The 111262-nt window shown below is 64.1% G+C and carries 116 protein-coding genes (1 of these 116 cut by a window edge); 69 read left to right on the forward strand and 47 right to left on the reverse strand.

Annotation, left to right across the window (positions count from 1 at the left end):
* Positions 1–279: 279 nt before the first annotated feature.
* Complete coding sequence (locus tag NKJ81_RS14410; protein ID WP_352540807.1) at positions 280–1503, reverse strand: argininosuccinate synthase; 1224 nt, start codon at positions 1501–1503, stop codon at positions 280–282.
* A 168-nt stretch (positions 1504–1671) separates the two neighbouring features.
* On the opposite strand from NKJ81_RS14410, the gene NKJ81_RS14415 reads away from it, so the two are divergent.
* Positions 1672–2313: a LysE family translocator gene (locus NKJ81_RS14415; protein WP_023679833.1), complete on the forward strand. Its 642-nt coding sequence runs from the start codon at positions 1672–1674 to the stop codon at positions 2311–2313.
* Here the strand turns inward: NKJ81_RS14415 and NKJ81_RS14420 are convergent.
* The 4 genes from NKJ81_RS14420 to NKJ81_RS14435 form a co-directional block, all read right to left on the reverse strand.
* Positions 2285–2764: a hypothetical protein gene (locus tag NKJ81_RS14420; protein WP_352540808.1), complete on the reverse strand. Its 480-nt coding sequence runs from the start codon at positions 2762–2764 to the stop codon at positions 2285–2287. The genes NKJ81_RS14415 and NKJ81_RS14420 overlap by 29 nt on opposite strands.
* On the reverse strand, positions 2761–3186 hold the full coding sequence (locus tag NKJ81_RS14425) for a hypothetical protein (RefSeq protein ID WP_352470834.1): 426 nt from the start codon (positions 3184–3186) through the stop codon (positions 2761–2763). The genes NKJ81_RS14420 and NKJ81_RS14425 overlap by 4 nt, the downstream gene beginning before the upstream one ends.
* Positions 3183–4415 (reverse strand): dual-specificity RNA methyltransferase RlmN, encoded by a 1233-nt coding sequence (gene rlmN, locus NKJ81_RS14430; protein WP_352540809.1) that lies wholly within the window; start codon positions 4413–4415, stop codon positions 3183–3185. The genes NKJ81_RS14425 and rlmN overlap by 4 nt, the downstream gene beginning before the upstream one ends.
* A 267-nt stretch (positions 4416–4682) precedes the next feature.
* Complete coding sequence (locus tag NKJ81_RS14435) at positions 4683–5189, reverse strand: invasion associated locus B family protein (protein ID WP_023721899.1); 507 nt, start codon at positions 5187–5189, stop codon at positions 4683–4685.
* A gap of 360 nt (positions 5190–5549) precedes the next feature.
* Here NKJ81_RS14435 and NKJ81_RS14440 point away from each other — a divergent pair, with 360 nt between their 5' ends.
* Complete coding sequence (locus NKJ81_RS14440) at positions 5550–6158, forward strand: methyltransferase family protein (RefSeq protein ID WP_352540810.1); 609 nt, start codon at positions 5550–5552, stop codon at positions 6156–6158.
* 44 nt (positions 6159–6202) lie between these two features.
* Here NKJ81_RS14440 and NKJ81_RS14445 read toward each other — a convergent pair whose 3' ends face one another.
* From NKJ81_RS14445 to NKJ81_RS14460, 4 genes are all read right to left on the reverse strand, one after another.
* Positions 6203–6565, reverse strand: coding sequence for a YkvA family protein (locus NKJ81_RS14445; protein WP_352540811.1), 363 nt, complete (start codon positions 6563–6565; stop codon positions 6203–6205).
* Positions 6566–6657: 92 nt separating this feature from the next.
* On the reverse strand, positions 6658–6954 hold the full coding sequence (locus tag NKJ81_RS14450) for a 4a-hydroxytetrahydrobiopterin dehydratase (RefSeq protein ID WP_352470832.1): 297 nt from the start codon (positions 6952–6954) through the stop codon (positions 6658–6660).
* Positions 6955–6960: 6 nt separating this feature from the next.
* The gene (thpR, locus tag NKJ81_RS14455) at positions 6961–7557 is read right to left on the reverse strand and encodes an RNA 2',3'-cyclic phosphodiesterase (protein ID WP_352470831.1); all 597 of its coding nucleotides are present in this window, start codon (positions 7555–7557) and stop codon (positions 6961–6963) included.
* Positions 7558–7694: 137 nt separating this feature from the next.
* Positions 7695–8339, reverse strand: coding sequence for an arylesterase (locus NKJ81_RS14460; RefSeq protein WP_352450197.1), 645 nt, complete (start codon positions 8337–8339; stop codon positions 7695–7697).
* Between the two features lie 107 nt (positions 8340–8446).
* Between NKJ81_RS14460 and NKJ81_RS14465 the strand changes: the two genes are divergently transcribed.
* The 4 genes from NKJ81_RS14465 (at position 8447) to NKJ81_RS14480 (ending at position 13384) form a co-directional block, all read left to right on the forward strand.
* The gene (locus tag NKJ81_RS14465) at positions 8447–9148 is read left to right on the forward strand and encodes an ABC transporter ATP-binding protein (RefSeq protein ID WP_352540812.1); all 702 of its coding nucleotides are present in this window, start codon (positions 8447–8449) and stop codon (positions 9146–9148) included.
* Positions 9149–9155: 7 nt separating this feature from the next.
* A complete protein-coding gene (locus NKJ81_RS14470) occupies positions 9156–11705 on the forward strand; it encodes an ABC transporter permease (protein ID WP_352540945.1) in 2550 nt (849 codons plus the stop codon).
* A 219-nt stretch (positions 11706–11924) separates the two neighbouring features.
* Entirely contained in the window at positions 11925–12704 is a 780-nt protein-coding gene (locus NKJ81_RS14475) for a Bax inhibitor-1/YccA family protein (protein ID WP_352450195.1), read from the forward strand.
* Positions 12705–12814: 110 nt separating this feature from the next.
* The gene (locus NKJ81_RS14480; protein WP_352540813.1) at positions 12815–13384 is read left to right on the forward strand and encodes a GNAT family N-acetyltransferase; all 570 of its coding nucleotides are present in this window, start codon (positions 12815–12817) and stop codon (positions 13382–13384) included.
* A gap of 4 nt (positions 13385–13388) precedes the next feature.
* Here NKJ81_RS14480 and NKJ81_RS14485 read toward each other — a convergent pair whose 3' ends face one another.
* Both NKJ81_RS14485 and NKJ81_RS14490 read right to left on the reverse strand, forming a co-directional pair.
* Positions 13389–13775: a DUF2794 domain-containing protein gene (locus NKJ81_RS14485; RefSeq protein WP_031212724.1), complete on the reverse strand. Its 387-nt coding sequence runs from the start codon at positions 13773–13775 to the stop codon at positions 13389–13391.
* A gap of 475 nt (positions 13776–14250) precedes the next feature.
* Positions 14251–15000: a DUF1223 domain-containing protein gene (locus tag NKJ81_RS14490; protein ID WP_352470828.1), complete on the reverse strand. Its 750-nt coding sequence runs from the start codon at positions 14998–15000 to the stop codon at positions 14251–14253.
* Between the two features lie 175 nt (positions 15001–15175).
* On the opposite strand from NKJ81_RS14490, the gene NKJ81_RS14495 reads away from it, so the two are divergent.
* Positions 15176–15856 carry a ceramidase domain-containing protein gene (locus tag NKJ81_RS14495; RefSeq protein ID WP_352470827.1) on the forward strand — a complete coding sequence of 227 codons (681 nt, stop codon included), beginning with the start codon at positions 15176–15178 and terminating at the stop codon, positions 15854–15856.
* Positions 15857–15925: 69 nt separating this feature from the next.
* Here NKJ81_RS14495 and acnA read toward each other — a convergent pair whose 3' ends face one another.
* On the reverse strand, positions 15926–18616 hold the full coding sequence (acnA, locus tag NKJ81_RS14500; protein WP_352540814.1) for an aconitate hydratase AcnA: 2691 nt from the start codon (positions 18614–18616) through the stop codon (positions 15926–15928).
* 282 nt (positions 18617–18898) lie between these two features.
* On the opposite strand from acnA, the gene ccmA reads away from it, so the two are divergent.
* The 5 genes from ccmA to NKJ81_RS14525 all read left to right on the forward strand — a co-directional run bounded on the left by ccmA (position 18899) and on the right by NKJ81_RS14525 (position 22126).
* The gene (ccmA, locus tag NKJ81_RS14505; RefSeq protein WP_352540815.1) at positions 18899–19498 is read left to right on the forward strand and encodes a heme ABC exporter ATP-binding protein CcmA; all 600 of its coding nucleotides are present in this window, start codon (positions 18899–18901) and stop codon (positions 19496–19498) included.
* A gap of 37 nt (positions 19499–19535) precedes the next feature.
* Complete coding sequence (gene ccmB / locus NKJ81_RS14510; protein WP_352470824.1) at positions 19536–20201, forward strand: heme exporter protein CcmB; 666 nt, start codon at positions 19536–19538, stop codon at positions 20199–20201.
* A gap of 126 nt (positions 20202–20327) precedes the next feature.
* The gene (gene ccmD, locus NKJ81_RS14515) at positions 20328–20495 is read left to right on the forward strand and encodes a heme exporter protein CcmD (protein ID WP_352456348.1); all 168 of its coding nucleotides are present in this window, start codon (positions 20328–20330) and stop codon (positions 20493–20495) included.
* Positions 20492–21067: a DsbE family thiol:disulfide interchange protein gene (locus NKJ81_RS14520; protein ID WP_352540816.1), complete on the forward strand. Its 576-nt coding sequence runs from the start codon at positions 20492–20494 to the stop codon at positions 21065–21067. The genes ccmD and NKJ81_RS14520 overlap by 4 nt, the downstream gene beginning before the upstream one ends.
* 15 nt (positions 21068–21082) lie before the next feature.
* On the forward strand, positions 21083–22126 hold the full coding sequence (locus tag NKJ81_RS14525; protein WP_352491646.1) for a DUF2332 domain-containing protein: 1044 nt from the start codon (positions 21083–21085) through the stop codon (positions 22124–22126).
* Between the two features lie 16 nt (positions 22127–22142).
* On the opposite strand, the gene NKJ81_RS14530 is transcribed toward NKJ81_RS14525, so the two are convergent.
* Entirely contained in the window at positions 22143–22310 is a 168-nt protein-coding gene (locus NKJ81_RS14530) for a hypothetical protein (protein WP_023721879.1), read from the reverse strand.
* Between the two features lie 264 nt (positions 22311–22574).
* Here NKJ81_RS14530 and NKJ81_RS14535 point away from each other — a divergent pair, with 264 nt between their 5' ends.
* Together NKJ81_RS14535 and NKJ81_RS14540 are read left to right on the forward strand one after the other, a co-directional pair.
* Positions 22575–23492 carry an SMP-30/gluconolactonase/LRE family protein gene (locus tag NKJ81_RS14535; RefSeq protein WP_352491644.1) on the forward strand — a complete coding sequence of 306 codons (918 nt, stop codon included), beginning with the start codon at positions 22575–22577 and terminating at the stop codon, positions 23490–23492.
* A 32-nt stretch (positions 23493–23524) separates the two neighbouring features.
* Positions 23525–23734, forward strand: a complete 210-nt coding sequence (locus tag NKJ81_RS14540) for a tautomerase family protein (protein WP_352540817.1) — start codon at positions 23525–23527, stop codon at positions 23732–23734.
* A gap of 107 nt (positions 23735–23841) precedes the next feature.
* On the opposite strand, the gene NKJ81_RS14545 is transcribed toward NKJ81_RS14540, so the two are convergent.
* The 8 genes from NKJ81_RS14545 to NKJ81_RS14580 form a co-directional block, all read right to left on the reverse strand.
* Positions 23842–24375, reverse strand: coding sequence for an NADPH-dependent FMN reductase (locus NKJ81_RS14545; protein ID WP_352540946.1), 534 nt, complete (start codon positions 24373–24375; stop codon positions 23842–23844).
* A 40-nt stretch (positions 24376–24415) separates the two neighbouring features.
* Positions 24416–25036, reverse strand: a complete 621-nt coding sequence (locus tag NKJ81_RS14550) for a pyridoxamine 5'-phosphate oxidase family protein (RefSeq protein ID WP_352491642.1) — start codon at positions 25034–25036, stop codon at positions 24416–24418.
* A gap of 90 nt (positions 25037–25126) precedes the next feature.
* Positions 25127–25792, reverse strand: coding sequence for a septation protein A (locus NKJ81_RS14555; protein ID WP_352540947.1), 666 nt, complete (start codon positions 25790–25792; stop codon positions 25127–25129).
* A gap of 60 nt (positions 25793–25852) precedes the next feature.
* Complete coding sequence (ftsY, locus tag NKJ81_RS14560; RefSeq protein ID WP_352540818.1) at positions 25853–27442, reverse strand: signal recognition particle-docking protein FtsY; 1590 nt, start codon at positions 27440–27442, stop codon at positions 25853–25855.
* Positions 27443–27453: 11 nt separating this feature from the next.
* The gene (gene mtaB / locus NKJ81_RS14565; RefSeq protein WP_031212717.1) at positions 27454–28755 is read right to left on the reverse strand and encodes a tRNA (N(6)-L-threonylcarbamoyladenosine(37)-C(2))-methylthiotransferase MtaB; all 1302 of its coding nucleotides are present in this window, start codon (positions 28753–28755) and stop codon (positions 27454–27456) included.
* A complete protein-coding gene (dapF, locus tag NKJ81_RS14570; protein ID WP_352470815.1) occupies positions 28755–29639 on the reverse strand; it encodes a diaminopimelate epimerase in 885 nt (294 codons plus the stop codon). Before dapF ends, mtaB begins: the two co-directional genes overlap by 1 nt.
* 74 nt (positions 29640–29713) lie before the next feature.
* Positions 29714–29875 carry a DUF1328 family protein gene (locus NKJ81_RS14575; RefSeq protein ID WP_031195454.1) on the reverse strand — a complete coding sequence of 54 codons (162 nt, stop codon included), beginning with the start codon at positions 29873–29875 and terminating at the stop codon, positions 29714–29716.
* 70 nt (positions 29876–29945) lie between these two features.
* Complete coding sequence (locus tag NKJ81_RS14580) at positions 29946–30956, reverse strand: MBL fold metallo-hydrolase (protein WP_352540819.1); 1011 nt, start codon at positions 30954–30956, stop codon at positions 29946–29948.
* Between the two features lie 306 nt (positions 30957–31262).
* Here NKJ81_RS14580 and NKJ81_RS14585 point away from each other — a divergent pair, with 306 nt between their 5' ends.
* Positions 31263–31802 carry a protease inhibitor Inh/omp19 family protein gene (locus NKJ81_RS14585; protein ID WP_352540820.1) on the forward strand — a complete coding sequence of 180 codons (540 nt, stop codon included), beginning with the start codon at positions 31263–31265 and terminating at the stop codon, positions 31800–31802.
* 144 nt (positions 31803–31946) lie between these two features.
* Positions 31947–33149, forward strand: a complete 1203-nt coding sequence (gene zapE / locus NKJ81_RS14590) for a cell division protein ZapE (protein ID WP_352540821.1) — start codon at positions 31947–31949, stop codon at positions 33147–33149.
* A 31-nt stretch (positions 33150–33180) separates the two neighbouring features.
* On the opposite strand, the gene NKJ81_RS14595 is transcribed toward zapE, so the two are convergent.
* Positions 33181–33609, reverse strand: coding sequence for a GNAT family N-acetyltransferase (locus NKJ81_RS14595; protein WP_352540822.1), 429 nt, complete (start codon positions 33607–33609; stop codon positions 33181–33183).
* A 232-nt stretch (positions 33610–33841) separates the two neighbouring features.
* On the opposite strand from NKJ81_RS14595, the gene mdh reads away from it, so the two are divergent.
* The 11 genes from mdh to lpdA all read left to right on the forward strand — a co-directional run bounded on the left by mdh (position 33842) and on the right by lpdA (position 45531).
* The gene (gene mdh / locus NKJ81_RS14600; RefSeq protein ID WP_352540823.1) at positions 33842–34810 is read left to right on the forward strand and encodes a malate dehydrogenase; all 969 of its coding nucleotides are present in this window, start codon (positions 33842–33844) and stop codon (positions 34808–34810) included.
* Between the two features lie 41 nt (positions 34811–34851).
* A complete protein-coding gene (gene sucC, locus NKJ81_RS14605; protein ID WP_352540824.1) occupies positions 34852–36048 on the forward strand; it encodes an ADP-forming succinate--CoA ligase subunit beta in 1197 nt (398 codons plus the stop codon).
* The gene (locus NKJ81_RS14610) at positions 36048–36539 is read left to right on the forward strand and encodes a hypothetical protein (protein ID WP_352540825.1); all 492 of its coding nucleotides are present in this window, start codon (positions 36048–36050) and stop codon (positions 36537–36539) included. The genes sucC and NKJ81_RS14610 overlap by 1 nt, the downstream gene beginning before the upstream one ends.
* Before the next feature lie 32 nt (positions 36540–36571).
* The gene (locus NKJ81_RS14615; RefSeq protein ID WP_352540826.1) at positions 36572–36943 is read left to right on the forward strand and encodes a cupin domain-containing protein; all 372 of its coding nucleotides are present in this window, start codon (positions 36572–36574) and stop codon (positions 36941–36943) included.
* A 2-nt stretch (positions 36944–36945) separates the two neighbouring features.
* Positions 36946–37443 carry a DUF1579 family protein gene (locus tag NKJ81_RS14620; protein WP_352540827.1) on the forward strand — a complete coding sequence of 166 codons (498 nt, stop codon included), beginning with the start codon at positions 36946–36948 and terminating at the stop codon, positions 37441–37443.
* Between the two features lie 12 nt (positions 37444–37455).
* A complete protein-coding gene (sucD, locus tag NKJ81_RS14625) occupies positions 37456–38358 on the forward strand; it encodes a succinate--CoA ligase subunit alpha (RefSeq protein ID WP_352450172.1) in 903 nt (300 codons plus the stop codon).
* 126 nt (positions 38359–38484) lie between these two features.
* Complete coding sequence (locus NKJ81_RS14630; RefSeq protein ID WP_352540828.1) at positions 38485–41472, forward strand: 2-oxoglutarate dehydrogenase E1 component; 2988 nt, start codon at positions 38485–38487, stop codon at positions 41470–41472.
* 29 nt (positions 41473–41501) lie between these two features.
* Positions 41502–42803 carry a 2-oxoglutarate dehydrogenase complex dihydrolipoyllysine-residue succinyltransferase gene (gene odhB, locus NKJ81_RS14635; RefSeq protein WP_352540829.1) on the forward strand — a complete coding sequence of 434 codons (1302 nt, stop codon included), beginning with the start codon at positions 41502–41504 and terminating at the stop codon, positions 42801–42803.
* 23 nt (positions 42804–42826) lie between these two features.
* Entirely contained in the window at positions 42827–43354 is a 528-nt protein-coding gene (locus NKJ81_RS14640; RefSeq protein ID WP_352540830.1) for a hypothetical protein, read from the forward strand.
* On the forward strand, positions 43351–44106 hold the full coding sequence (locus tag NKJ81_RS14645; RefSeq protein ID WP_352470803.1) for an SDR family oxidoreductase: 756 nt from the start codon (positions 43351–43353) through the stop codon (positions 44104–44106). The genes NKJ81_RS14640 and NKJ81_RS14645 overlap by 4 nt, the downstream gene beginning before the upstream one ends.
* Positions 44107–44124: 18 nt before the next feature.
* Positions 44125–45531: a dihydrolipoyl dehydrogenase gene (lpdA, locus tag NKJ81_RS14650; RefSeq protein ID WP_352540831.1), complete on the forward strand. Its 1407-nt coding sequence runs from the start codon at positions 44125–44127 to the stop codon at positions 45529–45531.
* A gap of 930 nt (positions 45532–46461) precedes the next feature.
* On the opposite strand, the gene NKJ81_RS14655 is transcribed toward lpdA, so the two are convergent.
* Together NKJ81_RS14655 and NKJ81_RS14660 are read right to left on the reverse strand one after the other, a co-directional pair.
* Positions 46462–47529, reverse strand: coding sequence for a TraB/GumN family protein (locus NKJ81_RS14655; protein ID WP_352540832.1), 1068 nt, complete (start codon positions 47527–47529; stop codon positions 46462–46464).
* An 85-nt stretch (positions 47530–47614) separates the two neighbouring features.
* A complete protein-coding gene (locus NKJ81_RS14660) occupies positions 47615–48553 on the reverse strand; it encodes a tyrosine recombinase XerC (protein ID WP_352540833.1) in 939 nt (312 codons plus the stop codon).
* 115 nt (positions 48554–48668) lie between these two features.
* Here NKJ81_RS14660 and rimM point away from each other — a divergent pair, with 115 nt between their 5' ends.
* Both rimM and trmD read left to right on the forward strand, forming a co-directional pair.
* Entirely contained in the window at positions 48669–49268 is a 600-nt protein-coding gene (gene rimM / locus NKJ81_RS14665; protein WP_352540834.1) for a ribosome maturation factor RimM, read from the forward strand.
* Positions 49265–49963 (forward strand): tRNA (guanosine(37)-N1)-methyltransferase TrmD, encoded by a 699-nt coding sequence (trmD, locus tag NKJ81_RS14670; RefSeq protein ID WP_352540835.1) that lies wholly within the window; start codon positions 49265–49267, stop codon positions 49961–49963. Before rimM ends, trmD begins: the two co-directional genes overlap by 4 nt.
* Here the strand turns inward: trmD and NKJ81_RS14675 are convergent.
* Positions 49945–50697: a sulfite exporter TauE/SafE family protein gene (locus tag NKJ81_RS14675; RefSeq protein WP_023679781.1), complete on the reverse strand. Its 753-nt coding sequence runs from the start codon at positions 50695–50697 to the stop codon at positions 49945–49947. The genes trmD and NKJ81_RS14675 overlap by 19 nt on opposite strands.
* A gap of 366 nt (positions 50698–51063) precedes the next feature.
* Between NKJ81_RS14675 and rplS the strand changes: the two genes are divergently transcribed.
* The 5 genes from rplS to leuC all read left to right on the forward strand — a co-directional run bounded on the left by rplS (position 51064) and on the right by leuC (position 56092).
* Positions 51064–51603, forward strand: a complete 540-nt coding sequence (gene rplS / locus NKJ81_RS14680) for a 50S ribosomal protein L19 (RefSeq protein WP_254817835.1) — start codon at positions 51064–51066, stop codon at positions 51601–51603.
* Positions 51604–51865: 262 nt separating this feature from the next.
* Positions 51866–52663 (forward strand): transporter substrate-binding domain-containing protein, encoded by a 798-nt coding sequence (locus NKJ81_RS14685; protein WP_031212709.1) that lies wholly within the window; start codon positions 51866–51868, stop codon positions 52661–52663.
* Between the two features lie 266 nt (positions 52664–52929).
* Complete coding sequence (locus NKJ81_RS14690) at positions 52930–53745, forward strand: amino acid ABC transporter permease (RefSeq protein WP_352540836.1); 816 nt, start codon at positions 52930–52932, stop codon at positions 53743–53745.
* A 52-nt stretch (positions 53746–53797) separates the two neighbouring features.
* Positions 53798–54433: a class I SAM-dependent DNA methyltransferase gene (locus NKJ81_RS14695; protein ID WP_352540837.1), complete on the forward strand. Its 636-nt coding sequence runs from the start codon at positions 53798–53800 to the stop codon at positions 54431–54433.
* Between the two features lie 249 nt (positions 54434–54682).
* Complete coding sequence (leuC, locus tag NKJ81_RS14700; RefSeq protein ID WP_352470795.1) at positions 54683–56092, forward strand: 3-isopropylmalate dehydratase large subunit; 1410 nt, start codon at positions 54683–54685, stop codon at positions 56090–56092.
* A 58-nt stretch (positions 56093–56150) separates the two neighbouring features.
* Here the strand turns inward: leuC and NKJ81_RS14705 are convergent, their stop codons facing one another.
* The gene (locus NKJ81_RS14705) at positions 56151–56462 is read right to left on the reverse strand and encodes a hypothetical protein (RefSeq protein WP_023679773.1); all 312 of its coding nucleotides are present in this window, start codon (positions 56460–56462) and stop codon (positions 56151–56153) included.
* A gap of 160 nt (positions 56463–56622) precedes the next feature.
* On the opposite strand from NKJ81_RS14705, the gene NKJ81_RS14710 reads away from it, so the two are divergent.
* Positions 56623–57819 (forward strand): GGDEF domain-containing protein, encoded by a 1197-nt coding sequence (locus NKJ81_RS14710; protein ID WP_352540838.1) that lies wholly within the window; start codon positions 56623–56625, stop codon positions 57817–57819.
* Between the two features lie 75 nt (positions 57820–57894).
* Positions 57895–59115 (forward strand): GGDEF domain-containing protein, encoded by a 1221-nt coding sequence (locus NKJ81_RS14715; RefSeq protein ID WP_352540839.1) that lies wholly within the window; start codon positions 57895–57897, stop codon positions 59113–59115.
* Here the strand turns inward: NKJ81_RS14715 and NKJ81_RS14720 are convergent.
* Positions 59099–59458 (reverse strand): hypothetical protein, encoded by a 360-nt coding sequence (locus NKJ81_RS14720; RefSeq protein WP_352450158.1) that lies wholly within the window; start codon positions 59456–59458, stop codon positions 59099–59101. The genes NKJ81_RS14715 and NKJ81_RS14720 overlap by 17 nt on opposite strands.
* Before the next feature lie 251 nt (positions 59459–59709).
* On the opposite strand from NKJ81_RS14720, the gene NKJ81_RS14725 reads away from it, so the two are divergent.
* The 7 genes from NKJ81_RS14725 to NKJ81_RS14755 all read left to right on the forward strand — a co-directional run bounded on the left by NKJ81_RS14725 (position 59710) and on the right by NKJ81_RS14755 (position 65316).
* Entirely contained in the window at positions 59710–60090 is a 381-nt protein-coding gene (locus NKJ81_RS14725) for a hypothetical protein (protein WP_352470792.1), read from the forward strand.
* 242 nt (positions 60091–60332) lie between these two features.
* Positions 60333–60752 carry a succinate dehydrogenase, cytochrome b556 subunit gene (gene sdhC / locus NKJ81_RS14730; RefSeq protein ID WP_292663224.1) on the forward strand — a complete coding sequence of 140 codons (420 nt, stop codon included), beginning with the start codon at positions 60333–60335 and terminating at the stop codon, positions 60750–60752.
* 1 nt (position 60753) lies between these two features.
* Positions 60754–61149, forward strand: coding sequence for a succinate dehydrogenase, hydrophobic membrane anchor protein (sdhD, locus tag NKJ81_RS14735; RefSeq protein WP_292663226.1), 396 nt, complete (start codon positions 60754–60756; stop codon positions 61147–61149).
* A gap of 4 nt (positions 61150–61153) precedes the next feature.
* Positions 61154–62992 carry a succinate dehydrogenase flavoprotein subunit gene (gene sdhA, locus NKJ81_RS14740; protein WP_352540840.1) on the forward strand — a complete coding sequence of 613 codons (1839 nt, stop codon included), beginning with the start codon at positions 61154–61156 and terminating at the stop codon, positions 62990–62992.
* Between the two features lies 1 nt (position 62993).
* Entirely contained in the window at positions 62994–63434 is a 441-nt protein-coding gene (locus NKJ81_RS14745; RefSeq protein WP_352540841.1) for a DUF3052 family protein, read from the forward strand.
* The gene (locus tag NKJ81_RS14750) at positions 63434–64213 is read left to right on the forward strand and encodes a succinate dehydrogenase iron-sulfur subunit (RefSeq protein WP_352540842.1); all 780 of its coding nucleotides are present in this window, start codon (positions 63434–63436) and stop codon (positions 64211–64213) included. Before NKJ81_RS14745 ends, NKJ81_RS14750 begins: the two co-directional genes overlap by 1 nt.
* A 461-nt stretch (positions 64214–64674) precedes the next feature.
* A complete protein-coding gene (locus tag NKJ81_RS14755; protein ID WP_352470789.1) occupies positions 64675–65316 on the forward strand; it encodes a YceH family protein in 642 nt (213 codons plus the stop codon).
* 47 nt (positions 65317–65363) lie between these two features.
* Here NKJ81_RS14755 and NKJ81_RS14760 read toward each other — a convergent pair whose 3' ends face one another.
* Positions 65364–65789, reverse strand: coding sequence for an OsmC family protein (locus NKJ81_RS14760; RefSeq protein WP_352470788.1), 426 nt, complete (start codon positions 65787–65789; stop codon positions 65364–65366).
* A 222-nt stretch (positions 65790–66011) separates the two neighbouring features.
* On the opposite strand from NKJ81_RS14760, the gene NKJ81_RS14765 reads away from it, so the two are divergent.
* The 3 genes from NKJ81_RS14765 (at position 66012) to NKJ81_RS14775 (ending at position 67281) form a co-directional block, all read left to right on the forward strand.
* Complete coding sequence (locus NKJ81_RS14765; protein WP_352450153.1) at positions 66012–66251, forward strand: hypothetical protein; 240 nt, start codon at positions 66012–66014, stop codon at positions 66249–66251.
* A 2-nt stretch (positions 66252–66253) separates the two neighbouring features.
* The gene (locus NKJ81_RS14770; RefSeq protein WP_352470787.1) at positions 66254–66610 is read left to right on the forward strand and encodes a YciI family protein; all 357 of its coding nucleotides are present in this window, start codon (positions 66254–66256) and stop codon (positions 66608–66610) included.
* A 143-nt stretch (positions 66611–66753) separates the two neighbouring features.
* Positions 66754–67281, forward strand: a complete 528-nt coding sequence (locus NKJ81_RS14775) for a hypothetical protein (protein ID WP_352540843.1) — start codon at positions 66754–66756, stop codon at positions 67279–67281.
* 137 nt (positions 67282–67418) lie between these two features.
* Here NKJ81_RS14775 and NKJ81_RS14780 read toward each other — a convergent pair whose 3' ends face one another.
* Complete coding sequence (locus tag NKJ81_RS14780) at positions 67419–68663, reverse strand: ubiquinone biosynthesis hydroxylase (RefSeq protein WP_352540948.1); 1245 nt, start codon at positions 68661–68663, stop codon at positions 67419–67421.
* Between the two features lie 100 nt (positions 68664–68763).
* On the opposite strand from NKJ81_RS14780, the gene tesB reads away from it, so the two are divergent.
* From tesB to NKJ81_RS14810, 6 genes are all read left to right on the forward strand, one after another.
* Positions 68764–69639 (forward strand): acyl-CoA thioesterase II, encoded by an 876-nt coding sequence (gene tesB / locus NKJ81_RS14785; protein ID WP_031212697.1) that lies wholly within the window; start codon positions 68764–68766, stop codon positions 69637–69639.
* Between the two features lie 219 nt (positions 69640–69858).
* On the forward strand, positions 69859–70197 hold the full coding sequence (locus tag NKJ81_RS14790; protein ID WP_023679755.1) for a P-II family nitrogen regulator: 339 nt from the start codon (positions 69859–69861) through the stop codon (positions 70195–70197).
* A gap of 49 nt (positions 70198–70246) precedes the next feature.
* A complete protein-coding gene (locus NKJ81_RS14795) occupies positions 70247–71569 on the forward strand; it encodes an ammonium transporter (RefSeq protein WP_352540949.1) in 1323 nt (440 codons plus the stop codon).
* Between the two features lie 343 nt (positions 71570–71912).
* Complete coding sequence (locus NKJ81_RS14800) at positions 71913–74570, forward strand: FtsK/SpoIIIE family DNA translocase (protein ID WP_352540844.1); 2658 nt, start codon at positions 71913–71915, stop codon at positions 74568–74570.
* Between the two features lie 132 nt (positions 74571–74702).
* A complete protein-coding gene (locus tag NKJ81_RS14805; RefSeq protein WP_352470783.1) occupies positions 74703–75386 on the forward strand; it encodes an outer membrane lipoprotein carrier protein LolA in 684 nt (227 codons plus the stop codon).
* A 134-nt stretch (positions 75387–75520) separates the two neighbouring features.
* On the forward strand, positions 75521–76327 hold the full coding sequence (locus tag NKJ81_RS14810; protein ID WP_352450145.1) for an exodeoxyribonuclease III: 807 nt from the start codon (positions 75521–75523) through the stop codon (positions 76325–76327).
* Positions 76328–76339: 12 nt separating this feature from the next.
* Here NKJ81_RS14810 and NKJ81_RS14815 read toward each other — a convergent pair whose 3' ends face one another.
* The 3 genes from NKJ81_RS14815 to NKJ81_RS14825 are packed head-to-tail and all read right to left on the reverse strand — an operon-like array spanning position 76340 to position 79519.
* The gene (locus NKJ81_RS14815; RefSeq protein WP_352540845.1) at positions 76340–77191 is read right to left on the reverse strand and encodes a TIGR01459 family HAD-type hydrolase; all 852 of its coding nucleotides are present in this window, start codon (positions 77189–77191) and stop codon (positions 76340–76342) included.
* Positions 77188–78474 (reverse strand): FGGY-family carbohydrate kinase, encoded by a 1287-nt coding sequence (locus tag NKJ81_RS14820; RefSeq protein ID WP_352540846.1) that lies wholly within the window; start codon positions 78472–78474, stop codon positions 77188–77190. The genes NKJ81_RS14815 and NKJ81_RS14820 overlap by 4 nt, the downstream gene beginning before the upstream one ends.
* 1 nt (position 78475) lies before the next feature.
* Entirely contained in the window at positions 78476–79519 is a 1044-nt protein-coding gene (locus NKJ81_RS14825) for a class II aldolase/adducin family protein (protein ID WP_352540847.1), read from the reverse strand.
* Positions 79520–79747: 228 nt separating this feature from the next.
* Here NKJ81_RS14825 and NKJ81_RS14830 point away from each other — a divergent pair, with 228 nt between their 5' ends.
* The 6 genes from NKJ81_RS14830 (at position 79748) to NKJ81_RS14855 (ending at position 86474) form a co-directional block, all read left to right on the forward strand.
* A complete protein-coding gene (locus NKJ81_RS14830; RefSeq protein WP_023680486.1) occupies positions 79748–80530 on the forward strand; it encodes a DeoR/GlpR family DNA-binding transcription regulator in 783 nt (260 codons plus the stop codon).
* A complete protein-coding gene (locus NKJ81_RS14835; protein WP_352540848.1) occupies positions 80527–81906 on the forward strand; it encodes an FGGY-family carbohydrate kinase in 1380 nt (459 codons plus the stop codon). The genes NKJ81_RS14830 and NKJ81_RS14835 overlap by 4 nt, the downstream gene beginning before the upstream one ends.
* On the forward strand, positions 81903–83447 hold the full coding sequence (locus NKJ81_RS14840; RefSeq protein ID WP_352540849.1) for a sugar ABC transporter ATP-binding protein: 1545 nt from the start codon (positions 81903–81905) through the stop codon (positions 83445–83447). The genes NKJ81_RS14835 and NKJ81_RS14840 overlap by 4 nt, the downstream gene beginning before the upstream one ends.
* Before the next feature lie 20 nt (positions 83448–83467).
* Positions 83468–84445, forward strand: a complete 978-nt coding sequence (locus NKJ81_RS14845; protein ID WP_502904289.1) for an ABC transporter permease subunit — start codon at positions 83468–83470, stop codon at positions 84443–84445.
* 86 nt (positions 84446–84531) lie between these two features.
* Entirely contained in the window at positions 84532–85470 is a 939-nt protein-coding gene (locus NKJ81_RS14850; protein WP_352540851.1) for an ABC transporter substrate-binding protein, read from the forward strand.
* 110 nt (positions 85471–85580) lie between these two features.
* Positions 85581–86474 carry a sugar phosphate isomerase/epimerase family protein gene (locus tag NKJ81_RS14855; RefSeq protein ID WP_352540852.1) on the forward strand — a complete coding sequence of 298 codons (894 nt, stop codon included), beginning with the start codon at positions 85581–85583 and terminating at the stop codon, positions 86472–86474.
* A gap of 46 nt (positions 86475–86520) precedes the next feature.
* Here NKJ81_RS14855 and NKJ81_RS14860 read toward each other — a convergent pair whose 3' ends face one another.
* Both NKJ81_RS14860 and NKJ81_RS14865 read right to left on the reverse strand, forming a co-directional pair.
* A complete protein-coding gene (locus tag NKJ81_RS14860; protein ID WP_352470773.1) occupies positions 86521–86976 on the reverse strand; it encodes a Crp/Fnr family transcriptional regulator in 456 nt (151 codons plus the stop codon).
* 125 nt (positions 86977–87101) lie between these two features.
* Entirely contained in the window at positions 87102–87785 is a 684-nt protein-coding gene (locus tag NKJ81_RS14865; RefSeq protein ID WP_023680479.1) for a response regulator transcription factor, read from the reverse strand.
* 144 nt (positions 87786–87929) lie between these two features.
* On the opposite strand from NKJ81_RS14865, the gene NKJ81_RS14870 reads away from it, so the two are divergent.
* Positions 87930–88466 carry a L,D-transpeptidase family protein gene (locus tag NKJ81_RS14870; RefSeq protein WP_245274862.1) on the forward strand — a complete coding sequence of 179 codons (537 nt, stop codon included), beginning with the start codon at positions 87930–87932 and terminating at the stop codon, positions 88464–88466.
* A gap of 83 nt (positions 88467–88549) precedes the next feature.
* Here NKJ81_RS14870 and NKJ81_RS14875 read toward each other — a convergent pair whose 3' ends face one another.
* Complete coding sequence (locus tag NKJ81_RS14875; RefSeq protein WP_352540853.1) at positions 88550–88795, reverse strand: hypothetical protein; 246 nt, start codon at positions 88793–88795, stop codon at positions 88550–88552.
* Between the two features lie 174 nt (positions 88796–88969).
* On the opposite strand from NKJ81_RS14875, the gene gcvA reads away from it, so the two are divergent.
* Positions 88970–89890, forward strand: coding sequence for a transcriptional regulator GcvA (gene gcvA, locus NKJ81_RS14880; protein WP_352451320.1), 921 nt, complete (start codon positions 88970–88972; stop codon positions 89888–89890).
* Between the two features lie 3 nt (positions 89891–89893).
* On the opposite strand, the gene NKJ81_RS14885 is transcribed toward gcvA, so the two are convergent.
* The 6 genes from NKJ81_RS14885 to tsaD form a co-directional block, all read right to left on the reverse strand.
* Positions 89894–90310, reverse strand: coding sequence for a DUF1761 domain-containing protein (locus NKJ81_RS14885; RefSeq protein WP_023680475.1), 417 nt, complete (start codon positions 90308–90310; stop codon positions 89894–89896).
* Positions 90311–90358: 48 nt separating this feature from the next.
* Complete coding sequence (locus NKJ81_RS14890) at positions 90359–91015, reverse strand: class I SAM-dependent methyltransferase (RefSeq protein ID WP_352540950.1); 657 nt, start codon at positions 91013–91015, stop codon at positions 90359–90361.
* Positions 91012–91437, reverse strand: a complete 426-nt coding sequence (locus NKJ81_RS14895; RefSeq protein WP_023680473.1) for an EVE domain-containing protein — start codon at positions 91435–91437, stop codon at positions 91012–91014. The genes NKJ81_RS14890 and NKJ81_RS14895 overlap by 4 nt, the downstream gene beginning before the upstream one ends.
* A 181-nt stretch (positions 91438–91618) precedes the next feature.
* On the reverse strand, positions 91619–91915 hold the full coding sequence (locus NKJ81_RS14900) for a YciI-like protein (protein ID WP_352451318.1): 297 nt from the start codon (positions 91913–91915) through the stop codon (positions 91619–91621).
* 26 nt (positions 91916–91941) lie between these two features.
* Positions 91942–92952, reverse strand: a complete 1011-nt coding sequence (locus NKJ81_RS14905) for an NAD(P)H-dependent glycerol-3-phosphate dehydrogenase (protein WP_352540854.1) — start codon at positions 92950–92952, stop codon at positions 91942–91944.
* A complete protein-coding gene (tsaD, locus tag NKJ81_RS14910) occupies positions 92949–94034 on the reverse strand; it encodes a tRNA (adenosine(37)-N6)-threonylcarbamoyltransferase complex transferase subunit TsaD (RefSeq protein ID WP_352540951.1) in 1086 nt (361 codons plus the stop codon). The genes NKJ81_RS14905 and tsaD overlap by 4 nt, the downstream gene beginning before the upstream one ends.
* A gap of 94 nt (positions 94035–94128) precedes the next feature.
* Here tsaD and hemC point away from each other — a divergent pair, with 94 nt between their 5' ends.
* From hemC to NKJ81_RS14940, 6 genes are all read left to right on the forward strand, one after another.
* Positions 94129–95055 (forward strand): hydroxymethylbilane synthase, encoded by a 927-nt coding sequence (gene hemC / locus NKJ81_RS14915; RefSeq protein ID WP_352540855.1) that lies wholly within the window; start codon positions 94129–94131, stop codon positions 95053–95055.
* Between the two features lies 1 nt (position 95056).
* Positions 95057–95770, forward strand: coding sequence for a uroporphyrinogen-III synthase (locus NKJ81_RS14920; RefSeq protein ID WP_352540856.1), 714 nt, complete (start codon positions 95057–95059; stop codon positions 95768–95770).
* 324 nt (positions 95771–96094) lie between these two features.
* Entirely contained in the window at positions 96095–97585 is a 1491-nt protein-coding gene (locus NKJ81_RS14925) for a COG4223 family protein (protein ID WP_352540857.1), read from the forward strand.
* A gap of 8 nt (positions 97586–97593) precedes the next feature.
* Entirely contained in the window at positions 97594–99204 is a 1611-nt protein-coding gene (locus NKJ81_RS14930; protein ID WP_352540858.1) for a heme biosynthesis protein HemY, read from the forward strand.
* A 39-nt stretch (positions 99205–99243) separates the two neighbouring features.
* On the forward strand, positions 99244–99723 hold the full coding sequence (locus NKJ81_RS14935) for a tellurite resistance TerB family protein (protein WP_352540859.1): 480 nt from the start codon (positions 99244–99246) through the stop codon (positions 99721–99723).
* Positions 99724–99741: 18 nt separating this feature from the next.
* Positions 99742–100458 (forward strand): glutamine amidotransferase, encoded by a 717-nt coding sequence (locus NKJ81_RS14940; RefSeq protein ID WP_352470761.1) that lies wholly within the window; start codon positions 99742–99744, stop codon positions 100456–100458.
* On the opposite strand, the gene NKJ81_RS14945 is transcribed toward NKJ81_RS14940, so the two are convergent.
* From NKJ81_RS14945 to NKJ81_RS14970, 6 genes are all read right to left on the reverse strand, one after another.
* A complete protein-coding gene (locus NKJ81_RS14945; protein ID WP_023678198.1) occupies positions 100459–101700 on the reverse strand; it encodes an MFS transporter in 1242 nt (413 codons plus the stop codon). It abuts the gene before it with no gap.
* 457 nt (positions 101701–102157) lie between these two features.
* Positions 102158–102625 (reverse strand): Ros/MucR family transcriptional regulator, encoded by a 468-nt coding sequence (locus NKJ81_RS14950; protein ID WP_352470759.1) that lies wholly within the window; start codon positions 102623–102625, stop codon positions 102158–102160.
* 164 nt (positions 102626–102789) lie between these two features.
* Positions 102790–103494, reverse strand: a complete 705-nt coding sequence (locus NKJ81_RS14955; RefSeq protein WP_352540860.1) for an ROK family protein — start codon at positions 103492–103494, stop codon at positions 102790–102792.
* A 19-nt stretch (positions 103495–103513) separates the two neighbouring features.
* The gene (gene zwf / locus NKJ81_RS14960; protein ID WP_352492260.1) at positions 103514–104890 is read right to left on the reverse strand and encodes a glucose-6-phosphate dehydrogenase; all 1377 of its coding nucleotides are present in this window, start codon (positions 104888–104890) and stop codon (positions 103514–103516) included.
* Positions 104891–104912: 22 nt separating this feature from the next.
* On the reverse strand, positions 104913–105929 hold the full coding sequence (gene gnd / locus NKJ81_RS14965; protein ID WP_352540861.1) for a phosphogluconate dehydrogenase (NAD(+)-dependent, decarboxylating): 1017 nt from the start codon (positions 105927–105929) through the stop codon (positions 104913–104915).
* A 100-nt stretch (positions 105930–106029) separates the two neighbouring features.
* Positions 106030–108441, reverse strand: a complete 2412-nt coding sequence (locus tag NKJ81_RS14970) for a glucan 1,4-alpha-glucosidase (RefSeq protein WP_352540862.1) — start codon at positions 108439–108441, stop codon at positions 106030–106032.
* 218 nt (positions 108442–108659) lie between these two features.
* Here NKJ81_RS14970 and NKJ81_RS14975 point away from each other — a divergent pair, with 218 nt between their 5' ends.
* The 3 genes in view from NKJ81_RS14975 to NKJ81_RS14985 are tightly spaced (at most 47 nt apart) and all read left to right on the forward strand, a layout consistent with a single transcriptional unit that may run on beyond the window.
* Positions 108660–109673, forward strand: coding sequence for an ABC transporter substrate-binding protein (locus NKJ81_RS14975; protein WP_352481006.1), 1014 nt, complete (start codon positions 108660–108662; stop codon positions 109671–109673).
* Between the two features lie 47 nt (positions 109674–109720).
* Entirely contained in the window at positions 109721–111241 is a 1521-nt protein-coding gene (locus NKJ81_RS14980; RefSeq protein WP_352540863.1) for a sugar ABC transporter ATP-binding protein, read from the forward strand.
* Position 111242: 1 nt separating this feature from the next.
* Positions 111243–111262 carry the beginning of an ABC transporter permease gene (locus NKJ81_RS14985; protein ID WP_023678190.1) on the forward strand. It continues 955 nt past the right edge of the window, so 20 of the gene's 975 nt are visible here — the first part of the coding sequence; its start codon is at positions 111243–111245; its stop codon lies off the right edge, out of view.

Genomic DNA, 111262 nt, shown 5'->3' on the forward strand with positions numbered 1-111262 from the left:
GCCAGCGGCCGCAAGGACCGTGCTCAAAGGCCGGACATATGGACGCAAGCGATCGAAAACGACGCAAAACAACCGTTGCAGGCAGGGCGCCGTCCACATATGGATCCCAGGGTCTGCGCCGCGTCGCTTCGCTCCTTGCTCCGGCCTGGGATGACGAAGTCGAGGGGTGTCTCAGCAAATCTCCGAGGTTGCGATTTGCAGCTGAAATTGGCCGCTGACAGAACTATCGACGGTTGCTGCCGCTTCCAACCCGTCAAAATCACTGTGCAGAGAAACTGGCTATTTTCTACGGTTACGCGCCGCCAGCGTACGCAGCCTGAGCGCATTGAGGCGGATGAAGCCTTCGGCATCCTTCTGATCATAGGCGCCGCGGTCGTCCTCGAAGGTGACCAGCGCGTCGGAATAGAGCGTCTTCCTCGACTTGCGGCCGGTGACAATGACGTTGCCCTTGTAGAGCTTCAGCCGCACCGTGCCTTCGACGTCTTCCTGGCTCTTGTCGATCATCGCCTGCAGCATCAGCCGCTCGGGCGCGAACCAGAAGCCGTTGTAGATCAGCTCGGCGTAGCGCGGCATGAACTCGTCCTTGAGGTGGGCCGCACCACGGTCGAGCGTGATCGATTCGATCGCCCGATGGGCGGCGATCAGGATCGTACCACCGGGCGTTTCATAGACGCCGCGCGATTTCATGCCGACGAAACGGTTCTCGACCAGGTCGAGCCGGCCGATGCCGTTGTCGCGGCCGAGATCGTTCAGCGCCGCCAGCATCGTCGCCGGCGAGAGTTTCTTGCCGTCGAGCGCGATCGGATCGCCCTTGAGGAATTCGATCTCGATCTCGGTGACCTCATCCGGCGCATCCATCGGCGAGATGGTGCGCTGGTGGACGAATTCCGGCGGCTCGCTCCACGGGTCCTCCAGCACCTTGCCCTCGGAGGAGGAGTGCAGCAGGTTAGCGTCGACGGAAAACGGCGCGTCGCCCTTCTTGTCCTTCGGCACCGGGATCTGGTGCTGCTCGGCGAAATTGATGAGATCGGTGCGCGACTTGAACGACCAGTCGCGCCAGGGCGCGATAACCTTGATGTCGGGATTGAGCGCATAGGCTGAGAGCTCGAAACGAACCTGGTCGTTACCCTTGCCGGTGGCGCCATGCGCGATGGCATCTGCGCCGGTCTCTTTTGCGATCTCGACAAGATGTTTCGAGATCAGTGGCCGGGCGATCGAGGTGCCGAGCAGATATGTGCCTTCATAGACAGCGTTGGCGCGGAACATCGGAAAGACGAAATCGGATACGAACTCCTCGCGGACATCGACGATGCGGATGTCCTTGATGCCCATCATCTCGGCCTTGCGCCTGGCCGGCTCCAGTTCGCCACCCTGGCCGAGATCGGCGGTGAAGGTCACGACCTCGGCGCCGAGCTCGGTCTGCAGCCATTTCAGGATGATCGAGGTATCAAGGCCGCCGGAATAGGCGAGCACGACTTTCTTGACGGCTTTTGCTTTCGACATGGTGGGCAGTTCCGCGACAGGGGTTCTTCGCGGGCGAGGTATCACGGCGTTTTAGGCCAGCGCAAGGGACGAACGATGCCTGGACCAGATGCTTCATCTCCAAGAGGCTGGCGAGGACACGGCTCTTGCGCTATGGCTGCGCCGTCTTTTGCCGCTACGAGACGAGCCATGTCCTTCATCCCCGACAGTACGACGCTTATCCAGTTCTCCATCGCCACCTTCATCCTGGCGATCACGCCCGGGCCTGACATGACGCTGTTCGTGTCGCGCACGCTGAGCCAGGGCCGTGCCACCGGCTTTGCCTCGATGGCCGGCGCCTTGTGCGGCACGCTGATCCACACCACGCTGGTGGTGGTCGGCGTCTCGGCGCTGATCGTCGCCTCGCCGATGGCGTTCTTCGTGCTGAAGATTTTCGGCGCCGGCTATCTGGTCTTCCTGGCATGGCAGGCGATCACAAAAGGGTCGGCGTTTTCACCGGAGAAGAAGAGCGGGCCGCAGATCTCGCTGTTCCGCAGCTGGGCGGCGGGGCTCGGGGTCAATCTGCTCAACCCGAAGATCATCCTGTTCTTCATGACCTTCCTGCCGCAATTCGTCTCCGCGCATGATCCCGACGCGCCGGGAAAGCTGTTCTTCCTCGGCGCGATGTTCGTCGTGCTGGCGATCCCGGTGACGGCGCCGATGGTGCTGGCGGCGGAAAAATTCTCGGCCGCGATGAAATCCAGCCCGCGTGTGACCCGCGTCGTCGACTATCTGTTTGCCGGAGTTTTTTCGGCCTTCGCGCTCAAGATCCTGACGGCCCAGGCGAAATAGGGCGTCCGATCTGACGCCAGCTTCCGGCCGAGCGCCCGGCGCTCAGCCAGTAGAAAATACCGCCGACCATGCCGCAGCCGATCACCGCCAGCATGACGCTGGTATTGGTAACCTCGAAATTGGCATCGGCCGTCTGGTGGACGAAGCCAAGGAAGACCGCCGCCACCGCTGCGCCCGCCAGCGCATAGAACAGCCAGTCACGCCGGCCAAGGATCTCGGAGACGAGGATGGCGATGGCGGCCGGCATGAAGGCGAAATAGGCGACGAACAGCGCGACGAAGGGGATTGAAAACCACAGCGACGCCTGCGCCGCCGGTTGCGTCTCGTCCGTTATCAGCCCAAGAGACGCCAGGAACATGACGTTAAGGAAGGCGCTTGCCGCCAGCGAAGCAACGCCGTAGCCGACAAGGATGACGGCGAAGCGGATCAGATAGGCGACGAGGCGGTTCACGCGAATTGTCCGGGCATTTGCAGGAACCGGCTCTCGACCAGGCGATAGACGGCTCCTGCCAAGCTTCCCGCAATGATTAGGGCCACCAACACGTCAACGTCCGGTGGCCTCTGTGCCGACGGATGCAGTTTCCAGACCGCAAATACGCACGTCCCAACGAAAGCTCCCCCGACGACAAAAAGAATCCAGCGTCTCGCCTCGAGAACTTGGGAAGCAATGACCATCGGGATTGCCAGCGGTGCGCCAAAGATGCCTGCGATCATCGCTCCAAGCAGCAACAGCGACCAACTATCTCGAGTGGACAGGAAAGCGGGAACACGCCACCACATCAGTGCATCGAGCAGGAAAAAGACCAGAGACATGGTGAAGGCAGCCAGGGCGTAGCAGAGCAAAGTCACTGCCAATCGCCTGAGGTATTTCACGCCTCGCCATGCCCCGCGATCATCATCGCTTCCAGCGCCAGCCGGTCGACCTTGCGCATGCGCTCGGAGTCCGACTTGAGCTGGCCGCAGGCGGCCAGGATGTCGCGGCCGCGCGGCGTGCGGATCGGCGAGGCATAGCCGGCATTGTTGATGTAATCGGCGAATTTCTCGATCGTTTCCCAGTCCGAGCACTGGTAGTTGGTGCCCGGCCACGGGTTGAACGGGATCAGATTGATCTTGGCCGGAATGCCCTTGAGCAGCTTGATCAGCGCCTTGGCGTCCTCGATGGAATCGTTGACGTCCTTCAGCATGACATATTCGAAGGTGATCCGCTTGGCGTTCGACAGGCCTGGATAGGCGCGGCAGGCAGCGATCAGATCCTTCAGCGGATACTTCTTGTTGATGGGCACCAAGAGATCGCGCAAATCGTCATTGGTGGCGTGCAGCGAGATCGCCAGCATGACGCCGATCTCCTCGCCGGTGCGGAAGATTTCGGGCACGACGCCGGAGGTCGACAGCGTGATGCGCCTCTTCGACAGGGAAAGCCCGTCGCCGTCGGATGCGATCAGCAGCGCCTTTTTCACCGCCTCGAAATTGTAGAGCGGCTCGCCCATGCCCATCATGACGACGTTGGACACTCTCCTGCCCTCGGCCGGCACGATGGCGCCGTCGGGCGTATCGCGGTCGGGGAAGTCGCCGAGCCGGTCGCGGGCGGTCAAGAGCTGGGCGAGGATTTCCTCCGCCGTCAGGTTGCGCACCAGCTTCTGCGTGCCGGTGTGGCAGAAGGAGCAGGTCAGCGTGCAGCCGACCTGCGAAGAGATGCACAGCGTGCCGCGGCCTTCTTCGGGAATGTAGACGGTCTCGATCTCGACCGGCCGGCCGGCGCCGCGCGGCGGAAAGCGGAACAGCCATTTGCGGGTTCCGTCGGAGGAAATCTGCTCCTCGACGATCTCGGGCCTGGCGACGGTGAAATGCCTGTCGAGCGCGGCGCGCAGATCCTTGGAGATGTTGAACATGCCGGCGAAGTCGGAAACGCCGCGCACATAGATCCAATGCCAGAGCTGTTGGGCGCGCATTTTCGCCTGGCGCTCCGGCACGATGCCGGCGGCGACGAGGGCGGCCCCGAGTTCGGCGCGCGTCAAGCCGATCAGCGACGGTTTTTCAGGCGTCGTGCGGGTGCGCAACGCGTCACGCGCGCCTTCGGCGGTAAGATCGAATGAAAGGGTCATTGTTGCGCCAATATAAGCGATTTGCGGCCGAATACAGCATCGTGCCCGAAATGAAGCGCGGCGCATAGCACAGGTTAGCGGCGGAGTCATGCCGGGGTTCTTCCTTCTCCCCTTGTGGGAGAAGGTGGCCGAGCGAAGCTCGGTCGGATGAGGGGTGTTCCAGCTTGGCGCCGACGGCGTTCCGTCCAACACCCCTCTTCCGTCTCGGCGCTGCGCGCCGATCCACCTTCTCCCACAAGGGGAGAAGGGAAGACCGCGCCTAACCGCCTACTTGCACTTCGCGATCGAGGCCAGCGCCGCCGAGATGCCCTTCAGCGAGAAGACGTAGGTGGTGGTGTTGCCGCGGCCGGACTTGGCCGACACCTTCATGTCGGTGCCGGTCTTCATCGCGGCGATCAGCACCGGCTCCTCGGCGGCGTTCTCGACCCAGGCCGACTTGCCGCGCGTGAACATCGAAAAAGACTTCTTGTCGATGGTGACGGTGGCCTTGGAACCTTCCTGGAAGGTATAGCCGGCGATGAATTGCGGCTCGTAGGACACTTGCTGCCCCGGCCGCTGGCTGACGAAGAAGAACATGTCGCCGTGATCGAGCGTCGGCGGCTGCTTGTCGGTTGGCACCGTCAGGACATAGCAGACCTTGCCGCCGCCCGACGCCTGATAACTGTAGGTGCCCCAGGCATTATGCTGGCCGATCTTGGTTGCCGACTGCGCCAGCGCGGGCGCCGTCAAGGCCACCAGGGCCAGGCTGGAAACTATAGCAATCAATCCGCGCATCGCTTTTCCCGTATTCCACTGGTGCGGCGGCAGGCCGGCTCGGCGTCCTGCCCGTCGCTTCATTTTGATTTAATCTGGGTTACCAAACGGTGAACTTCCCCTTAGAAAAGGATGTTCACGCTAGGAAACCGCCGCCGTCTTCGCGCTGCCGCTCGAAAAAGCGGCTGGCGCAATGTCCCTGCTGCGACTTGGAGGCCACGAAAACGGCAAGAGTTTGACTTTTCAAGCAGCTAGGTCTTGCGGCGATTCTCGCTTTTTGAGGTGCGTGACGAATTTCCCTGCAGGCGGTACCATGTCTGCGTTCGCCGCCACGGCGCTCGGCCAGGGTGCCCTCCCTGGCGGCTTACGGGAGATTTGGCCATGGCCATTTCCGAGACAGTTCTGATCCTGGCGGGCGGCACAGTCGTCCTGGCGATCGTGTTCGGCGTTCGTGTCGCCGTCCGCGTGGCGGCCGGTGGCGCGGTGCCCCGGTCGGATGGCGGGGAGGCGGCGGGCGGATCGGGCGCCCCCGACGTGGCCGGGGTCATTGCGCTGCCACCTTTGATCTTCCTCGGCTTCCTGGTGGCGGCAACCGTGCTCGAGGTGCTCGTGCCGCTCCCGGTCATGGCCGGGCAGGCGCTCGCCCGCTATCTGACCGGCGCCGTGCTCGCGGTGTGCGGCTTCGTGTTCATCTTTATGGCAGCGGACCGCTTTCAGGCCGCTGGAACCAACATACCACCGACCTTGCCAACGACGGCGCTGGTCGTCGACGGTATCTATCGTCGGACCAGGAACCCGTTCTATCTGGGAGCGACCCTCATCTATTTGGGCCTCGGCGTCGCGGCCGGAAGTCTTTGGGCTATCGCGCTCGTCATCCCCCTGCTGTGGGTGATCAATACCGGCGTCATCGCGCCGGAAGAGCGCTACCTCGAGCGGAAGTTCGGAGATGTCTATCGCGCCTACAAGGCGCGGGTGCGGCGGTGGATTTGACGGCCGGAAAGTCGGTTCTCACGCGATTTTTGCGCCGCACCGGCTCAGCTCTTGCCGGCGATGGCCTGCCTGGCGGCGAGCCGGTGCGCCGGCGTGATGTGGGCGCTGACGGCGGTAATCGCGGCGGTCAGCACGGCGATGTCGTCGGTGAAGCCTAGCCCAAGGATGAAATCGGGGATGACGTCCGTCGGCAGCACGAAATAGCCGAGCGCAGCAATCAAGGTGCCCTTGGCGCGAAGCGGCGTCTTCTTGTCCATGGCACAGTAATAGGCGGCGACCACCTCTTCCATAAACGGGATATGCCGGGCGGCCTTCTTCGCCGTACGCCAGAACTTTTCGCGCACTTCGCTCTCGTTGCCCGGCTTGCTGCCGAGGCCGAAGAAATCAAAACCGGATTTTTGCGCCATCAACCTCTCCTTGCGGCCGTCGCGTGGCTTCACGCGTGACCGCGAGGCAAAATGTGGTGAAAGCCGAACCTCGCTGCAAGGTGCAGACAGGCTCAGCCGCCGAAATAGCGGTTCATTTTCCTGGCCAGATCGAAATCCAGCGCGGTCAGGCCGCCGGCGTCGTGCGTGCTGAGCGTCACGTTTACCGTCTTATAGACGTTCGACCAGTCGGGATGGTGGTCCATCTTCTCCGCGGCCAGGGCGACGCGGGCCATGAAGGCAAAGGCTTCGGAGAAATTCTTGAAGGTGAAGGTGCGGGTGATCGAGCCGCCATCCTTGGCCAGCGACCAGCCGTCGAGGCCGGCAAGTTCGGCGCGGATCGCCTCTTTTGCTAGTTTCTCCCTGGCCATGTCCGTCTACCGCATGATCCGCGAAGCGTCGGCGCCGCCGACCAAACGGCTGGCGACGCGGTTGTCAGCACCTGAAAGCGGCCAGGCCTCCTCGACGACGTAAGGGCCGCCGCCGACCGAATCGCGCGACGACATCAGCACGAAGCGGCCGACCCGGAACGGCAGCGTCGAAAAATTGCCGCGTGCCGACAGGTACTGGGCGACGTCGAGCGGGCTCGAATTGCGCAGGCGGGCCAGCGTCACATGCGGCATGAACTTGCGCGGGTCGGCCGGAATGCCGAGCCGCTGGCAGATGCGCTCGATCTCGGCCTGCAATGCGGAAAGATCGGGCGAAGCGGCGACCCCGGCCCACACCGCATGCGGCTTCTTCTGGCCGAAGGCGCCGACGCCGGACAGCGTCAGCGGGAAGGACGGGCGGTGAACACGGTCAAGCGCATTGGCGATGTCGTCGGCGACATGGCCCTCGACATCGCCGATGAAGCGCAGCGTCAGATGATAGTTTTCGACGTCGATCCAGCGGGCTCCCGGCAGGCCGCCCCTGAGCAGGGACAGCGAAAGAGCGGCATCACGCGGTATCTCGAGGGCGGTAAAAAGACGCGGCATGGGAAGCCTCCTGTCCTCGAATCGAACTCTTGCCCCTAGCGAATCATCGATATTCAAACGGGGCAAGGGGTTTGTTGGTCGCAGGCCTGCCTAAAAGCTTCCCTTGCGGAAGGTGTTGCGACGGCGAACCCTCGCCTTCAGGAATTGCCCCGGACCGCTTCAATGGTCTTCTCCACACTGGGCAGGATACCCTCGACGATACGGTCGACGCCTCGGGCGTTCGGATGAAGGCCGTCCTCGAGTTGCAGGACGGATTGACCGGCGATGCCCTCGAGAAAGAAAGGATAGAGCGGCACGCCATATTTTTCAGCCAGTCGCGGAAAGGTCGCGTCGAAGGCGTTCTGGTAGTCGGCGCCGAGATTGGGCGCCGCGCGCATTCCGGCCAGCAAAACGGCGATCTTGCGCTGCTTCAGTTTTGCCAGCATGGCGTCCAGGTTCTTTTCCGCTATGGCGGGCGAAACGCCGCGCAGCATGTCGTTGGCGCCGAGCTCCAGGATGACGAGTTGCGTGCCGTCCGGCACCGACCAGTCGAGCCGCGACAGGCCGCCGCTCGTCGTATCGCCGGAGACGCCGGCGTTGGCGACCGTGACATCGTAGCCCTTGGCGCGCAGCGCCGCCTGCAGCTTCTCGGTGAAGCCCTGACCTGGCCCGAGGCCATAACCCGCCATCAGGCTGTCGCCGAAACCGACAATGGTGAATGGTTCGGCACGCGCCGACGAAATGGCGCCGCAAATGGCGAGGAAAAGGGCGAAGGCTGCGGCAAAGGTGTGTTTGAAAGCCATGCGGCAGGCCCCATATGACCAGGAACATCTGTTGGCGAAGGCAGGTTTTCGTCTTTGTCGAGCATCGGATGCTCTAGCCTTCATCCCCCATATAGGACGATTTGATTTTGGAAGAAGCCGTCATTTCGCTGAAAGACGTATCGCTGACGCTCGGCGAAGGTGCATCCTCGGTCCATGTGCTGAAGGGCGTCAGCCTCGATGTGGCGGGCGGCGAAGCGACAGGCATCGTTGGACCTTCAGGTTCGGGAAAGTCGACATTGCTGATGGTTTTGGCCGGACTTGAAAGGGTCGATTCGGGTACGGTCCGAATTGCCGGCGAGCTGCTCAACGGCAAAAGCGAAGATCAGATCGCATCGTTTCGGGGACGAAACATCGGCATCGTGTTCCAGTCGTTCCATCTCATCCCCAATATGACGGCGCTGGAAAACGTTGCGGTCCCGCTGGAGCTTGCCGGCCATGTCGATCCATTCGGCGTGGCGGCGCGCGAGCTGGCGGCGGTCGGTCTCAGCGATCGCGTCACCCATTACCCCGGCGAATTGTCTGGCGGCGAGCAGCAGCGCGTGGCGATCGCCCGGGCGCTGGCGCCGTCGCCGCGCATCCTGATCGCCGACGAGCCGACCGGCAATCTCGACCAGGCAACGGGGCGGCACGTCGCCGACCTGCTGTTTGCCAAGGCGGCCGAACGCGGCATGACGCTGGTGCTGGTCACGCATGACCCGCTACTCGCGGCGCGCTGCTCGCGCCAGGTGTCGATGAGGTCGGGGCTGATCGAAGACGCGCCTAAGCCGGCCACCTGGCTGGCAAGGTGACCGCATGATGCCGCTGGCGCGCACGCTGAGGCTCGCCTTTCGGTTTTCGCTGCGAGAAATGCGTGGCGGACTGTCCGGCTTCCTGATCTTCCTTGCCTGCATCGCGCTCGGCGTCGCTGCGATCGGCGGCGTCAATTCGGTGGCGCAAGCGATTTCCGCCGGTGTTGCCGACCAGGGCCAGACGCTGCTCGGCGGCGATCTCCGCTTCCAGCTCAACCAGCGCGATCCGACCAGAGCCGAACGCAGCTTCCTCGACCAGCTTGGCACGGTTTCGCACAGTGCCAATATGCGCTCGATGGCGAGGCTCGAGGACGGCTCCGACCAGGCGCTGGTCGAGGCCAAGGCGGTCGACGGCGCCTATCCGCTCTACGGCGCGCTGGAGACCGAGCCGGTGCTGTCGCGAGAGGATCTGTTCGGCGAAAAATCCGGCGTCTTCGGCGCCGCCGCGCCGGACCTCTTGTTCGAGCGGCTGAACCTTGGCATCGGTGACCGGCTGAAGCTAGGCAGCGCGACGTTCGAGCTGCGCGCCAGGCTGGTCAACGAGCCGGATGCGGTGTCGGATGGCTTCGGCTTTGCGCCGCGGCTGATGGTGTCGACCGACGGGCTTGCCGCTTCCGACCTGATCCAGCCGGGCAGCCTGGTCGAGAACGCCTATAAGGTCCGGCTGCCCGGCGGCACCGGCGAGGCACGGATCAAGGCGATCCAGGACCAGGCGGCAAACCAGTTCCCGCAGGCCGGCTGGTCGATCCGCACCCGCAGCAACGCAGCACCGGCGCTGTCCTCGAATATCGAGCGGTTTTCGCAATTCCTGACGCTGGTTGGGTTGACAGCGCTGGTGGTCGGCGGCGTCGGCGTGGCCAATGCCGTGCGTGCCTATCTCGACGGCAAGCGCGGCGTCATCGCCACCTTCAAGAGCCTGGGGGCTTCGGGCGGCTTCGTCTTTGCCGTCTATCTGGTGCAGATCCTGATGATCGCCGCCCTCGGCATCACGCTAGGCCTTGTGCTTGGCGCGCTGATGCCGTTCGCGGCCAGCGCCGCACTCCAATCGGTCATTCCAGTGCCGGCGGAAGGTGGGTTCTATCCCGGCGCCCTCGGCATGGCAGCGCTGTTCGGGCTGCTGGTGACGCTGGCTTTCGCCTTGCTGCCGCTCGGCCGCGCCCGCGACGTGCCGGCAACGGCGCTGTTTCGCGAAATGGGTTTCGAGGGCCGCGGTTTTCCCCGCCCGCTCTATATCGCCGCGGCATTGGGCATCGCGCTGTTGCTCGCGGTACTGGCGATCCTGTTTTCCGGCGACCGCCGTATTGCCTCGATCTTCGTTGGCGCCACGATCTTTTCGTTCCTGGTGCTGCGTGTGGTCGGCTCGCTGGTGCAGTGGGCGGCGAAGAAAAGCCCGCGCGTGCGCTCGACCGCGCTCAGGCTCGCCATCGGCAACATCCATCGGCCTGGCGCCTTGACGCCGTCCGTGGTGCTGTCGTTGGGACTCGGGCTGACGCTGCTGGTGACGCTGGCGTTGATCGACGGCAATCTCAGGCGGCAGATCTCGGGCAGCCTGCCGGAAAGGGCACCGAACTTCTTCTTCGTCGATATCCAGAGCAGTGACGTCGATGCCTTCTCCGCGCTGGTCGGCAAAGGGGCACCGCAAGGCAGGCTGATCAAGGTGCCGATGCTGCGCGGCCGGGTGATGGCGCTCAACGGCGTCGATGTCGACAAGGTCAAGGTTCCGGCCGAAGGCGCCTGGGTACTGCGCGGCGATCGCGGCCTGACCTATGACGCAAAGCTGCCGGAGAATGCGACGCTGACCGAGGGCAGCTGGTGGCCGGAGAACTATGCCGGCGCGCCGCTGGTCTCGTTTTCCGCCGAGGAAGGCAAAGAGATCGGGCTGAAGCTCGGCGACACCATCACCGTCAACGTGCTCGGCCGCAACATCACGGCCAAGATCGCCAACTTCCGCCAGGTCGAATGGGAAACCATGGGCATCAATTTCGTCATGGTGTTCTCGCCCAACACATTCGCCGGTGCGCCGCATGGCTGGTTGGCGACGCTGACCGAGACGAATGCTTCGGCAGCCGACGATGCGCATCTTCTCAACGCCGTCACGCGTGCCTTTCCCGCGGTGACGACGGTCAGGGTCAAGGACGCGCTCGAAATCGTCAACCGGCTGGTGGCGCAGCTCGGCACAGCAATCAGGGCAGCAGCGGGCGTGGCGTTGATCGCCTCGGTGCTGGTGCTGGCCGGGGCGCTCGCCGCCGGCAACCGGGCTCGCATTCACGACGCGGTGGTGCTGAAGACCCTGGGTGCGACCAGAAAAACGCTGATCGCCGCGTTTTCGCTGGAATACATGCTGATCGGCCTTGCTACCGCGATCTTCGCGCTGGCGGCGGGCGCTGTGGCGGCATGGTTCGTCGTCGCGCGCATCATGACGCTGCCATCGCACTTCATGCCCGAGGTGGCGGTGGCGACCATCGGCTTTTCGCTGGTGGTCACGGTCGGCATCGGCCTTGCCGGCACGTGGCGGGTGCTGGGCCACAAGGCGGCGCCGGTGCTGCGGAATCTTTGAGCCAGAGCCGTTTTGGATTAAATCTCGGTAATGTTCCGGGCGGGAAGGCCAATAAAACCGTATCTCTGGCACTTCACGGAGCATTACGCTTGGTTACGGTCTTGTCCTTTACGCCAAGAACCATCATATTTCGGCGCAGGCATGCTGGAGCCCCGCCAGCGGCGCCTGGGTTCAAAAGGACCTGACACCGGACGGGGCAGAAGCAATATGAGGATTTCCATGGCTGATCCCGTTCGCAATTATCAGACGCGCGCCGTGCCCGGCGCTGGCGTCGATGCTGCCATCGACCAGGGCCTGCGGGCCTACATGATCAAGGTCTACAATCTGATGGGGCTTGGCCTCCTCATCACCGGCCTTGCCGCGGTCGGCACAATCATGCTGGCCACCACCAGCGATCCCGCCTCGGCGGTCGCGACGTTGCCAAGCGGCGAGATGCTGACCTCGTTCGGCTACGCGATCTTCGGCTCGCCGCTGAAATGGCTGGTGATCTTCGCCCCGCTGGCAGCGGTGATGTTCCTGTCGTTCCGCGTCCAGTCGATGAGCGTTTCGGCCGCGCAGACGACATTCTGGGTCTATGCCGGCCTCGTCGGCCTGTCGCTGTCGTCGATCTTCCTGGTCTACACCACCGCCAGCATCTCGCAGACCTTCTTCGCCACCGCCGCCGCCTTTGGCGGGCTGTCGCTCTACGGCTACACGACCAAGCGCGATCTCTCGGCGTTCGGGTCGTTCCTGGTCATGGGCCTGGTCGGCCTGATCATCGCGATGGTGATCAACGTCTTCCTGCAGTCGTCGGCGCTTTCCTTCGCCGTTTCGGCGATCGGCGTGCTGATCTTCGCGGGCCTCACCGCCTACGACACGCAGAACATCAAGGAGATGTACTTCGAGGGCGACGAGACCGATGTCGCCGGCCGCAAGGCGATCATGGGCGCATTGAGGCTCTATCTCGACTTCATCAACCTGTTTATGTTTCTGCTGCAGTTCATGGGCGACCGTCGCTAAATACGGTTTTCCTGGACCAGCGAGTTCGAAAAGGGCGGCCCAATGGCCGCCCTTTTCTTTTGTCCCGGCTTTTGCTGTGATATAGGGCAGATGAACGACGTGCCTAAATTATGAGCTGCATCACCTTGCGGGCCGCGACGTCGGCCGATCTCGACCGGATCACGGAAATCTATGCCGACGCGGTGACGAATGGCACGGCGAGCTATGAACTCGAACCGCCGAGCCGCGCCGAGATGGGCACGCGCTTCGACACTCTGATGGCGGGCGGCTTTCCCTATCTCGTTGCGGAAAAGGCCGGCGCCGTGCTCGGCTATGCCTATGCCGGGGCGTTCCGGCCGCGCCCGGCCTACCGCTTCGTCGTCGAGGATTCCGTCTATGTCGCGCCCGAGGCCAAAGGGCAAGGCGTCGGGCTGCTCTTGATGCAAGGGCTGATCGAAGCGGCCAAGGCGGCGGGTTTTCGCCAGATCATCGCGGTGATCGGCGACGGCCGGCCCGACAGCGCCTCGGTAAGGTTGCACGAGAAGCTCGGCTTTCGTCATTCCGGCCGCCTGGAAGGCTCAGGCTATAAGCACGGACGCTGGCTGGACACGGTTTTCATGCAGCTGCCGATCAACGGCGGGGCGTCCATCCCGCCTGATCCGCAATCGCTGCCCGAGCGCAAGTTCCGCCTGCAAAAATAAAGGGTTACGCCTCGACCAGCTTCAGTGTTCGGTCGAACACGCCAAGCACCCGGCCGAGTTCCTGGCCGCGCTTGAGGATGCGCCCGCCGGCGGCGATGACGGCGAACGCGCCTTGCCGGCGCGCCAGCTTCGGATCCTTGACGATCTGGAAAAGCGGCACTTCGCTGGTGCGGCGGAAGACGGAAAAAACGGCGCGGTCGGCGAGATGGTCGATGGCATAGTCGCGCCACTCATTGGCGGCAACCATACGGCCGTAGAGCCTGAGGATCTGGTCCAGTTCGCGCCGGTCGAACCGCACCGGCTGGTCGAGGCGTTCGCGTCTTGCCTCATGCAGCGGGATCAATATTGCGGATGCGTCCCCATCCTCCGTCCCGCTGCTGCGATCAGTCATGCCTGGATCCTCGCAATGAATCGTACGCCGACCAAAGTTGGCGCTTTCGTTGCCGAATTGCAAGGCCCGGCCGGGCAACGGCAGCACCGCGCGGTTTCTCCAGCGTCCAGTCACGTTTGCGAAACGCCTGTTGAAATTGGTGATGCTTTGCCACAATCCTGCCTTTTTTTATCCGTGCTCATGCCCCAATGTCCGACGAATTTACCGGCGTTGCCTGAGACGGTTCGGTCCGGCACCGGCTCGTAAACCCCAAGCCCCCCGCCCACGGGTCTGCGTCGGATCGAACCAACCTCGGTTTTTCCTTGGAAAGATCGGGTGCGACGATCCCAAAACCTAAATGACCGGCGTCAGAAGCAAGCTGACGCCGGTTTTTTATTAGCCGTGGCGATGCGATCCATCCAGATAGGCTGTCGTCGGAGGCTTGAGCGCGGTTATCCCTTCTCCCACAACAAGGGGAGAACGGGGGGCGCCCTATCTAAGGCTTGCGGATAAAGGCTGCGCCCAGGATCGGCCCGGGCATGCCGTCCTTGCCGACCGACTGCAGCAGCACGGCGCAGCCGCCCTTCTTGGCGATCTCGCTCATCGGCAGTTCGTAGCGCTGCGCCTTGCCGTGCCACATGCCGGCGGTCTGGATGCTGGAGACGGCGTTCCAGTAGGTCATGCTGCGGCCGCTGTTTTCGCCCTTGCCGATCTTTATCGTCTGCGGCGGATTGAAATAGACGATGACGACATGCGCGTCGGTTGGGCCGGTCACAGCGTCGCCGGCATCGATCATGACGCGATCGCTGGTCCGGCTGACCTTGATGCCGACGCGCATGCCTTCGCCGACCCTCTCCATGCGGGCCAGCGCGCCGTCGACTTCCTTGCGGCTGGCGCCGTTGACATGGCTGCGGCCGTTTATGACGGCTTGCGGGGTGTAGACGGAACGACTGCCGAAGGCGCGCATATACTCGTATTGCCGCTCGGTATTTTCCTTGCGGCTCAGCGTGTCCTGCCAGCCGAGGTAATCCCAATAATCGACATGATAGGCGAGCGCGACGATGTCCTCTTTGGCGGCGAGCTCGGCGAAGAATTCATCTGCCGGCGGACAGGAGTTGCATCCCTGGCTGGTGAAGAGCTCGACGACGCCTAATGGCTTGTCGGTTGGCTCGGCAAGGGCCCTGCCGGCAAACGCCGAGAGGGCCAGCGCAAGGGCCGCAAGCCGCAATGGTCTTCGAGATGGCATAGCCGTTCCGATCCCGCCGGTGACGCCGGCTTTGTTCTGGTTGTCGAAATATGTGGCAGAAGCGGCAGTCAACGGGAAGTCACGTTGCGGTGAAATTTTGCCGTTGCAACCGCTGGCAAGGGCGCAATAGGTGGACTTGCACTTTACGATGGAAGCGATTCGGGCGGCAATCAGCATGTGGCAATCTCTCCTGGCGCCGGTCGACCTCTATTGCGAACGGACGGGGCCGGAATTCTGGGCCGAACCGCTCAATGCGCTGAGCAATCTGGCTTTTTTTGCCGCCGGGCTATGGGGTGTCTGGCAGGTGCGCAAGCGCGGCACCGGCACCTTCGCCGAAGTGCTGGCCTGGTGGGTGGTGGCGATCGGCGTCGGCTCGTCGCTGTTCCACACCTTTGCCAACCGTGGCACGGTCTGGGCCGACGTGCTGCCGATCGCCGGGTTCACGCTGGCCTACACGCTGTTCAACCTGCGGCGTTTTCTCGGCATGAAATGGGGCAAGGCGATCGCCATTTTCGTCGCCTTCTATGCCGTCGCCGGGCTGGTGACCTTTGCCGTGCCCGACTGGCTGCGCCAGGCGTCGAACGGGACGACCGGCTATCTGCCGCCCTTCCTGGCGCTCGCCTTCTTCGGCGCCATGGTGGCGGCCAGCGGCAACCGTGCCGGCTGGTACAATCTGGCGGGCTCGGCGATCTTCGTCGTGTCGGTCATCTGCCGGATGATCGATCCGCTGGTCTGCGGCGGCTTTCCGCTCGGCACGCATTTCCTGTGGCACATATTCAACGGGCTGATGCTCGGCGTGCTGCTGGCGGCGACAGCGCGGTTTGGAAAGCCGGGAATTAGGGCAGTAGGGCAGTAGGGCAGTAGGGCAGTAGGGCAGTAGGGGAATAAGTCGCTTCTCCTTGCTTCACCCTACTGCCCTACTCCCTTAAGCGGCCAGATCGCGCAGCACGTATTGCAGGATGCCGCCATTCTTGAAGTAGTCGAGCTCGTCCAGCGTATCGATGCGGCAGATGATCGGAACCTCTTTGACGCTGCCGTCGCCGTAGGTGATCCTGGCGATCATCTTCTGCCGCGGCTTGATGTTGCCCAGTCCGTCGATCTCGACCAGTTCGTCGCCCTTGAGGTTGAGCGAGGCCCATGAGGTGCCTTCCTCGAAGACGAAGGGGATGACGCCCATACCGACAAGATTGGAGCGGTGGATGCGCTCGAAGGACTGGGCGATGACGGCGCGGACGCCCAGCAAATTGGTGCCCTTGGCCGCCCAGTCGCGCGACGAGCCGTTGCCATATTCGACGCCGGCGAAGATGACCAGCGGCACGCCTTCCTTCTTGTACCGCATGGCGGCGTCGTAGATCGATTCCTCTTCTTTCGACGGGTAATGGATGGTGTAGCCGCCCTCGCGGCCGTTCTCGCCCAGCATGTGGTTGCGGATGCGGATGTTGGCGAAGGTGCCGCGCATCATTACCTCATGATTGCCGCGGCGCGTGCCGTACTGGTTGAAATCGGCGACGCCGACGCCGTGGTCGGTGAGGTACTTGCCGGCCGGCGAGGCTGCCTTGATCGAACCGGCCGGCGAAATGTGGTCGGTGGTGATCTTGTCGCCGAACAGACCGAGCACACGCGCGCCCTTGATATCGCCGATCTTGCCGAAGCCCGACGTCATGCCGGCGAAATAGGGCGGGTTCTGCACATAGGTGGAATTGTCGTCCCAGGCATAGGTCTGGCCTTCCGGCGCCTTGACGTTCTGCCAGTACTCGTCGCCCTTGAAGACGTCTGCATATTTGCGGGCGAACAATTCGCGCGTGACGTTCTTCTCGATGAATTCCTGGATCTCGACCGAACTCGGCCAGATATCCTTGAGATAGACCGGATTGCCGTTGCGATCCTCGCCGAGCGGCTCGGTGGTCAGATCCTTGGTCACGGTCCCGGCCAGCGCGTGGGCGACGACCAGTGGCGGCGAGGCGAGATAGTTCGCTTGCACGTCGGGCGAGACGCGGCCTTCGAAATTGCGGTTGCCGGACAAGACTGCCGCAGCAATCAAGCCCTTATCGTTGATGGTCTTGGAGATCGGCGCCGGCAATGGGCCGGAATTGCCGATGCAGGTGGTGCAGCCGAAGCCGACCAGGTTGAAGCCGATCTGGTCGAGCTCCTTCTGCAGGCCGGATTTCTCGAGATATTCGGCGACGACCTGGCTGCCCGGCGCCAATGAGGTCTTGACCCACGGCTTCTGCTTGAGGCCGAGCCGGTTGGCATTGCGCGCCAACAGCCCGGCGCCGATCAGCACGCTCGGGTTCGATGTGTTGGTGCAGGAGGTGATGGCGGCGATGACCACATCGCCATGGCCAAGATCGTAGCTCGTGCCCTCGACGGCATAGCGCTTGTCGATTTCGGCGGCCTTCCTGTATTCGGACTCCATGGCCTTGGCGAAGCCAGCCGGAATGTCTTCAAGTGCGACCCGGCCTTCCGGCCGCTTCGGGCCGGCCATCGACGGGACGACACTGCCGAGATCGAGCTCCAGCAGGTCGGTGAAGACCGGATCGGCCGAGCCGGCATCGCGCCACAAGCCTTGCGCCTTCGAATAAGCCTCGACCAGGGCGATGCGGCTTTCGTCGCGACCGGACATTGTCAGATAGCGGATGGTTTCGCTGTCGACCGGGAAGAAGCCGCAGGTGGCGCCATATTCCGGCGCCATGTTGCCGATGGTGGCGCGGTCGGCCAGCGTCATGTTGGACAGGCCCGGCCCGAAGAATTCGACGAACTTGCCGACGACGCCCTTCTTGCGCAGCATCTGGGTGACGGTGAGCACCAGGTCGGTGGCGGTGACGCCTTCCCTCAGCCTGCCGGTGAGCCGGAAGCCGATGACTTCAGGCAGCAGCATGGAGACCGGCTGGCCAAGCATCGCGGCCTCCGCCTCGATGCCGCCGACGCCCCAGCCGAGCACGCCGAGGCCGTTGATCATCGTGGTATGTGAATCTGTGCCGACGCAGGTGTCGGGATAGGCGGTGGTCTCGCCGTCTTCGCTGTTGGTCCACACGACCTGGCCGAGATATTCGAGATTGACCTGATGGCAGATGCCGGTGCCGGGCGGCACGACGCGGAAATTGCGGAACGCCTGCTGGCCCCATTTCAGGAACTTGTAGCGTTCCTCGTTGCGCTCATATTCAAGCTCGACATTGCGGGCGAAAGCCAACGGCGTGCCGAATTCGTCGACGATGACCGAGTGGTCGATGACCAGATCGACCGGCACCAGCGGATTGATCTTTTGCGGATCGCCGCCGAGCGAGGCCATGGCGTCGCGCATGGCGGCAAGGTCGACCACGGCTGGAACGCCGGTGAAATCCTGCATCAGCACGCGAGCCGGGCGATAGGCGATCTCGACGCCGGCGGTGCCCCGGTCAGTCAGCCAGCCGGCGACCGCCTGGATGCTCTCCTTGGTAACGGAACGGCCCTCCTCGTTGCGCAGCAGATTCTCCAGCAGCACCTTCATCGAATAGGGCAATTGGGCAATACCGGTGAGGCCGTTCTTTTCGGCCTCGACAAGGTCATAGTAAATGTACTCGGTGCCGCTGGCGGTCAGCGTGCGGCGGCAATTGAAGCTGTCGAGTGATTTGGACACGTGCGATCCCTAACTGTCGGTTGCCGGAAGGGAACGGACGCCAGTGGGCATGCAAATCACGCGCAAAGGTGCGGGTACGGCCATTTCCGCTATCCGTTCCCAAGCGTCCGGGCCGTTCAAGGCGGCACGCGCGCTGGTTCGGCGCAAATTCGGTTCCCGTGCCGACCGCTGGCACGGATGATGCGGATATAGAGAATTTTCTGGAATAGTTCTAGACACGGAATCGCCATTTTTGCTGCGGCGCACCGAAGCCGCGCCTGAACTTTCGGCGAAGGGGGACGGATGCGGCTGATCGCCGAAAATCTGGGCGGCGAACGCGGCGGCGAGACGGTATTTTCCGGCATCGAATTCGCGCTGGGGGATGGCCAGGCTCTGGTCGTCACCGGGCCGAACGGCGCCGGCAAATCGACGCTGCTCAGGATCGTCGCCGGACTGTTGCCGGTGGCGGCAGGCCGTGTGCGGTTCGAAGATGGTGGCGAAGACTTTGCGTCGGCGGCCTCGGCGTGTCACTATCTCGGCCACCTCAACGCGATGAAGACGGCGCTGAGCGTTACGGAAAACCTGTGCTTCTGGCGCGATTTTTCGGGCGCCGGTTCCGCGGGTGTTGGAGAGGCGCTGGAAACCGTCGGGCTGGGCGGCATCGGCCATCTGCCTTTCGGCTATCTCTCGACCGGGCAACGCCGCCGCGCGGCGATTGCAAAACTGCTGGTAAGCCACCGGCCATTGTGGCTGCTCGATGAGCCGACGGCAGGACTGGACAACGCTTCGGAGGAGAGATTCGGCGAATTGATGGGGAAGCACCTCGAGAGTGGGGGGATCGTGGTTGCGGCGACGCATTTGCCGCTTGGGATCGAGGGAAAGGAATTGAGGATGACCGGCTGATGTTGGCATTCCTTCACGGGCGAAAGCATCTCACATCATGCTAGCCCTCTTCCTGCGCGACATCCGCCTGAGTATCCGCGCCGGCGGCGGGGCGCTTACCGGCGTGATTTTCTTTCTCGCCGTTATCGCGACCATCCCCTTCGGCGTCGGTCCCGAGCTGAAGCTGCTGGCCCGCATCGGCCCGGCGATCCTGTGGATCGCCGCATTGCTGGCCTGCTTGCTCGGCCTCGACCGGCTGTTCCAGGCCGACCGCGAGGACGGCTCGCTCGATCTTCTGGTGCTTGGCAACGACCGGCACATGCTGGCCTTGACCGTTCTGACGAAATGCCTGGCGCATTGGGCGGGAAGCGTGCTGCCGCTGGTCATCGCCGCTCCCTTGCTCGGCCTGTTCATGAACATGGAGCCCATCGGCATCGGTGCGACGGCGCTGACGCTTCTGGTCGGTACGCCGGCGATCACCTTCATCGGTGCCGCCGGTGCCGCGGTGGCGGTGGCGCTGCCGCGCGGGGGCCTGCTGATCTCGGTGCTGGTGCTGCCGCTAACCATTCCCGTGCTGATCTTCGGCGTATCAGCAAGCTATGGCGCGGTGGCGAACCCCGATCCTTTTCTGCAGCCCTTCCTCATTCTCGCCGCGCTGACCCTGTTCCTTGCCGTGCTCGGGCCGGTGGCGGCGGCGCTGGCGCTGCGGCACGGAACGGATTGAGGCGTCGACTTCAGCTCATGCCTGCGGCGCGGCGAACAATTGCGGAGCCGATGGCGCGGCGTTAAGAGAAGACATGTCGGAACAAGGCGAGACGGACGGGTTGGAAAGCGCCGCGGAGCGAAAAGCATGAGCGTTCACGCCCTTTATGTCACCGCCGCCTATGCGATCACGGCCGTGGTGCTGGGTGGGCTGATCGGCTGGATTCTGCTCGACCAGCGCGGCCGCAAGCGAGAGCTTGCCGAGCTGGAGGCATCCGGCGTGCGCCGGCGCTCCGATAAGGCAGTAAAATCATGAGCACGGAAACCCAAACACCGGCGCGCCGCCGCCTGATCGTGCTGCTGCCGCTGGTGGTCTTTCTCGGGCTGGCGGGATTGTTCCTGGCGCAGCTTTTGTCCGGGCGCGACGTGTCGGAAGTGCCGTCAGCGCTGATCGGCCTGCCGGCGCCGCAGACCAACCTGCCGGCGCTCGAAGGCACCAATTTGCCGGGCCTCGATTCAAAACAGTTCGCCGGCAAGGTGACGCTGGTCAACGTCTTCGCGTCCTGGTGCGCGCCGTGCCGCGAAGAGCATCCGGTGCTGCTGGCGCTGTCGCAGGACAGACGCTTCGTCATGGCGGCGCTGAACTACAAGGACCAGCCGGAAAACGCCCGTCGGTTCCTTGGCGATCTCGGCAATCCATTCCAGGCGATCGGCGTCGACCAAGCCGGACGCACGGCGATCGACTGGGGTGTCTACGGCGTGCCGGAAACCTTCGTCATCGGCAAGGATGGCAAGATCGCCCATAAGCATGTAGGGCCGCTGACGCCGGACTCGGCGCGGACGCTGCTGTTACCCGAAATCGAGAAGGCGCTCGCGGCTGCGGGCTGAGACACCTGAAACGCGATGGACGAACGAGACATCCGCGATCATTTTCTGGCACAGGCGAAAGCCTGCGATGGACTTGGCTCGCCTTTCACCGCGAATTTATGCCGTGCGCTCGCTAAGGTTCTCGACGCAAACACCAGGACCGGGCAGGCGGTGCTCGGTTGGCCGGGCGACGCGCGCGCCGACGCCCTCGCATTGCGGCTTTGCGGCGCGCTGCATGGGTTGGTCCTGACGGGTGCCAATGAGCGATTGGCACTGATCTATCCGCCCAACCAGACAAGCGAATCCGAGATCGCGGCGGTGCTGCCGGAGGCAATTGCGCGATCCGACGAGCGGATCGTCGCCGGCCTCGCCGGTGCGCCGCAGACCAATGAAATCGCCCGGTCGGCGATGCTGCTGCCTGGATTTCTGACAGTCGCGCGGGAAACCGGCCTGCCGCTGGACTTGTGCGAGATTGGCGCCAGCGCTGGGCTCAATCTCCTGTTCGACAGCTTTCACTACCGCTACGGCGATGCCGAGTGGGGCGACCGGACCTCCACCGTTCGGTTGGCGCCGGAGGTGCGCGGACTCGCTGTTCCGCTTGGTGGAGCGATCGACGTCCGCCACCGCGCCGGCTGTGACATCGCGCCGGTAGATGTCGCCGACGCAGCCACACGGTTACGGCTTCGGTCTTACGTCTGGGCCGATCAGGCTACGCGGCTGGCCCGGCTCGACGCTGCGCTGTCACTTGCCGAAAAGTTTCGACCGCCACTTGTCAAAGCGGACGCGGCGGATTTTGTCGGGAAGGCGCTGGCCGCGCGGCAGGAGGGTGGCGCTTTTGTGCTCTATCATTCGATCATGTGGCAATACCTGCCGCGGGCGACCAAGGATGCGATCATCGTCGCCCTGGAGCAGGCGGGCAGACAGGCCACGGCCGCTGCGCCTATCGCAAGGCTGAGGATGGAGCCGCGCGATCCCACAAACAATTGGGCGGTACTCAGCCTGACTTTATGGCCGGGCGGCGAGACGCACCGCCTGGCCCATTGCGATTACCACGGCCGCTGGATCGAATGGGTGGGCTAAGCCCGATCCCATTCACTCAGCCGTAGATCTGCTTGTGGACCTGGTAGAGCATTTCTGAGCGGTCGGCGCGCATGTCGGCGAGGTCGCGGCTGCTGAAGCTGTCGATTTCGGCGACGAGGCGGTTGTAATGCCGGCGCTTGGCGATGCTGGCGCGAGCGCGGCTCATGAGGCTGTCGATGATCATAGCGAGTTTCCTTTTGCGCCGCATTTCGCGGCCAGTTGTTCCTCCCTTGATCGATACGGAGCATGACATAGTTATGGTGCATTGCAAAAATAAGATGTTGCAATGCACCATTGCGCTGGGCGCATAGCCGGTTAACGGGATGTGACCTGCCGTCCGGGCCAGCATTCGCATTCCATAATGCTCTGACGCATCATCGATCTTGCCATATCGATCGCAGGCTGGCTTGATCGCGCCCTTGCCAAGCGACTGCTACCGGGAGGAACCATGGCCAGCGAATTCTACGAAGTTCTCGATCCGCGCTTTTCGCGGCTGTTCAACGGCAATGCACAGGTCGACAGGCTGTTTACCGGCTGCCGATGGGCGGAAGGACCGGCCTGGTTCGCGGCCGGGCGCTATGTGGTCTGGTCCGACATCCCGAACAATCGCATGCTGCGGTACGACGAGACCGACGGCTGCGTCAGCGTATTCCGTCAGCCGTCCGGCAATTCCAACGGCAACACCGTCGACCGGCAAGGCCGGCTGGTTACTTGCGAGCATTCCGGCCGCCGCGTCAGCCGCACCGAGCATGACGGCTCGGTCATCACCATCACCGACAAATGGCGCGGCAAGCGGCTGAACTCGCCCAATGACGCGGTGGTCAAGTCCGATGGCTCGATCTGGTTCACCGATCCGAGCTACGGCATCGATACCGATTACGAGGGCGACAAGGCCGAAAGCGAAATCGGCGCCTGCCATGTCTACCGGGTCGATCCCGGCACCGGCGAGACCGAGGCGGTGATCACCGACATGGTCAGGCCCAACGGGCTCGCCTTCTCGCTCGACGAGCGCCAACTCTATGTCGCGGATACCGGCCGCACGCATGGTGCGCAAAATCCGGCGCACATCCGGGTGTTCAATGTCGGCCAGGGCGGCAAGACGGTCTCAGGCGAAAAGGTCTTTGCCGACTGCACCGCCGGCCTGTTCGACGGTTTCAGGCTGGATGCGGACGGCCGCATCTGGACCAGCACCGCCGACGGGGTCCATTGCTACGATCCAGACGGGACGCTGATCGGCAAGGTCAAGGTACCGGAAGTCGTTGCTAATTGCGTGTTCGGCGGCAACAAGCTGAACTGCCTCTACATCGCCGGCACCACATCGCTCTACATGGTCCGGCTCATGGTCAACGGCGCCAAAACCTACTGAGCGGCTGCCAAGCATATGCAAGGGAGGGAACCATGCCATTCGTGAATATCCGCCTGGTCAAGGAGGTGATTGCCGACGACCCGGCCGGCAAAAAGGCCGCGATCGCCGCCCAGGTGACGGCGGCCATCACCGGCGTCACCGGCCTGACCAACAACGATGTCTGGGTGGTTTTCGAGGAGGTCGCTGCACGCGACTGGTTCGTCGGCGGGACCGACGTCGAGACGCGGAGGAGCAAGGGATAGTTCCCGGCACAGATTGGCCGCAGCTCCTAGCGTCGTCATCCCGGGGGCGGAGCAGGAGCGAAACTCCGTCGCGGAGACCCTGGGATGGCGAAAGCACGGTCCGGCGTTCACCGCGAGCGGATGAACTCCGCGAAGGCGGATAGGGCATCGCGCATCGTCAGCCGGTTTTCCGGCTGCGATAAGATATCCTCCACCTCCGGCGGCTTCTTGCCGAGCAGCGCTATTTCGAGCGCTGCTTCCTCATGGAGCGCAAAAGACATTGTCCGCATGATCTCGATCAGTGCGGCGCGGGCAAACAGCGAGCGCGGCGAGGCATGCACCAGCATGGCTGGCTTGCCAACGGCGGCATCGCGCGACACCAGCCAGTCAAGCGCGTTCTTCAGGCCGCCTGGCACACCGTGAGCATATTCCGGGCAGGAGACGATGACGCCGTCAGCGGCGGTGACCGCATCGATCAGCACTGCTGGTTGCGGCGGCGTCCGCTCGCCTTCGTCGTCGGGGTTGAAGATCGGCAGCCGGCCAAGCCCATCATAGACGGAGACGCGACAGTCCGGCGGCGCGTTTTGCGCGAGTGCCGCGACCAGGGCCGAATTGGTCGAGGCGGCGCGCAGGCTGCCGGAGATGGCGAGGATGTTCAGCAAAGGAATGGAGACCGGCTTGGGCGATTCGTTGCCGGGCACGCTACCACATAGTCTCCCTGTATTCCTCATCCAGCCAGCGGTCGGTCGCCTCGGCCGAATCGGCGAGCGCCAGCTGGTCGCGCAGGATCTGGCCGAGCGTCGGCAGCGTCGCGCGGTCGTACCAGCTCTCCGGCTTCCACAGTTCGGAGCGCATGAAGGCCTTGGCGCAATGCATATAGGCGGCCTTGACCGTCACCACGACGACGCTTTGCGGCGCCTTGCCGTCGACCGCCAGCCGCTCGCGTAACGCCGCATCGACGGTGATGCGGGCATCGCCGTTGACACGCAGCGTCTCGTTCATGCCGGGAATGAGGAAGAGCAGCCCGACCGAGGGATTGAGAAGGATGTTCTCCAGCGTGTCGAGCCGGTTGTTGCCCGGCCGGTCGGGGATGGCGATGGTCTTCTCGTCGAGCACTGCCACAAAACCCGGCCTGTCGCCCTTGGGCGTCACATCGGCATTGCCGGCGCCGTCGGACGAGCCGATCAGCACGAACGGGCTCTTGCCGATGAATGAACGGCAGTGGCCGTCCAATGTCTTCAATTCCTTGCGGATCGAGCCGTCGGTCAGCCGAGGCGTCTTGTAGATCGTCCTCAACTCGTCGCGCGTGGTGATGAATTCCATGCCCCTCTCCCCTTATTCTGATGCAATTCCCTAGGGAAAACGCTACGCGCTTTTCCCGGGAAAACCGCTACACACTTTCCTGGAATTGCTCTATTTGCCGGCCTTCTCTTCCTTGCCGGCCTTGTCCTCGAGCGAATGGCGCAGGATCAACGGCATTTGGCTTAACGTGAAGACAAGGGTAATGGGAATCGTGCCCCAGACCTTGAAATAAAGCCAGGCTTCCTCAGAAAAGTTGCGCCACACGATCTCGTTCAGCGCAGCCAGAAAAAGGAAGAAGAGTCCCCATCGGAAAGTGAGCTTGCGCCAGCCTTCGGCGTCGAGATTGAAGGCGGAATCAAAGACATAGCCCAACAGCGATCTGCCAAACGCCAACCCGCCAAGCAACGTGATGCCGAACAGGCTGTTGATGATTGTCGGCTTCATGAAAGCGAAGGTCTTGTCCTGCAGCCACAGCGCCAGTGCGCCAAACACAAACACCACGATGGCCGAGACCAGCGGCATGATCGGCCAGCTGCGCGTCAAAATCCACGAAACGCTGAGCGATAGCGCCGTCGCCACCATAAAGAACGCTGTGGCAATCAGGATAGGCTCGCCGATATGGCCGAGGATCGGAAATTTCCCGACAAGCCACGCGCCGCGGATGGTGGTGAAAAAGAACACCAGACCAGGCCCGAGCTCGAGCAGGAATTTCAGGCCGGGGTTCAACGCCTTGCGGCGTGGATCGGACAGGTCGCGTTCGAGGATGGGTGGGCTCATAAGATCCTTCTTACGCATGATTCAATCCAAAAAGCCTGCAACTTTTCGGGATCATGCTCGTCAAGCCACGCCAGCGATCGCCCTGGCGAATTCGCTTGCGGAAAAGGGTTCGAGGTCGTCGACCTGTTCGCCGACGCCGATGAAATAGACCGGCAATTTATGCTTTGCCGCGATCGCCACCAGAATACCGCCGCGCGCCGTGCCGTCCAGCTTGGTCATCACCAGGCCGTTGACGCCGGCGACATTGCGGAAGATCTCGACCTGGTTGAGCGCGTTCTGGCCGGTGGTGGCATCGACCGTCTGCAGCACGGTGTGCGGCGCTTCCGGATCGAGCTTGCCCAGCACCCGGACGATCTTTTCCAGTTCCGCCATCAGTTCGGTCTTGTTCTGCAGCCGCCCGGCGGTGTCGATGATCAGCACGTCGGAGCCGGCCTCCTTCGCGCGCTCGAATGCATCGTAGGCGAGGCCGGCGGCATCGGCGCCGAGCTTCGAGGCAATGACCGGCGAGTTGGTACGCTCGCCCCAGATCTTCAGCTGCTCGATCGCGGCGGCGCGAAAAGTGTCGCCGGCGGCGAGCATCACCGAGAGGCCGCCATCGGTCAGCTTTGCCGCCAGCTTGCCGATGGTTGTGGTCTTGCCGGTGCCGTTGACACCGACGACCAGGATGACATGCGGCTTGTGGCTGAGATCGAGTTCTAGCGGCATGGCGACATGGGTCAGTACCTTCTCCACCTCGGCCGCCATGATGGCGCGGACTTCGGTGTGGGAGACGTCCTTGCCGTAGCGGCTGGCGGAGAGCGCGTCGGTAACGCGCAAAGCCGTCTCCATGCCGAGATCGGCGCGGATCAGCACGTCCTCCAGGTCCTGCAGCGTGTCCTCGTCAAGCTTCCGCTTGGTGAAGACGCCGGCGATGTTGCCCGACAGCTCCCGGGACGAGCGGGCAAGCCCGTCTCGCATGCGCTGGAACCAGGAACGCCTCGGCGCCGGTTCGGGCGCCTTCTGCGGCTCGGCTTTCTGCTCGACCTTCTTGGTTACGGTGACTTTGCCGGGGGCGGGCTTTGGCTCCGGCGCTGGTTGCGGAACGGCTTCCGGCTCGGGCTTTACCTCCCCCTCGATGGGAGGGTGGGGCGCCGGCACGACCTCCGGTTCGGGCGCGATCTCGGTCAAGATCGGTTTCGTCTCGGCCGGCGCTGGCTGGCGGATCGGGGGCGGTATTTCGGCGGGCGGGACTTCGCGCTCTGGCGCTGCAGAGGGAGCCTCGGTGGGCACTACCGGCACTTCGACGGGTGCAGGTTCCGGCTGGGAGGGGACGATTTCTGGCTGCTGCGGCTCGGCCCGGATCTCCTCCGGTTCCTCAGCAGGCGTTTCCGGCTCGGGTGGAATGGTCGGCGGCGGCTCAGGCTTCTGCTCTTCCGGCGCCGGTTGCGGTGCCGGAGGCAACTCTGGTTCGACTGGCGGTGGAGGTACGGCTTCGACTTCGGGCCGCGATTCTTCGCGTTTCAAAAACTCCGGGACGGCCTGCTCGGCGGCCGGTTTCAGCGCCTCCAGTTCGTCCCATTTGATCGGCGGCAGCGGCGCGGCCTCGTCGGGCCGCTCCTCGACGACTTCCTTCTTGCCGAACGAAAATATCTTCTTGAAAAACCCAGCCATGTCTTGCGCTCTCAGGCGGCGCGGGCGGCAAGCGGCGCGGCGATCAGTCGGATACCGTCATGGCCGGCGATATCAGCCTCGACAATGTCGCCCGGAGCGCCGGCAGAGACCGCGGCCAGCGTAAACCCTTCGGTGCGGCCAAGGCCGTCACGCTCGACCAGGATCGACTGATGCGTTCCAGCGAGCGAGGCAAGATGGCGGCGATAGGCGGCCTCGCCGGCGGCGCGCAGGCGTGCCGCGCGTTGCTTGACGACGTCGCGGCGGAGCTGCGGCATGCGCGCGGCGGGCGTGCCCTGGCGCGGCGAAAACGGGAAGACGTGGAGATGCGTGAGGCCGCATTCCTCGACGATCTCCAGCGAGTTTTCGAACATGGCGTCCGTCTCGGTCGGGAAGCCGGCGATGATGTCGGCGCCGAAAACAATGCCGGGGCGCAGTTTGCGCACATCCTCGCAAAAGCGGATCGACTGGTCGCGGCTGTGCCGGCGCTTCATCCGCTTCAGGATCATGTCGTCACCCGATTGCAGCGACAGATGCAGATGCGGCATCAGCCTCGGCTCGGTGGCGATGGCGTCCAGCAGATCGTCGTCGGCTTCGATCGAGTCGATCGAGGAAAGCCGCAGGCGTTTCACGTCCGGCACCTGCTTCAGGATGGTCTTGACCAATTTGCCGAGCTTCGGTGCGCCCGGCAGATCGGCGCCAAAACTGGTCATGTCGACGCCCGTCAGCACGATCTCGGCATAACCATTGCCGACGAGTCGCTTGATCTGCTCGACCACGGCGCCCATCGGCACCGAGCGCGAATTGCCGCGACCGTACGGAATGATGCAGAAGGTGCAGCGGTGGTCGCAGCCGTTCTGCACCTGGACAAAAGCGCGCGCCCGGCCCTCGATGGCGTCGACCATGTGGGCGGCCGTCTCGCGCACCGAAAAGATATCGTTGACGCGCGCCTTCTCAGTGTCGTTGACGCCGAAATCCGGCAACGCGCGATAGGAATGCGCCTTCAGCTTTTCCTCATTGCCGAGGACGAGATCGACCTCGTCCATGGCGACGAAATCCTGCGGGCCGGTCTGCGCGGCGCAGCCGGTAACGATGATGCGGGCAGCCGGGTTCTCACGGCGGGCTTTTCTGATCGACTGCTTGGCCTGGCGTACAGCCTCGCCGGTGACGGCGCAGGTGTTGAAGATGATGGCGCCGCCTTCGAGGCCGCCGAGGCCCGCACTTTCGGCTTCACGCCGCATCACCTCGGATTCATAGGTGTTCAGCCGGCAGCCGAAGGTGACGACCTCGATACCCTTGTTGCCAAGAGGAGCCATCAGGCGGCGCTTTCGGTGTCGCGCGCCCACGCCCCGGTCGACGGATCGAAGCTGCCGGAAAATTCCCATTCGGCGGCACCGGTGAGGATGACGTGGTCGTCGTCGCGCCACAAAACATGCAGCGAGCCGCCGCCGGGCGTCATCAGCGTGACGCCGCGGCCGGTACGCCGGGTGCGGGACGCGGCGACTACAGCGGCGCAAGCAGCCGTGCCGCAGGCCTTGGTCAGGCCGGCGCCGCGCTCCCAGGTGCGGATGGCCATGGTCTCCGGCGAGGTCACCTGCGCGATGGTGATGTTGGCGCGCTCGGGGAAGATCGGGTGGTTTTCGAGCAGCGGGCCGAAGCGCTCGAGCTCGTACGACCAGACGTCGCGGTCGACCCAGAAGATGGCGTGCGGATTGCCCATCGAGACGACCGACGGCGAATGCAGCACCGGAGCATCGATCGGGCCGATCTGCAGCTCGATCATGCGGGTGTCGCGGAATTCCTCGGCCAGCGGGATGTCCTGCCAGCCAAAGCGCGGCCTGCCCATGTCGACCGAGATCATTCCGTCGGCATGTTCCTCGGCATTGAGGATGCCGGCGACTGTTTCAAAGGCAAATGTCTTCTGGCCGGTCTCGGCGGCGAGCGCCTGGACGACACAACGCATGCCGTTGCCGCAGGCTTGCGCCCTGGTTCCGTCGGAATTCAAGATGTCGATGAAAAAGGCGGTGCCCGGCGTCCTGGGGTCGTGGATCGCCATGATCTGGTCGAACCTGGTCGCCGCATCGGCATTAAGCGCGACGGCTGCCGCAGGCGTCACGCGATCGGCACGGCCACGCATATCGGCAACGATGATTTCGTTGCCGATGCCGTTCATCTTGGCGAAAGGGGCCGCGCTTGCCATCGATCGAAAGGTCTCTTGCCGGTTTGGCGCCTATATGGCGGATAGCGGCAGAAATTACCAGCGCGGCGTGATTTTCAAGTCACCGCGAAGACGCCAAGCACGATCAGCAGGAAGATAATCAGCACGATGCCGATGAGGATGCGTGCGCCGGTGGCAGCGGCTCCGGCCAGTGCCGGCATGCCGAGCAGGCTCGCCGCGGCCGCGATAATCAAAAGAATGATGATCCACCTGATCATGAGAGACACCTCGTAGGCGACAGGTTTGAACACCTACAAACGTCTATGTGATGCCTTAGGTTCCGCCGCGCTAGACCGCCGGCACGTCCCAGACTTCGCCCGGCCGCAAGGCGCGAAAACGTTGCCGCGGCAGGCCGGCAGCATCGAGCGCTTCGCCGAGCTTTCTGGGCGGCTCGTCGATCGGCTCGTTGGTGAGCCGGAACGTGCCCCAGTGACAGCCGGCTGCATAGGCGGCGTTGCACAAAAGCATGCCTTGCACCGCCTCCTCCGGATCCTGGTGATGTGGCGCCATGAACCAGCGCGGCTCGTAGGCGCCGATCGGCAGGATGGCGAGGCGGAAGCCGCCGTGCTTTTGCGCCATCAGCCGGTAATTGATGCCACCGTGGAAGCCGGTATCGCCGGCGAAATAGATCTTTGCGTCGGGTGTCTCGACGACGAAACCCGCCCACAGCGCCATGCGCCGGTCGCGAGTACCGCGGGCCGACCAGTGGTGCACCGGCTCGACATGGACGGCGACGCCATCGCCGATATCGACCCGGTCGCCCCAGTCATGCGCGGAAAGCCTCATACGGGGCACGGCAGCGCCGATGATCGTGTCGTTGCCGAGCGGCGTCAGCAGCAGCGGGTCATGTCTTGTCTTCAGGCGCTTCAGCGTGGCGAGATCGAGATGGTCGTAATGGTTGTGACTGACCAGCACGAGGTCGATCGGCGGCAAATGCGAAAACGCGATGCCCGGCGGATTGACACGTTTCGGCCCGGCGAAGGAGAGCGGCGAGACGCGTCGCGACCAGACTGGGTCGGTCAGGATGTTCAGGCCGGCTGTCTGGACGAGCAGCGAGGAATGACCGACCATGGTGAGGCGCAGCGCAGAACCATCGATGCGCTCGACCGGTCTTGCCGGTGGAAACGGGCTCGGATCCGCCGCCGGCCATTTCGAGCGCTCGCGGCTCAATTGCCATTTCAACAGATCGGCAAAGCGACCCGGCGGCCGTCCGTCGGGATTGAAGAACAAGGTGCCGTCGAAATGATCGCTGGGCGGCCCGCTGTAATAGCGGTTGGCGGCTCTCTTTCTCGCGGCCAAGAAATCGGCTCCCTGCAGTTTGCTGATCGCCAAGAGATAATGCCGGCGCCGGCCCGCACAAGCATTTGAGGTGAACGCCAGGGATTTGGCGCCAGCGCGCCGTATCGAAATCAACCGGAGGTGTCGGCCAAACGGCCAAGGCGTAACGCAATTTCAGGCAATGTGAATTTTGCGATAAATTTGCAACATTACCGGCGCAAACCGTATTTTAACCATATCGGGTTGAAATTTCGCCACCTTCTCCATCTTGGTGAGGGGGACATTGCGCGGACGGCATCCCCAGCCCGATCCGACGGAGGTTGAAGAATGAAATTTTCGAAAACCGGCCCGCTGGCCGTATCGTTGGCCGTGCTCGTTGCGAGCGGCTGTTCAACCTCACGGTTCACATCGATGGACGAGCAGCAGCCGGCGCCGCTGGAAGCTGCGCCCGCCGGCAAGGTGACTGCAAACCAGCTGCCGCCACCGGCGACACCCGGCCCGGCCGACCCGTCGAAATTTCCGACCGCGCCGCAGAACACGCAGGTCGCCTCGCTGCCGCCCGACGGGACGGCGCCGGCCGGTGCAGCCGACCTGACCGCGTCCAGCGTCGCCGGTGTTTGGAAGGCAAGCGTGTCCGGCCAGAGCTGTCAGGTGGCGACGCCGCAGACCAAATTCGGGTCGGGCTACCGCGCCGGACCGCTGCATTGCCCGGCGCCGCTCGATGGCATCAAATCCTGGAACGTCGCCGGCAAGCAACTGACGCTCTACGACGAGAATGGCGGCACGCTGGCACGGCTTTATTCCTCAGGCGGCGAGAAATTCGACGGCCAGACTTCCAACGGCCTGCCGATCTCGCTTACAAGGTAAGAAAACGGCCCCCATTGTTACGCAATTCCGGATGGAAAACCGTTACACACTTTTCTTGGAATTGCTCTCTTTTGTTTTTTACGCAATTCCGGACAGAAAACCGCTGCACACTTTTCTTGGAATTGCTCCGGAACGACGTGACCAATGCATCTGCGTGACGGCCTCCAGACTCATGCGACCGTCAAGCAGCGCTATGACCATCTAGTCGAGACGGGCGCCATCGGGCGCGATCCGGCGCAGGAGCGGATCGCCGCTGCGCTCGACCGGCTGATCGAAGAGATATCGGCAAAGCGGCTGGCGCAGAAATCAAGCGCGCTGGGGTGGTTGTTCGCCCGCAAGCGCGAGGTGCACCAGGCGGTCAAGGGCCTTTATATCCATGGCGGCGTCGGCCGCGGCAAGACCATGCTGATGGACATGTTTTTCGAGCTGCTGCCGGTGCGGCGCAAGCGCCGGGTGCATTTCAACGACTTCATGGCCGACGTGCAGGACCGCATCCAGAAGCACCGACAGGCTCGCAAGAACGGCACGGCCAAGGAGGACGATCCGATCCCGCCGGTGGCGCGCGCGCTGGCCGAGGAAGCCTGGGTGCTATGCTTCGACGAGTTCTCCGTCACCGACATCGCCGATGCGATGATCCTGTCAAGGTTGTTTTCGGCGTTGTTTGCCAATGGCGTGGTGCTGGTTGCCACTTCCAATGTTGCGCCGCAGGATCTCTACCGCGACGGCCTGAACCGTCAGTTGTTTTTGCCGTTTGTCGCTATCCTGGAGCGCCACGCGCAGGTGCTGGCGCTGGACGCCGATAAAGATTACCGCCTCGACAAGCTCAGCCGCATGCCGGTCTACATCACCGCGGCCGATGCCGCCGCCGACCATGCGCTCGACCACGCGTGGGCGGTGATGACGCATGGCAGGCCGACGGCCGAGACGATGTTGACGGTGAAGGGCCGGCACGTCGTGGTGCCGCGTTCTGCCGGCGAGGCGGCGCGGTTTTCCTTCGCCGATCTCTGCGAGAGGCCGCTCGGCGCCCGCGACTATCTTGCCATTGCCAGCCGTTTCTCGACCATCTTCATCGACCGTGTGCCGGTGCTCGGCGAAGGCAAGCGCAACGAAGCCAAGCGCTTCATCCTGCTGGTCGATACGCTCTACGATCATCATGTACGGCTGGTGCTGAGCGCCGCGGCACCGCCGGCGCAGCTCTATACGGCCAAGCGCGGCAACGAAGTCTTCGAGTTCGAGCGCACGGCATCGCGGCTGATCGAGATGCAGAGCCACGACTGGCTGGAGAACTGGGCGGAGAGGCAGGGGGCGCAGGGATCATCGACCGAGGCACGGCAGGCTCAGGCGTGAGGGATAGTACAGAAGGGGTCGCTGCCGCCGGCTATAACCGATAAACATACATGACGAACCCCTCCGCCGGCCCATGCGGCTCTTTTCGCGACTCGTAAAGTGCGCGAGCAGCAACATTGTCCGGCTCGGTGCCGACCCACGCCTCCTCACAGCCATGCTCGCGACCGAGTGCCAACATGGCGCCGAGCATCCTCGTCGCAATGCCCAGGCGTTGAAAGGCCGGCGCCACGCCGACCTCGTCTATGTAGAGTTCGCTCACCTTGTCCGGGTGGCGGTGGATGACGGCTGCGCATTGGCCAACGACGATGCCGTCGGCGACGGCCACGACCATGAAATGACCTGGCTCCGCGAGATAGGCGGAGAGCCGATCCGGCCTGACCGGCTCGTCGAAGACTTCGTCGGCAACCCGCATCACAAGGGCGTCATCGCCAGGAAACAGCCTTCTGATTTCCAGTGCCATTGTGTAGAATTCCTCTAGTCGGCTTCAGAATTTTGACGTTTACGTAATTCCCATTGTTTCTAACCGATTGAAATTACTCACTCCAAAATAATCGTTTGAATTTTTGTGCGGCCGGGGCTATTGCGTGCGGCGAATTTCGCGGTTCCGCAGCATTCCGGCCTCTTCCTCCGACGCCGTCATCAAATCGTCAAGGATTTGGGCGCCGTCATAGTCAAAGGGAAAACATCCTGACATGGCACGCAACAAGATAGCGCTCATCGGCTCGGGCATGATCGGCGGCACCCTCGCCCACATGGTCGGCCTCAAGGATCTCGGCGACGTCGTGCTGTTCGATATCGCCGAAGGCATCCCGCAAGGCAAGGGACTGGACATCGCGCAGTCGTCGCCGGTCGATGGGTTCGACTCGAGGCTGACCGGCGTCAACGACTATGCCGGCATCGAGGGCGCCGATGTCTGCATCGTCACCGCCGGCGTGCCGCGTAAGCCCGGCATGAGCCGCGACGATCTTCTAGGCATCAATCTGAAGGTGATGGAGCAGGTCGGCGCCGGCCTCAAGAAATACGCGCCGAAAGCCTTCCTCATCTGCATCACCAATCCGCTCGACGCCATGGTCTGGGCGCTGCAGAAGTTTTCCGGCCTGCCCAAGAGCCATGTCGTCGGCATGGCCGGTGTGCTCGACAGTTCGCGCTTTCGTTATTTCCTGGCCGAGGAATTCAAGGTCTCGGTCGAGGACGTCACCGCCTTCGTGCTCGGCGGCCATGGCGATTCCATGGTGCCGATGATCCGCTATTCGACGGTTGCCGGCATCCCGCTGCCCGACCTCATCAAGATGGGCTGGACCTCGAAAGAGCGGCTCGACCAGATCGTGCAGCGCACCCGCGACGGCGGCGCCGAGATCGTCGGCCTGCTCAAGACCGGCTCCGCCTTTTATGCGCCGGCCGCCTCGGCCATCGCCATGGCCGAAGCCTATCTCAAGGACAAGAAGCGGGTGCTGCCCTGTGCGGCGTACCTCTCCGGCCAATATGGCGTCAAAAACACCTATGTCGGCGTTCCCGTGGTAATCGGCGCCGGCGGCGTCGAGCGGATCATCGAGATCGAGCTCGCGAAGAGCGAGCAGAAGATGTTCGACAATTCGGTCGCGGCGGTGCAGGGCCTGTGCGACGCCTGCGTCAAGATCGCTCCGCATCTCGCGGCCAAGTAAGCCGGTACCCAAGCCCGCCAAGCAAGCTGGAGACATAGCGCATGAACATCCATGAGTATCAGGGCAAGGCGCTGCTGAAAGGCTTTGGCGCACCCGTGGCCGAGGGCGTGCCGGTGTTCAAGGCGAGCGAGGCGGAAGCTGCCGCCAAGGCGCTGCCAGGCCCGCTCTATGTGGTCAAGAGCCAGATCCATGCCGGCGGCCGCGGCAAGGGCAAGTTCAACGAGCTCGGCCCCAATGCCAAGGGCGGTGTCAGGCTGGCAAAGTCGGTGGCCGAGGTCGTCGCGAACGCCGAGGAGATGCTCGGCCATACGCTGGTCACCAAGCAGACCGGCCCGGCCGGCAAGCAGGTCAACCGGCTCTACGTCGAGGACGGCGCCGACATCGACCGCGAGCTCTATCTGTCGATCCTGGTCGACCGCTCGGTCGGGCGCGTCGCCTTCGTCGTCTCGACCGAGGGCGGCATGGACATCGAGGCGGTCGCCCACGACACGCCGGAAAAGATCATTACCGTCGCCATCGACCCGGAAAAGGGCGTGACGGCCGACGATGTGAAGAAGCTCAACGCCGCACTGAGGCTCGACGGCGACGCCGCCAAGGATGGTGCGACGCTGTTTCCGATCCTCTACAAGGCGTTTGTCGAGAAGGACATGAGCCTGCTCGAGGTCAACCCTTTGATCGTCATGAAGAACGGCCGGCTGCGCGTGCTCGACGCAAAAGTGTCGTTCGACAACAATGCGCTGTTCCGCCACCCCGACGTGCTCGAATTGCGCGACACCACCGAAGAGGACGAGAAGGAGATCGAGGCGTCGAAATACGACCTCGCCTATGTCGCGCTCGACGGCAATATCGGCTGCATGGTCAACGGCGCCGGCCTTGCCATGGCAACGATGGACATCATCAAGCTCTACGGCGCCGAGCCGGCCAACTTCCTCGATGTCGGCGGCGGCGCGTCGAAAGAAAAGGTGACGGCGGCGTTCAAGATCATCACCAAGGATCCGGCGGTCAAAGGCATCCTGATCAACATCTTCGGCGGCATCATGAAGTGCGACATCATCGCCGAGGGCGTCATCGCCGCGGTCAAGGAGGTCGGCCTGCAAGTGCCGCTGGTGGTGCGGCTGGAAGGCACCAATGCCGAGCTCGGCAAGAAGATCATCAACGACAGCGGGCTAAACGTGGTGTCGGCCGATGACCTCGATGACGCAGCCAAGAAGATTGTCGCGGCGGTGAAGGGCGACTGATGCATCGGTTGCTGGCCATAGCGCTCTGCGGCATGGCCTTTTGGGCCAGCGCTGCTGCGGCCGCGGATAGTTCGAAGTCGCCCGCCTGGATCGGCAAGAGGGTCAATCTCTTCATGAACTTATGTCCGGCAACGGCGCCCAGCTTCGGCCGGTTCAACGCGGTTGCCCGGCAAAGCGGGTTCAAGGCCGGATCCGACGGGCTACAAGTCTACAAGGCTACGGAAATCGTTGCCTCAATCAAGAGTTCGAACGGTCGCTGCGACTGCCTGGTCTCCTTCGGCACCAACGATCCGAAGCTGGCCGCCAACATGATCCTGAAAAGGCTTCTGACCAAATATGGCAGCAGTTTCCAAGCCGATGATGACCCCAAGTCCCTTGGTGAATTGAGAACGTCTGGCGGCAATTTATCGGTGCAGATCGTGACGATCCGGCGCGCCGGGGGCCGATGGATCGGTGCTGTCGTTCACGGAAACCAAAAATGCCCAGCTTGAAAACAGAACTTCAGGGTCAAGGTCGATAGGCGATGCCTCCGCACAAGATAAACCTCGTCGAGGCGGCGGATCAGAAGATCAAGAAGGTCTTCGATCCGCATATCGCCGGCGACGTGAACGACAGCCAGGTCAAGATCGCCAAATTCGGCGATGTCTTCGACTGGCACGCGCATGACAATGAAGACGAAGCATTCCTGGTGCTGCGCGGCCGCATCGCCATCGATTTCCGCGACGGCACGGTTGAGCTTGGCAGCGGCGAGTTCATCGTTGTGCCGCGCGCCGTCGAGCACCGGCCGCGCTCACTGAGCGAGGAGCCTGTGGTGCTGATGTTCGAGCCGGCGACGACGCTCAACACCGGCAACGCTAAGAGCGACCTCACCGTCGCCGATCTCAAGCGGCTCTGACCATGAACGCTGCGCCCTTCTCCTCACTCTCGGCCGATCACCAGCGCCTGCGGGCGCTGGTCGGAGCGTGGCGCGGCGAGGAAGAGGTGTCGGCCACGAAATGGGCCGATGGCGGAACAGCGAGTTCGGAAATACTGGCAGAGGCACAGTTCGGCGGCCTGTTCGTAGTGCAGCGCTATCGCCAGCGCCGCGACGGCACGGTTTCGTTCGGCGCGTACAGCGTGTTCGGCTTCGACCAGCAAAACAAAATCGTCACCATGCACCAGTTCGATTCGATGGGTTTCGTGCCGATGTCGCCGGCCAAAGGCAGCTGGAACGGCACGGAGCTGGTTCTGGAGCGGTCGTCGCAGCGCGGCTCCGCGCGTGTGACTTATATTTTCGACAATGCCGATGCCTTCGGCATGCGACTGCATTTCAAACCTGCCGGCGGCGATGGCTGGCAAGACATGGTGAGCGGCGTCTACCGGCGCGTCTCGCCTTCCTCGATCAACGGTTTTTAGAAAAGGGCTCCGATGTCCATTCTCGTCGACAAGAACACCAAGGTGCTGGTGCAGGGCCTGACCGGCAAGACCGGCACGTTCCATACCGAACAGGCGCTCGCCTATCACGGCACAAAGATGGTCGGCGGCATCCACCCCAAGAAGGGCGGCGAAACCTGGACCGGCGCCAAGGGCGAGGCGCTTCCGATCTTCGCCACCGTAGCCGAAGGCAAGGCCAGGACCGGCGCCAACGCTTCGGTCGTCTACGTGCCGCCGGCGGGTGCTGCCGAAGCGATCCTGGAAGCGATCGAGGCCGAGATCCCGCTGATCGTCTGCATCACCGAGGGCATACCGGTGATGGACATGATCAAGGTCAAGGCGAGGCTCGACCGTTCGACGTCGCGGCTGATCGGGCCGAACTGCCCCGGCGTGCTGACCCCCGACGAATGCAAGATAGGCATCATGCCCGGCAACATCTTCCGCAAGGGCTCGGTCGGCGTTGTTTCCCGCTCGGGAACGCTTACCTATGAGGCGGTGTTCCAGACCACCAATGTCGGCCTCGGCCAGACCACCGCCGTCGGCATCGGCGGCGACCCGGTCAAAGGCACGGAGTTCATCGACGTGCTGGAGATGTTCCTCGCCGACGACGAGACCAAGTCGATCATCATGATCGGTGAAATCGGCGGTTCGGCCGAGGAAGACGCCGCGCAATTCCTCAAGGACGAGGCAAAGCGCGGCCGCAGCAAGCCGATGGCCGGCTTCATCGCCGGGCGCACCGCGCCGGCGGGCCGCACCATGGGCCATGCGGGCGCGGTCATCTCCGGCGGCAAGGGCGGCGCGGAAGACAAGATCGCGGCGATGGAATCGGCCGGCATCAAGGTTTCGCCGTCGCCGGCCCGGCTCGGCACGACGCTGGTCGAGGCGATCAAGGGTTAGGGGAGTAAGGGAGTACGGGAATAGGGGAGTAGGGAACAAGACGAGGGCATTTGCCCTACTCCCTTACTCCCCTATTCCCTTACTCCCCTCCAACAAAGGAGACGAAGCAAAGGCTTCGACAGTGACATGGCAAGACAAGATCAGGCCAACGACCAATTTTCGCTTACCTCTTTCCTCTATGGCGGCAATGCCGATTACATCGACGCGCTCTATGCCGCCTATGAGGACGATCCCGCGTCGGTCGATCCCGAATGGCGGGACTTCTTCGCGGCGCTGAAGGACGACGCCGGCGACGTGCGCAGGAACGCCAAGGGCGCCTCTTGGGCCAAGCCCTCCTGGCCGATGCAGGCCAATGGCGAGCTGGTCTCGGCGCTGGACGGCAATTGGGGCCTGGTCGAAAAGCACATCGAAAAGAAGGTCAAGGACAGGGCGGCCGGCAACGGCGCAGCGCTTTCCGACGCCGACGTGCATCAGGCGACGCGCGATTCCGTCCGCGCCATCATGATGATCCGCGCCTTCCGCATGCGCGGCCATTTGCACGCCAATCTCGATCCGCTGGGCATTGCCAAGCCGCTGGAGGATTACAACGAGCTGTCGCCGGAGAATTACGGCTTCACCGAAGCCGACTACGACCGGCCGATCTTCCTCGACAATGTGCTCGGGCTGGAATTCGGCACCATCCGGCAGATGCTCGATATCCTGACCCGGACCTATTGCTCGACGCTCGGCGTCGAATTCATGCATATTTCCGATCCCGAGGAGAAGGCCTGGATCCAGGCGCGCATCGAGGGTACCGACAAGGAGATCTCCTTCACCGCCGCCGGCAAGAAGGCGATCCTGCAGAAGCTTGTCGAGGCGGAAGGCTTCGAGCAATTCATCGATGTCAAGTACAAGGGCACCAAGCGCTTCGGCCTTGATGGCGGCGAGTCGCTGATCCCGGCGCTGGAGCAGATCATCAAGCGCGGCGGCCAGCTCGGCATGAAGGAGATCGTGCTCGGCATGGCGCATCGCGGCCGGCTGAACGTGCTGTCGCAGGTGATGGCCAAGCCGCACCGCGCCATTTTCCATGAGTTCAAGGGCGGCTCGGCTGCGCCCGACGAGGTCGAGGGCTCGGGCGATGTGAAGTACCATCTCGGTGCCTCGTCGGATCGCGAGTTCGACGGCAACAAGGTGCATCTGTCGCTGACCGCCAATCCCTCGCATCTGGAAATCGTCGACCCGGTGGTGATGGGCAAGGCGCGCGCCAAGCAGGACTATCTGTTCGGCCGCAGCCGCGAGGAGATCGTGCCGCTGGAAGAGCGCGCCAAGGTGCTGCCGCTGCTGTTGCATGGCGACGCCGCCTTTGCCGGCCAGGGCGTGATTGCCGAAATCCTCGGCCTGTCCGGCCTGCGCGGCCACCGCGTCGCCGGCACGCTGCATTTCATCATCAACAACCAGATCGGCTTCACCACCAACCCGCGCTTCTCGCGCTCGTCGCCCTATCCGTCCGACGTGGCCAAGATGATCGAGGCGCCGATCTTCCACGTCAATGGCGACGATCCGGAAGCCGTGGTCCATGCCACCAAGGTGGCGATCGAATTCCGCATGAAGTTCCACAAGCCTGTCGTGGTGGACATGTTCTGCTACCGCCGCTTCGGCCACAATGAGGGCGACGAGCCCGCCTTCACCCAGCCGATCATGTATCGCAAGATCCGCAACCAGAAGACGACGGTGCAGATCTATGCCGACCGGCTGATTTCCGAAGGCCACATCACCCAGGCCGAGTTCGAAAAGATGAAGGCCGATTGGCGGGCGCATCTCGAGCAGGAATTCGAGGTGGGCCAGCACTATAAGCCGAACAAGGCCGACTGGCTGGACGGCGCCTGGTCCGGCCTGCGCTCGGCCGACAACCAGGACGAACAGCGGCGCGGCAAGACCGCCGTGCCGGTCAAGATGCTGAAGGAGATCGGCAAGAAACTGACCGAGGTGCCGAAGGATTTCGAGGCGCACAGGACGATCATCCGCTTCCTCGACAACCGCCGCCAGGCGATCGAGTCCGGCGAAGGCATCGACTGGTCGACGGCCGAGGCGCTGGCCTTCGGCGCCATCCTGCTCGACGGCAATCCGATCCGGCTGTCCGGACAGGATTCGGAGCGCGGCACCTTCTCGCAGCGCCATTCCGTGCTCTACGACCAGCGCGACGAGACACGCTACATTCCGCTCAACAATCTGTCGGCGGCGCAGGCCGGCTTCGAGGTCATCAACTCGATGCTGTCGGAAGAGGCCGTGCTCGGCTTTGAATATGGCTACTCGCTGGCCGAGCCGAAGGCGCTGACGCTGTGGGAAGCGCAGTTCGGCGACTTCGCCAACGGCGCCCAGGTGGTGTTCGACCAATTCATCTCGTCGGGCGAGCGCAAATGGCTCAGAATGTCGGGCCTCGTCTGCCTGCTGCCGCATGGCTATGAAGGCCAGGGGCCGGAGCATTCGTCGGCCCGGCTCGAGCGCTTCCTGCAGCTTTGCGCCGAAGACAACATGCAGGTCGCCAACGTCACGACGCCGGCCAATTACTTCCACATCTTGCGCCGGCAATTGAAGCGGGACTTCCGTAAGCCGCTGATCCTGATGACGCCGAAGTCGCTGCTGCGCCACAAGCGGGCGGTATCGACGCTGCCGGAAATGTCGGGCGAAAGCGCCTTTCACCGGCTGTTGTGGGACGACGCCCAGCTGCTGTCAGGCCAGGCCATCAAGCTCACCAAGGATTCGAAAATCCGCCGTGTCGTGCTCTGTTCGGGCAAGGTCTATTACGACCTCTACGAAGAGCGCGAGAAGCGCGGCATCAACGACATCTATTTGCTGCGCGTCGAGCAGCTCTATCCGTTCCCGGCCAAGGCGCTGATCACCGAACTGTCGCGCTTTCGCAATGCCGAGATGGTGTGGTGCCAGGAGGAGCCCAAGAACATGGGCGCCTGGTCGTTCATCGATCCGTATCTCGAATGGGTGCTGGCGCATATCGACGCCAAGCATCAGCGGGTGCGCTATACCGGCCGGCCGGCCGCCGCCTCGCCGGCGACCGGATTGATGTCGAAGCATCTCGCCCAGCTTGCCGCCTTGCTCGACGACGCGCTTGGTGAATAGAACAGAACCGAAAGAAACGGACAGGCACAATGGCAACCGAAATCCGCGTCCCGACACTTGGTGAATCCGTCACCGAGGCGACCATCGGCAAATGGTTCAAGAAGGTCGGCGACGCGATCGCCGCCGATGAGCCGCTGGTTGAGCTCGAAACCGACAAGGTGACGGTGGAAGTGCCGGCCGCCGCTGCGGGCACGCTCGCCGAGATCGCCGTCAAGGAAGGCGAGACGGTCGGCGTCGGCGCATTGCTCGGCACGATTTCGGCGGGCGCCGGCGCGGCAGCCAATGCCGCCGCCGCTCCGGCGGACAAACAGGATGCGGTATCGCAGGCTTCGGCTCCCACCGCAGCCTCGAGCGTCAAGCAGGCCGCTGCCGAGACGGCCAAGATCGCCGGCGACGCCGGCGCGATCGAGACGCGCACAATGCCGCCGGCGCCGTCGGCGGCAAAGCTGCTGGCCGAGCACAATCTCGCGGTCGACCAGGTATCGGGCTCGGGTAAGCGCGGCCAGGTGCTGAAAGGCGATGTGCTCGACCTTATCGCCAGGGGCGCGCCGTCGCAGCCGGCCGAAATGCCGAGGGCAGCGCCTGTACCGGCACCCGTTGCCGCGCGCGCGCCGTCCCCGGCCGACGATGCGTCGCGCGAGGAGCGCGTGCGCATGACCAAGCTGCGCCAGACGATCGCGCGCCGCCTCAAGGAAGCGCAATCGACCGCCGCCATGCTGACCACATTCAACGAGGTCGACATGAGCGCGGTGATGGCGCTGAGGGGCAAATACAAGGACGTGTTCGAGAAGAAGCACGGCGTGAAGCTCGGCTTCATGGGCTTCTTCACCAAGGCCGTCACCCATGCGCTGAAGGAGATCCCGTCGGTCAATGCCGAGATCGACGGCACCGATATCATCTTCAAGAACTACGCTCATATCGGCGTTGCCGTCGGTACAGAGAAAGGCCTTGTCGTGCCGGTTGTGCGCAATGCCGACCAGATGTCGATCGCCGAAATCGAGAAGGACATCGGCAGGCTGGGGCTTGCGGCGCGCGACGGCAAGCTGTCGGTCGCCGATATGCAAGGCGGCACGTTCACGATTTCCAACGGTGGCGTTTACGGGTCGCTGATGTCGACGCCGATCCTCAATGCGCCGCAGTCGGGCATTTTGGGCATGCACAAGATCCAGGAGCGGCCGGTGGTGGTCGGCGGCCAGATCGTCATCCGGCCGATGATGTATCTGGCGCTGTCCTACGACCACCGCATCGTCGACGGCAAGGAAGCGGTGACCTTCCTGGTGCGGGTCAAGGAAAGCCTGGAGGATCCTGAGCGGCTGGTGCTCGACCTCTAGGGGCGGCCGACGTGAGCCGGAGCATGGATCTGCGCCGCCGGATGAGTTCGTCTCGTTTCCGGTCCGGTTTGTTTGTCACAATCTGCGCACTCGGCGTGCAGACGGTCTCCGCGGCCCTCGCCGCCTGCCCGCTCGAGCTCGCCGTCCATGGCGATCCTGAGAACGCCGCCGAGATCGATTTCAGGCCGACCGGCGAGTTGGCCGCCGTCACCAACAGCTTCAAGATGGTGCTCGACAACGGCGTCGTGCTCGACGGCATCGTCATGTGGACCGAGGGCGCGGCGCGGCCGCATGGCACGCTGATGTACAAATGCCCGGCCGGCGACGTCACCGGCGACGAGCTCGCCGCCTGCACCGTGTGGGAGGGCGTCATCTACACTGCCGACGACCAGGGCAATATCGCATTGCTGCCGGGCGAAGGAAAGGATGCGCCGAAGAAGCTGATCCTGCCCGATCTGGGAGCGTCGTTGCAGATGTCGGCGGCCTACGGCGCCAACGGCTTTTCCAAGGTGCCCTGGGACGTCTTTGCCCTGAAAGGATGTCAGGAATGAGCGCGAGCGGAAAGATCCTGCTGGTGACCGGCGGCAGCCGCGGCATCGGCGCCGCTACATGCAGGCTTGCCGCCAGGGCCGGCTATCGCATTGCGGTCAATTACATGTCGAATGCAAAAGCCGCCGAAACGGTGGTCGCCGACATCGAGGCTGCTGGCGGAGAAGCCTTTGCGGTCAAGGGCGATGTCGGCAGCGAGACGGACGTGTTGGCCATGTTCGAGGCTGTCGATGCCCGTTTCGGTCGGCTCGACGCGCTCGTCAACAATGCCGGCGTGGTCGACCAGAGCGCGCGCGTCGACGAGCTGAGCGCTGCGAGGCTGGAGCGCATGATGCGCATCAATGTGATCGCGCCGATGCTTTGCGCCCGCGAGGCGGTGAAGCGGATGTCGACCAGGCATGGCGGCAAGGGCGGTGCCATCGCCAATGTTTCTTCGATCGCGGCAAGGCTTGGCGGGCCGGGTCAATATGTCGACTACGCCGCCTCCAAGGGCGCGGTCGATTCCTTCACCGTCGGGCTTGCCCGCGAAGTGGCCGGCGAAGGCATTCGTGTCAACGCGGTCAGCCCGGGCATCATCGACACCGAAATTCATGCCTCCGGCGGTCAGCCGGATCGGGCCGAGAGAATGCGCAAGGTGGTGCCCATGCAGCGCGTCGGCACCGCCGAGGAAGTCGCAGCCGCAATTCTCTGGCTGCTGTCGGACGAGGCGTCCTACACAACCGGCGCCAATCTGGAAATCGGCGGCGGCCGCTAAAGCAAAAGGGACAGTATCATGGCCTATGACGTCGTTATCATCGGATCGGGACCAGGCGGCTATGTCTGCGCCGTCAAGGCGGCGCAGCTCGGTCTGAAGACGGCGGTGGTCGAAAAGAACCCGACCTTCGGCGGCACCTGCCTCAACATCGGCTGCATCCCGTCAAAGGCGCTGCTGCATGCGTCCGAGATGTTTGCCGAGGCCGGCCATTCCTTCGAGGCGCTCGGCGTCGAGATCGGCGCGCCCAAGCTCAACCTTGGGAAGATGATGGCACACAAGGATGCGACGGTGACGGCCAACGTCAATGGCGTCGCCTTCCTGTTCAAGAAGAACAAGATCGACAGTTTTCGTGGCACCGGCAAGGTGGTTGCGGCCGGCAAGGTGTCGGTGACCTCCGATGACGGCAAGGTCGAGGAGATCGAGACCAAGAACATCGTCATCGCCACCGGCTCCGACGTCGCCGGCATTCCCGGCGTCAAGGTCGATTTCGATGAGAAGGTGATCGTCTCGTCGACCGGCGCGCTGTCGCTGGACAAGGTGCCGGGCCATCTGGTGGTGGTCGGTGGTGGTGTCATCGGTCTGGAGCTCGGCTCGGTATGGGCGCGGCTCGGCGCCAAGGTCACCGTGGTCGAGTTCCTCGACACCATCCTGGGCGGCATGGATGGCGAGGTCTCCAAGCAGTTCCAGCGCCTGCTGTCGAAGCAGGGCTTTGAATTCAGGCTGGGCGCCAAGGTGACCGGCGTCGCCAAGGCCAAGAAGGGGGCGACGGTTACCTTCGAGCCGGTCAAGGGCGGAGCAGCCGAGACGATCGAGGCGGACGCGGTGCTGATTGCGACGGGACGACGGGCCTATTCGGACGCTCTCGGGCTGAAGGAGGCCGGCGTCGACGTCGACGAGCGCGGCCGGGTCAAGACCGACGGCCATCTCAGGACCAACGTGCCCGGCATCTACGCCATCGGCGATGTCATCGCCGGGCCGATGCTTGCCCACAAGGCCGAAGACGAGGGCGTGGCGGTGGCCGAGACCATCGCCGGCCAGGCCGGTCATGTGAACTATGACGTGATTCCGAGCGTCGTCTACACCACGCCGGAAATCGCCACGATCGGCAAGACCGAAGAAGAATTGAAGAAGGCCGGCATCGACTACAAGGCCGGAAAATTCCCGTTCAGCGCCAATGGCCGCGCGCGCGCCATGCTGCACACCGACGGCTTTGTGAAAATCCTGGCCGACAAGGCCAGCGACCGTGTACTCGGCGTCCACATCGTCGGCTTCGGCGCCGGCGAGATGATCCACGAGGCGGCCGTGCTGATGGAATTTGGCGGCTCGTCGGAAGACCTAGCCCGCACCTGTCACGCCCATCCAACAATGTCGGAAGCGGTAAAGGAGGCGGCATTGGCGACGTTCTTCAAGCCGATCCATATCTGAGCGGTTGAATCGCAGGCGACGGTGGCGATTGGCGAAATAGCCAATCTCCCCCAAGTGGCCCCAACTGGGGAGATGTCCGGCAGGACAGAGAGGGGCGCGAAGGATCACCACAGACGGCTTGCATTCTCAACCGCAGATGGATTCCAGGGTCTCCGCGATGTCGCTTCGCTCCTGCTCCGCGCTGGATGACGAAGATGAAGTTAGCCCATGGCTAATCGCAGCTCAGAGCATCGACGGCTGCTCTCAAAAAAACGGCCCGCCTTTCAGCGGACCGTTCATATATTAAATCAGCAGTCTGATCACTGAGCCGGTGCCGGTGCCGGTGCTGGTGCTGGTGCTGGTGCTGGTGCCGGGGCCGGGGCTGGCGCAGGGGCCGGAGCCGGAGCCGGAGCCGGAGCGGGCGTTGCCGGAGCTGGCGCAGGAGCCGGTTCGGCTGGCTTCATCGGCTCGGCAGGCGCTGGGGCCGGAGCCGGTGTGCTGGCTGCAGGCGGTTCGGCCGGCGCAGGTGCCTCGCTACGTCTTCCAAAAACATAATAGGCGACAATTGCCAGGATAACGACGACCAGGGCAATCAGCCAGCCGCTGCCGCCGCCGCTTGGCCGTGCGGAGCCCGGCGAGGTGAATGGGTCGTTCGGATTGGGTGTGTTCGCCATAAAAGTGTCCTCCGTGGATGAAAAACATCAAGTAATAGCCATCAACGTACAATCGTTGAATCGGTTTCACATTAGGCGTTGAAAACGCCGAAAACAGGGCAATTCTGATCCGGAATCGCTCGCAGGCATGCATTTCCACCGCAAAATGGGGTTCGATCGAGCCAAACCGAACCTTTTTCGGTTTCTTGGTACGAAGCGCGGCTGGTCCGCCGTCGCGCCACGCGTAAGGGCTGGTCCCGCCTCGGCAATGATTCGGTGCGCAACTCCGCCGTGTCGTTCAGTTGACGGCGGTCACCGTATAGCCGGTCTTGCGGAAACCCTCGACCAAGCCTTGCGCTCCGGGAAGGTGCATGGCGCCGACCGCCATGAAGACATTGCCGTGGGCGAGGATCGGCGCTGCACGATCGACCATCACCTTGTTGCGGCTGGTGATCATGGTCTGCTCGAATTCGGCGTAACCCGATTGGTCGTCTACCTGTTCGGGGACGATAGCCCGAAACAGCGGTACATACATGCCAGTGTCGCCACGCCGGTAAAGCACGATCATGGTTTCGTTGACGTCGTTCACCTTGTCGCCAAGCTTCAGCGTATCGACCAGTCCCTTCAGGTGAAAGGCGATCGGCAGCGAAGCCATGGCGCGCAGCTGGTCGGCGATTGTCTCCAGCCCCTCGACCGATTTGCCCGAAGCCTCGGCGTCCTTGGCAAGCTTGACGTCGAGCACTGGCGCACCGCCAGCCTGGCGGGCGACTTCGCATGCAGGTAGCGCCACCAACGCCGACAGCAACCAAGGTTTCATCTTGGCGACGGTCGCTGGCGGGATGCCACGCGCATCGAGCGCCTTGTTGACCACCGCCGCATCCTCCGGCGACAGCAGCGACGAAAGCGTCGTCTTGTCGGTGAACATCATCAGATCCGGCTCTTTCAGCATTGCTGCCATCATCTTCTGCTTGTCGAGCACTTCGGTGGTCTCGATGATGACGGTGCCAGCCGCATCGAATGCCTTCTGTGCGGCGGGTGGCAGCGTGGTGACGCGCGGGTCGGTAACGTGCATGGTGCCGAACAGGAAGGACGGTTTTTCGCCCGATTTTTCGAGCTTCCACAGCAGGCCCTTGCCGTTCGGCGTCGCTGCCGCCTCCGCCTCGATCTTGCGGTAGGCAGCCGGGTCGTCCTTTTGCAGCGCGCTCAGCATATCGCTACCGGTGCAGGCCGAAGTCTCGGCGCGTGCCTTGCCCGCCGCGAGCAGCGCGACGATGAGGAAAGAGAGGAAAAACAGGGCGTTCAGCGCGACGAGCAGCTTCAGCGACACATGGGTCGCGCGGTCGGCGATGGCGATGAGGCGTTTCATGCTGCGATTCTAGGCGCAAAAAGCGGCAAAACGGTTAACCGGCGCATCAAAATTGTTGCGAGATGGCCACCGACACATGCATCGATCACGCACGAGGATGAGCTGCTTCGTAAATCTCGAGCAGCCTGGCGGTGTCGACGCCGGTGTATATCTGGGTTGTCGACAGGCTGGCGTGGCCGAGCAACTCCTGGATGGTGCGCAGGTCGCCGCCGCGCCCTAGCAGATGCGTGGCGAAGGAATGGCGCAGCGCATGCGGCGTCGCCGTGTCGGGCAGGTTGAGCGCCGAGCGCAGCTTGGCCATGTCGCGCTGGACGATCGCCGGGTTGAGCGGGCCGCCGCGGGCACCGCGAAACAGCAGGCCCTTGGGATCGAGATACCAGGGGCAGAGGCGGCGGTATTCAGCAATCGCCCGCAGCGCCACCGGCAGAACCGGCACCAGCCGGGTCTTGCCACCCTTGCCGGTGACGCGCAGCACGGTATCACCAGGCGAGGACAGATCGGCGCTCGACAGGCCGAGCGCCTCGGAAATGCGCAGGCCCGAACCGTAAAGCAATGTCAGCACGGCAGCGTTGCGGGCGGCGATCCACGGCTCCTCCGCCACCTGGCCTTCCACCGAGACGACGTGTTTTGCATCGCTTGCCGTCAGCGGCTTGGGCAGTGATTTCGGCTGCCGCGGCGCCCGCAAGGCCGCCGCACCCGCCGCATTGGCGAGGCCGCGCCGTTCCAGGAAACGCAGCAGCGAGCGGATGCCGGCCAGCCCCCGCCCGAGCGTACGCGGGCCGGCGCCTCCGGCACGGCGAGCAGCGAGAAAGCCGCGCAGATCGGCGGGGCGCAGATCGGCGATGTCGGAAATGCCGGGCGAGCCGCCGCAATGGCCGGTGAGGAAATGCAGGAACTGGCGCGTGTCGCGCTCATAGGCCTCGACGGTTTCGGGCGACAGCCGGCGTTCTCGCGCCAGCATCTTCAGCCAGGCCTCGCGCGCCGCCTGAAGGTCGGGTTTTGCCGGGATGAGGAATTCCTGCATTGCGCTCTTCCAATTCCCCACCATCTTCCGGCACTCGGGTTAGGAAGCGGTGAAGAGCGGCGTCATTGAAATGACGACGGGCTGGGGTTAGAGCAAGGCAAAGGATTTTCCGCAGATGAGCAAGCCGCAAAACCCCGTCCAGATGGCCGTGATCGGTGCCGCGCATGGCATCAAGGGCGAGTTGCGCGTCAAGAGCTTTACCGGCGATCCGCTGGCGCTGGCCGATTACGGTCCGCTCTATGCCAGGGACGGCCGCGCCTTCCAGATCGTCGACATCAGGCCCGCCAACACCGTGGTGGTGGTGCGCTTCAAAGGCATCAGCGATCGTAATGCCGCCGAGGCGCTCGCCGGCACCGAATTGTTCGTCGACCGTTCGGTGTTGCCGGACGAGGGCGAAGAGAACGAATTCTATCATGCCGACCTCGTCGGGCTGGAGGTCAGGGATGACACGGGTGCCGCCATCGGCGAGGTCGTCGCCGTGCACAATTTCGGCGGCGGCGACATTCTCGACGTGACGCTGGCGGGGCGCAAAGGCGTGCTTATTCCGTTTACGCAGGCCGCCGTTCCGGAAGTGTCGATCGCCAGTGGCTTTGTCCGCGTCGATCCGGCCGCGGCAGGGCTGGTCGAGGACGACGACGGAGCGTCTGCCGACCGCGACAGCTTCGACCCCAAGGGCAGGCCGCGCGGGCCGAAGGACGCCGGAGGCAACCGGTGAGCTTTTCCGCTTCGGTGCTGACGCTCTATCCCGAGATGTTTCCCGGCGTGCTTGGGCTGTCGCTGGCCGGACGCGCGCTGGAGACCGGCATCTGGTCGCTCGAAGCAATCCAGATCCGCGACTTCGCCAGCGATCGCCATCGTACCGTCGACGACACGCCGGCCGGCGGCGGCGCCGGCATGGTGATGCGGGCGGACGTGCTGGCCAGCGCCATCGACCATGCCTCGCCGCCGGGCGATCGGCGTCCAAAACTGCTAATGAGTCCGCGTGGAAAACCGCTGACACAGGCGCGAGTGCGCGAGCTCGCCGCCGGGCCGGGTGCGGTGATCGTCTGCGGTCGCTTCGAAGGCGTCGACCAGCGGGTCATCGAAGCGCGGGGGCTCGAAGAAGTGTCGATCGGCGACTTCATCCTGTCCGGCGGCGAGCCGGCAGCACTTGTGCTGCTCGATGCGGTGGTGCGGCTGTTGCCCGGCGTCATGGGCAATGCGGAATCGGGCGAGGAAGAGAGCTTTGAAAACGGCCTGCTCGAACATCCGCATTACACACGGCCGCAGGAATTCGAGGGGCGGCCGATCCCCGAAGTGCTGATTTCGGGCAATCACAGGAAGATCGCGGCGTGGCGGCGGGCCGAAGCGGAGAGGCTGACGAAGGAGCGACGCCCGGATCTGTCAGCCGCTCAGCCCTTATCGAAATAGTAGAAAGCCAGGAACAGGCCGACGGCGATGACGAAGCCGCGCACCGCGTTCTGCGGCACGCGCCTGGCGATCCAGACGCCGGCATAGCCACCCAGCGCGCCACCCGGGATCATGATGATCGCCTGCAGCCAGGCAATGACGCCGCCCGAGACGAAGACGAGGATGGCAACCGCAGCAATGACCACGGCCAGCATGTTCTTCAATGCGTTCAGCCGGTGATAGTCGCCGGACTGGGTGAGACCGAGCGTCGCCAGCATCATGACGCCCATGCCGGCGCCGAAGAAGCCGCCATAGACGGCGGTGGCGAACTGCGCCAGCGACCCGACCAGCGAACCTACCGCGGCCTCATGCTCCGGCTTGGGCGCCGGCTTCAGCCATGGCCCGGCAGCGAACAATGCGGTTGCCGCCAGCAGCAGCCACGGCACCAAGGCGCGGAACGACGGGTTGTCGAGCCCTAGAAGGATGAGCGCGCCAGACAGCGCACCGAGAGCCGAAATGAGGCTGAGCAGCAGTGCGCCACGCCAGAAATGCTTGATGTCGTGCCAATAGGCGAGCGTCGAGGTGATGTAGCCAGGAAATTGCGTCACCGACGATGTCGCATTGGCGACGATCGGCGGCAGGCCGGCCAGGGTCATGGCGCCAAAGGTTATGAACGTGCCGCCGCCGGCAACGGCATTGACCGCGCCTGATAGAAAGCCGGCGAGAAAGAGCAGGACCGCGTCCAAGATTGGCATGAGGGTGTCGTCGCTGGAGGAAAATGCTTATCTTCCGGCTTAGGAAGCTTGACGCGCGGGCGCAACCCCCTGGACCACAAGCGATCACGGGATTGCCACAGCGGCCTCAGCCAAAAAGAAACAGCGCCAAAAAAGAAACAGCGAAGGCGTGACAAAGCGCCGAAATAGCTGTATGTGCGCGCCGAACCGGAAGAAAATATGCCAAGAGCGATCTTCTGGCCCGTCAACAATGACGGTGTAGTCGCCCCTGCCCGATGTTCTCGAACAGAAGTTCTCGAACGAAGGGCATAGCCGAGCGGTCGATGCGACTGCAAGGCGAGTGTCGGACGCTCTGACTGTCGGAAGAACAAGAAGTGGATTATTGAGATGGACATCCTCCGTCAGCTCGAGGCCGAGCAGGCCGCCAAGATCGAAGCCAAGCGCAAGCTCCCCGAATTCCAGCCCGGCGATACCGTGCGCGTCCAGGTCCGTGTGACCGAAGGCACCCGCACCCGCGTCCAGGCCTATGAGGGCGTCGTCATCGCCCGCGCCGGCGCCGGCTTCCAGGAAAACTTCACCGTCCGCAAGATCTCCTACGGCGAAGGCGTGGAGCGGGTGTTCCCGGTCTATTCACCGATGGTCGAAGGCGTCGAGATCGTGCGCCGCGGCAAGGTGCGTCGCGCCAAGCTGTACTATTTGCGTGACCGTCGCGGCAAATCGGCCCGCATTTCGGAAAACACCGGCGTGCGCGCCCGCAAGCTGAACGACGAAGAGCGCGATGCGCTGAACGCCGAGAAGGCGCGCATCGAGGCCGAGAAAGTGGCCGCCGCCCAGGCGCTGGCCGCCGAGAAGGCCGCGCAGGACGCCGCCGAGAAGAAGGCCGCCGACGAGGCCGCCAAGGCCGCGGAAGCAGCTGCCGCCGAATAAGGCTCTTCAAGAACGTATTTTCGGAAAGGCGGCTTCGGCCGCCTTTTTGTTTCGCGAGGCGGATTCTATTTTGCCGGGCTGCATCGGCCGCAATCGATACGGATCGTTCCGTAATGCCGCCGATGAAAGCATTGAAATCCATTTTCGTGCCGAACGCCGCATCGGAGCGGCTTGCAAGGCGCCGGCGGAAAGCTAAAGTCGGCGCCGGATTTCCTGCATGCCTCGGCCGATCGAGGCGGTTCAGTTCCTGGGGAGCATCGTCATGATCAATTCGAAACTGCTGCTGGCCGGCCTGCTGGCTTGCCTTCTCGTGCCTGTCGCGGCTCTGGCGCAGGCGCTGCCCGACCTCGGCGGCAAGAAAGTGGTGGTGGTGACCGAAAACGCCTATCCGCCGCTGCAGTTCATCGATGCCAAGACCGGCAAGCAGATCGGTTGGGAATATGACGCGATGAACGAGATCGCCAAACGGCTGAATTTCAAGGTCGAATACCAGAATACCTCCTGGGACGCGATGATCCAGGCGGTTTCCGACAATCAGTACAACATCGGCATGACCGGCATCACCATCAAGGACGACCGCAAGCAGAAGGTCGATTTCTCCGATCCGTATATGCGCTCGGAACAGTTCATGCTGGTGCGCGGCGACGAGAAGCGCTTCACCGATGCAAAGACGTTCGCCGCCTTCAAGGACGGGCTGATCGGCGCGCAGGCCGGCACCACGCCCTTCTACACCGCCGTCTACAGCGTGCTCGACGGCAACGAGCAGAACCCGCGCATCAAGCTGTTCGAGACATTCGGCGCGACGGTGCAGGCGCTGAAGGCCGGCGACGTCGACGTCGTGCTCACCGACGGCACTGCCGGCAAGGGCTATGTCGATGCGTCCAATGGCGGCCTTAAGCTGATCGGCGGCCCACTCGGCACCGAGGATTTCGGCTTCATCTTCCCCAAGGGCTCCGACCTGGTGAAGCCGGTCAACGCGGCAATCGCTGCGCTCAAGGCCGACGGTACGCTCGACGCGCTCAACAAGAAGTGGTTCCTTGATTACAAGATGGGGCAGTAGGCCCGCTTGTTGCGCGCATTTCATGACGATTGTGCGCGGGAACTCGCGCTGACTCTGCGCTCGTACACCCCCCTCTGTCCTGCCGGACATCTCCCCCTCAAGGGGGGAGATCGGCTTTCGCATCGGCTTTCGCCAATTTTCAGTGTTGCAGAACGGGCCGCGAGGTCAAAGCTGCCGATCTCCCCCCTTGAGGGGGAGATGGCCGGCAGGCCAGAGGGGGGTGTGACAGAACGCTGCCTTCGTGACTCTGTTATCGGTACCGCTTGATGCCGTCGGCGCCTCTCGCCTCAGCCAAATCCGACTTCCCGTGGTGGCTTGCCGTGGCCGTGGCGATCGCCTTGGCCGCCGCCATCTTCATCGCTGCCAGCGACGTCTATGCCCAGGTCTTCGCAACCGTCGCCAAGGGCATCGGCGTCACCATCTTCGTCACGGTGGTCGCCTTCGCGCTGGCTTGCGCGATCGGCCTCGGCGTCGCGCTGATGGGCCTGTCGGGCTCACGCTGGCTCAGCCAGATCGCCCGCTTGTACGTCGAGATCATCCGCGGCGTGCCGATGCTGGTGCTGTTGTTCTGGATCGCCTTTGCCGGCGCGCCGGCCTTCGTCGCGGCATGGAACGCGCTGACGGCGCCGCTGCAAAGCGCCGGCCTCTTCGGTGAGCTGCTGGTACGCGACGTGTCGTTGCTTTGGCGCGCCGTCATGGCGCTGACCATCGGCTATTCCGCCTTCATTTCGGAGGTGTTCCGCGCCGGCATCCAGGCGGTCGAGAAGGGGCAGATCGAGGCGGCCAAGGCGCTCGGGCTGACGCGCACCCAGCGCTTCCGGCTGGTCATCTTTCCGCAGGCGATCCGCACCATCCTGCCGCCGCTCGGCAATGATTTCGTCGCCATGGTCAAGGATTCCTCGCTGGTCTCGGTGCTCGGCGTCGCCGACATCACCCAGATGGGCAAGATCTACGCCGCCGGCTCGTTCCGCTTCTTCGAAACCTATTCGATCGTCGCCTATATCTATCTCATCCTGACCGTCGGCCTGTCGTTGGCCTTGCGGGCGCTGGAGAAGCGGCTGCGCCACCAGCATGGGGAATAGAAGGCAGGCGAAAACGGCGCTACCATCGAGCGGACGCGACCGGGAAGGACCCATGATCATCGACAAGGCCAATGCGGCGCTGGAAGCGGTCTATACGGCCGACACGCCTGAGACGCTCGCCAAGGCCTATGCGCAATGGGCCGCGACCTATGACGGCGAAACCGCGGCGCTCGGCTATCTCCTGCCGTTCCTGATCACCGCCTGGGTGGCGCGCCATGTGCCGCCGGGCGAAGGGCCGCTGCTCGACGCCGGTTGCGGCACCGGCCTGTCGGGGCCGTCGCTCAAGGCACTCGGCTACCACGATATTGCCGGGCTCGACCTGTCGCAGGACATGCTGAAAATCGCCGGCAGCCGGCAGGCCTACAGCGAGCTGAAACAGGCGATGCTCGGCGGGCCATTGCCTTGGGCGGACGGGTATTTCCGCGCCTTTTTCTCGACCGGCGTGTTCACCATCAGCCACGCACCGGCGTCGGGCCTGCATGAACTGGTACGCATCACCAGGACGGGCGGCCACGCCATCTTCACGGTCCGCGACCAGGTTTTTGCAAGCGGCGGGTTTCAAGCCGTGTTTGGCGAACTGGAGCAGGCGAAAAAATGGCGGCCGGTCGAGGAGAGCCCGTGGTTCCGCTGCTACGCAATCGCCGAGCCCGACGCGCTGGTGAAGACGTTTGTGTTCGAGGTGCTGTGAAGCGCCTGCGAAGGCCGCCACGATTGCTGAAAAGCCAAAACATTGATATGAGCAGCGCCATGGAAGAGCTTTTTGGCGATCCGGCCTATAAGGGTTTCGTGCTGCAGGACAGAAAACGCCTGCCGTCGCGATTTTCCGCGCGCGTCTGCGGGGCGCTGACCAGCCGACTTAGCTAGGGCAGACTCGCCAGGCTGTTTCGCCGGTCCGACCGGCGTCGTTTTCCCTTTTTAAATCGACGGATTTAAGCAAATGAGCGCACCGCGCACCCTCTACGACAAGATTTTCGACGACCATGTCGTCGACCGCCAGGACGACGGCACCTGCCTGCTCTATATCGACCGCCATCTGGTCCACGAAGTCACCAGCCCGCAGGCTTTCGAAGGCCTGCGCATGACCGGCCGCAAGGTTCGGCATCCGGAAAAGACGCTGGCCGTGGTCGACCACAATGTGTCGACCTCGCCCGAGCGCAAGTTCGGCATCAAGAACGAGGAAAGCCGCATCCAGGTCGAGGCGCTGGCCAAGAACGCCAAGGATTTCGGTATCGAATATTATTCCGAGAAGGATATCCGCCAGGGCATCGTCCACATCATCGGTCCCGAGCAAGGCTTTACGCTGCCCGGCATGACCATCGTCTGCGGCGACAGTCACACCTCGACGCATGGCGCGTTCGGGGCGCTGGCGCATGGCATCGGCACCTCGGAAGTCGAGCATGTGCTGGCGACGCAGACGCTGATCCAGCGCAAGGCCAAGAACATGCTGGTGCGCGTCGACGGCGCACTGCCGGAAGGCGTCACCGCCAAGGACATCATCCTCGCCATCATCGGCGAGATCGGCACGGCCGGCGGCACCGGCTATGTCATCGAATATGCGGGCGAGGCAATCCGTGCGCTGTCGATGGAAGGCCGCATGACGATCTGCAACATGTCGATCGAAGCCGGCGCGCGCGCCGGCCTGATCGCGCCCGACGAGACCACCTTCGCCTATGTCAAGGACAAGCCGCGCGCCCCCAAGGGCGAAGCCTGGGACGCCGCGCTCGCCTACTGGAAGACGCTGCAGTCCGACGAAGGCGCGCATTTCAACAAGGTGGTCGTGCTCGACGCGGCAAAGCTGCCGCCGATCGTCTCCTGGGGCTCCTCGCCCGAGGACGTGGTCTCGGTGCAAGGCATCGTGCCGAACCCGGACGACATCACTGATGAGAACAAGCGCACCTCCAAGCAGCGCGCACTCGACTATATGGGCCTGAAGCCGGGCACCAAGATCACCGATATCGAACTCGATCGCGTCTTCATCGGCTCCTGCACCAATGGCCGCATCGAGGATCTGCGCGCCGCCGCCAAGGTGATCGAGGGCAGACAAGTCAATCCGCGGGTCAGTGCGATGATCGTGCCGGGCTCCGGCCTGGTCAAGGAACAGGCAGAGGCCGAAGGCCTCGACAAGATCTTTGTCGCCGCCGGCTTTGACTGGCGTGAGCCGGGCTGCTCGATGTGCCTTGCCATGAACGACGACCGGCTGAAGCCGCATGAGCGCTGCGCCTCGACCTCGAACCGCAATTTCGAAGGGCGCCAAGGCTTCAAGGGCCGGACGCATCTGGTGTCGCCGGCAATGGCCGCGGCGGCGGCGATCGCCGGCCATTTCGTCGACATCCGCGAGTGGAAATAGGGCAGGCGCGCGCAGTCGGATATGAGGAGCCCGAGGCGCAATGCGGTTCGGGCATTCTTCAGTCGGGCCGCCTGACGAATTCGTGGAATCCCTCACGACGGCCGGGTTGGTCCTTTGCGACGACCAGCGCCAGTTGGCGCTCGTCGAAGAGTTTGAACCATTCGTCCCATTCGACCAGTTCGTAGCCGCCGGCATTGACCGGGCGTTCGGCCTCATCCTGGTCCTGGTAGGCATGCTGGCCGAAGACCAGCCTCAGCATGGGCTGCGTTCCGGCTTCGGGCGACACGTCGACGATCGCCGGAAAGCCGGCGCGTGCCGCGGCCCATGAGCGAATTGCATCGTGATCGGTCAGCATGATCGTATCGGCCATCGGAGCGTCTCCTGGTTGCCGTCGTGAAACGCCGCTCGCCGTTCGCGGTTCCGCCCAGCGGCTTTGTCGACGCACCTGTCGTATATTCGCTTTCGCTTAACCGCTTGTTTGGGCTTCCGCTCTAAGGTCCTCCAAGGGAAGCGAGGGGAAATTACAGCGCTTGGACACCGGCCTGCTCATAGCGCTGCTCAATCCAGGCATCGCCCTCACACTCGGCGCGGCATTTCTCGTGCTGTGGTTCTATCAGCGCCACCGTCCCTATCTGGCTGCGCTGGCGGCGGGCTACTCGGCCTCGGCCGCAGGCTTCCTGCTCCAGTATTTCACGCTGCCGGTCGGCATGGCGCCGACCAAGCTCATCTCGATCCTGTGCTTCACCTTCGCCACCTGCTGTCTCGCCGGCGCGGTCATTGCGCGCTATGGGCGGCGCGTGCCTTACCCGGCGGTCGGCATTCTGGCCTGCGGCGGCCTGGCCGCGTTCTCGTGGTTTCTTTTTGCCCGGCCGGATCTCACCTGGCGCATCCTTGCCATCAATTTCAGCTTCGGCGGCATCAGCCTGGTTGTCGCCGCCGAGTTGCGCGTGGTGCGCAACAACGGCCCGACAGAAATGATCCTGTTCGTGCTGTCGCTGCTTTCCGGCCTGAACTTCCTGGGGCGGACGCTTGCCGTCGTCATCGCGCATGGGCCGTTCACCAGCTATGAAGGGCTTTACTCCTCGTCCTACTGGACGACGGCTCTGCTGTCGCATGCATTGCTGTCGCTGCTTATTGCGCTTTGCCTGTTCGGCGCCGCCGCGCTCGATGTGATGAAGGCCCTGAAGACCGAAACCCTGACAGACCCGCTGTCGGGCCTGCTCAACCGCCGCGGCTTCGAGGAGCGCGCCATGCTTGTCCTGCAGCACTGTGCCACGGCGCAATTGCCGGTTGCTCTGGTGCTTGCCGATCTCGATCATTTCAAGGCGCTCAACGATCAACATGGCCACGCGGCCGGCGATCGCGTCATCGCCGACTTCGCTGCCAAGCTTCTGTCGGCTGCAGGTACGCGCGGCGTTGCCGGCCGCATCGGCGGCGAAGAGTTCGCCGTGCTTTTGCCGCTCAGCGACCTTGGCGCGGCAAGACTGTTTGCCGAAACCATTCGCACGCTCTATTCGGCGGACAGAATCGACGGGCTTCCGCCCGAGACAAGAGTGACCGCCAGCTTCGGCGTGGCCGCCCGCGCCAGCGACGAAGGGCTGGACCCGCTGATGCGCCGCGCCGACGAAGCGCTCTACAGAGCCAAAAGGAGTGGCCGCGACAGCGTATGCCTGTCCTATCAGCGGCCTGAGACGGTCGTCCTTCCCAATAGGACCAGTGCTGGCTGAGCGTCAGCGACGGCTTCGAATTAACGTCTTTTTCGCGCGTTGGTGATTTGCTGTTCGGGGGAGTGCCAAAACGCCATGGGCAGCGCTAATTTCATCCTGCTGATCAACCTGTTCGTTGCCGGGCTGCTGGCGGCGGCCTTCATGACGATCGCGGTCTATGACGCCGGCCGGGTGTCGGCACGCTGGCTGGCGTTCGGCTATGTGCTCGGCACGGCTTATTTCGCGATCGAGTTCAGCATTCCTGCCTTCGACAATGCGCGCCCCGTGGTTGTCGCCGCCTTTGCCGCCTTCCTTGGCGCTACCGTCGCCTTCAATGGCGGGCTTGCCCATAAATACCGCGTTTCGCCGCCTTGGCCGCCGATGCTGTTCTTCCTGGTCTTCGCCACCCTCGCGGTCTACTTCGTGCAGGACCTGCCACGCCAATCGTTCGTGCGAATGGCGGCCTACCAGCTTCCCTATGCGGCCATGCAGTTCACCGGGCTGGCGATCGTCTTGTCGTCCAGGCAAAGACGCGAGCGGCTCGACTATATGCTGATGGCTGTCCTTGCGGCCAGCACCTTGCAGTTCGCCAGCAAACCCTTCATCGCCCATGCGCTTGGTGGCTGGGGCGCCAACCCGCAATCTTATGCGCAGACCAGCTATGCGTTGGTGTCGCAGTCGGTCGGCACCGTGTTCGGCCTGGCGCTTGCGCTGGTGACATTGGCTATCCTGGTCCGCGACGTGCTCGCCGAGGCGACGTCGAAATCGGAAACCGACACGCTTTCGCGGCTGCTCAACCGTGGGGGCTTCGAGCGCCATGCCGAGATCGCACTGCGTGACGCCATGCGGCGCGCCGTTCCAGCGGCACTGGTCATTGCCGATCTCGACCATTTCAAGCGCATCAACGATACTTACGGCCACGCGTCGGGCGATCGGGTCATCGAGACCTTTGCCGGTTTTCTCCGCGATGCCGCGGCCGACCATCATGTCGCCGGCCGCATCGGCGGCGAGGAATTCGCGATTTTCCTGCCGGGGACCAATCTAGCCGCCGCCCGGCTCTTTGCCGAGGGCACGCGGAGCGCCTTCGGTGCCACGCCGATCGACTGCCTGCCCGCGGATCACCGCTGCAGCGCCAGCTTCGGCGTTGCCGAGCTTGGTCCGGGCGAAAGCTTTTCCGACCTGTTGCGGCGCGCCGACAAAGCGCTCTATCAGGCGAAGGGCAGCGGTCGCGATTGCGTGCGTGTCTCGGTGGGGCCGGCTGTTGCCCTGCCGGCGCCGTCAACCAAGGGCGGCATGGCCGTCAGCGGCAGGGGCTGAGCTCCGGCATTTCGCCGTCGGAGAGGCCGTACATATAGCTGCGGCCCTTGACGAAAACCGGCGGCCTATAGCAGTCGCCGCCGCGGACATCGTCCGATTCGTTTTCGTAGATCACGTCGGGCTGGCCGGCGCTGGTGTAGTCGGACAATTCCTTGGCCAGCTTGCCCTCGCCAACGAGGATACGCTTGTAGCCGGCGGCGCTGTCGATGACGAGATTGCCGAAGGAATCGGCATAGACGCGGTCATGATGGCGCGTCCCGGCGAATGCCGGTGCGACGACGCCGACGGCGAGCGCCGCCAATAGGAACCAGGGAAGGCGCGATCCTGCTGAATTCGAATGCATGGCGTGCTGCTCCAGTTGCTGAGAGGCAAGCCTCCTCGAATCAGAAATTAACCTTTTATTAACCTTTGTTAAGAGGGCAACCGCAGCACGGGCGAGGTCTCGGAAAATATGGTTAATACCCGATCGCCCACCGGCCATCATTCGGCCATGCCTTGTTCCCACCATCCCCAGCACCGGGCGCGACTCAAAAAGCATGAAATCCGGTGGCTTGCCGGAGCATCGCGGCGGGCTCGATGCGCGGGGAAAGCAGCATGAGATTACGCCGCACGTTTCGGATGGCGCTGGCCATTCCGCCGCTGCTGGCTGCAGCCGCCTGCGCGCCGCAGACCAGCGCGCCCAAGCTCGGCAACACGGCCGCCGCTTCCGTGTCGCTTGCTCCGGCTGCTAGCGAACCGACGGCACCGCAGCCGCGCACAGCTACTTACAACTGCGCCGACGGCAGCGTGATGACCATCGAGAATCTCGGCACGTCGGTGCGCGTCCTCGGCCAGAACGGCGCCAGCGCCGAGCTGCCGGCCTCACCGGCCAATCAGACCAGCCGTTACGGCGAGGCGCATGACGCAATCGTGATCGATGGGCGTGAGGCGCTGGTGATGAAGGGCGGTGCACCACCGCTGGCCTGCAAGCGCTGATCCGCCCCTTGCGCCAGCCATATTTTGCAGTGCGGCGACATTGTGCCGGCGCAAGGCGACAGCCCTAATCGATTGAAGCTGAAAGCCTGGCTTTCATCAGACTAAATTACGTTTTCGAAACGGTTTTCCGGCTTTGACGCGGTGCAAAAAGAGCATTAGAAACCGGCTGTCCGAAGTCGCAACCGGAAGCGGTAATGCCGCATTCCCACCTGAGGCTCCAGAGACGCCGAACTGGGGGAGCCATGAGCAAATCACCAGCCACCCGCGAATTTGCCAGGCGTGAACGGCCGCTTTCGCCGCATCTGACCGTCTATCGGCCGCCGATCACCATGACGATGTCGATCGTCCACCGCATCACCGGCGGGGCGCTCTATTTCGGCACGCTGCTGGTCGCGCTGTGGCTGATGGCGGCGGCGAGCTCGGAGGCGACCTTCAACGCCGTAAACTGGGCCTTCGGCTCGTGGCTGGGACGGCTGGTGCTGTTCGGCTACAGCTGGGCGCTGATGCACCACATGCTGGGCGGTGTGCGCCATCTTATCTGGGACACTGGGGCAGGGCTGGAAAAGCATACGGCATCGAGGATCGCCTGGGCGACGCTTGCCGGCTCGGTCACGCTGACGCTGCTGATCTGGATCGCCGGCTACATGGCGCGGGGAGCCTGACATGAACGGCAAGAACACCGACATGCGCACGCCGCTGGCCAAGGTCCGCGGCCTCGGTTCCGCCCGCGAGGGCACCGGCCATTTCTGGCGCCAGCGGCTGACGGCGATCTCCAACATCCCGCTGGTCCTGTTCTTCGTCGGCTTCCTGATCGCACTCAACGGCGCCAGCTATCTCGAGGTGCGCGCCGCACTTGCCAACCCGTTCGTTGCACTGGTGCTGGCGCTGGTGCTGTTGTCGGTGCTCTACCACATGCGGCTCGGCATGCAGGCGATCATCGAAGACTATGTGCATGGCGAAGGCACCAGGCTGGCGCTGCTTGCCCTCAACACATTCTTTCCCGTAGTCGTCGGCGTCGCTTCGGTCTTCGCCCTGCTTAAACTGGCATTTGGAGGCTGATTTTTTGGCCAAGGACGCGAAGAACGCCAACACGGCTTCCGCCTATAGCTATGTCGATCACAAATTCGACGTCGTGGTCGTCGGCGCCGGCGGCGCCGGCCTGCGCGCCGCGCTCGGCATGGCCGAGCAAGGCCTGCGCACCGCCTGCATCACCAAAGTGTTCCCGACGCGCTCGCATACGGTTGCGGCGCAGGGCGGCATCGCCGCCTCGCTCGCCAATATGGGGCCCGACAACTGGCAGTGGCATCTCTTCGACACCGTCAAAGGCTCAGATTGGCTGGGCGACACCGACGCTCAAGAATACATGGTGCGCGAAGCGCCGGCGGCGGTCTACGAGCTCGAGCACTACGGCGTTCCCTTCAGCCGCACCGAGGACGGGAAAATCTACCAGCGGCCGTTCGGCGGCATGATGATGAATTTCGGCGAGGGGCCGCCGGTGCAGCGCACCTGTGCGGCCGCCGACCGCACCGGCCACGCCATGCTGCACACGCTCTACGGCCAGTCGCTGAAGCACAATGCGCAGTTCTTCATCGAGTATTTCGCGCTCGACCTGATCACGGAGCCGGACGGCACCTGCACCGGCGTGGTCGCCTGGAACCTCGACGACGGCACCATCCACCGCTTTTCGGCCAAGATGGTGGTGTTGGCGACCGGCGGCTATGGCCGCGCCTATTTCTCGGCCACCTCGGCGCATACCTGCACCGGCGATGGCGGCGGCATGGCCGCACGCGCAAGCCTGCCGCTGCAGGATATGGAGTTCGTGCAGTTCCACCCGACCGGCATATACGGCGCCGGCTGCCTGATCACCGAGGGCGCGCGCGGCGAGGGCGGCTATCTCGTCAATTCCGAGGGCGAGCGCTTCATGGAACGCTACGCGCCGTCGGCCAAGGATCTGGCTTCGCGCGACGTGGTCTCGCGCTGCATGACGCTGGAAATCCGCGAGGGCCGCGGCGTCGGCCCGAAGAAGGATCACATTTTCCTGCATCTCGACCATCTCGACCCGGCCGTTCTGCACGAGAGGCTTCCGGGTATTTCGGAATCGGCAAAGATCTTTGCCGGCGTGGACCTGACCAAGGAGCCGATCCCGGTGCTGCCGACGGTCCACTACAATATGGGCGGCGTGCCGACCAATTACTGGGGCGAGGTGCTGAACCCGACGGCGTCGAATCCGGACCAGGTGTCGCCCGGGCTGATGGCGGTCGGCGAAGCCGGCTGCGCCTCGGTGCACGGCGCCAACCGGCTTGGTTCGAACTCGCTGATCGACCTGGTGGTGTTCGGCCGCGCGGCGGCAATCCGGGCCGGCCAGGTGATCGACCGCACATCGGCGATCCCTTCGCCCAACGAGACCGCCGTCGAAAAGATCATGGACCGCTTCGACCGGCTGCGTCACGCCAACGGCTCGACGCCGACAGCGGTTTTGCGCGAAAAGATGCAGAAGGCGATGCAGGAGGACGCGGCGGTGTTCCGCACCCAGGAATCGCTGGAAAGCGGCTGCAGGCGCATTTCGCAGATCTGGGGTGAACTCGGCGACGTCAAGGTGTTCGACCGCTCGATGATCTGGAACTCCGACCTGGTCGAGACGCTGGAGCTGGAAAACCTGATGGCCAACGCCATCACCACCGTCTACGGCGCCGAGGCGCGCAAGGAAAGCCGCGGCGCGCACGCGCGGGAGGACTTTTCGGCCCGCGACGACGCCAACTGGCGCAAGCATACGCTGGCCCGGCTCAACGAGGCCGGCGAGGTGGCGCTCACCTACCGGCCGGTGCACACCGAAACGCTGCTTAGGGAAGCAGACGGCGGCATCAACCCGGCCAAGATCGCGCCAAAGGCCAGGGTGTATTGAGATGAGGCTGCTGGCGGTTGCGGGATATTCCGGCACGCCCCTTCCGGCCAAGCTCGGCCTGAAGGACGGGATGATTGCCGCTTTCGTCGCCTTGCCGGCCGAACTCGAGGATTTGACCGAAGCCGTGGATTTTGCCGAGCTCGACCGGCTGGCCAACTGGTCGGCGATTTCGGGCGTTCATGAGAAATACGATGCCGTACATGCTTTCACCCGGCAGCGTGTCGAGATCGAGGACCGTCTTGGCGACGTCGAAGCGGCAATCAAGCGGGACGGCATGGTCTGGGTCTCATGGCCGAAGAAGGCATCGAAAGTGCCGACCGACGTCACCGAGGACGTTATCCGCACAGAGGCGCTGAAGCTCGACCTTGTCGACGTCAAGATCGCCGCCGTGAACGAGATCTGGTCCGGGCTGAAGCTCGTCATCCGAAAGGACCTGAGGTAATGGTCGAACTCACCCTCCCCAAAAACTCGAAGATCATGGCCGGAAAAACCTGGCCGAAGCCGGAGGGCGCGACCAACCTGCGCGAATACCGCATCTACCGCTGGTCGCCGGACGATGACGAGAACCCGCGCATGGATACGTATTTCGTCGACATGGACGATTGCGGGCCGATGGTGCTCGACGCGCTGCTCTGGATCAAGAACAAGATCGACGCGACGCTGACGCTGCGCCGCTCCTGCCGCGAGGGCATCTGCGGCTCCTGCGCCATGAACATCGACGGGTCGAACACGCTGGCCTGCACCAAGGGCTGCGACGACATTTCCGGCGCGATCAAGGTCTATCCGCTGCCGCACATGGCCGTGGTCAAGGACCTGGTGCCCGACCTCACCACTTTCTACGCACAGCACGCCTCGATCGAGCCGTGGCTGAAGACGGTGTCGCCCGAGCCGGCCAAGGAATGGCTGCAGAGCCATGAGGACCGCGAAAAGCTCGACGGGCTCTATGAGTGCATCTTGTGCGCCTGCTGCTCGACCTCCTGCCCGAGCTACTGGTGGAACGGCGAGCGCTATCTCGGCCCGGCGACGCTGCTGCAGGCCTATCGCTGGCTGATCGATTCCAGGGACGAGGCGACGGGCGAGCGGCTCGACAATCTCGAAGACCCGTTCCGGCTCTATCGCTGCCACACCATCATGAACTGCGCCCAAACCTGCCCCAAGGGGCTCAACCCGGCCAAGGCGATCGCCGAGATCAAGAAGATGATGGTGGAACGGCGGGTATAGGCGGCGGGCGGATCATCTCGTCGGCAGTGATCCTTCGCGCCCCCTCTGTCCTGCCGGACATCTCGCCCAAGAGGGGGCCATCGCAGATAGCAAGCCGAGGCTTTCGCTCTACGATGGACCCCCACCCCTAACCCCTCCCCACAAGGGGGAGGGAGACTTCCGTTGGCGCTGACCTCGGCAAATTGCCTGCCTTTCGGCGCCAAAAGGGGAAGTAAGGGCGCGCGGCAGCGTTCCCTCCCCCTTGTGGGGAGGGTTAGGGTGGGGGTCCATCTTCGTAAGAATCCAAATGCGATTGCTCTGCCCTCAAGGGGGGAGATTAGCAGCTTGGAGGACAGCGCCCTTTCTGCAGCCTTGAAAGGTGGCGAAGCGGTGATGACAGCCAATCTCCCCACTAGAGGGGGAGATGTCCGGCAGGACAGAGGGGGGCGCTGTCCCGCCGAGTTCGAAAGGATAGCAAACTTATGACCGATTCCGACCTTCCCATCCTCTCTCCCATCGAAGCCCGCGTGCTCGGCTGCCTGATCGAGAAGAAGGAGCTGACGCCGGACGTCTATCCGCTGACGCTCAATGCGGCACATGCGGCGGCCAACCAGAAGACGGCGCGCGAGCCGGTAATGTCGGTCGAGCTTGCCGAGGTCAGGCGGGCGCTTGGCCAGCTGGAGCAGAAGGGCCTCGTCAGGCAAGTGTTCGCGTCGCGCGTCGAGCGCTACGAGCATATCGTGGCGCAGCGCTTTTCCCTGACCTCGGCGCAGATCGCGCTGCTCGGCCTGTTGCTGCTGCGCGGCCCGCAGACGGCCTATGAATTGCTGGCGCGAAGCGAGCGCATGGCGCGGCTGCCGTCGATCGACGAGCTTCGCGGCAATCTCGATCTGCTGATCGGCCGCCGGCCACCGCTGGTGCAGCAGATCGATCGCGGCCCAGGCCAGCGCGAGGATCGCTACGTCCATCTGCTCAGCGGGCCGCCGCAGCTGTCGGCTGCCGCAGCACCCCTGCAGTCGTCCTCGCCGGCGTCGGATATGGAAATGCGCGTGCGGGCCCTCGAGGAGGAGGTCGCGGCATTGCGCGCCCGCCTCGACGCGCTCGTTGGCGAAAAAAGCCAATAATCATTCGAGAGGGGGCGCGAAGGATCGCCCGCTTCGCAGACCAGCTCTCACCCGAGCCTGGCGTCGAGCGATACTTTGATGGCGCCGAGCGCTTTCGAGACCGGGCATTCGGCCTTGGCCTTCTCGGCCAATTCCTTGAACTTGGCGGCATCAATGCCCGGTACCTTGCCGACCAGCGTGATCGCGCTGCCGGTGATGCCGGTGCCGGGGACCAGCGTTACCACGGCCTTGGCGTCGAGCTCGGCAGCCGGAGTGCCGTTCTCGGCGAGAAAATGCGAAAGCTGCATGGCGTAGCAGCCGGCATGGGCGGCGGCGATCAGCTCTTCCGGGTTTGTGCCGGATTTGCCGCTTTCATCCTCGAAACGCGTCTTGGCCGAATAGGGTGTGCCCTTCAGCACCCCGCTCTGGGTTTCGAGTGTGCCCTTGCCTTCCTTGAAACTGCCTTTCCAAACGGCGTTGGCGGTGCGGTCCATCAATTCCTCCTTGATTGTCGTGGCTGAGCCCGTGATCGGCATCCAGTCGACTATAGCGCGCGCGGGAGCGAAGGCCACCCACGCTTTCGTATCGGCGGCGGCGTGACACATCATGTCGAGCGAAAAAAATTCGAAAAAAATATGCGTGCAAAAATGTCGACTTCCATCTGTCCCGGCCGTCCTGCGGGCGGCCATGGACTTGGTGGCCGGATGGAGGACCACATGAACAATCTGTTTTCTGCTCACTGGACAAGCACCGGCCACAGGGCCGGTGAACAACAAGCCGACTGGTCGCGCCTGCAGCCTTCCGGCTTCGGCCGACTGCTTGCGGCGATTGCCATCATTGGGATTGCGGTATCTCTTCTCGACTATGCTGCGGCCGGTCTCGATTCTGCGGCAGGCAAGGGCTCCGCGGAGATTTCCGTAGCCTCGTCTTCGGCTTCAAGCCAGGAATGGAGATAAAAATGAAGTATGTTTGCCTGGTCTATGGTGAAGAAAAAGATCTCTACGCAATGACCCCCGAGAGGCTGGCCAAGCTCGACGCCGATTCGATGGCCCATGACCGGTCATTGGACCAACGCGGGATGCTGATCATCGCGCAGGCGCTGCAATCGGTGAAAACCTCGAAAACCGTTCGCAGGCGCAAGGGCAAGCGGCTGGTCACCGACGGCCCCTTCGCCGAAACCAAGGAGCAGTTGCTCGGTTTCGTCATGATCGAGGCCGAGAGCCTCGACGAGGCGCTGGGGATCGCGGGCGAGATTCCGCTCGCCGAAATCGGCACGATCGAGGTGCGGGCGATCTACAAGGTGCCCGGGTCATAGAGATGTCTCGATAAGTTCCTCCGCGGAGCGGTGGCGACCAACGACTGGCGCAGGCTGTCGTTTTCTTCAATCGGCGCAACTTTTGCGTGTTGAAGCGAAGCAATACTTCTCCTATCGTCGCCCGAGATTGGGGGATCTTGGGCATGCATATATTGATTGCTGCAATCGGCCTGCTGGGGGCGGCGGCGTTCTGGTGGTACCGGCTGAAGACCATGAACGACGCGGCGCGTGAGGTTGCCGACGTGGTTGGCCGCGTCCAGGGCAACGTCCGCCGCAAGAAACTACGCAAGCAGGCGGCGCTCTCGCCGCTGACGGCGATCGACGATCCCGTCGTCGCCGCCGCGACGCTGATCACCGCCATCGTTTCCGAACATGGTCCTGTGCTGCCGCAACGCGAAGCTGCCATTCGATCGGTGATCTCGGAGATTGCCGACAAAAAACAGACCGATGAAGCGGTGATCTACGCCAAATGGGCGGCATCGCAAATCGATGACGCCACGGTCGTAATCGACAAGCTGGCACCGTTCCTGCGCGAACGGCTCGACGCGGCCGAAAGGAGCGATCTGCTGCGGATGGTCAGCCGTGCGGCGGAAGCCGGCGGACAAAACCTGCAGATTCCCGACCAGCGCATGCTGCGGCTGCGCCAGAAGCTGGGCTTCGAGGTCAACTAAGTTCCCTGACACGGAAATTCGGCAGACCGCATGGCGATCAAGCCGAGACGCCTGATCGCTTCGTCATCCTGGGTCTTCTCTCCGCTTCGCGTCGCTACGCCCAGGGATGACGAAGTTGGGGAAGCTTCAGGGCCTGTTTAGATCGCCTCGCCCTTCAACAATTTCGGCGTGTCGCCGGACAGACCCGACGCCTGGCGGATGAAAAACCCCTTCAGCGGGGGCATGCGCTCGACGAGGCCGAGGCCGATGTCGCGCAAAGTGCGCAGCGGGCCGAAATCGTTGGAAAACATCCGGTTCAGCACATCGGTGGTGATGCCCATCTGCACCGTGTCGAAACGCCGCCATTGCTGGTAGCGCTCGAGCACGTCGAGCGCGCCGATGTCCTGGCCGAGCCGGTCGGCCTCGACCACCACTTCGGCCAGCGCCGCCACGTCCTTGAAGCCGAGATTGAGACCCTGGCCGGCGATCGGGTGGATGCCGTGGGCGGCGTCGCCGGCCAAGGCGATGCGCGGCGCGACGAAGGCGCGCGCAATGATCAGCCCGAGCGGCCAGGCACGCGGCTTGTCGGCGAGATGGATTTCGCCGAGTTTCAGGCCAAAGCGCTGCTCGAGCTCATATTCCAGGACCAGCGTGTCGCCACTGACCAGTTTCTCGGCATCCTGCGACCGTTCGACCCAGACGATCGACGAGCGGTTGGTGCCGTCCTTGCCCGGCTTGAGTGGCAGCGTGGCAAACGGGCCTGCGGGGAGGAAATGCTCTTCGGCGCGGCCGTTGTGCGGCCGCTCGTGCGCCACCGTGCAGACGATGCCGGACTGGCCATACTCCCATTTCACCGTCTTGATGCCGGCCATGTCGCGCAGCTTCGAATTGACGCCGTCGGCGGCAACCAGCAGCCGCGCCTTCAGCGTCGCGCCGTCGGCAAGATGCACGGTGATGCCGGCGCCGTTGATGTCGAAGGCGCTGACGGCGACGCCTTCGATGATGCCGATGCCGAGTTGTTCGGCGCGCCGGCGCAAGGCGCCGTTCAAATCCTTGTTGGCGACCATATGCGCAAAGGGTTCGCCGGGCGCGACCTCGCCGTCGAAGGTGAGGAACACCGGGCGGACCGGATCGGATGTGCGCGAATCGGTGACGATCATTTCGGTGATCGCCTGCGCCCCCGGCGCGATCTCGTTCCAGACGCCGAGCTGGTCGAGCATGCGGCACGCGGCGGCGGCAATCGCCGAGGCGCGGCCGTCCTTCTGCCAGACCCTGGCGGGTGCTGCATCGACGACGGCGACGGCGAGGCTCGGCCGCGCCTGCTTCAGCGACACGGCGGCGGCTAGGCCGACATAACCGGCGCCGGCGACCAGAACGTCGAGCGAATTCTTGCTGTCGACCATGGCAATTCCTTTCGCAGCCTGACTGTCGCCGGGCATTCCGCCCTTGACTGCCCGCTGTTCCTGTCGGAAACCGCCATGGTAATTTTGCGGCGAGGTCAAGATGACGGCAGCCATGGACGAGCTTCTCGGCATTCTCGACCTCGAGCAGCTGGAACACAACCTGTATCGTGGTCGCAGCCCCAAGCTCGATTGGCAGCGCATCTTCGGCGGCCAGACCATCGCCCAGGCGCTGGTCGCCGCGCAGCGAACGGTCGAGCCCGAGCGCCACGTGCATTCGCTGCATGGCTATTTCATGCGGCCGGGCGACACCAAGGTGCCTATCATCTACGAGGTCGACCGCATCCGTGACGGCGGCTCCTTCACCACGCGCCGCGTCGTGGCGATCCAGCACGGCCAGGCGATCTTTTCGCTGGAAGCCTCGTTCCAGCAGGATGAGGTCGGCCTGGAACATCAGGTGCCGATGCCGCAGGACGTGCCGGCGCCCGACACGTTGCTGTCGCAGCGCGAATTGCTGGGCAAGTTCGGCGAAGCCGTGCCCGACGGCATCAAGCGCTATTGGGAGCGCGACCGGCCGATCGAGATGAAGCCGGTGATGCTGAAGCATTATACCAGCCGGGAAAAGCTCGAGCCGAAGCAGAACATCTGGATCCGCACCACCGGCCCGGTGCCGGCCGACCGCGCCACGCAGGCGGCCGTGCTCGCTTACCTCTCGGATATGACGCTGCTCGACACCTCGACCTTTGCTCATGGCCGCGCCATTTTCGATCGTGATATCCAGGCAGCCAGCCTCGACCACGCCATGTGGTTCCACCGCAGCCATCCGCTCGACGACTGGATGCTGTACACGCAAGACAGTCCGTCGACGCAAGGATCGCGTGGCTTTACCCGCGGCTCGCTGTTTGCTCGCGACGGCACCTTGATCGCCTCGGTTGCCCAAGAAGGACTCATCCGGCTGAAGCGGCCGCCTGCGGAGTAGGCATTTTTTGAAATTTGCCTATTTTTTAAGCATATGCACTGCCGCGCCTGTGAACAGGCAGCTGCCAGACCTTCTCGATTTCGTTGTTTAACAACAGCTTAACACCCTGCTTCGGCAATTGGCACGGAGCTTGAATCCTAGCGGGCACTCTCCGGCTCTCATGGGGATCGGCGAAGTCGTGCAAACGCGGGGACCCGCAACAGCAAAGGGTGAAACCTTATGAAGATCGTGATGGCAATCATAAAGCCGTTCAAGCTCGACGAGGTGCGCGAGGCGCTCACCGCAGTCGGCATCCAGGGCCTGACCGTCACCGAAGTAAAAGGCTACGGACGTCAGAAGGGTCACACGGAAATCTATCGCGGGGCGGAATACGCGGTCAGCTTCCTGCCGAAGATCAAGATCGAAGTCGCGGTCGCTGTCGACATGGTCGACAAGGCCGTCGAAGCCATCACCGCGGCGGCCAAGACCGGCCAGATCGGCGACGGCAAGATCTTCGTTTTCGGCATCGACCAGGCGGTGCGCATTCGCACCGGCGAAACAGACACCGACGCGCTTTGAGCTGCGGATACGTATTCCAATGGAGAGTTCAATGAATATTCCTTCCACCTTGAAGATAACGGGACGCGCGGCCGTTTTAGGTTCGCTCGCTCTCGCTGCACTGGGCACGGTTGCTGCGTTCGCGCAGGAAGCGGCACCGGCGGCACCGGCTGCCCCTGCACCCGCGCTCGACACCGGCAACACAGCCTGGATGCTGACCTCGACGGCGCTGGTGCTGATGATGACCGTACCGGGCCTGGCGCTGTTTTATGGCGGCATGGTGCGCAAGAAGAACGTGCTCGCCACCATCATGCAGAGCTTTGCCATCACCTGCCTGGTGACGGTGCTGTGGTTCATGTTCGGCTACTCGCTGGCCTTCTCGGATGGCGGCGGCATGAATGCCTATCTCGGCGGCTTCTCGAAGTTCTTCCACAACGGCATCACCACCTCCTCGCTGTGGCTGCCGGGCGTGGCGAACATTCCTGAGTTCGTCTTCTCGATGTTCCAGATGACCTTCGCCATCATCACGCCGGCGCTGATTGCCGGCGCCTTCGCCGAACGCATGAAGTTCTCGGCGCTGCTCATCTTCATGGGCGCGTGGCTGCTGGTGGTCTACGCCCCGATCGCGCACTGGGTGTGGGGCGGCGGCTTCCTCGGCACAGCCGGCGTTCTCGATTTCGCCGGCGGCACGGTCGTTCACATCAATGCCGGTGTTGCCGGCCTGGTCTGCGCGCTGGTTCTCGGCAAACGTGAAGGCTACGGCACCACCAACATGGCGCCGCACAACCTCGTCTACTCCGTCATCGGCGCTTCGCTGCTGTGGGTCGGCTGGTTCGGCTTCAACGCCGGCTCGGAACTGGCCGCCGACGGCCTTGCCGGTGCCGCGATGCTGAACACCCAGGTTGCCGCTGCCGCCGCGGCGCTCGCCTGGATGTTCGCCGAATGGATCGTCGCCAAGAAGCCGAGCGTGCTTGGCATCATCTCGGGCGCCGTCGCCGGCCTGGTCGCGGTGACGCCGGCTTCCGGTTTCGTCAATCCGACCGGCGCCTTCATCGTCGGCATCGTCGCCGGCGTGCTCTGCTACGTCTCGGCCGTCAAGCTCAAGCACGCGTTCGGCTATGACGACTCGCTCGATGCATTCGGCGTGCACGGCATCGGCGGCATCATCGGTGCATTGCTGACCGGCGTGCTCGCCGATCCGGCGATCAACAGCCTTGGCTCGGGTGCCTCTGTCGGCAAGCAGCTCTACGGTATCGTCTTCACCATCCTGTGGACGGCGATCGCGAGCTTCGTGATCCTCTATATCGTCAAGGCGCTGGTCGGCCTGCGTCCTTCCACCCAGGAAGAGGTCGAAGGCCTCGACATCAGCCAGCACGGCGAAGTGGTGCCGTGAGGTTTATTGGCTGGCACCGGCGTTTTGCCGGTGCCGGGAAGATCCCGTCGTGATGCTCCCGAAAGGGCTCACGCCTTGAGGCCCGGAAACCTTCCGGGCCTCTTTTTTGTGTGCAGGCGGCCGTTATGGCTCGATCATACAATCGCTTGATCAAGGTGGCTCGATCCGCCGGCGGCGTGAAACAGCGGCCGCAACGCTCCGAACTGTGGTGGCGGTCGCCCGTTCCGGTGACGCAGAATGCCCATGGTTAATGCGCCCTTAACCTTCCCGCCGCTAGTCTGACAGCCGAATCTGCCGTGTTGCGCGTCCGCGCCCGGCCGGGCAACGACAGACGAGGAAAAGCATGCGTTCAGGGGCTTCAGCACCGCTTGCGCTGGCCGATACGGAGCACGGCATCCGGTCGTTCGCGAGGCGCCAGGTCGGGCGGCTGGTCGGTGCCGGGCTGTTTGCTCTGGTTGGTTTCGGCGTCGCCGCCCTTGCCACCTGGAACGTCGCCGATCCGAGCTTTTCGCACGCCACCGACAATATCGTCACCAATGCAATGGGTTATGCCGGCGCCGTCTTTTCCGACATTGCCATGCAGTTCTTCGGACTTGCCGCCGTTGCGGCGCTGGTGCCGGCGGTGATCTGGGGATTTCTGCTGTTTACCGCGCGCGGCGTCGACCGGCTGCCGAAACGGGCACTGGCCTGGTTCGGGTTTTCGCTGCTTGGCGCGGCAATTGCCGGCTGCGTGGTGCCGCCCAAGACCTGGCCGCTGCCGACCGGCCTCGGCGGCGTCTTCGGCGACATGGTGCTCAATATCCCGGGCCTGGTCATCGGCGGCTATCCGACCGGCCTCGTCGCCAGCGTGCTCGCCGTGCTCCTGGCAGCGCCGGCGCTGTGGGTATTCTTGTATGGCTCGGCGCTGATTTCGCGCAAGAACGGCTTTGCCGTCCTCGAACAGCCCGCAGTGCCCGATCCGCAGGACGACCTGCTTTTCGACAATGAAGAGGACGAGGGCGACGAAGGTATATTGGCGCTTGGCGCCATCACCCACTGGTGGCTGTCGCTGCGGGCCTATCTGCGCCGCCGCGCCGCGCGCCGGCGCGAGCGCGACGATTTCGAGCCGGAGATGGAACCGCGCCCCAGCGCCTGGCGGCGGGCGGCCGAACGGGTCGAATCGGCCGAGTTCGCCGAGGCGCGGATGAGCCCGGGCGGGCGCGCCCGCGTCGAGCCGGAATTCTTCGCCGCCATGGTCAACGACCGCAGTGCCTCGATCGACCCTGACGATGCCGACGTCTTCGATAACGACGACAATGACGACGACATGGATTTCGCGCCCGAGCCGGCCGGCCAGCGCCGCGCCGCGCCAACGGCCAGGGTGCAGAACTTCCGTTCCGACGCGGCGACACGCGTCGAGGCGCCGGCGCCGCGGCCGGCCCCCGGCGCCCGCGTCCAGCGCGAGGCGCAGACTTCGCTGATCGGCTCGGAAAAATTCGAGATGCCGTCGCTGCACTTCCTGTCGGAACCAAAGAACGTGGTGCGCGACGCCAGCCTGTCCAAGGATGCGCTGGAGCAGAACGCCCGCCTGCTTGAGGGCGTGCTGGAGGATTTCGGCGTCAAGGGCGAAATCATCCATGTGCGTCCGGGTCCGGTCGTCACGCTCTACGAGCTGGAACCGGCGCCCGGCATCAAATCGTCGCGGGTCATCGGCCTGTCCGACGACATCGCCCGCTCGATGAGCGCCATCGCCTGCCGTGTCGCCGTGGTGCCCGGCCGCAACGCGATCGGCATCGAATTGCCGAACGCCAGGCGCGAGACGGTCTATTTGCGCGAGATCATGGCCAGCCGCGATTTCGAAACCACCAAGGCCAAGCTGGCGCTGGCGCTGGGCAAGACCATCAATGGCGAGGCGGTGATCGTCGACATCGCCAAGATGCCGCACGTGTTGGTCGCCGGCACCACCGGCTCGGGCAAGTCCGTCGCCATCAACACCATGATCCTGTCGCTGCTCTACCGGCTGACGCCGCAGGACTGCCGGCTGATCATGATCGATCCAAAGATGCTGGAGCTCTCGGTCTATGACGGCATTCCGCATCTTCTGACGCCGGTCGTCACCGATCCGAAGAAGGCGGTGGTGGCGCTGAAATGGACCGTGCGGGAGATGGAGGACCGCTACCGCAAGATGTCCAAGGTCGGCGTCCGCAACATCGACGGCTTCAACGCGCGCGTGCAGCAGGCCGAGAAAAAGGGCGAAAGGATCTCGCGCACCGTGCAGACCGGCTTCGACCGCCAAACCGGCGAGGCGATCTACGAGACGGAGAACCTCGACCTCGAGCCGATGCCCTACATCGTCGTCATCATCGACGAGATGGCCGATTTGATGATGGTCGCCGGCAAGGACATCGAAGGCGCGGTGCAGCGCCTGGCGCAGATGGCGCGCGCCGCCGGCATCCATGTCATCATGGCGACGCAGCGGCCGTCGGTCGACGTCATCACCGGCACCATCAAGGCGAATTTCCCGACCCGCATCTCCTTCCAGGTGACATCGAAGATCGACAGCCGCACCATCCTGGGCGAGCAGGGCGCCGAACAGCTGCTCGGCATGGGCGACATGCTCTACATGGCCGGCGGCGGCCGCATCCAGCGCGTGCACGGTCCCTTCGTCTCCGACGACGAGGTGGAGAAGATTGTCGCGCATCTGAAATTGCAGGGCGTGCCGGAATATCTCGACGCCATCACCGAGGACGACGACAAGGATGACGATGAGCCGACGGGCAAAGGCAGTGGCGGCGGCGACGGCGGTAATTTCGAGGATTCCGACGATCCCTACGACCAGGCGGTCGCGGTGGTGCTGCGCGACGGCAAGGCCTCGACCAGCTACATCCAGCGCCGGCTCGGCATCGGCTACAATCGCGCCGCCTCGATCATCGAGAAGATGGAGAAGGAAGGCATTGTCGGCCCGGCCAACCATGCCGGAAAACGCGAAATCCTGGTGCCGACGGAGGACGACAAGTTCTAGAGCGCGTCCGCGCCGGCAACTTTGAACCTTTTGGCGCGTTGCAACGACGGGCGCCGTGCGGCCGCCAAACTTAAGCCCAACTGGGGGGCCAGACCAATATAACGAGCAAGCAATCAGATGATGGTGACCGGCATGAAAAACGCAACTCTCGCCCCAAGCAGGGATTTCGCCCCAACCCGCCGGCAGGTGCTCGGCCTCGGCCTGGTCCTGGCCGGTGCGGCGGCCGCCAACCTCGTGCCCGGCGTCCAGTTGCTGGCGTCGGCGCAAGCAGCGGTTCCGGCGACGGCGCAGAAGATCGCCGATCATTTCTCCTCGGTCAAATCGATGAGCGGCGAGTTCGTGCAGTTCGGACCCAAGGGCGAGCAGACCGGCGGCAAGTTCTTTCTGGAACGGCCGGGCAAGATCCGCTTCAATTACGACGGCGCCTCGAATTTCAGAGTGATTTCCGATGGCAAGTCGGTGGTCATCCTCAACAAGAAGCTGCGGACCTCCGACCTCTATCCGCTGTCGAAGACGCCGCTGAAGCTGCTGCTCGACGACAAGATCGATCTGTCGGGCGGGCGCGTCAGAAGCGTCAAGGAAGAGGACGATCTCACCACCATCCAGCTTGCCGACAAATCGGTGTTCGGCAATTCGAAGATCACCATGATGTTCGATCCGAAATCTTATGAATTGCGGCAGTGGACCATCACCGATGCGCAAGGCAAGGACACGACGGTGATGATCTTCAACACCAAGGAGGGCGTCAGCTTCGCCCCCGACACCTTCGCCATCGACTATACGGCGAACCGCGAGCTGAACACCAAGACGCGGTAACTTCCTACTGCTGCGGGATGGTTTTTCCGCGTTGGTGCGGGCGGCTTGTTTTTGCGGTGCGCGGCTGGCAGTAGTTTCCGCGATTGACTTCCGTCGGAGCCATCCGGCGGATATTGCGTTGTCCGGAACCCCACATGCCGTTTTCCGTCGCTACCTGGAACATCAACTCCGTCCGGCTGCGCATGCCGATCGTCGAGCGCCTGCTGGTCGAGCAGGCGCCGGACGTGCTCTGCCTGCAGGAAACCAAGGTTCCGGACGAATTGTTTCCGGAGAAGGCGTTCCGCAAGCTCGGCTACGAGCACATCGCCTTCCATGGCCAGAAGGGCTATCACGGCGTTGCCACCATAGCGCGGCGGCCGATCGAGGTGGTCGAAAAGCGCCGCTTCTGCGAGATCGACGACAGCCGGCATCTGTCGGTCACCGTCAACGCCGGCGGCAAAACGATCCTGCTGCACAATTTCTACGTTCCGGCCGGCGGCGACGAGCCCGACCCGGCCGTCAACCGCAAGTTCAAGCACAAGCTCGATTTCGTTGCCGAGATGAACGCCGTGCGGGCCGAGCATGACGAGCACTCCGGCTCGATCCTGGTCGGCGACCTCAACATCGCGCCGCTCGAGCACGATGTCTGGTCGCACAAGCAGCTCCTCAATGTCGTCAGCCATACGCCGGTCGAGACGGAAAACTTCGAGGCAATGCGGCTCGCCGGCGACTGGATCGACCTGATGCGGCTCAATGTGCCTTACGAGGAGAAACTCTACACCTGGTGGAGCTATCGCGCCCAGGATTGGCAGGCCTCAAATCGCGGCCGCCGCCTCGACCATGTCTGGTCGTCGCCAAACCTGGTGCCGCATTTTGCCGGCTATGAAATCCTGCGGCCGGCGCGCGGCTGGGAACGGCCCTCGGACCATGTGCCGGTGATCGGGCGTTTCAACCTGGATTAGCTTTGTCTCGCCTCAGCGAAACCTGAAGCTATCCGCGATGTAGTCGGGACGGGCGTTCAGCGTGGCGAAAACGTCCTCCAGGTCAGGCGCCCCCGCCAATATGCCCGACAGGACCAGCGTCGTCGCGACACCGACGCCGTTGCCGCCGGCGATGTCGTGCTCGACGCTGTCGCCGACGCAGACCACGCTGTCGCGCTCCGGGTGGCCCGCCAGTGCCAGCGCTGCCTCGAATATCTGCGGATTGGGCTTGCCAATGCGCGACACGCTGCCGCCGAGGCTCTCATAGAGATCGGCGAGCCGGCCGGCGCCGAAGCGAGGGCCGACGGCAGTCAGCATGATCTTGTCGGGATTGGTGCAGAAGCATGGCACCCGCCGCGCCGCCGCCGGACCAAGAAGCCGGCGATAATGGTCGAGGTCGTAGCGATCGCCCTCGCTGGCGGAAATCAGCACCAGTTCGGCATCGTCGCCGTCCTTGGCCAGGACGAAGGGCAGGCCGTCGACAGCCGAACGGTCATTGTCGCGGCGGATCAGCAGGCATTTTGTCTGCGGGCGCAGGGCTCCGGAGGCTGCCATTTGGTGGAAGGAGCGCCACGCCACCTCGCCGGAGGAGACAAAGTGGTCCCAGCTTCCCGGTTCGAAGCCGAGCTTCAGCAGGCGGTGCTCATTGGGTTGCGCCCGCTTGCCGGAATTCGAGATCAGTACGATGGTCTTGCCGGCGCGCTTGAGTGCCGACAACGCTTCGACAGCACCTGGATAGGCGCTGGTGCCGTCGTGCAGCACACCAAATTGGTCGAGCAGGAACACCTGATAGCGGTCGGTCAGCGCGGCGATGCCGTCGAGGTGTTGAATTGCCTTGGCCGTCATAAAAGCCCCGCTGCGCTTGCGCCCATCAGCGCCAGCCGCGCCGTGCCGGCAGCGGCCTCCTCCGAAAGAGCCGGCACGAGAGCGACGCCAAGCTTGCGCTGCCGGATCGCTGTCCAGGCCGGATTGGCCGCACCGCCGCCGACGCTCCTGACCGATGTCAGCCGGGGGGCGCCGAGTTCGGCAAGCCGGCGATAGCCGAGCGCTTCGATCGCCGCAATACCCTCGAACATCGCTTTCAGATAGTCGGCATCGTCGGCGGGCCGCGGCTCGAGGCACGGCGACAGCGCCGGATCGGCTATGGGGAAGCGTTCGCCTGGCGCTGGCAGCGGGTAATAATCGAGGCCGGTCTTCGTCGCCGGGTCGATTTTTTTGCTGAGTTCGACAATGCGGGCGACGGGGAAATGCTGGGCCAGCACCTTGCCGCCGGAGTTCGAGGCGCCGCCCGCCAGATAGATGTCTCCCAGCCGATGGCTGTAGATGCCGAATTGCGGCGCCGAGATCGGCCGGTCGCAGAGGATCTTGATGGTCAGCGACGAGCCGAGCGCGGTGACGCCGTCGCCCGCGGCACTCGCGCCGGTCGCCAGGAACGACGCACAGCCATCGGTGGTGCCGGCGACCACGGCCACGTCACGCGGCAGGCCGAACATTTTCGCGGCGCTGGCGGTGAGCGTGCCCGTGACACCGCCCGGCCGCACGACGCGGGGCAGGAATTCCATGCGCATGCCGGTCGCCGCGATCCAGTCCGGCCAGCGCCGGGCCTCGACGTCGTAGCCGGTCTTCAGGGCGTTGTTCTCGTCGCTGACATCGAAGCGGCCGGAAAACTGTCCGGCGATCCAGTCTGCCTGGTGCAGCACAGTGGCGACGCCGGGCAGGTGCTGGAAAGACAGCGCCTTGGCGAGACCGGAGGTCGCCCCGAGTGCAGCGCTCGTTGCCGGTGCCGCGCCGGCTATTGCTGTCAGGAGAGTGTCGTCAGCGACCTTGTCGTTGTACATCAGCGGTTCGGCCAGCGGCCGCCCGGCGCCGTCGACCGGCAGCAGCGTGCCCGACGTACCGTCGACGGCGATCGAGCGCACTGCCGCGCGATCGATACATTTGAGCAGTTCCGCCAACGTCGCGCCGACCGCCTCCCACCATATTGCGGGGTCACGGCCGTTCGGCCCAAATCGCTCGAGGGCAATAGCGGAATGCGCGGCAATGGAAAAATCCGGACGCATGGCGACGGCGCGCGCGCCGGATGTGCCGATGTCGATGCCGATGGCAAGCGGACCAGACGAACGCGGCATGTCAGCTGCCTCCGGCATTGAGCTTCTGGCGATATTTTTCGGCGTCCCAGTTGATCAGTTCGTCATTCTCCGCCGCTGTCAGATAATTCAGCTTCGCCGCGACATCGATCCGCGCCGTCACGTCGGAAAGGCAGCGCTGCATGGCGTCGGCACCGGCGCCGGCGTCGCCGCGCATCAGCACGCCGAGTCCAGGAAACAGGATCGCCACGGGTGCGGCGCCGCAGCGCTCGATGACGCGCTTCACACCCTCGTCCGGTCTCGCCACGACCGAGCCTTCGCCGAGAAAGATGACGTGGTCGGGGTAGAGGCTGCCACCCGAAGCCATGCGGCAGCTTTCGGGGTCGATCGCCACCGCATGCGCCTCAACGTCCGCCGGCAATCTGTAGTCGCTGTCGCCGGCGCGCGCCGTCAATGCCGCGATGTCCGGTTCCGCCACCTGGCGCGGCGGCCGCGCCAACAGTCGTGTCACGCGCCGCAGCAGCATGTCGGCCGCGGCGACGGTCTCGGCTGCAACGACCAGGCCGTGATTGCCGAGGATCAGGATATCCACGCCTGGCCGAAGGCGCTCGGCGATACCCTGCGCGAGCGGCAGTCCCGGCCGGCGATAGGGAATATACGCCCATTGATGGCCGTCAAGCCGCCTGGCCGCCTCGGCCTCGCAGTCGGCCTGCACGGCCAGCGAAATGGTCTCGACGCAGTGAACATGCAGAACGATGCGCTGCGGCATCAGCGCATGCACGGTGGTCTCGATCGACGGGCGCAAGCCGCGCGCGTTGAGGGCGTCGACAGTGAAGGCCTGCGGCTGTTCGGCGGCCGGGTCGCGCCGTTCGATGGCGTCGAGCAGTGGCGGGATGCCGACCGGCACCATGATGTCGGCGATGAGCGCGTCCTTCAGCCAGGTGCCGGAGGCCTTGATCCAGAGCGTGTCGCCGGCTTTCAGCGAGGTGTTGCCGCCGGCGGCCTGGGTCAGATGCGGGTCGCTGCCGATGGCGGCCGAAAGCGACCGCAGCGCTGCCAGTTCCTGCGCATCCGCACTGATCGTCATCGAAATTCCTCTACAATCCGGCCGCGTGGCCACGGCTTTGGACGTCCCGGTGCCGGGACGAAGACCCATGCTGGTATCGCAGATGCGAGTAAGTTACGTCAACAGTGATGTTATCGCGTCAAATCAGGCTTGCAATCCGAGGGCCGTTGAGTAAGTTGCACCAATTGCCATGCAAAACGGCAATGCCGTGCAAAATGCTTGGGAGGCAAGCGCATTGGGAGGTAAGGGTTGAGCGACTCCGGCCGCCAGCGTCAGATTGTCGAGCTTTTGCGGGACCGGCCTTTCGCATCGGTGCGCGAGCTGCAGGAGCGGCTTGGCGTATCGGCGGCGACGGTGCGGCGCGACATCGACAAGATCGACGAGGCCGGCGAAGCGCGCAAGGTCTATGGCGGCATCTCGGCGCTCGATGGCGCTTCGCAAGCCGGCGTCGCCTATGCCAGGCCCTATGACGAGAACCGCGACCTCGCCGTCGAGGCCAAGCGGCAGATCGCCGCTCTCGCCGCCACCATGGTGCGCGACGGCGACGCGGTCATCGTGCATGGCGGTTCGACCTGCTTCCATCTCGGCGTCAAGCTCGCCGACCGCAACATCCGGCTCTACACCAACTCGATGCCGCTCGCGGCCTATCTCAGCGACCACGGCCATTGCAGCCTCACCGTCGCCGGCGGCGAACTGCACCGCGAGCCGGGCATCATCCATTCGCTGACGCAGACGGTGCCGTTCTACGCCTCGAAGTTCTTTCTCGGCGCGCAAGGCATCGGCCAGGAAGGCCTTCTGGAATCGCACCCGCTGCTGGTCCGCTCGATCGTCGAGCTCAGCCTCTGCGCCGACCAGATCGTCGTGCTGGCCGACAGCCGAAAATTGTCGATCCACGCGCGCAATGTGGCACTGCCGCTGTCGCGGATCGGCACGCTGGTCACCGATGACGGCCTGTCCGAGACAGATGCCCGCATGCTCGAAGATGCCGGCGTCATGGTGCGGATCGCGGCTTCCTCGGGAGGCGCCCAGTGAACATCGCCGTCCTCGATTTCGGCAAGACCAATTCGAAGCTGTTCGTCTTCGGCCAGGACGGACAGATCCTCGACGAGCGCCGCAGCCAGCCGAGCTGGATCCGCAAAGGCGGCTTCAGCGTGCTCAACGAGCCAGCGCTGCACGACTGGGCGGCTCGCGCCATCGATAATGCAGTCGACATGCATGGCGTGGAAGGGCTGATGGTATCCGGCCATGGCTGCACCTTCGCGTTGGTCGACGAAGCCGTGCTGACGCATCCGATCCTCGATTACGAGCAGGAACCGCCAGCTGAAATCGCCGCGCAGATCGACCGCCGCATTCCGGATTTTGCCGAGACCTTTTCGCCGCGCCTGCCGCTTGGCTTCAACTACGGCCGCCACATGTTGTGGCTGAAGGAGGTGGAGCCCGGTGCCTTCGCCGCAGCGAAATCGATCCTCGGCTACCCCCAATATTGGAGCTGGCGGTTTGGCGGCCGGCCGGTATCGGAAGTGTCGTATCTTGGCTGCCACTCGCATTTATGGGCGCCGCGCAAACGCGATTTCAGCTCGCTGGTCGATGCCGAGGGCTGGCGCGGCCAGATGCCCGCCTTCGAGCGCGCCGGCGCGGTGATCGGCGAGCAGCGCTTCGGCCAGGCCGCGAAGCCAGTCGCCATCCATAATGGCGTCCACGACAGCAATGCCGCGCTCCATGCCTACCGCCGGCAGCAGCTCGGGCCGGTGACCGTGGTCTCGACCGGCACCTGGGTGGTCGTGCTCAATCCCGACTGCCCGCTCGACGCACTCGACGGCGAGCGCGACATGCTGGTCAATGTCGATGTCGATGGCGGCCCGGTGCCAACCGTCCGCTTCATGGGTGGGCGCGAATTCGCCACGATCAGCGCTGGCTGGCAGGGCGCAATCGCGCCGTCATCGATACAACGGGTGATCGACGCCGGCATTATGGCGCTGCCGAGCTTCGCGCCCGGCGGCCCGATGCCGCACCGCCGCGGCGAACTGGTCGGGCGTACGCCCAATGCCGAGGAACGCGCGGCCATGGCGCTGCTCTATGTCGCGCTGATGGTCGATCTGTGCCTCGAGTTGATCCATTCGGACAACACAGTGATCGTCGACGGCGGCCTGAACAATGGCGGGCTGCTTGCCGCGTTGCTGGCGCAGTTGCGGCCCGGGCAGGCTTTCCTGCAGGGCGCAACGCTGGAGGGCAGCGCCACCGGTGCTGCCGCACTTGCCTTCGAAAGCGTCGGACGCGAGTTTGCCACCGAAGCGCCGGAGGCGGTGCATGCGGCAAGTTTCAGCGGCCTTGCCGGCTATCGCAACGACTGGCGCGGCCTTGCCGCCGACCGGGCTGTGGCCAGCGCAGCTGCAGGAGGTGCGCGATGAGCGCCGCCGCCCGGATCGAGACGGTGCGCCAGCCGGTGCTGGAGATGCGCCACATCTCCAAGACGTTCGCTGCGATCCGCGCCTTGCACGATGTGTCGCTGACCGTTCACGCCGGCGAGCTGCACGCGCTGATGGGCGAAAACGGTGCCGGCAAGTCGACGCTGATGAAGGTGCTGTCCGGCGCCTACCGGCCGGACCCCGGCGGCGAAATCCTGATCGACGGCGTGCCGGCCGCGACTGGCGACCCGATCAAGGCGCGCGCCGCCGGCATTGCGGTCATCTATCAGGAGCTGTCGCTGGCGCCTAATCTGTCGGTAGCGCAGAACATTTTTCTCGGCAACGAGCCGCGACGGTTCGGCGTTGTCGACCGCGAGCAGTGCAATCGGCGCGCCAGCGAGATCATCGCGCGGCTCGGCGTGACCTTCTCGGCGCGCACTCCGGTCGCAAGCCTGTCGCTCGGCGAGCGACAGCTGGTGGAAATCGCCCGCGCGCTGTCGACCAATGCGCGCATCATCGTCATGGACGAGCCGACCACGTCGCTGACCTCGCGTGAGACCGACCGGCTGTTCGAGGTGATCGCGACGCTGAAGTCGCAAGGCATCGCCATCATCTACATCAGCCACCGCATGGAAGAGGTCTACCAGCTCGCCGACCGCGTCAGCGTGCTACGCGACAGCGGCTATGTCGGCACGCTCGACCGCGCCGACCTGAACGCCTCGCGCCTGGTATCGATGATGGTCGGGCGCGATCTGTCGACGTTCTACAAGAAGGATCACCGTCCGCCGGACAGCAAGCGCGCCATCGCGCTGTCGGTGCGCGGCATGTCGGACGGCAATCTCATAAAGAATTGTTCCTTCGACCTCCACAAGGGCGAGGTGCTGGCACTGGCCGGCCTGGTCGGCTCGGGCCGCACCGAACTGGCACGGCTGATCTTCGGCGCCGACAGGCACACATCAGGCATGCTGGAGCTCGGCGGCAAACCGATATCCATCGGTTCGCCGAGCGAGGCGCTCGATGCCGGCATCGCCTACCTGACCGAGGACCGCAAGCAACTTGGCCTGTTTCTCGACATGTCGATCTCCGACAATATCAGCATGGGCGTGCTGGCAAAGGACGCGAAGGCCGGCGGTTTGCGCGACTTCACGGCTGCCGAAAAGCGCGCCGCCAAGGCGGTGTCAGACCTTTCCATCCGCACCAGCTCGGTGCAGGCCAATGCCGGCTCGCTGTCGGGCGGCAACCAGCAGAAGGTGCTGCTCGCCCGCCTGCTGGAAACCGAGCCGCAGGTCGTCATCCTCGATGAGCCGACCCGCGGCGTCGATGTCGGGGCCAAGTCGGAAATCTATCGGCTGATCGACAACCTGGCCAAGAAAGGCATCGCCATCCTGATGATCTCCAGCGAACTGCCGGAGGTGATCGGCATCGCCGACCGCGTGCTGGTGATGCGCGACGGCACCATTGCCGGCGAGGTGACGGCGTCGGAGGGCGAGCCGCTGCGGCAGGAAGCGATCATGGAACTTGCAACAGGAGCGGCTCAGCGATGACCGACAAGGTGGCCGACACGATGAAAGCGGACGACCGGGCGGTCGGCAGGCGCACGAGGTGGCGTACCGCCATCGCCGCACTCGGCATGCTGCCGATCCTGATCCTGCTGGCGGTCGGCTTCCAGTTCATCAATCCGCGCTTTTTCACCCAGACCAATCTGCTGATCGTCATGCAGCAATCGTCGATCAACATCGTGCTGGCCGCCGGCATGACCTTCGTCATCCTGACCGGCGGCATCGACCTGTCCGTCGGCTCGATCCTTGCCGCCTCGGCGATGGTGGCAGTGATGGTGTCGCTGGTGCCCGATTGGGGACTGCTGGGGGTGCCCGCGGCCATTCTCGTCGGGCTCGGTTTCGGCGTCATCAACGGGCTGCTGATCGCCTATATCAAGCTGCCGCCCTTCATCGTCACGCTGGGATCGCTGACCGCCGTGCGCGGCGTCGCCCGCCTGCTCGGCCAGGACACGACGGTGTTCAACGCGGACCTGCCGTTCGACTTCATCGGCAACGGTTCGCTGTTCGGCATTCCGTGGCTGGTAATCATCGCGCTGGCGGTCGTCGTCCTGTCCTGGCTGGTGCTCAAGCGCACCGTGCTCGGCACCTGGATCTACGCCGTCGGCGGCAACGCCGAGGCCGCCAGGCTGACCGGCATCAAGGTGCCGCTGGTGCTGCTCTTCGTCTACGGCGTTTCCGGCCTTCTGGCCGGCCTTGGCGGCGCCATGTCGGCGGCCCGGCTCTATGCCGCCAACGGGCTTCAGCTCGGCCAGTCCTACGAACTCGACGCCATTGCCGCAGTCATCCTCGGCGGCACCAGTTTCGTCGGCGGTGTCGGCTCGATCTGGGGCACGCTGATCGGCGGCCTGATCATCGCCGTGCTGTCCAACGGGCTCATCCTCGCCGGTGTTTCGGACATCTGGCAGTACATCATCAAGGGATTGGTCATCATCGTGGCGGTCGCCCTCGACCGTTACCGGCTTCAGGCAGGAGCAAGAACGTGATGGCCCTTAGTCGCCGGCATCCAACGAGCCGGTTTCATGTGTAACGCACCGTGAGAGGCGCGGGGCATCAGGAGGAAAACAAAACAATGAAGACCATCGCTAAACTGCTCTGCGGCGTCGCCCTTGCGGCCGCCGTCATCGCGCCGGCATCGGCAAAGGATCTGAACAAGGTCGGCATCTCGGTCGGACTGCTCGGCAACCCGTTCTTCGTCGCCACCATCAAGGGCATCGAGGACGCGGCCAAGAAGATCAACCCGAATGTGCAGGTGACCTCGGTATCGGCCGACTACGATCTCAACAAGCAGGTATCGCAGGTCGATTCCTTCATCGCTGCCGGTGTCGACGTCATCATGCTCAACGCAGTCGATGCCAAGGCGATCGCGCCGGCGGTGAAGAAGGCGCAGGCGGCCGGCATCGTCGTTGCCGCTTTCGACGTTTCGGCGCCGGGCGCCGACGTCACCGTGATGACCAACAACGTCAAGGCCGGCGAAGAGGCGTGCCAGTATCTGGTCGATCATACCGGCGGCAAGGGCGACTATGTCATCCTCAATGGCCCGGCCTCGTCGTCGATCCTGGAGCGGGTCAAGGGCTGCAAGGACGTGCTGGCAAAGCACCCCGACATCAAGATCCTTTCCGACGACCAGAACGCCGAAGGCTCGCGTGACGGCGGCCTGAAAGTGTTCCAGTCGCTGCTGACGCGTTTCGACAAGGTCGACGCGGTCTTCGCCATCAACGATCCGACGGCGATCGGCGCCCAGCTTGCGGCCAAGCAGCTCAACCGCTCGGAGTTCATCTTCACCGCGGTCGACGGTGCACCCGATATCGAGAAGGAACTCGCCTCCGGCACGTCGATGATCAAGGCCTCGGCTTCGCAGGATCCCTATGTGATGGCCGGCCAGTCGCTGACGATGGCGGCTGACCTGCTTGCCGGCAAGAAGCCGGCCGAGCCGACGGTGCTGCTCGACCCGAAGCTGATCACGGCCGACAATTTGAAGGATTACAAGGGCTGGACCGCGGCTCTCTAAGCCTCCCAAGCCTGTGGCGGCGGTTTTCACCGGCCGCACCTTTTTGTCCGAGCATCGGATTGCCAAAACCGCTTTGGACTTGGGTCAGCTGGAAATAACCGGAGACGATCATGTCGCGCATCGGAATCCACTCATTCGTCTGGTCGGCGAGCTCGGCGCAGGGCGACCTCGAGCGGACGCTGGCCAACACCAGGGAAGCCGGCTTCGACCTGATCGAATTCTCCTATCTCGACCCCGCCAATGTCGACATTGACGGCCTGGCCAAGCGGATCGCCGATCTCGGCCTCGGCGTTGCGATCAGCATTGGACTGCCGGCCGACGGCGATATTTCGAGCGCCGACAAAACGATTGCCGCGCACGGCGTCGAAATCCTGGAACGCACGATCGCGCTGACCCGCGATCTCGGCGGCCAGAAGGTTGCCGGCATCCTCAGCACCAGCCACGGCTTGCAGAGCGAGGCGCCGACGCGTGACCAGTGGAACCGCAGCGCCGGCACGCTGGCCGAGGTGGCGGACACGGCAAAATCAGCCGGCGTCACCCTCAACCTCGAAATCGTCAACCGCTTCGAAAGCAATCTGCTCAACACCGCCGCGCAAGGCATGGCCTTCATCGCGGACAGCGGCTCCGACAATATCTTCCTGCATCTCGACAGCTTCCACATGAACATCGAGGAGGCCGATGTCGGCTTGGCCATTCGCAATGCGGTCGGGAAGATCGGCTATGTCCATATCGGCGAGAGCCATCGCGGTTTCCTCGGCACCGGCAATATCGATTTTGCCGCGATATTCGATGCGCTGACCGCCATCGGTTACAGCGACGACCTCAGCTTCGAATCCTTCTCCTCGGAAATCGTCGACGCGAACCTGTCGCGGAAAACCGCGATCTGGCGCAATCTGTGGACCGACAACATCGAGCTGGCCAAACATGCGCGCCGCTTCATTGCGCTCGGACTGGAGACGGCACGGCGCAAGGCCGAGCTTGTTTCCGCAACGCACCGGCCCTGAGCCCTCGCAGTTCCGAAGTCGATCTGGTTAGGCCAGAGGCGCTATATTAGCCGGCAAAACGCGGCCCAAGTTCCTCGATGCGGCGAATCATCGCCTGGAAATCCTCCAAAATGCGCTGGTGCAGGTGAACCGCCAGTTCCGGGTATTCCTCGAGGATGCGGCGGAACATCTTGCGGCTGAGCCGCAGCACTTCCGAATCGATTTCGGCGGAGGCGCTGGTCAGCCGGTTGGTGTCGGCGATCAGCGCCAGTTCGCTGAGCATGGTGCCGGGGCCGACGGTGCCGATCGGGATGCGCTCGCCGTCGTGCTCGCGGTAGAGGACGATGCGGCCGCTGACCACGATGTAGGCCGAATCAGCCTCGTCGTCCTCGCGGTAAAGCTTGTGGTCGGCTTTCAACATGGTGGTTTCGGCGCCGAAGGCGAGCAGACGCAGCTGTTCCTGCGTAAAGCCCTCGAAGAGCCTCACGGTGGACAGGATGCGGATGTCGTCATCCAGCGCCATCTAGCTATGTCCCCGAACCGTCAGTCCGACTCCTCCCCTACGAGGCCGATCCAAAACCACCTCCAGCCTCAGGACCGTACCCGAAAAGCGCCCCGCCCGGATCGCTTATTTGAATAATGAAATGTTTAAGGAACCAGCTTGTAGCCGCCGCTTTCTGTCACGAGAATTTCCGCGTTGGAAGGATCGCGCTCGATCTTCTGGCGCAGCCGGTAGACGTGAGTTTCGAGCGTATGCGTGGTGACGCCGGAATTGTAGCCCCAGACTTCCTCCAGCAGCACGTCGCGGGTCACCACCTTCTGGTCGGCACGGTATAGATATTTGATGATCGAGGCTTCCTTTTCGGTCAGCCGCACCTTGGCGCCGCGCGGGTCGATCAGAAGCTTCTGGCTGGGCTTGAACGTGTAGGGGCCGACCGAGAAAGTGGCGTCCTCGCTCTGTTCGTGCTGGCGCAACTGCGCGCGGATGCGGGCCAGCAGCACGGCAAAACGGAACGGTTTCGTCACATAGTCGTTGGCGCCGGCCTCGAGGCCAAGGATGGTGTCGGAATCGGTATCATGGCCGGTCAGCATGATGATCGGCGCCTTGTAGCCGCCCTTGCGCAATATCTTTACCGCCTCGCGGCCATCCATGTCGGGCAGGCCGACATCCATGATGAGCAGGTCGATGAGCCCGCCACGCGCCGTGGCGACGCCTTTGGCGGCGGTCGCTTCCTGCAGGACATCGAATTCCTCATAAAGCGACAATTGCTCGACAAGGGTGCCGCGCAGGTCGTCATCGTCGTCGACGATCAGAATGGTGCGTGAAGTCATGGATCAATCCGTTGTTTTGAAAAGAGATTTCAGTTGACCGCTGCCTGTTTATGCGGAAGCTGACCGGCACAACAGCCGTTCACAGTGATTTGTTCCGTGGCACGATCATACAAGAAAAAACACGATCGCAATGCAGTCGGTGCAATTTTGCCGAAAGGGCTCACCGTGCTCACCGTGCGCGCGCGCCCCGGCCAACCCAGCCAGGGCTTTCTGCAGGCCGGCAAACTGGTGTTTCCATGTGCGCTGGGGCATGGCGGCATCTCGGCCGGCAAGCGCGAGGGCGACGGCGCCACCCCGCTTGCCTCGATGCGGATATTGTCGGGATATTTTCGCGGCGACCGTTTTGCCGGCGGCCGCCGGACGCGGCTGGCGATGACGCCGATCGGCCGCGATCTCGGCTGGTGCGAAGTGCCTGGGGACCGCAACTACAACCGCCCGGTCAAAATCCCCTATGGCGCCAGCCATGAGCGGATGCTGCGCACCGACGATCTCTATGACGCCTGCCTGGTGCTGGACTGGAACATTGTGCCGCGCCGGCGCGGGCGCGGCAGCGCCATCTTCTTCCACCTGGCGCGCCCCGGCTTCACGCCGACGCAAGGCTGCGTCGCGGTAACGGCCCGCACCATGGCACGGCTGCTGCCGCTGCTGTCGGAGCGGACGGTGGTAAGGGTGGTGAGGTAAGGGAGTAAGGGAATAAGGGGGTAGGGGAATAGGGCAGTAAGGGTAAGACAGGCGTGGGCGCGCCGCTTAGCTTCCCTACTCCCCTACTCCCCTACTCCCTTACTCCTTTGCCACCCGATGTCGAGAAGGCCGAGCCGGCCGAGTTCGCGGTCCATGGCGCGTGCGATGTCCTTGCGTTCGCCGCCTATGTCGCGAAGCTGGCGATCGGAGAGATCCTCGACATTTTCGTAGGGAAGACTGGCCGCGATTTTTGCGTGCCGAAGCCATTCAAGCACGGCGCGCAGCCAGGCCGGGCGGAGGGTTACCGAGCGCAAGGCGATGTCAGACATGGTGCAATCCGCTTCTCCGGACATCAAATCCGGTTTGATGTTTCTTCGATGCTCAGATCATGGCAGATTGAAATTCAAACGGGAAACGAGTAGTTTTTTCTGCATCTTCAAGTTCTGTTTGATGATTGGAATGCTCGACCGAACCCTCGACCGAACCCTCCTCGTCTGGCACTGATGGCGCGCCTGCTGCCTGGAACCCGTGCGCTGCGGACGCTGGAGGCAGCGGCCCGGCATCTCAATTTCACCCGCGCCGCCGACGAGCTCGGCCTGACGCCGGCAGCGGTCAGCCATCAGATCAAGGAAATCGAGGATCAGCTCGGCATCGTGCTGTTCACACGCACCAGCCGCACGATCCGGCTGACCGAGGCGGGCGCGGTGCTGTTCGAAGCTTCGACCGATGCGCTCGACCTGCTTGGCCGGGCCGTCTCACGGGCGCAGAAGACGGCGCGCGGATCGGCGCTGCTGAAGGTCACCCTCGATGCGCAATTCGCGACGAAGTGGCTGATGCGGCGCGTCGACGATTTTCGCAAGCAGCATCCGGCAATCGAGCTGCGTTTCGACATCAGTTACGAGGTGCGCGACTTCGATCGCGACGACGTCGATCTCGGCATCCGTTTCGGCACCGGCAAATATCCGGGGCTTCGCTCGCACCGGCTGTTCGAAAACGTCATCATCCCCGTCTGCAGCCCGGCCTTGCTGCGGTCAGGGCCGCCGCTCAAGGAGCCGCGCGACCTGTTCCATCATACGCTGGCGCATATCGAGTGGTCGCGCCAGGGCGTCACCTGGCCGAACTGGAGCATGTGGATGGCGGCGGCGGGCGTCGACGATTTCGACGACAGCCGGACCATCGTGTTCGGCAATTCGACGGATGCCGTCCAGGCCGCGCTCGACGGCAACGCGGTCGCGCTCGCCGATTTCGCCATGGTGGCAAACGACCTTTCGGAAGGTAGGCTGATCCGGCCGTTCGAACTCGGCATCAAGGTCGCGCCCGAATTCGCCTATTTCCTGGTCTATCCCGAAAGTGCGGCGAATGATCCGCGCATTGCCGCCTTTCGCGATTGGCTTCTCGACGAAATCGCAAGGACCCCGACCTGACGTTCAGCCCGCCGCCGCGCCGAACCAGCCGATCACCGCGCCGATGAGAAGCAGCACGCCGAGCCAGTGACCAACATCGATGAGCGTCAGATCCCAGCCGAAACCTTCGTAACGATGGTTGACCGAAAGCGTGGTGGCGACGAACCCCAGCCAGAGAACGAAGCCGAAGATCACCCCGGCAAGCAGGCTCGGCTCGCCGCCGGTTACGGCGCCGATGATCAGCGACATGACCAGCGCCATGACGAGCTCCGCGATGAAGGAGACGACGAAGGGCAGCATCGATTTGCTCATCGTCGCCGGATCAAGCTTGGCGGCCTTCAGCCACGGCTTGCTCAAGCCCATGTACCAGGCCGCGCCGAACAACCACGCCACGACGGCGGCGACGATTACCGCCAGCCAATTGATTGCTGAAAAATCCATGGTTCCCTCCGGTCGATTGCGCGATGGAACGCCTGTTCGGCGATGCCGTCAAGCAAGGCGCCAGACGGTGGTGCGCTTGACCTCGGCGTCCTCCAGCGCCCGGGTCACCGCCACTTCGTAGACGGCAAGCGGCTCCAGCCCGGTCTTCGGCAGATAGGAGCGGCCGGGATCGCCGACGAGGATGTTGGCGCCACGCGCCTTCAGCGCGAGGAACCACGGCATCAGCCTGTCGGCGAAAGTTTTGTCGTAGAAGACGTCGCCGGCCAGCACCACGTCCCAGCCGGCATCGCTGCCGATGCAGTCGCCGATGAGGAATTTTATCTCGGTCCCATTTGCCTCGGCATTGAGGCGGATCGCGGTCGCGCAGAATGGGTCGATATCGGCGGCGATCACCTCGGCAGCTCCGGCCTTCACCGCGGCAATGGCGACAAGGCCGGAGCCGGAGGCGAAGTCCAGCACGCGCTTGCCGCGCACCGCCGCCGGATTGTCGAGGATGTAGCGGGCAAGGCCTTGGCCGCCGGCCCAGGCAAAAGCCCAGAAGGGCGGCGGCAGGCCGATTTCGGTCAGCTCGTCCTCGGCCCGCTGCCACAGTTCGTGCGCCTCGTCGGCCAGGTGCAGGCGGATCTCCGGCACATGCGGCGGCGCCATCAGCGCCGTGTTGTCGAGGATGAATTTCCTGGCGCTGTCCGGCGTCAGCGCCGTCATGGCGCCGGCGTCAGGCCGCCCATGCGGCAAACCTCTTGCCATTCGGCCGGCGTCACCGGCTGCACAGACAGCCGCCCGAGCCGCACCAGCGCCATGTCGGCCAGCTTTGGATTGGCCTTGGCCTGCTCCAGCGTCACCGGCTTCGGCATGGCCTTGAAGGCGCGGATGTCGACGCACTCCCAGCGGGGATCGTCGGTGGTGCTGTCCTGATGGGCCAGAGCGCAGACTTCGGCGATGCCGACGATGTCCAGCCCGTCATTGGAATGGTAGAAGAAGCCGAGATCGCCGATCTGCATCGCCTTCATGTTGTTGCGCGCCGCATAATTGCGCACGCCGTCCCACTGCGTGCCGGCCTTGCCCTTGGCCTTGAGGTCCTCGAAGGAGAAGACCGAAGGTTCGGATTTGAACAGCCAGTAGTTCATCTCGGTTATCCCGTTGCCGTTGTCGGTTTGTCGCTATCCAGCGTTGGCGCTGCCCCTCACCCTTACCCGCTCCCCGTAAGGACGGGGAGAGGGGTCGCCCGCGCTGGAGCTTCTCCCTTCTCCCCGTTCTTCACGGGGAGAAGGTGCCGGCAGGCGGATGAGGGGCAGGGCGAACGAACGATCATTCACTCACAGGTTTGTTGAAGCTCCAGTTCCATTGCCGGATTTCGACGCTTTCGAACAGCCCTGCCTTGGTATAGGGATCGGCCGCCGACAGGGCTTTTGCCGCCGCCAGGTCGGGCGCCTCGACAACGACGAGGCTGCCGTCCGGCTTGCCGTCGGCGTCGAGGAACGGGCCTGCGAAACCCAGTTTCTTGTCGCCGTTCAGCCCTTCCAGAAAGGCAATGTGCTCGGGCCGCGTGTCGAGCCGCACCTGCAGCCTTCCTGGCTTGTCCTTGCAAATCAACGCAAACAGCATCTTTCCATCTCCGCAATCGTTCGCGATTACATGTCGGTTTCGGTCTTGAGTGGCCTTGTCATCAACGCCGACACAGCCTGGTCTATAGTTATGGTGCCGTCCAGTATGGCGGCGACGGCGGCGATGATCGGCGCGTCGATCTGGCGCTCGCCGGCGATGCGGGCGGCGATTGCCGCCGTCGGCACGCCTTCGGCCAAAGGCAAGCCGACAAGCGGCTTGCCTTGCCCCAGCGCCAGCCCATAGGCGAAATTGCGCGACTGCGCGGACGAGCAGGTGAGCAGCAGGTCGCCGAGGCCGGAAAGCCCCATCAACGTCTCCGGCCTGGCGCCAAAGGCGGCGCCGATGCGGCGCAATTCGACGAAGCCGCGCGTCACCATCGCCGCCTGGGCGCTGGCACCGAGCCCGGCGCCGGTGACGGCACCCGCGGCAATTGCAAAGACGTTCTTCAGCGCGCCGCCGATCTCGACGCCGATCAGGTCGTCGCTCGAATAACAGCGCAGATTTTCCGCCGAAAAGCGGGCGGCAAGGTCGGTGGCCAGAGCCTCGTCGCGGGCGGCGACCACGACGGCCGTCGGCAGGCCCCTGGCGACGTCGGTGGCAAAGCTTGGGCCGGACAAAGCGGCGACCGGATTTGCCGGCAGTATTTCCTCGGTGATGGACGACAGCAGCGCGCCGGTGTCGCGCTCGATGCCCTTGGCGCAGAGGACCAGCGGGACGCCTTTCGGCATATGGCTGGACGCGGCCGTCAGCATAATCCGCAACGATTGCGCCGGCGCTACCGCCAGAACGCAGTCGGCACCGTCGAGCGCCGCCTCGATGTCGCTCGTCGCCACGATGCCGGGATCGAGCGCAATGCCCGGCAGATAGCGCGGATTTTCGCCACGGTCGACCGCCGCGACGGTCTCCGGGTCGCGCGCATAGAGGCGGACGAAATGACCGGCGCGCAGCGTGGCCAGCGCCAGCGCCGTGCCCCAGGCGCCGCCGCCGAGCACGGCGACGCGCCAGCCGCTTGGCGCCTTGTGCTCGCTGCCGGTCATGCCTTGGCCCCACGCCGGCCCGAGCCGACCATCGGGGCCGAGACGCTGTCCAGCGGCCAGCGCGAGCGCGGCACGAAATCGGCGGCGTTTTCACCTGATATGCCGGCGCGCAAGCGCTCGATGCCGGCCCAGGCGATCATCGCCGCATTGTCGGTGCAGAGGTTGAGCGGCGGCGCGACGAAGCTGAACCCGGCCTGCTCGCACAGGCCCTGCAATGTCGCCTTGATGGTCCGATTGGCGGCGACGCCGCCGGCGACAACCAATGCAGGCTCGGCCTTGTCCGGGAATTGCTGACGGAACCGGGTCAGCGCCCGCGCAACACGGTCGCCCAGCGCATCCGCGACCGCCGCCTGGAACGAGGCGCAGATATCGGCGACATCCTGGTCGCTCAGCGGGGCAATCGCGGTTGCCGCCTGGCGCACCGCGGTCTTGAGGCCGGAGAAGGAAAAATCGGGCTGCACGGAGCCCTTCATCGGGCGCGGAAAGGCGAAACGCGTCGCGTCACCGGTTGCCGCCGCCTTCTCGACATTCGGTCCGCCCGGATAGGGCAGGCCGAGCATCTTGGCCGTCTTGTCGAAGGCCTCGCCAAGCGCGTCGTCGATCGTCGTCGCCCAGCGCTGGTAGTCGCCGACGCCGCGCACGGCGACGATCTGGGTATGGCCGCCGGAGACCAGCAGCAAGAGGTAGGGAAAGTCGAGCCCGTCGGTCAGCCTGGCCGTCAGCGCGTGGCCTTCGAGATGGTTGATGGCGATCAGCGGTTTTTTTGCTGCCGCGGCGATTGCTTTGGCCGTCATCAGGCCGACGATCAGCCCGCCGACAAGACCGGGGCCGGCGGTGGCGGCAATCGCATCGATGTCGGCGAGCTCGACGCCGGAATCGGCCAGCGCTGCCTCGATGATGCCGTCGAGCGCCTCGACATGGGCGCGCGCGGCGATCTCCGGCACGACGCCGCCGAAAGCAGCATGCTCCTCGATCTGGCTGAGCACGATGTTCGACAGGATTTGCGGCGTGCTGCGACCGTCCAGCGCCACCACGCTGGCGGCGGTCTCGTCGCAACTCGTCTCGATGCCCAGAACGCGGATCAATTCGTCGCTGTCCTCGATGATTGTGCAACCGGCCTTTCCCCGATAGGAGAAAGCCCGAAAACCTGCCGGGGGTTATCACGGACGACGCGTCATGCAAACAACCTTGAGAATCGGAACACGCGGCAGCCCGCTGGCGCTGGCGCAGGCGCATGAAACGCAGGCGCGGCTGATGGCGGCGCACGGCATGCCGGCGGAAGCTTTCGAGGTGGTCGTCATCTCGACCACCGGCGACCGCATCCAGGACCGGCCGCTGTCGGAAGCCGGCGGCAAGGGCCTGTTCACCAAGGAGATCGAGGAGGCGCTGCTGGCGCGCCGCATCGACATCGCCGTGCATTCGTCGAAGGACATGCCGACGCTGTTGCCCGAGGGGCTCGAACTGTCCGCGTTCCTGCCGCGCGAGGACGCGCGCGATGCCTTCATCGGCAAGGCGGCGCGAACGATTGCCGGCCTGCCGCAAGGCGCCAGGGTCGGTTCGTCGTCGCTCAGGCGCCAGGCGCTGATCCGGCGGATGCGGCCGGACATCGAGGTGGTGATGTTTCGCGGCAATGTGCAGACGCGGCTGCGCAAGCTCGACGACGGCATCGCCGACGGCACAATCCTCGCCTATGCCGGGCTGAAGCGGCTCGGGCTCGAAGACGTCGTCACCGACCTGATGCCGCTCGAGGTCTTTCCGCCGGCGCCGGGGCAAGGCGCGATCTGCATCGAAAGCCGCATCGGAGACCGCGACGTGGAACAGATGCTGGCAGCGATCCACGACGGGCCGACCGGCGAGGCGCTGGCCTGCGAGCGCGCCTTCCTGGCGGCGCTCGACGGGTCCTGCCGCACGCCGATCGCCGGACATGCGACGATATCGGGCGGAACGGTTTCCTTTGCCGGGCTGATCATCTCGCCCGATGGCACGCAGTCGCATGAAGTCAGGCTGCAAGGGCCGGCGCAGGAGGCGGCGCGCATTGGCGCGGACGCCGCGGCGACCGTTCGGGCCAAGGCCGGCGAAACATTCTTCGATGGCTGGACCTGACATGCTCCGCGTCCTGGTGACGAGGCCCGAACCGGGCGCGTCGCGCACCGGGCGCCGGCTTGCGGATGCCGGCTTTCAGCCGATCCTGCTGCCATTGACCGGAACCGTGACGCTGCCGGTCGATGCCGGCGCGCTCGCTGACGCCGCGGCGGTCGCGGTCACCAGCGCCAATGCCGTTCGCCATGCGCCGAAAGAGGTCATCGCGGCGTTCGCCGGCTTGCCGTGCCACGCCGTCGGCAGGAAGACGGCGGAAGCCGCCCGCGCTGCCGCGTTTCTGTCGGTCAGCGAAGGCCCGGGCAATGCCGAGGCGCTGGCCGATGCGCTTGCTGGCGGTTACGCGGGGAAGACGATCGTCTATCTCTGCGGGCGGGTGCGATTTCCCGGCTTCGAGGAAGGGCTGTTGGCGTCGGGCGTTCAGGTCCGCGCCGTCGAGACCTACGACACCGTTGTCCTGGATTACTCCGACGAGGCCGTTCTTGCGCGCCTGTCCGCCCGGCCGGTCGAGGCGGTGCTGCTCTATTCGGCCAAGGCGGCAAAAGCGATGCAGGCCCTGGCTAGCCGGCCGGCGCTGCGTAGCCTTTTCCGGGAAATGCGCTTTTTTGCCTTGTCGGGACGTATTGCCGCCGCCCTCGGCGATGTCGCCGGCGAAAGGATCCGGATTGCGCCTGAGCCCTACGAAGATGCCTTGCTGGGACTTTTGCAGGCGCCGCGCTGATGGCATTAGCGGCGGCTCTGTGCCGTCCTTGAAGGGCGGCGCCAAACGCAGGCGATTGCCCTCGGCCACATTTTGTTCTTGCTTTGTGCCGGCAGCTATGCTACTAATTTCGGTATGGTGCCAATTGGCTCCAACGACCCGCCCGCCGAGGCGGGTTTTTTGTGTGCGAGCATGGGCCTTGGCTTGAAACGTGGATTCGGCCCTGCGGCGTTTTGCCAAAAACTGAACTCCAAGCCGTGGCGTCATCACGCCGCCCCTTTTCACCGCTTGGTGATGTGCTAGACCCTTTCAACCATCCCGAAGCGAATTTTGCGGAGCCCGAGCATGGTCAAGACGCCGAAGATGCGGCATTCCAAGAGCCGCCGTGAGCCGGTGACCATCGAGCTTGAGCCTGGCGCCGTCTCGCGAGTCGCCGACAAACAGGATGCCGTGACCTCGCATACCGACGAGGCGCGGGCCGAGGAAGCGGCGAACGCCTCGCAGCCGGAGCCACCTGAAGAGCCGGTGCATGCGGACCAGACCGATCTCGAGCCATGGGAACATGCCGACGCAGCCGCGCCGGCCGGCACGCAAGAGCCGGCGGACGCCGGCGTCGATTCTGCCAGGGAAGCGGAAACCCCTTATCCCGCCGGTTCGGATGCGCCGGCCGGGCGCTCCGCGGTTTCCGATTACAGTTTCGAAGATGCATCCAGCGGAACCGGGGCCAACGAACCGAGGATCCCAGGTTCCGGTGAGAAGACAGCTGAGACGAGGGACGACCATATGGCAGCGCAGCCGAAGCGAAGCGGCATCAACGGCATCGCCGCCGGTATTATCGGCGGCGTCATCGCCCTCGCCGCGGCCGGCGGGCTGCAATTTGCCGGCCTGCTCGGTGCGCCGGGGTCGGGCGGCGTGTCGCTCGACGCGGTCAATGGTGAGATCGTTTCGCTGAAACGCGAGGTCGCGGACCTCAGACAGGCCGGCGCCAACAATGACGCATCGGCCAAGGTGGACGGGCTGTCGTCGGCGCTGGATCAGGTCAGGGCGGACGTCGCGGCGTTGAAGTCGGCCGTCGAGCAAGGCGGTGCCGGCGACAATGCCGGCCTGGCAGCACTTGGCGACAAGGTAAGGCAGATCGAGACGGCGGTTGCGGCCCTCGGCAAAGCCGGCGGTACGGCGCCGGTCGATCTCGGCCCGCTCAACGACAGGCTGGCCGCGCTCGATGCGCTGGTGAAATCGGCCGGCGAGACGACAAAGGCGCAGGACAGCCGGCTTGCGGCCCTGGAACAGTCGGTTTCACAGATCTCGAGCAAGGTCGATTCACAGGCTTCGCAGCCGAAGATCGCACTGGCCATTGCCGCTTCGGCGCTCAAGGCAGCGCTCGACCGTGGTGCACCGTTCGCCGCCGAGCTCGAAACCTTTGCCGCGATCTCACCCGATGCACCCGAGATCGCGACGTTGCGCACCTATGCCGAAAAGGGCGTCCCGATGCGCTCCGAGATCGCCGCCGAAGCGGACGCCGCCGCCAACGCGATGGTCGCTGCCGCGACGCCCATCGACCAGAATGCCGGCATCCTGCAGAAGCTGCTGTCCAGCGCCGAATCGCTCGTCAAGGTCAGGCCGATCGGCGCCGTCGAAGGCACCGGCGTCCCGGAAACCGTCGCGCGCATGGAGGTCGCGGTCAACCGGGGCGACTACGCCAAGGCGCTCAGCGAATACGAAACCCTGCCTGAGGCGGCCAAGGCCGCCGGCGCCGACTTTGCCGGCAAGTTGAAAGCGCGGATGGAGGTCGAGACGCAGATCGATTCGCTCATCGCCGGCGCGATGAAGGCGTGAGGAACCCGATGATCCGCATCCTCGCCTTCCTTGCCGTCGTCTTTGCGCTCGGGCTCGGCTTCGCCTGGCTGGCCGACCGGCCGGGCGAAATGCTCGTCACCTTCAATGGCTATCAATACCAGGTCAGCCTGATGGTCGCGGCGGTGGCGGTCGTTGCCGTGGTTGCCGCGGTGATGATCGTCTGGTGGCTGGTCAAGGCGCTGTGGACCAGCCCCTATACGATCTCGCGCTATTTCCGCGTGCGTCGCCGCGACCGCGGCTACCAGGCGCTGTCGACCGGGATGATCGCCGCCGGCGCCGGTGACGGCGCGCTCGCCCGCAAGAAGACCAAGGAAGCGGCAAAGCTGATCCGCTCCGATCAGGAGCCACTGATCCAGCTGCTCGACGCGCAGGCCTCGCTGCTCGAAGGCGACCATGAAGGCGCCCGCGAAAAGTTCGAGACCATGCTCGATGATCCCGAAATGCGGCTGCTCGGCCTGCGCGGGCTTTATCTCGAGGCCGAGCGGCTCGGCGACCGCAACGCAGCCCGCCACTATGCCGGCCGTGCCGCGGCGGTAGCGCCGCAACTGGCCTGGGCGGCCGAATCGACGCTGGAAGACCTGACCGGACGCGGCGACTGGGATGGCGCGCTGAAACTGGTCGATGCCCAGAAGTCGACCCGGCAGATCGAGCGTGACGCCGCCAACCGCCGCCGCGCCGTGCTGCTGACCGCCAAGGCGCAGGCGCTGATCGACAGCGATGCCAATGCCGCAAGGGCGGCGGCGCTCGAAGCCAACCGGCTGCGGCCGGATTTTGCACCGGCGGCGGTCGTCGCGGCGAAATTGCTGTTTAGGCAGAACGACGTGCGCAAAGGCTCGAAAATCCTCGAGGCGGGGTGGAAGGCCGAGCCGCATCCGGAGATCGCCGAGCTCTACACCCATGCCAGGCCGGGCGATGCCGTGCTCGACCGGCTGAACCGGGCAAAGAAGCTGCAGGAGCTGAAGAAGAACCATGCCGAGTCCTCGCTTGCCGTGGCGCGCGCCGCGCTGGATGCGCAGGATTTTTCAACCGCCCGCCGGGAGGCGGAAGCCGCGATCCGCATGGATCGCCGCGAAGGCGCCTATCTGCTGCTGGCCGATATCGAGGAGGCCGAGACCGGCGACCAGGGCAAGGTGCGGCAGTTGCTGTCGAAGGCGGTGAGAGCGCCGCGCGACCCGGCCTGGGTTGCCGATGGTGTCGTCTCCGAACGCTGGGCTCCGGTATCGCCGATCACCGGCAGGCTCGATGCATTCGAATGGCGGGCGCCGATGGAGCGGCTCGGGCAGTTGATCGACGGTCATGAGGATACGCCGGAGGTGCAGGTGCCGGCCATCGCGGCGGCTCCAGCCAGGCCGGTACAGGAAAGAGCCGGGACGATCGAGCACACGGCGGAGACACCGGGCACAGCGACCGAGGAGAAGACGGACGACCGTGCCGGTGAGGATCATGTGACACCAATCACCGCGGCGGCGTTTGCCCAAGTGCCGGAAGATGCAGAGGCCGTCGAGCCGGCGCAGGAGCTGACGCGGCTGCCCGACGACCCCGGCGTCGATCCAGACGACGCAGCGGATAAATCGACGCGCCGGTTTCGTTTATTCTGATCAGGGTCGAGTGGACCCGGGCTTATTGGGAATGATTTGATGTTCGAACGCGTTTTGTCGTTTCTAAGGGATCTGCCGTCCGGTGGTGGCGCCAGCCCCAGCGCCGAAGATCCGCGCATTGCCGCGTCCGCCCTGCTTTTCCACGTGATGAACGCCGACGGGGTGCGCCAGGATAGCGAATGGGAACGGTTCAAGAAGGTGCTGGCGGAAAGCTACTCGATCAGCGGCGACGAACTCGACGCGTTGGCGGCTGCCGGCGAGCGGGCCGACAATGAGGCGATCGACCTCTACGCTTTCACCAGCGTGCTCAAGCGCCATCTCGACGCCGAGGCGCGAAAGGCCTTCATCGGCCTGATGTGGGAGATCGTCTATGCCGATGGCGAGCTGCACGAACTCGAGGACAATACCGTGTGGCGGGTCGCCGAGCTGATCGGCGTCGAACGTCGCGACCGTGTCGAGGCGCGCCTCAAGGCGGCCGCCGCGGCTCCTGGTGCTGCCGGAACCTCAAGCGACGAATAGACAGGATCCCGCCTTCCAATGCCGCCCAAGCCAAGTCCGAGACCAAAGATCCTGATCGTGCTGCATCAGGAGCATTCGAGCCCCGGACGGGTCGGCCATATGCTTATCGAGGAAGGCTTCGACCTCGACATCCGCCGACCGCCGCTCGGCGAGGCCTTGCCGCAGACGCTGGATGGCCATGCCGGCGCCGTGGTGTTCGGCGGGCCGATGAGCGCCAATGACGGCGACGAGTTCGTCCGCCGCGAGACCGACTGGCTCAAAATTCCGCTCAACGAGAACCGGCCGCTGCTTGGCATCTGCCTCGGCGCGCAAATGCTGGTCAAGCATCTTGGCGGCAGGGTCGAGGGCCACGGCGAGGGCCTCGTCGAAATCGGCTGGTATCCGCTGAAGGCGACCGAAGCGGGCAGCAGGCTGATGCATTGGCCGGAGATGGTCTATCAATTCCATCGCGAGGGCTTTTCGCTGCCGAAGGACGCGACGCTTTTGGCGACGGCCGAAACTTATCCCAACCAGGCCTTCCGCTACGGCGACAATGCCTGGGGCATCCAGTTCCATGGCGAATTGACCCGGGCGATGATGCAGCGCTGGGTGGTGCGCGGCGCGCACCGCTTCGAACTGCCCGGCGCGCAGCCCGGCCGCGACCATCTCGGCGGCCGGCTGATCTGGGACATGCACCTCAAGCGCTGGCTCGGCGAGTTCCTGCCGATGATTTTCGGCAAGCCGGCGCTGCCGTAATCAGTTTCGCCCTCTGAGATGACGCACCTTGCGCAGCTGCGGGAACAGCACCGCCCATAGGCCGGCAACGGCGATCGCCCCGACACCCCCGACCACCACGGCCGGAACCGTGCCGATCAACGCCGCCATCGTACCGGCGCGGAATTCGCCGAGCTCATTGGAAGCGCCGACAAAAACCTGGTTGACAGCGTTGACGCGGCCGCGAACGTCGTCCGGCGTCCACAGCTGGATCAGCGTCTCGCGGATATAGACGCTGAACATGTCGGTGGCGCCGAGCAGCGCAAGGGCCGCAATCGACAGCCAGGTGATGGTCGAGAGGCCGAACAGAACCGTGAACGCGCCGAACAGCGCGACGAAGCCGAGCATCACAAGGCCGGCATGGTTGCGGATCGGGTGTCCGGCCAGCCAGATGGCGACGCAGATGGCGCCGACGCCGGGCGCCGAGCGCAACAGGCCGAGCCCCCATGGGCCGAGTTCGAGGATATCGCGCGCGTAGACCGGCAGCAGCGCCGAGGCGCCGGACAGGAGCACCGCAAACAGATCGAGCGAAATCGCACCGAGCACGATCTTTTCGCTCCAGATATAGCCGAAGCCGGCGAACAGGGTCTGTACCGTCGGCCTGTCGGTCCGGCTGCGCTGGGCAGGCTTCGGGATGGTGAAGATCAGCACGGCGGCAACCAGCATCAGCACGGCGGCGGTGGTGTAGGCGGCTTCGGCTGAAAGCCCGTAGAGCAGGCCGCCGGCGACCGGCCCGACGATGGTTGCCGTCTGCCAGGCGGACGAGTTCCAGGCGATGGCGTTGGCGAAATCCTCGGGCGGCACCAGATTGGCGAACAGTGATGAGGAGGCCGGCCCGAAGAAGGCGCGCGCGATGCCGAACATGGCGAGCACGATGAAGACCGGCATCGGCCCGGAGAGGCCGCGTAGCGTCAGCAGCAGCAGGGCCAAGGCGCAGCCCGCTTCGACCAGCACCGCCAGCGCCATGATCAGCCGGCGCCCGAAACGATCGGCAACGTCGCCGGTGACCAGCACCAGCAGCAGCGAAGGCAGGAACTGGACGATGCCGACAAGGCCGAGGTCGAACGGGTCGCGGGTCAGGTCGTAGATCTGCCAGCCGACGGCGACCGACACGATCTGGGTAGAGAATGTCGAGAGGAAGCGCGCCGCCCAGTAGCTCAGGAACGGCCGGTGGCGAAAGGCGGCATAGCGCTGGTCGGATGGTACTTGGGATTCTGTCGTCATGGAATAAGGCCCCGTGGCGGCTATGTCGGCCGGCGGGGCACTTCCACGATGGGCGCTGGTCCGGCCAAAAGAGCCTTTAGCGCAGTTCGGCGCAGGGCGCGCGCAAAAATCCGGCGTGGCTCCAGCTTTTTTCAGGCTGCCATACCAATTGCAGGCGGCAACCACGCTCGGCGGAGATGGAGAGGGTTATTTGGCGCGCAGGTCGAGTTCCTTCGCGCCCCCCTCTGTCCTGCCGGACATCTCCCCCTCAAGGGGGGAGATTGGACGTCGCGACGTCCTTCGCCAGTCTCCGGCTTCGAAGGCAATTTGTACGTTCAAAGATTTGTACGTTTAAAGCGTAGCGCCATCGGCGAGGCAGCTGATCTCCCCCCTTGAGGGGGAGATGTCCGGCAGGACAGAGGGGGGCGCTGTCCCGCCAATCTTCGAGGCTTGCGTTTGCAGGGCTTCGAACGATGCTTTAGGCCGTCGCCTTGGCCTTCCTGCCCCTACCCTTGACGGGCGTGGGCGCGGGCGGGGCTTTGCGGCCGAGGCCGATCGCCTTGGCAAGCTGCGAACGCGAGGCCGCGTAGTTGGGGGCGACCATCGGGTAGTCCGACGGCAGGCCCCATTTGGCGCGATAGGCGTCGGGCGTCAGCCCGAAATGAACGCCGATATGGCGCTTCAAGGATTTGAACTTCTTGCCGTCCTCGAGACAGATGATGTAGTCCGGCGTCACCGATTTCTTGGGATTGACGGCAGGCGTCAGCGGCGCGGCGACCGGCACAGCCGGTTGCCCGAGGCCGCCTATGGCAGCGCTGACGCTGGCGATGAGATCGCCGAGGCCGGAAGCCGGCAAGCGGTTCTTCTCGACATAGGCGGACACGATATGGGCGGTCAGCTCGAGCAGGTCGATATTTTTGCGAGCGTTGTTGTTGTCGTCGGTCAATCTATCTCTCCGTCCATGGGGGTCGCAGAAATTCCTAGTCGGCAAATCTGCGCAATGCAATGACGCCGCACCACGTCACACATTATTTTGAATAATAATACTAACGGCAGCGCGGGATTAACAACCCTGAGCCGGTGCTCGATAATATCAGACAATCAGCAATATCAAATAATCAGGGATTTGTCGCGCCATAGTCGAAATCCGCCCTCGAAGGCGCGTGTGTTGTCGCCGCGTCTGCAATCGGCGGGCAAGTCGGTGAGTTCGTCGACATTGCCGCCGCCGATGACCACGTAGTCCGGCTGCATGGCGGCGCGAAGCCGGTCGACCATGTCGAAGACGTGTTTGCGCCATTTCTTCTTGCCGCGCTTTTGCAGGCCGCGTTCGCCGACATAGTCTTCGAAACTGCCGCGCTTCTTGTAGGGAAGATGGGCAAGCTCCATCGGCTGGGCAACGTTATCGACGATCATCGCGGCCCCAAGGCCGGTGCCGAGGCCAAGGAACAGCATGCGGCCGCCCTCATAACTGCCGATGGCCTGCATGAGCGCATCGTTAACGACCTTGACCGGTTTGCCGAACTCGGCGGCGAAATCGCAGCCGACCCAGCCCTTGCCGAGATTGGCGGGTTCGGTCAGCGGCCGGTTGTGGTGCACCGGGCCCGGATAGCCCATCGAGACAACATCGTAGTGCAGCCCTTCGGCGAGCGTCTTCACCGCCGCGACCATCTGCTGCGGCGTAAGCTCCGGTCCGGAAGCGGTCTTGCGCTCGTCGCCGCCGGCACTGGTGCGGATCTTGACGTGCGAGCCGCCGATATCGATCGCAAGCACGATCTTTTCTTCCTCCGATGCCGGGTGCCTCACCGCCTTGGCCATCGCCTTCGCCTCCCAGAAATCATTTCGCCGGATTGATCCAGCCGTTCGGCGGCCCGAATCCAGCCATGGCTTCGGCCGGCCCCCATGTCTTTGGCGCGTAGACAGGGGGCGGCGTGGTGTCGCCGAGCACCGGGCCGACGATGCGCCAGGCGAGCTCGCTGGCGTCCTGGCGGGTGAACAGCTGGCCGTTGCCGTTCATGGCGTCGCCGATCAACCGCTCGTAAGGCGGCATGTCGCCCTTCGAATCGTCCAGCGCGGTGAGCTCGACCTGCTCACCGACCATGTCATCGCCGGGCGCCTTGCGCCGGGCTCCGATCGAGATCGCCACCTGAGGATCGATGCGGAAGCGCACGTGATTGCAGTCGCCGGGCTTGATCGGATCGAAGACGTCGAGCGGCGGCCGCTTCAGTTGCACGATGACCTCGGTGGCGTGCACCGGCAGGGATTTGCCGGCGCGAATGAAGAACGGCACATCCTGCCAGCGCCAGGTATCGACGAAAAAGCGCACCGCCGCGAAGGTCTCGACCGGCGAGTTCGGCGCCACGCCCGGCTCGCTGAGATAGCCGTCGAACTGGCCGCGCACCACATCGTCCCTGGTCAGCGTCCGGATCGCCCGCAGGACCTGCACCTTCTCGTCGATGAGATCGTCGGCCGAGCGGCCGACCGGCGGTTCCATGGCGAGCAGCAAGAGGATATTGAGCAGATGGTTTTCGATGACGTCGCGAATGCAGCCGACCTCGTCATAGAAGCGGCCGCGGCCCTCGACGCCGAAATCCTCGGCCATGGTGATCTGCACGCTCTCGACGTAATTGCGGTTCCAGATCGGCTCGAGGAAGGAATTGGCGAAGCGGAAATAGAGCAGGTTCTGGATCGCCTCCTTGCCGAGATAATGGTCGATGCGGAAGATCGACTTTTCGTCGAAGACCAGATGCAGCACCCGGTTCAGCCAGCGCGCCGATTGCAGATCGTGGCCGAATGGCTTTTCCACCATCAGGCGCGCGCCCTGGGCGGCGCCCGACTGCTCCAGCCCCTGGACGACCACCTCGAACATCGCCGGCGGCACCGCCAGATAGTGCAGCGGCCGCTCAGCGCTGCCGAGCGCGGTCTTCAGCTTCTCGAAGGTCGCAGGCGCCCGATAGTCGCCGCTGACATAGCGCAGCAGCGATGCAAGCCTGGCAAAGATCTTGTCGTCGATGCTGCCCAAGGCGTTGACGATGCCGTCGCGGGCGCGCGCCTGCAGCTTGGCGGGGTCCCAGGGATCGAAGGCGACGCCGATCACCGGCTCGTTCAGCGTCCCTTTGGCCACCATGGCGTAAAGGGCGGGGAAGATCTTCTTGTGGGCGAGATCGCCGGTGGCGCCGAAAAGCACCAGCGTGTCCGATCGTTCCTGGCTCATGGGCGTGCCTCCCTGTCGCCCGTCACGAGCCGGCCTTGGGTTTTTCGACATGGCCGCCAAAGGCATAGCGCATGGCGGACAGAAGCTTGTCGGCGAATTCGGATTCGCCTTGCGAGGAGAACCTGTCGAACAGCGCCGAGGACAGCACCGGCGCCGGCACGCCGGTGTCGATCGCCGCCTTCAGCGTCCAGCGGCCTTCGCCGGAATCCGAGACCCGCCCGCCGAACTGCGTCAACGACGAATCGGCCTTCAGTACGCCGGCCGTCAGGTCGAGCAGCCACGAGCCGATGACGCTGCCGTGCCGCCAGACCTCGGCCACTTCAGCGATGTCGATGTCGAACTGGTAATATTGCGGGTTTTCCAGCGGGCTGGTTTCGGCATCGGCGGTGCGCTGCCGTTTGCCGGCATTCGCCGACTTCAGGATGTTCATGCCTTCGGCATAGGCGGCCATAACGCCATATTCGATACCGTTATGGACCATCTTGACGAAATGGCCGGCGCCGCTTGGTCCGCAGTGAAGATAGCCGAAGGGCGAGGTTCCGGCATTCTTGGCAGGGGCGGGCGAAGCGGCGTCGGCGCCCGGCGCCAGCGTTGCGAAGACCGGATCGAGGTGCTGGACCGCGCTGTCGGGGCCGCCGATCATCAGGCAGTAGCCGCGCTCGAGGCCCCAGACGCCGCCGCTGGTGCCGACATCGACATAGCTCAAGCCTTTCAAGGCGAGGCGCGCGGCGTGGTCGACGGCCTCGTGATAATAGGAATTGCCGCCGTCTATGATGATGTCGCCCGGCTCCATCAGGGCAGCCACCTGGTCGACGATCTTGCCGGTGATCGCCGCAGGCAGCATCAGCCAGGCGCTGCGCGGCTTCGCCAGCTTGCCGACGAACTCCTCCATCGACGCGGTTCCGACCGCGCCGGCGCTCACAAGCGCGGCGACGCTCGCCGGGTTAATATCGTAGACGACGCATTCGTGGCCATCACGCAGCAGGCGCCGAACCATGTTGGCGCCCATCCGGCCCAGTCCCATCATTCCTATCTGCATGGTCTCGTCCTGCCTTACTTGAGGGATCGATGATCTAGTGGCGCTGTGATTGAAGCATGATCTTGTCCAAAAACCGGTCTCCACTTTGCGGGATCATGTTCTATCCGGTATCGCCGATGTCGACAGAAAAGTCAGCATTCTCCCAATGGCCGCTGTCGGGCCAGAAGAAAGTGAAGACAATGCTATTGCCCGGGCTATTGCCCGGAGCAATCTCGGCAACCTGCAATTCCGCAAGATGGATGCCGAAAGCATTCGCGGTGGTCTCGGTGTCATGGACGGTTGCCCAATTGTCGCTGCTCCAATGAACCACCGCCCGGGCCAGCAGTTCGATGCGCAGCGCCTTGCCTGCCGGGATGGTACGGATCTTGTGGTTGAAACGCCATGCCCTGAAGCGCGACACCGTCCTGCCCTCGATATAGCGCTTGACCCCTTGCGGCGGCATGTCGAACACGGCGCCGTCGCGGAGAGACCGCAGCAGCTTGATGTGCTCGGAATGCGCCCAGACCAGCGGCTTGGCGCTGCCGGAGGGCCCGCCATGCCGCAATTCGCGCTCCGGCATGTCGGGACCGTCCCAGACCTGCTCCGGCAGCAGGCCGCCCGGTCCGGCAGAGTTCTCGAACGTCCTGAGCAGGCTTGCCGCACTATCCCTGCGGCCTGCCGCCAGCTCGTAATGAGCGCGCTCGCCGACCAGCAGCGGCCAGGGCCGGCCCCGGCCGGTTCCATCGAAGGGCGCGCCGTCGGCATGCTCGCCATAGCCGTCGCCATTGTAGCGGTACCAGAGCGGCCCCTGCGGTAGCTCGCAGCGCAATTGCGCGTCGATGACCTTGACCGTGTCGAGGATGCGCGGATCGTCGGCCGCCCTGAGGCCGAAGCGGACCAGCGCCAGCGCATCCGGGCTGACGATCGCCTTGGCCGGCCGGTCCGTATCGGCCGGCGGGCGGTTCTTGATCGGGACGTAGCCGTCTTTCGGCGATGCCGCGCCGGCTTTGTCGGGCGGCGCAATGCGGACATAGTAGCCTTCGACGCTGGCTTGCTCGCATGCCGCGGTGCCGGCGACGTAGGTCCAGCGCTCGATCTGGTCGTTCCAGACGTCGGCGGTTTCGCGCAGATAGTTTGCCGGCTCTGTTTTGCCGGCGGCATCGAAGATGTCCGCAGCCGCAAGCAATGCGGCGATCTCGACCGCAAGTGTGAACGGGCTGTAGCCGGCGTCTTCTTCCCAGCGGTCCTCGCCGGTGACCGGGCCGTTGCGCACGACATAGGCGGCAGCGCGCTCGATCATCGGCATGAAGGAGGAGAGTGCGGCAGGCGGCAAATGGCCGGCGCGGCGCAGTGCGTCGGCAAGCAGCAGCGGGAAGGCGCATTCGTCCATCTGGATGCCCGGCCAATAGGCCGATCCGTCGAGCCAGGCGTTCTGCGGCCAATGGCCGTCCGGCTGCTGGATCGCGCGCAGATAGCCAAGGATGCGCAAGGCTTCCGCCGGGTCGCCGGCGGCGAGGAAGCCGCCGGCGGTTTCGACCAGATCGCGCGGCCAGACCAGGTGATAGCCGCCGAGATCGTCGTCGCCCTTGTTGAAGCCCCACGGGATCGACAGGCTGGCAACGGCTGCTCCGGCGGACGACCGGTGTGTCGCCAGCACCGCCGTGCTGAGGCGGTAGCTGTTGAGGCCGGACGCCGCATGCCGGTCCAGCGGCAGCAAACCGGCCTGCCATTTGCGCCATTTGTCGACGTAGGATCCGGCTGCGGGCTCAAAACCTTGCCTCAGGCTGGCGAAAGCAGTTTCCGCCGCCTGTTGCGGCGTCGTGCCGAAGCCGAGCGCCAGCAATATTTTTGGGTTCGCAGCCGAAAAGGCGATCTCGCCGGTCAGCGCGACATTGCCGTCCTCGGCCCTGCGGCAGGCCGGATCGAGCCGGCCGCCTTGACCAAGCTGCTGCCAGCCGTCGGAGACGCCGACATAGCCGGCCGAGCACGCCTTCCACGGCAGCGACGAGGCGAGCGCCAGGCAGGTGCCGCGTCCCGATGCAAACAGGACAGGCTGTCCTTCATGGTCGTCGATCCAGGCGGTGTTGCCCATGCCGGCGTTGACGAGGTGCGGTGCCAGCAGCGCGTAGACGCGGTAGTCGGCGGCCGCGCCTTTGAGCGGCGTGAACATAATCTCCTGCAGCAAGACGGGACGTTCCGGATCCGTCAGGATGCGCTTTTCGATCCTGTAGGTTCCATCGCTTGCGGTGTTGACCAGCCGGTAGGCAGGCACCCCGTCCGCCAGGGGTTCGATACTGTGTTCGGCGTCGCGTTTTTCTTCCGAGAAATAGCCGTCGGGTCCGGTGACGATCAGCCCCAGATCGCGGGTGCAGGCGCTATCGAGGCGCGGGTAATAGATCTCGTTGAGGATACCGTGGCTGATGGTGAACCAGATCGGGCAGGCCGGCGAGAGCGCGGTGCCGACGCCGCTCTTGGCGCTCGAGGTCCAGCGCGCCGGAATGCCGGGTGCACCCGGGGCAAGGTTCGTCGCCATTCAATCGGTCTCCAGTGCCATCCCTAGACCAGGAGTCGAACCGGTTTCAATGATTGCACCGCAAGTTGATCGCCGGCCATGGATTGCTGTTGACAGCTTGCCGCCTATCTGCATTTGTCTGATAATAGATAAAAAACAAGATTGTGAGCGTATCAGCCAATACCCACCAGCCAGCCATTAACCACCAGCAAGACAGCAACTCACGGGAGGAGTATGACATGAGGAAAATATTCGCTTTGGGGGCTCTTGCGGCGATGCTCGCCGCAGGTACCGCGCTTGCCGACACCAGCGGCAAGAAAATCGCCTTCTCCAACAATTACGCCGGCAATTCCTGGCGGCAGGCGATGCTGGACAGCTACGCCATCGTTACCAAGAAGGCGGTTGCCGACAAGGTGGTCGGCGCCGCGGACGTCTTCACGACGGCCGACAAGGAAGTGCCGACGCAGGCAGCCCAGGTGCAGAACCTGATCCTGCAGGGCTATGACGCGATCGTCATCAACGCGGCGTCTCCGGATGCGCTCAACGGCGCCATCAAGCAGGCCTGCGACGCCGGCATCGTCGTCGTCTCCTTCGACGGTATCGTCACCGAACCCTGCGCCTACCGCGTCGTCGTCGACTTCAAGGACATGGGCAAGCAGGAAGTCGAGCAGATGGCCAAGTTCCAGCCCAAGGGCGGCAACCTGCTGGAAATCCGCGGCCTCGCCGGCACCTCGATCGACGATGCCATCCATGCCGGCATCCTCGAAGGCGTCGCTGCCCATCCCGAGTTCAAGATCGTCGGCTCGGTGACCGGCGACTGGGACCAGACCACGGCACAGAAAGCCGTAGCGACGATCCTGCCTTCGCTGCCGGATGTTGTCGGGGTCGTCGACCAGGGCGGTGACGGCTACGGCGCGGCGCAGGCTTTCGCCGCCGCCGGCAAGCCACGCCCGACCATCATCATGGGCAATCGCCAGGACGAGTTGCAGTGGTGGAAGGAGCAGAAGGAAAAGGACGGTTACAAGACCTGGTCGGCATCGATCGCACCGGGCGTATCGACGCTTGCCTTCTGGGTGGCGCAGCAGGTGCTCGACGGCCGCACCGACGTGCCGCACGACCTGCTGGTGCCCTATCTTGCCTTCACCCAGGACGATTTCGAGGCCGCGCTGCCGAAGATTCCGAAGGGCGGCGTCGCCAGCCACGAATACACGCAGGAAGACGCCATCGCGGCGATCAAGGCCAACATCAAGTGAGCATGGCACTATTGTTGCCGCCACGGATAACCGGGTATCGTTGAGGGATGCCGGAGGCCAATGCAGACATCATCAGGCCGGACGGCGCCGAAAAGCTTTTCGGCGCCGTCAGTTTGGACATCATAAGACTGGTCGGAGCCGAAAAACATTTCGGCGCCGTCAGGGCGCTCGCCGGTGTCGATTTCAGCGTTCGTGCCGGAGAATGCGTCGGTCTCGTCGGCCATAACGGCGCCGGAAAATCGACGCTCATGCATATGGTGGCGGGCACGCTTGCCCCCGACAGCGGGCAGATCGCGGTCCGCGGCGGTGTCGAGGCAAGTTATTCGGTGCCGCGCGCGCAGCAGCTCGGCATACGCTGTGTGTTCCAGGAGCTGTCGCTCTGCCCGAACCTCAGCGTCGCCGAGAACACGCGGATCAACCACGCGTCGCTGCATGGCTTCGGCTGGCGGCGCAAGGCGGCCGATCTGATCGCCGCCAAGCTCGACGAGATCTTCCCCGGCCACAGCATCTCGGCATCCGACATCGTCGGTGATCTTTCCATCACCAGCCGGCAGATGGTGGAGGTGGCGCGCGCCTTCACGGTCACGCAGGAGCCGCTCGAGCTGGTTATCCTCGACGAGCCGACATCCTCGCTCGACGCGCATACCGCCGGCCAGCTGCTGGCGTTCGTGCGCCGCTTCATCGCCGCCGGCAAGAGCTGCATCCTGATCTCGCATGTGTTGGGCGAAGTGCTCGGAAATGCCGACCGCATCGTGGTGATGCGCGACGGCAAGGTGGTCGCCGCCGGGCAGGCCGACGCCTTCGACCGCGACAGGCTGATGACGGCGATGGGCGGAGCGGAGGCGCGCGAGAAGACCGCCGCAGAGATTGCGAGCGGCAAGCCGGAGCCCGGCCCGCTGCGGGTCCGGGCGCGTCCGGCGCGACAGCAGGACGGCAACGAGCTTGTCGCCCGTGCAGGTGAAATCATCGGCCTTGCCGGACTTGCCGGGCATGGGCAGACCGATCTTTTGCTGGCTATCTTTGCTGCAGCTTCCCGTGCCAAGACCGGCATCGAGGTCACCGCGCCGGTGGCGCTGGTTGCCGGCGACCGCCAGTCGGACGGGATTTTTCCGCAATGGTCGATTGCCGAGAACATTGGCATCCGTTCGCTGGCGCGATTGCGCAACGGCCTCTTGATCTCGCCGCAGCGCGAAGCCGAGCTCGCCGAGTTGTGGCAGCGGAAAATCGGCATCCGTACGCCCGACATGAACAACAACATCTTCTCGCTGTCCGGCGGCAACCAGCAGAAGGCGCTGTTCGCGCGGGCGCTCGGCTCCGACGCCAAGATCGTGCTGATGGACGATCCGATGCGCGGCGTCGACATTGGCACCAAGCTCGAAGTCTACGACCTGGTGCGCGAGGAGGCTCGCCATGGCCGCACTTTCCTATGGTACACCACCGAAACCGAAGAGCTCGACAATTGCGACCACATCTATGTGTTCAAGAACGGCCGGATCGTCGCCAACCTTCGTCGCGACGAACTGACGGAGGAAAAGATCATCCAGTCGTCGTTCGGCGATGCGGCCTGAGATGACAGCGGTATCCGTCGA

Source organism: Mesorhizobium sp. M0018, from assembly GCF_040323955.1.
Lineage (GTDB): Bacteria > Pseudomonadota > Alphaproteobacteria > Rhizobiales > Rhizobiaceae > Mesorhizobium.

Bases quoted from the DNA above. Each gene is read 5' to 3' on its own strand.
- NKJ81_RS14410 (WP_352540807.1), bottom strand. From the start codon at position 1,503: ATGTCGAAAGCAAAAGCCGTCAAGAAAGTCGTGCTCGCCTATTCCGGC.
- NKJ81_RS14415 (WP_023679833.1), top strand. From the start codon at position 1,672: ATGTCCTTCATCCCCGACAGTACGACGCTTATCCAGTTCTCCATCGCC.
- rlmN (WP_352540809.1), bottom strand. From the start codon at position 4,415: ATGACCCTTTCATTCGATCTTACCGCCGAAGGCGCGCGTGACGCGTTG.
- NKJ81_RS14435 (WP_023721899.1), bottom strand. From the start codon at position 5,189: ATGCGCGGATTGATTGCTATAGTTTCCAGCCTGGCCCTGGTGGCCTTG.
- NKJ81_RS14440 (WP_352540810.1), top strand. From the start codon at position 5,550: ATGGCCATTTCCGAGACAGTTCTGATCCTGGCGGGCGGCACAGTCGTC.
- NKJ81_RS14445 (WP_352540811.1), bottom strand. From the start codon at position 6,565: ATGGCGCAAAAATCCGGTTTTGATTTCTTCGGCCTCGGCAGCAAGCCG.
- NKJ81_RS14450 (WP_352470832.1), bottom strand. From the start codon at position 6,954: ATGGCCAGGGAGAAACTAGCAAAAGAGGCGATCCGCGCCGAACTTGCC.
- thpR (WP_352470831.1), bottom strand. From the start codon at position 7,557: ATGCCGCGTCTTTTTACCGCCCTCGAGATACCGCGTGATGCCGCTCTT.
- NKJ81_RS14460 (WP_352450197.1), bottom strand. From the start codon at position 8,339: ATGGCTTTCAAACACACCTTTGCCGCAGCCTTCGCCCTTTTCCTCGCC.
- NKJ81_RS14470 (WP_352540945.1), top strand. From the start codon at position 9,156: ATGCCGCTGGCGCGCACGCTGAGGCTCGCCTTTCGGTTTTCGCTGCGA.
- NKJ81_RS14475 (WP_352450195.1), top strand. From the start codon at position 11,925: ATGGCTGATCCCGTTCGCAATTATCAGACGCGCGCCGTGCCCGGCGCT.
- NKJ81_RS14480 (WP_352540813.1), top strand. From the start codon at position 12,815: ATGAGCTGCATCACCTTGCGGGCCGCGACGTCGGCCGATCTCGACCGG.
- NKJ81_RS14485 (WP_031212724.1), bottom strand. From the start codon at position 13,775: ATGACTGATCGCAGCAGCGGGACGGAGGATGGGGACGCATCCGCAATA.
- NKJ81_RS14490 (WP_352470828.1), bottom strand. From the start codon at position 15,000: ATGCCATCTCGAAGACCATTGCGGCTTGCGGCCCTTGCGCTGGCCCTC.
- NKJ81_RS14495 (WP_352470827.1), top strand. From the start codon at position 15,176: ATGTGGCAATCTCTCCTGGCGCCGGTCGACCTCTATTGCGAACGGACG.
- ccmA (WP_352540815.1), top strand. From the start codon at position 18,899: ATGCGGCTGATCGCCGAAAATCTGGGCGGCGAACGCGGCGGCGAGACG.
- ccmB (WP_352470824.1), top strand. From the start codon at position 19,536: ATGCTAGCCCTCTTCCTGCGCGACATCCGCCTGAGTATCCGCGCCGGC.
- ccmD (WP_352456348.1), top strand. From the start codon at position 20,328: ATGAGCGTTCACGCCCTTTATGTCACCGCCGCCTATGCGATCACGGCC.
- NKJ81_RS14520 (WP_352540816.1), top strand. From the start codon at position 20,492: ATGAGCACGGAAACCCAAACACCGGCGCGCCGCCGCCTGATCGTGCTG.
- NKJ81_RS14525 (WP_352491646.1), top strand. From the start codon at position 21,083: ATGGACGAACGAGACATCCGCGATCATTTTCTGGCACAGGCGAAAGCC.
- NKJ81_RS14530 (WP_023721879.1), bottom strand. From the start codon at position 22,310: ATGATCATCGACAGCCTCATGAGCCGCGCTCGCGCCAGCATCGCCAAG.
- NKJ81_RS14535 (WP_352491644.1), top strand. From the start codon at position 22,575: ATGGCCAGCGAATTCTACGAAGTTCTCGATCCGCGCTTTTCGCGGCTG.
- NKJ81_RS14540 (WP_352540817.1), top strand. From the start codon at position 23,525: ATGCCATTCGTGAATATCCGCCTGGTCAAGGAGGTGATTGCCGACGAC.
- NKJ81_RS14550 (WP_352491642.1), bottom strand. From the start codon at position 25,036: ATGGAATTCATCACCACGCGCGACGAGTTGAGGACGATCTACAAGACG.
- NKJ81_RS14555 (WP_352540947.1), bottom strand. From the start codon at position 25,792: ATGAGCCCACCCATCCTCGAACGCGACCTGTCCGATCCACGCCGCAAG.
- ftsY (WP_352540818.1), bottom strand. From the start codon at position 27,442: ATGGCTGGGTTTTTCAAGAAGATATTTTCGTTCGGCAAGAAGGAAGTC.
- mtaB (WP_031212717.1), bottom strand. From the start codon at position 28,755: ATGGCTCCTCTTGGCAACAAGGGTATCGAGGTCGTCACCTTCGGCTGC.
- dapF (WP_352470815.1), bottom strand. From the start codon at position 29,639: ATGGCAAGCGCGGCCCCTTTCGCCAAGATGAACGGCATCGGCAACGAA.
- NKJ81_RS14575 (WP_031195454.1), bottom strand. From the start codon at position 29,875: ATGATCAGGTGGATCATCATTCTTTTGATTATCGCGGCCGCGGCGAGC.
- NKJ81_RS14585 (WP_352540820.1), top strand. From the start codon at position 31,263: ATGAAATTTTCGAAAACCGGCCCGCTGGCCGTATCGTTGGCCGTGCTC.
- zapE (WP_352540821.1), top strand. From the start codon at position 31,947: ATGCATCTGCGTGACGGCCTCCAGACTCATGCGACCGTCAAGCAGCGC.
- NKJ81_RS14595 (WP_352540822.1), bottom strand. From the start codon at position 33,609: ATGGCACTGGAAATCAGAAGGCTGTTTCCTGGCGATGACGCCCTTGTG.
- mdh (WP_352540823.1), top strand. From the start codon at position 33,842: ATGGCACGCAACAAGATAGCGCTCATCGGCTCGGGCATGATCGGCGGC.
- sucC (WP_352540824.1), top strand. From the start codon at position 34,852: ATGAACATCCATGAGTATCAGGGCAAGGCGCTGCTGAAAGGCTTTGGC.
- NKJ81_RS14610 (WP_352540825.1), top strand. From the start codon at position 36,048: ATGCATCGGTTGCTGGCCATAGCGCTCTGCGGCATGGCCTTTTGGGCC.
- NKJ81_RS14615 (WP_352540826.1), top strand. From the start codon at position 36,572: ATGCCTCCGCACAAGATAAACCTCGTCGAGGCGGCGGATCAGAAGATC.
- NKJ81_RS14620 (WP_352540827.1), top strand. From the start codon at position 36,946: ATGAACGCTGCGCCCTTCTCCTCACTCTCGGCCGATCACCAGCGCCTG.
- sucD (WP_352450172.1), top strand. From the start codon at position 37,456: ATGTCCATTCTCGTCGACAAGAACACCAAGGTGCTGGTGCAGGGCCTG.
- NKJ81_RS14630 (WP_352540828.1), top strand. From the start codon at position 38,485: ATGGCAAGACAAGATCAGGCCAACGACCAATTTTCGCTTACCTCTTTC.
- odhB (WP_352540829.1), top strand. From the start codon at position 41,502: ATGGCAACCGAAATCCGCGTCCCGACACTTGGTGAATCCGTCACCGAG.
- NKJ81_RS14640 (WP_352540830.1), top strand. From the start codon at position 42,827: ATGGATCTGCGCCGCCGGATGAGTTCGTCTCGTTTCCGGTCCGGTTTG.
- NKJ81_RS14645 (WP_352470803.1), top strand. From the start codon at position 43,351: ATGAGCGCGAGCGGAAAGATCCTGCTGGTGACCGGCGGCAGCCGCGGC.
- lpdA (WP_352540831.1), top strand. From the start codon at position 44,125: ATGGCCTATGACGTCGTTATCATCGGATCGGGACCAGGCGGCTATGTC.
- NKJ81_RS14655 (WP_352540832.1), bottom strand. From the start codon at position 47,529: ATGAAACGCCTCATCGCCATCGCCGACCGCGCGACCCATGTGTCGCTG.
- NKJ81_RS14660 (WP_352540833.1), bottom strand. From the start codon at position 48,553: ATGCAGGAATTCCTCATCCCGGCAAAACCCGACCTTCAGGCGGCGCGC.
- rimM (WP_352540834.1), top strand. From the start codon at position 48,669: ATGAGCAAGCCGCAAAACCCCGTCCAGATGGCCGTGATCGGTGCCGCG.
- NKJ81_RS14675 (WP_023679781.1), bottom strand. From the start codon at position 50,697: ATGCCAATCTTGGACGCGGTCCTGCTCTTTCTCGCCGGCTTTCTATCA.
- rplS (WP_254817835.1), top strand. From the start codon at position 51,064: ATGGACATCCTCCGTCAGCTCGAGGCCGAGCAGGCCGCCAAGATCGAA.
- NKJ81_RS14685 (WP_031212709.1), top strand. From the start codon at position 51,866: ATGATCAATTCGAAACTGCTGCTGGCCGGCCTGCTGGCTTGCCTTCTC.
- NKJ81_RS14690 (WP_352540836.1), top strand. From the start codon at position 52,930: ATGCCGTCGGCGCCTCTCGCCTCAGCCAAATCCGACTTCCCGTGGTGG.
- NKJ81_RS14695 (WP_352540837.1), top strand. From the start codon at position 53,798: ATGATCATCGACAAGGCCAATGCGGCGCTGGAAGCGGTCTATACGGCC.
- leuC (WP_352470795.1), top strand. From the start codon at position 54,683: ATGAGCGCACCGCGCACCCTCTACGACAAGATTTTCGACGACCATGTC.
- NKJ81_RS14705 (WP_023679773.1), bottom strand. From the start codon at position 56,462: ATGGCCGATACGATCATGCTGACCGATCACGATGCAATTCGCTCATGG.
- NKJ81_RS14715 (WP_352540839.1), top strand. From the start codon at position 57,895: ATGGGCAGCGCTAATTTCATCCTGCTGATCAACCTGTTCGTTGCCGGG.
- NKJ81_RS14720 (WP_352450158.1), bottom strand. From the start codon at position 59,458: ATGCATTCGAATTCAGCAGGATCGCGCCTTCCCTGGTTCCTATTGGCG.
- NKJ81_RS14725 (WP_352470792.1), top strand. From the start codon at position 59,710: ATGAGATTACGCCGCACGTTTCGGATGGCGCTGGCCATTCCGCCGCTG.
- sdhC (WP_292663224.1), top strand. From the start codon at position 60,333: ATGAGCAAATCACCAGCCACCCGCGAATTTGCCAGGCGTGAACGGCCG.
- sdhD (WP_292663226.1), top strand. From the start codon at position 60,754: ATGAACGGCAAGAACACCGACATGCGCACGCCGCTGGCCAAGGTCCGC.
- NKJ81_RS14745 (WP_352540841.1), top strand. From the start codon at position 62,994: ATGAGGCTGCTGGCGGTTGCGGGATATTCCGGCACGCCCCTTCCGGCC.
- NKJ81_RS14750 (WP_352540842.1), top strand. From the start codon at position 63,434: ATGGTCGAACTCACCCTCCCCAAAAACTCGAAGATCATGGCCGGAAAA.
- NKJ81_RS14755 (WP_352470789.1), top strand. From the start codon at position 64,675: ATGACCGATTCCGACCTTCCCATCCTCTCTCCCATCGAAGCCCGCGTG.
- NKJ81_RS14760 (WP_352470788.1), bottom strand. From the start codon at position 65,789: ATGGACCGCACCGCCAACGCCGTTTGGAAAGGCAGTTTCAAGGAAGGC.
- NKJ81_RS14765 (WP_352450153.1), top strand. From the start codon at position 66,012: ATGAACAATCTGTTTTCTGCTCACTGGACAAGCACCGGCCACAGGGCC.
- NKJ81_RS14770 (WP_352470787.1), top strand. From the start codon at position 66,254: ATGAAGTATGTTTGCCTGGTCTATGGTGAAGAAAAAGATCTCTACGCA.
- NKJ81_RS14775 (WP_352540843.1), top strand. From the start codon at position 66,754: ATGCATATATTGATTGCTGCAATCGGCCTGCTGGGGGCGGCGGCGTTC.
- NKJ81_RS14780 (WP_352540948.1), bottom strand. From the start codon at position 68,663: ATGGTCGACAGCAAGAATTCGCTCGACGTTCTGGTCGCCGGCGCCGGT.
- tesB (WP_031212697.1), top strand. From the start codon at position 68,764: ATGACGGCAGCCATGGACGAGCTTCTCGGCATTCTCGACCTCGAGCAG.
- NKJ81_RS14790 (WP_023679755.1), top strand. From the start codon at position 69,859: ATGAAGATCGTGATGGCAATCATAAAGCCGTTCAAGCTCGACGAGGTG.
- NKJ81_RS14800 (WP_352540844.1), top strand. From the start codon at position 71,913: ATGCGTTCAGGGGCTTCAGCACCGCTTGCGCTGGCCGATACGGAGCAC.
- NKJ81_RS14805 (WP_352470783.1), top strand. From the start codon at position 74,703: ATGAAAAACGCAACTCTCGCCCCAAGCAGGGATTTCGCCCCAACCCGC.
- NKJ81_RS14810 (WP_352450145.1), top strand. From the start codon at position 75,521: ATGCCGTTTTCCGTCGCTACCTGGAACATCAACTCCGTCCGGCTGCGC.
- NKJ81_RS14815 (WP_352540845.1), bottom strand. From the start codon at position 77,191: ATGACGGCCAAGGCAATTCAACACCTCGACGGCATCGCCGCGCTGACC.
- NKJ81_RS14820 (WP_352540846.1), bottom strand. From the start codon at position 78,474: ATGCCGCGTTCGTCTGGTCCGCTTGCCATCGGCATCGACATCGGCACA.
- NKJ81_RS14825 (WP_352540847.1), bottom strand. From the start codon at position 79,519: ATGACGATCAGTGCGGATGCGCAGGAACTGGCAGCGCTGCGGTCGCTT.
- NKJ81_RS14840 (WP_352540849.1), top strand. From the start codon at position 81,903: ATGAGCGCCGCCGCCCGGATCGAGACGGTGCGCCAGCCGGTGCTGGAG.
- NKJ81_RS14845 (WP_502904289.1), top strand. From the start codon at position 83,468: ATGAAAGCGGACGACCGGGCGGTCGGCAGGCGCACGAGGTGGCGTACC.
- NKJ81_RS14850 (WP_352540851.1), top strand. From the start codon at position 84,532: ATGAAGACCATCGCTAAACTGCTCTGCGGCGTCGCCCTTGCGGCCGCC.
- NKJ81_RS14855 (WP_352540852.1), top strand. From the start codon at position 85,581: ATGTCGCGCATCGGAATCCACTCATTCGTCTGGTCGGCGAGCTCGGCG.
- NKJ81_RS14860 (WP_352470773.1), bottom strand. From the start codon at position 86,976: ATGGCGCTGGATGACGACATCCGCATCCTGTCCACCGTGAGGCTCTTC.
- NKJ81_RS14865 (WP_023680479.1), bottom strand. From the start codon at position 87,785: ATGACTTCACGCACCATTCTGATCGTCGACGACGATGACGACCTGCGC.
- NKJ81_RS14875 (WP_352540853.1), bottom strand. From the start codon at position 88,795: ATGTCTGACATCGCCTTGCGCTCGGTAACCCTCCGCCCGGCCTGGCTG.
- gcvA (WP_352451320.1), top strand. From the start codon at position 88,970: ATGGCGCGCCTGCTGCCTGGAACCCGTGCGCTGCGGACGCTGGAGGCA.
- NKJ81_RS14885 (WP_023680475.1), bottom strand. From the start codon at position 90,310: ATGGATTTTTCAGCAATCAATTGGCTGGCGGTAATCGTCGCCGCCGTC.
- NKJ81_RS14890 (WP_352540950.1), bottom strand. From the start codon at position 91,015: ATGACGGCGCTGACGCCGGACAGCGCCAGGAAATTCATCCTCGACAAC.
- NKJ81_RS14895 (WP_023680473.1), bottom strand. From the start codon at position 91,437: ATGAACTACTGGCTGTTCAAATCCGAACCTTCGGTCTTCTCCTTCGAG.
- NKJ81_RS14900 (WP_352451318.1), bottom strand. From the start codon at position 91,915: ATGCTGTTTGCGTTGATTTGCAAGGACAAGCCAGGAAGGCTGCAGGTG.
- NKJ81_RS14905 (WP_352540854.1), bottom strand. From the start codon at position 92,952: ATGACCGGCAGCGAGCACAAGGCGCCAAGCGGCTGGCGCGTCGCCGTG.
- hemC (WP_352540855.1), top strand. From the start codon at position 94,129: ATGCAAACAACCTTGAGAATCGGAACACGCGGCAGCCCGCTGGCGCTG.
- NKJ81_RS14920 (WP_352540856.1), top strand. From the start codon at position 95,057: ATGCTCCGCGTCCTGGTGACGAGGCCCGAACCGGGCGCGTCGCGCACC.
- NKJ81_RS14925 (WP_352540857.1), top strand. From the start codon at position 96,095: ATGGTCAAGACGCCGAAGATGCGGCATTCCAAGAGCCGCCGTGAGCCG.
- NKJ81_RS14930 (WP_352540858.1), top strand. From the start codon at position 97,594: ATGATCCGCATCCTCGCCTTCCTTGCCGTCGTCTTTGCGCTCGGGCTC.
- NKJ81_RS14935 (WP_352540859.1), top strand. From the start codon at position 99,244: ATGTTCGAACGCGTTTTGTCGTTTCTAAGGGATCTGCCGTCCGGTGGT.
- NKJ81_RS14940 (WP_352470761.1), top strand. From the start codon at position 99,742: ATGCCGCCCAAGCCAAGTCCGAGACCAAAGATCCTGATCGTGCTGCAT.
- NKJ81_RS14945 (WP_023678198.1), bottom strand. From the start codon at position 101,700: ATGACGACAGAATCCCAAGTACCATCCGACCAGCGCTATGCCGCCTTT.
- NKJ81_RS14955 (WP_352540860.1), bottom strand. From the start codon at position 103,494: ATGGCCAAGGCGGTGAGGCACCCGGCATCGGAGGAAGAAAAGATCGTG.
- zwf (WP_352492260.1), bottom strand. From the start codon at position 104,890: ATGAGCCAGGAACGATCGGACACGCTGGTGCTTTTCGGCGCCACCGGC.
- gnd (WP_352540861.1), bottom strand. From the start codon at position 105,929: ATGCAGATAGGAATGATGGGACTGGGCCGGATGGGCGCCAACATGGTT.
- NKJ81_RS14970 (WP_352540862.1), bottom strand. From the start codon at position 108,441: ATGGCGACGAACCTTGCCCCGGGTGCACCCGGCATTCCGGCGCGCTGG.
- NKJ81_RS14975 (WP_352481006.1), top strand. From the start codon at position 108,660: ATGAGGAAAATATTCGCTTTGGGGGCTCTTGCGGCGATGCTCGCCGCA.
- NKJ81_RS14980 (WP_352540863.1), top strand. From the start codon at position 109,721: ATGCCGGAGGCCAATGCAGACATCATCAGGCCGGACGGCGCCGAAAAG.